The following is a 113538-nucleotide window of genomic DNA, read 5'->3' as shown; positions in this document are numbered from 1 at the left end:
CGTGGCCATGATCATGCTGGATACTGTCGACTTCCCGATTGTGTTCCTGGGCGCGATCCGCGCCGGCATCGTGCCGGTGCCGCTCAACACGCTGCTGACATCGGATCAATACGCCTACATCCTCGCCGATTGCCGTGCGCGCGTGCTGTTCGTCTCGGAAGCGCTCTATCCCGTGATCAAGGACGTCGTCGGCCGCATGCCGGATCTCGAGCATGTCGTGGTCTCCGGCGCCAAGCAGAACGGTCACAAGCAGCTCGCCGAGGAGATTGCGGAAGAGAGCGACCGGTTCACGACCGCTGCGACACATCCGGATGAGCCGGCGTTCTGGCTCTATTCGTCAGGGTCGACGGGCATGCCCAAGGGGGTGCGGCATATCCATTCGAATCTCCAGGCCACTGCGGACACCTACGCCAAGCAGGTGCTCGGCATTCGCGAGAGCGACGTCTGCCTTTCCGCGGCAAAGCTGTTCTTCGCCTATGGTCTCGGCAATGCGTTGACCTTTCCGATGTCGGTCGGCGCCACCGTCGTGCTCAACAGCGAGCGCCCGACGCCCGCCCGCATGTTCGACCTGATGAACCGCTACAACCCCTCGATCTTCTACGGCGTGCCGACCTTGTTCGCGGCGATGCTCAACGACGAGAGCATGAAGAGCGAGCGTGGCGGCAAGAATTTGCGCATCTGCACCTCCGCCGGCGAGGCGCTGCCGGAATCCGTCGGCAACAGCTGGAAGGCGCGCTTCAGCGTCGACATTCTCGACGGCGTCGGCTCGACCGAGCTGTTGCACATCTTCCTCTCGAATGCGCCCGGCGACATCAAATACGGCTGCTCCGGCAAGCCGGTGCCGGGCTATGCGGTGCGGCTGGTCAACGAAGCCGGACAGGATGTTGCCGACGGCGAAGTCGGCGAGCTCCTGGTCGATGCGCCCTCCGCCGGCGAGGGCTACTGGAACCAGCGCCACAAGAGCCGCCGCACGTTCGAAGGACCGTGGACCCGCACCGGCGACAAATATGTCAGGGATGCCGAGGGCCGCTACACCTTCTGCGGTCGCGCCGACGACATGTTCAAGGTCTCCGGCATCTGGGTCTCGCCCTTCGAGGTCGAGAGCGCGCTGATCACGCATCCCGCCGTGCTGGAAGCTGCCGTCGTGCCCGAAGCCGATCCGGAGGGACTGCTGAAGCCGAAGGCCTTTGTCGTGCTGCGCCCCGGCGCGACGACGACGGGCCTGCAGGAGATGCTCAAGGACCACGTCAAGCAGAAAATCGGCCCGTGGAAATATCCGCGCTGGATCGACGTGGTGGACTCGCTGCCGAAGACGGCGACGGGAAAGATCCAGCGGTTCAAGCTGCGGGACGGGACGAATTGAGTGCGTGGATGTCTTGCGTTTCTGTCGCGCCGAATCTCGCTGCGCTCCCTTGTGGGGGTGGGGGAGGGCGGGGAGAGGGGTGGCCCAGGAAGCGGTGTTCGTCGTCACGCGCCAGATGTTCTTCGTCACGCCCGGAATCCCCGTGTGGCACCCCTCTCCCTAGCCCTCCCCCCACAAGGGGGAGGGAACGACTGAACCAGCGGCCGCGTCTCGTTCCAAGTCCGTGCGAAGAAGAGCGACAGAACATGACCAATCTCGCCTCCACCGGCTTTCTCAGCATCGATGGCGCCAGCCTCGAATACAAATGGCTGGCGCCGCAATCCGCCGATTCACCCACCATCGTCATGCTGCACGAAGGCCTCGGCTCCGTCGGCCTATGGGGTGACTTCCCGGAAAAGCTCCAGCAGGCCACCTCCGCCGGCATCTTCGTCTATTCGCGTGCAGGCTATGGCCAATCGAGCCCGGTGACGTTGCCGCGGCCGCTTGACTACATGCAGCGCGAGGCGCTGGACGTGCTGCCGAAGATCCTCGATGCGATTGCCTTCAAGCGCGGCCTGCTGCTCGGCCATTCCGACGGCGCCTCGATCGCGACCATCTACGCCGGCGCGCATCAGGATCATCGCCTGAGCGGCCTGGTGCTGATCGCGCCGCATTTTATCGTCGAGGACATCTCGGTGAAATCCATCGCCGCGATCAAGACCGCCTTTGAGACCACCGATCTCAAGTCAAAGCTCGCGCGCTGGCACAAGGAGGTCGACAACGCCTTCTATGGCTGGAACGCCGCCTGGCTCGATCCGAAATTCCGCGACTGGGATATCTCGGAATCTCTCGCCTATATCCGCGTTCCGGTGCTGGTCCTTCAAGGCGTGGACGACCAATACGGGACGCTGCGTCAGGCTGAGATCGCGCAGCAAGAATGCTATTGCCCGGTCGATTTGAAAGTCATGTCAGACGCGGCGCATTCTCCGCATCGCGAGGCGCCGGGAGCGACCCTTGACGCGATTGAGCAATTTGCTGCAGCGGCCCTGCGAGAAGACATGCAACAAAATGCATGTGGGAGCCGTTAAGGACTAGACGCGCGCAATAATATGCATTATTGTGCATCTAACGGTAAAATCAAAACGAACTCAAGGGTGGCCCATGGCCGGGGAAGATCGACGCCTCTCAGGCGGCGCGACATTCATCGATTTCCAGACCGAGCCGTCCCGCTACCGGCACTGGAAGCTCGCGGTCGACGGTGACGTCGCCACTCTGACCATGGACGTCGACGAGAATGGCGGCCTGTTCGAGGGCTATCTGCTCAAGCTCAATTCCTACGATCTCGGCGTCGACATCGAGCTTGCCGACGCGGTTCAGCGCCTGCGCTTCGAGCACCCCGAGGTGAAGGTCGTGGTGATGCGCTCGGCCAAGAACAGGGTGTTCTGCGCCGGCGCCAACATCCGCATGCTCGCGGGCTCGACCCATGCCCACAAGGTCAATTTCTGCAAGTTCACCAACGAGACCCGCAATGGCATGGAAGACTCGTCGGAGAATTCCGGCCAGCGCTTCATCACCGTCGTGAACGGCTCGGCCGCCGGCGGTGGCTATGAGCTCGCGCTCGCCACCGACTACATCATGCTCGCCGACGATGGCGCATCGGCCGTTGCCCTGCCCGAAGTGCCGCTGCTCGCGGTGCTGCCGGGCACCGGCGGCCTCACCCGTGTGGTCGACAAGCGCAAGGTGCGCCGCGATCACGCCGATTTCTTTTGCACCATCGAAGAAGGCGTGAAGGGCAAGCGCGCCGTGCAATGGCGCCTGGTCGACGAGATCGCGCCGAACAGCAAGCTCGAAGGCAAGGTTGCCGAGCGCGCGAGGGAATTCGCCGACAGCTCGAAGCGCAAGGGCAGCGGCAAGGGCATCGCGCTGACGCCGCTCAAGCGCATCATCGACGAGACCAGCATCCGCTACGGCTTTGTCACGGTCGATATCGACCGCGCGGCGCGGATCGCCACGATCTCGATCAAGGCGCCTGAAGCCGCGCCGCCCGCCGACATCGACGGCATGATGGCGCAGGGTGTCGCGTTCTGGCCGCTTCAGGTCGCGCGCGAACTCGACGACGCCATCCTGCATCTGCGCATCAACGAGCTCGAGATCGCCATGCTGGTGTTCAAAAGCCATGGCGACCGCGCCCATGTGCTCGCCTGCGACGCCTTCCTCGAAGCCAACAAGGCGCACTGGCTGGTCAACGAAATCAGGCACTACTGGAAGCGTGTCTTGAAGCGCATCGACGTCACCTCGCGGACGCTGGTGACGCTGGTCGAGCCCGGCTCCTGCTTTGCCGGCACGCTCGCCGAGCTCGTCTTCGCCGCCGACCGCTCCTACATGCTGATCGGCACGCGCCAGGGCGACAACCGCCCGCCGCCGTCGATCGAACTGTCAGCGATGAATTTTGGCCCGTATCCGATGAGCCATGGCCTGACGCGGCTTCAGTCGCGCTTCCAGGCCGATCCGGCCGATGTGGAACGCGCGGAAGCCACGATGGGCACGGCGCTGGACGCCGAGCAGGCCGAAGAGCTCGGCCTCGTCACCTTCGCGCTCGACGACATCGACTGGGATGATGAAGTTCGCGTGTTCCTGGAAGAGCGCGCCAGCTTCTCGCCCGACAGCCTCACCGGCATGGAAGCGAGCCTGCGCTTCGTCGGCCCCGAGACGATGGAATCGAAAATCTTCTCGCGCCTCACCGCGTGGCAGAACTGGATCTTCCAGCGCCCGAACGCGGTCGGCGAGGAAGGCGCGCTGCGCCGCTACGGCAGCGGCCAGAAGCCGAAATTCGATATGACGCGGGTGTAACGATTCTCGTGTCCCGGGCGCGCTGCGGCACCAAAAGCGCAACGCGCGTCTTCAACGCGCTATGGTGACGCTGCGCAGAACCGGGACCCATGTGGACCGAACAATGGGTCCCGGCTCTGCAGCGCACCGCTTCGCGCTGCGCAGCGTCCGGGACAGAAGACAGACCAAGGAGCACGGCCATGAGCATGAACATCATGAACGTCGACTACTCGACCAAGATTCCGAACAACGTCAATCTCGCCGAAGACCGCCAAGTGCTCAAAGCGCTGGAGGGCTGGCATCCCGGCTACATGGACTGGTGGAAAGACATGGGGCCGGAAGGCTTCCAGGAATCGCTGGTGTACTTGCGCACCGCCTATTCGGTCGATCCGCGCGGCTGGGCCAAGTTCGATTACGTGCGGATGCCCGAGTATCGCTGGGGCATTCTCCTTGCTCCCCAGGAAGAGAACCGGGTCGTGCCGTTCGGCGAGCATTTTGGCGAGCCGGCCTGGCAGGAAGTCCCGGGTGAATATCGCGCCATGCTGCGCCGTCTGATCGTGATCCAGGGCGACACCGAGCCTGCCTCCGTCGAGCAGCAGCGCCACCTCGGCAAGACCGCGCCCTCGCTGTACGACATGCGCAATCTGTTCCAGGTCAATGTCGAGGAAGGCCGTCACCTCTGGGCGATGGTGTACCTGCTGCAGAAGTACTTCGGGCGCGACGGACGTGAAGAGGCTGACGATTTGTTGCGCCGCCGCTCGGGTGACGCTGACTCGCCGCGCATGCTGGGCGCCTTCAACGAGGCGACCCCGGACTGGCTGTCCTTCTTCATGTTCACCTATTTCACCGACCGCGACGGCAAGATGCAGCTGCATTCGCTGGCGCAGTCCGGCTTCGATCCCTTGTCACGCACCTGCCGCTTCATGCTGACGGAAGAAGCGCACCACATGTTCGTCGGCGAGACCGGCATCACCCGCGTCGTGCAGCGCACCTGCGATGCGATGCGCGAAGCCGGCATCACCGATCCCACCGACATCGCGAAGGTCCGCGCGCTCGGCGTGATCGACCTGCCGACTATCCAGAAGAAGCTGAACCTGCACTATACGCTGTCGCTCGATCTGTTTGGCTCGGAAGTCTCCACCAACGCGGCGAACGCCTTCAACACCGGCATCAAGGGCCGCTATCACGAGACCCAGATCGACGACGATCATCAGCTCAAGAACGCCACCTATCCGGTGCTGAAGTTCATCGACGGCGAGATCAAGCTGGTGGACGAGCCGGCGCTCACCGCGCTCAACATGCGCCTGCGCGACGACTACAGCCAGGATTGCGTCAAGGGCATGCTGCGCTGGAACAAGGTGATCTCGACCGCGGGCTACCAGTTTCAGCTCAAGCTGCCCAACGTCGCCTTCCATCGCCATATCGGCGAGTTCAAGGGCATCCACGCGACGCCGGATGGTCTGTTGATCGACGACGCAAATTGGGCCCGGCGCAAGGACGAATGGCTGCCGTCGACCGCCGACGGCGACTTCATCACCTCGCTGATGCAGCCCGTCACCGAGACCGGCCAGTTCGCCTCCTGGATCTCGCCACCGAAAGTCGGCATCGACAACAAGCCCGGCGATTTCGAGTATGTGAGGATCGAGTCGTAAGTGTCTTCTTCACCTCTCCCCGCTTGCGGGGAGAGGTCGGATCGCTCTTGCGATCCGGGTGAGGGGGTACAGGTGCGGCGACAATCTCACGCGCGGAGAGAGCCCCTCACCCCAACCCTCTCCCCGTAAGAACGGGGCGAGGGAGCGCACTGTCCGCGCGGCGGGCTCGAGCCCCTACCCCGCGATCTCCAGCCCCGCGTTCGCGTACACCACGCCGCCATCCACCGCGATGGTGTTGCCGACCACGTAGTCACCCGCGCGCGAGGCGAGATAGATCGCCACGCCGGCCACGTCCTCGTCGGTTCCGATCCGCCGCGCCGGAATGCGCTTGGCGACATCCTCCGAATGGTCGCGCGCAGCCCGGTTCATGTCGGACTTGAACGCGCCGGGCGCGATCGCGGTGACATTGATGTTGTCCTTGATCAGTTTCGTCGCCATGCGCCGCGTCAAATGGATCACCGCGGCCTTGCTCGCGGCATAGGAGTAGGTCTCGCCGGGATTGACGAAGATGCCGTCAACCGAGGCGATGTTGATGACCTTGGCGGGCCGCTCATGCGAAGCCGCCGCGCGCAGCGGCTTGGCCAGCGCCTTGGTCAGGAAGAACAGCGACTTGACGTTGAGGTCCATCACCTTGTCCCAGCCGCTTTCGGGGAATTCGTCGAACTCCGCGCCCCAGGCCGCCCCTGCATTGTTGACGAGGATGTCGAGCTTCGGCTCCAGCTTGATGATTTCGCCAGCGAGCCTGTCGCAGCCGTCGACGGTCGAGATGTCGATCGGCAGCGCGATGCACTCACCGTCATATCGGCCTGACAGCTCGTTCGCGGTGGCTTCGCAAGGCCCGGCCTTGCGCGCGGTGATATAGACCTTCGCGGCCCCTGCGCTGAGAAATCCCGCCGCGATCATCTTGCCGATGCCGCGCGAACCGCCGGTCACCAGTGCGACGCGGCCTTTGAGCGAGAACAGATCGTTGAACATGGTGCCTCCCTTTGTTTGCGCCGGTTGTGGGCGGGGTGGGGAGGGGAGTCAAGGAAGGCGCCGCATCGTCGTCCTGGCGAAAGCCAGGACCCATTAACCCAGGATAGAGTTGTTTGAATGAGCTGTGGCCCGAGCGCGTCGCAAAATGGACAGCGGTGTCAATGGGTCCTGGCTTTCGCCAGGACGACGGCTGAATTCGGGACGACAGCGGAGATTCGAAACTACGCCGCCGCGATCCTGCGGAAGCCGTTCCACATCGCGGTCGCAGCGCCCGAGGTCAGCACCGGCAGAATCCGCGTGTCCTGGTAATTGCCGTTGAGCGAGACCCGTGGCAGCGCCGTCATGTGGCCGGCGTTTTCGGCGAACAGCATGCCGGGCCGCGTCGTCACTGCGGTCTTGAAGCCGGCGGATGCAGCGAGCACGAATTCACGCTCGCCCGCCGCCTCGCGATCGCCATAGGGATAGGCCAGATGCTGGACGTTGCGGCCGAGCGCTTGCTCGATCCGCGCGCGGCTCACGGCCATCTCCTGCGTGGCGATCGCTTCGCTTTGCTTGGCGAGATTGCAATGGCTGACGGAATGCGCGCCGATCGTGACCAGGGGATCGGCGGCAAATGTCTTCACCTCCTCCCAGGACAGGCAGAGGCTGCGGCACAGCGCGGCCATGTCGACGCCGTATTTCGTGCAGAGCGCCTCGATCTCGCGCTTGAGATCGTGCTCGCCGGGCAGCGCGCGCAACCAGTCGTGCAGGCGGTCGAACGCCGCCTGCTTGGCGGCTGGCGTCGTCGCATCGAGCCGCAGCGCGGCATTGCCGATCGTCACCTCGATCTGCTCGGTCTTGGCGATGACGGCCTCCAGCGCCTCCCACCACAGCCGGCCCGTGCCCTCCGCGAAATCGCTGGCGACATAGACCGCCAGAGGCGCGTCAAATTCGCGCAGAACCGGCAGCGCAAAATCGAGATTGTCGCGATAGCCATCGTCGAGCGTGAAGGCGGCGAAGCGGCGGTCGAACCGGCGCCGCACCAGCCGCTCATGCAGCTCGTCCATGCTGACGATGTCGATCTCGCGCGAGCGCAGATGACGCAGGGTCGCGCGCAGGAATTCGGGGGTGACTTCGAGATGCCTGTTCGGCTGGAACGCCGCCGCGCGGGCCGGCCGCACGTGATGCAGCATGAAAATGGCGCCGACGCCCGACAAAAGCGGCCGCAACAGGTGGTGGGCGCCGCTGAAATAGAGTGCTTCCAGCCCGGCGCGGATGACGTTGTTACGGAGTTGTTTCATGACCCGCTGGCGGACTTTGGCATTCCGCCTTCAACTTACGGAAGAACCCTTGAAGAAAAAGTTATTCCAATTGTCCACGCCCGGCCTTCGGAAGGGCGTCATTTCCGGTTTGACAGCCCGCCAAGGGTTTGTTTTGTCTCCGGTTCCAGAGTTCGGGTCGTCGAATGCAGAAGCTTTTCAGGTGGGCCAGCAAATGGTGGCCGGGGCTCATCCCCCTGGCCGTCATGTGGGGATTTGCGGCCTGGAATAACACTTTGCCGGTCGAGGCGGACCTTTCCGCCCGCAGCTCGGCGGCTCTGAAGGACACCGTTCTGGACAAGACCCGGATCGCGGTGGACGGCCGCGACGTCAGCCTGGCTGCGGACGCGTTTTCCGAGGAGGGTCGCCGCGACGCTGTTGTGGCGGTCGAGACCGTGCCCGGCGTGCGCCTGGTCGACGACCGGACCCGCCTTGTGCCCGAGGCAAAGCCCTTCGTCTGGAACGCCGAACGCGACGTGGTGCGGGTCACGCTGTCAGGCTCCGCGCCCCTGCCGTCGATGAAGGGCCGCCTGACTGAGGCGGCCCGCAAGGAGGTCGCCGGTACCGAGGTGGCCGATCAGATGGGTTTGGCGCGCGGTGCACCGCCGCGGTTCGAGGCGGCTGCGATGCTGCTGCTCGATCAGATCGGCAAGCTCAAGGACGGCAAGATCACGATCACGGACACCAAAGTCACTCTGTCGGGGATGGCGCGCGATCTCGGCGGCCGCGAAGCGGTCGCAGCGGCGCTGAAAAACCTGCCCGAGGGCTTTTCGATCGCCGCCAACGACGTCAAGGCGCCGCCTTACGTCTTCCAGGCCTACAAGGATCCGGTGGCCGCGACGGTGACGCTGACCGGCTATGTTCCCGACAACAATGTCCACGCGGCCATCGCCACCAGCGCGTCGCGGAAATTCTTCAACGAAAAAATCGTCGACAATCTCAAGGCCAGCGTCGGCGCGCCCGGCTCCTTCAGCCCCGCCGTGGTCGCGGCGCTCGGCGCGCTGTCGCGACTGTCGACCGGCACGCTCGTCGTGTCCGACCGCGAGGTGAAGCTGTCGGGCGATGCGCTCTATGAAGGTGCCGCCAACGACATCCGCGCAAGCCTCGGCAAGGATTTTCCGAAAAACTGGCAGTACAAGCCGGAAATCACGGTGAAACCCGCGGCCGGGCCGGTCGACGGCACCGTGTGCCAGCAATTGTTCTCCGAGCTTTTGGCCAAGGCCAAGATTCGCTTCGGGGCGAAGCGCGCCGAGATCGATCCGGATTCCGCCGGCATTCTCGATCATCTGATCGAGACGGCATTGCGCTGTCCCACCACCAATATCGAGGTCGCCGGGCATACCGATGCCGACGGCGAGGATTCCTTCAACCAGGCACTCTCGGAGAAGCGCGCGCAGGCGGTGATCGACTATCTGGTCAAGGCCGGCCTGCCTGCCAGCCGCTTCACCGCGGTCGGCTACGGCAGCACGCAGCCGGTCGCCGGTAATGACAGCGAAGACGCCAAGGCGCAGAACCGCCGCATCGAATTTCTGGTGAGGTGACGATGCCCTATCTCGTCTCGTTCCATCTGGGCTGGCTGATCGGCTCGCTGCTACTCGGCTTCTGCATGGGCTGGATCTCGGTGGTCCAACGCGGCAACGGCACCTCGAAGGTGACCGCGCGCTGGCTCGCCGTGTTTGTTGCCGGCCTGGTCGCGGCCTCGTTCGCGCATGTGGTCCCCGGCCGCTTCGGCTACTGGCTCGACCTCGGCCTGATCATGTTCGCCTGCTATCTCGTCGGCGCCGCCATTGGCGCCTGGCTGCGCGATCGGGTGGTCGCGCGCAGCATGCCGCCGGCCTGAGCGGCTGAGCTGAGAGGCAAACGCGCGCCCGCTATCGCGCTCATCACCTGCTCCGCCATCAGATTTCAAGGGCGAGGATGTGGCGCTTGACATCAATACGTACGTACGTATTATAACGCCATGCCAAAGCCCTCACTCAAAGACGCCATTCTCGACGCCGGCCTGAAGGTCATGTTTCGGACCGGCTATCACGGCACCAGCGTGCGCGACGTCACCACTGCTGCGGGCGCGCCGCAGGGGTCCTTCACCAATCATTTCCGCTCAAAGGAAGCATTCGCCTCCGAGGTGCTCGACCGCTACTTCGAGATCACAAGGGCGCTGGTCGCCGAGGCGCTCGACGACACCTCGCTGACCCCGCGGGCGCGGCTGAAGCGCTACCTGGACATCATCACTGGCCGGCTCGAAGCGGACGGCTACGGCCGCGGCTGCCTGATTGGCGATCTCAGTCTGGAGGCGACCGGCAGCAGCGAGATGCTGCGCGGGCGCCTCGCGGCCATCTTTGCTGAATGGCGCATGCCGTTCGCCGCCTGCATCAGGGATGCCCAAACCAGCGGCGAGATTGCCTCCGATTTCGAGCCTGAGGAGCTCGCCGACTTCCTGCTCGCGTCCTGGCAGGGCGCGATCCTGCGCATGAAGGTCGACCGCAATCCCAAAGCGCTCGAACGTTTCAAGACCATCGCATTCCAAACCGTGTTCAAGGAGCTGACATGACCAAGCAGATCGAGATCAAGATTCGCAAAGCGTCCGTCCTCGGAAGCAGCATGGCCTATCGTGAGGCAGGCGCGCAGAACGCGCCGGTCGCGCTCTTCCTGCACGGCAATCCGACTTCCTCGTACATCTGGCGCAACATCATGCCTTTGGTGTCACCGGTCGCGCATTGCCTCGCGCCCGACAACATCGGCTTCGGTCAGTCCGACAAGCCCGACATCGACTACCGCTTCTTCGATCACGTCCGCTATCTCGATGCCTTCATCGAACAGCGCGGCCTTACGTCGGCCTATCTGGTCGCGCAGGATTGGGGCACGGCGCTCGCATTTCATCTTGCGGAGCGCCGGCCGGATTTCGTGCGCGGCCTTGCCTTCATGGAATTCATCCGTCCGATGCCGACCTGGCAGGACTTCCACGACACAGAAGTTGCCGCAGAGCAGGAGCACGCCGGGGCGGCGCGGGCGGCCTTCCGCAAATTCAGGACGCCGGGCGAGGGCGAGGCGATGATCCTCGAGGCGAATGCCTTCGTCGAGCGCGTGCTGCCGGGCGGCATCGTGCGCAAGCTCAGCGAGGACGAGATGGCGCCCTATCGCACGCCGTTCCCGACACCGGAGAGCCGCCGGCCCGTTCTTGCGCTTCCGCGCGAACTGCCGATCGGAGGCGAGCCTGCTGACGTCTATGAGGCGCTCCAGTCCGCGCATGCAGCGCTGGCCGCGTCGTCCTATCCAAAGCTCCTGTTCACCGGCGAGCCCGGAGCTCTGGTCGCATCGGAATTCGCCGAACGGTTTGCAGCCTCCCTGAAGCACTGCGCGCTGGTTCGTCTCGGCGCCGGCCTGCATTTCCTCCAGGAGGATCACCCCGAGGCGATCGGGCGCTCCGTCGCCGGCTGGATCGCGGGCATCGAGGCGGTGCGCCCGCAGCTTGCGGCCTGAGCAGAACGCTACCTCCGAACGACATGCTCATCGCGGCCGCTGGCCGGCGGCCGCGATGACGTCTGTGATGTCGCAGTGCAACCGGATGATCGAGCGCGAGCCGTCGGCCACGTAATCGTGCGCGCCGCAGCGGCCGCGCGCGGAGCGACCCTCTTTCAACAGCGGAATCCCGCCCATAGATTGATTTCGACTTAAGCCGTGACGGAACATTGTACGGCCGAAATCATCAAAACTTCATGGCGTCTGCGCAGGATTGCCATGGAGATTCGCGTCAGGCTTGCCGCCGAAAGCGCCAAACCGTGCATCAGGAGCCCGCAACCTGCCTAAAACCTTGAAGCCACGACTTTTTGTTCGAATTGTCGAATTCCACTCCGCCCCAAAACGCGCTAGTGGAGGGGCAGGGGGCATGCGCGATGCCGGAGCCGCTGACGAGGATTCGTCGAGTGCCCGTGCGTCGTCCGCCTGTTCGCTGGCCACCCCGGCCGCTGAAGCGTTGTTCGAGGTCTAGATGCTGGAAGCCATACGCAGAGCGATGACGTTTCTGCGCCAGAAGCAAATCCTGCATAAGCTTGGAGTTGTGATCAGCGTCGCTGTCATCGGCATCGCTTGCTATGTGCTCTACCACATGCTGCGCGGCATCGATGTCAACGAAGTCCTCGAAGCGATCAAGAGCACCGAGCCGAGCCAGATTGCGCTGGCGGCTTTGTTTGTCGCCGCGGGCTATTTCACGCTGACCTTCTACGACCTGTTCGCCGTGCGCGCGATCGGCCACGCCCACGTGCCCTATCGCATCAACGCGCTCGCCGCCTTCACCAGCTATTCGATCGGCCACAATGTCGGCGCCAGCGTCTTCACCGGCGGCGCGGTGCGCTACCGCATCTATTCCGCCTACGGCCTGAACGCGATCGACGTCGCAAAGATCTGCTTCCTCGCCGGCCTGACCTTCTGGCTCGGCAATGCCGCGGTGCTGGGCCTCGGCATCTCCTATCATCCGGAGGCCGCGGCCTCGATCGACATGCTTCCGCCCTGGCTGAACCGGATGCTGGCGATGATGATCATCGTCGGGCTGGTCGCCTACGTGGTCTGGGTCTGGACCCAGCCCCGGATGGTCGGCCGCGGGCCCTGGACCGTGATGCTGCCGGGCGGCCCGCTGACGCTGCTCCAGATCGCGATCGGCATCATCGATCTCGGCTTCTGCGCGCTGGCGATGTACGTGCTGGTCCCGGACGAGCCCAATCTCGGCTTCGTGGTGGTCGCGGTGATCTTCGTCTCGGCCACGCTGCTCGGCTTTGCCAGCCATTCGCCCGGAGGCCTTGGCGTGTTCGACGCGGCCATGCTGGTCGGGCTCTGGCAGATGGACCGCGAGGAGCTGCTGGGCGGGATGCTGCTGTTCCGCGTCCTCTATTATCTGTCCCCTTTCGTCATATCTGTAATCTTGCTGACGTTTCGCGAAGTTATCATCGGCGCACGATCGAAGCGCCTGCAGCAGGCGGCGCTCAAGCTCGACCCCGGGCCCGCGCCTAAAGCCGCTTACGTGAGAAAGCGCAGCGACAGCGGCGCCTGACCGGCGCAACGTCCTTTGGAGAAGCCCGCCCCGATGGCGATCGACGCCCCATCTTCTCCCTCCTCCCAGCCCTGGTCCGACCGGCTGCGGCACTCGACCGTCATCCTGATCGCCGCGGCGCTGGCGCTGTCGGTGGTGGTCTCGCTGGGCGAATTGTCGGCACTGCATGCCATCGCGGTTTTCCTCTGCGTCGCGGTCGCAGCGCTGATCCCGTGGCGCCTGCACGATACCGCCGCCTCGCGCGAAGAGACCCGCCGCGTCAACCCGGTCGAGAGCGCGGCGGTCGCCGCGGTGGTTGCCGGCATGCCCGATCCCGCGGTGCTGCTCGACCGCGCCGGCCGCGTCATCCATCTCAACGCCGCAGCCGCCCAGCTCGCGCCGGCGCTGCGCCGGAATGAGCTTGCCCAGTTCGCGCTGCGCTCGCCCGAGATCATCACGGCGCTGCGCGAGTCGATCGCGACCACCGAGCCGCGGCGCGCGACCTATCTCGACCATGTCCCGGTCGATCGCTGGATGGAGCTGACCATCACGCCGGTGCCGGTGCCGACCACCTTCGGCGGCGCCGACAAATGCATGCTGATGACCTTCCACGACCAGACGCCGCTGCGTCGGGTCGAGGAGATGCGGGCCGATTTCGTCGCCAATGCCAGCCACGAGCTGCGCACGCCGCTGGCCGCGCTGTCCGGCTTCATCGACACGCTCCAGGGCCAGGCCAAGGACGATCCCAAGGCGCGCGAGCGCTTCCTCGGCATCATGCACAACCAGGCCACCCGGATGGCGCGCCTGATCGACGATCTGCTGTCGCTGTCGCGGGTGGAACTGTCCGCCCATGTGCGGCCAGACACCCTGGTCGACCTGCTGCCGATCATCTTGCAGGTCGCCGACGGGCTCGAGCCGCTGGCGCGGGAACGCCAGGTCGAGGTCGAGACCCAGCTCCCTGAGACCCCGGTACTGATCGCGGGGGACCGCGAGGAGCTGCTCCGCCTGTTCGAGAATTTGATCGAGAACGCGCTCAAATACGGCGCCGCGGGCGGTCGCGTCATCGTGTCGCTGATGCCAGGCGCCGCCCCTGATGGAACTCAGGAAATCCGGGTCCTGGTCCGGGATTTCGGCCCCGGCATCGCGCCGGAGCACCTGCCGCGGCTGACCGAACGGTTCTACCGGGTCGATGTCGGCGACAGCCGCTCGCAGGGCGGGACAGGGCTCGGATTATCCCTGGTGAAACATATTCTTAACCGCCATCGCGGCCGGCTTTTGATCGAAAGCGTGCCCAAGCAGGGCGCCACTTTCACCGCCTGTTTCCCCCAGGGCAAGCCTGCGGCTCTGAGCTAAATTCCAGCGATTTCAGCTGCTTAACACTGTCATCCGACTGTCACCAAACCTTCGTAAAAGCTCAGCTGTCCGCTCCTAAAGGGGCGGCACGGGGAGCGCGATCGGGCGCGGATGGCGCTTCGCTCCCCTGTATGGAGACCAGCATGAATTTCCTCAAAACACTCGTCGCTGCTGGCATCGTCGCCGCATCGACGACGGCGGCCTTTGCTGCCGATATCACCGGTGCCGGTGCGACGTTCCCGTTCCCGATCTATTCCAAATGGGCTGACGCCTACAAGAAGGAGACCGGCAACGGTCTGAACTACCAGTCGATCGGCTCCGGCGGCGGCATCAAGCAGATCCAGGCCAAGACCGTGACCTTCGGCGCCAGCGATGCGCCGCTCAAGGCCGAGCAGCTCGAGAAGGACGGCCTCGTCCAGTGGCCGATGGTCATGGGTGCCATCGTTCCCGTCGTCAACATCGAGGGCGTGAAGCCCGGCGAGATGGTGTTCGACGGCGAGACGCTGGCCAGCATCTATCTCGGCAAGATCACCAAATGGGACGACGCCGCGATCAAGAAGCTCAACCCGAACGTGAAGCTGCCCTCGGAGGCCATCACCGTGGTCCGCCGTTCGGACGGCTCTGGCACCACCTTCAACTTCACCAACTACCTCGCCAAGGCCAGCGCGGACTGGAAGAGCAAGGTCGGTGAGGGTACCGCGGTCGAGTGGCCGGTCGGCGTCGGCGCCAAGGGCAACGAAGGCGTGTCCGGCAACATCAGCCAGACCAAGAACTCGATCGGCTACGTCGAGTACGCCTATGCCAAGCAGAACAAGCTGACCTACACCGGTCTCGTCAACAAGGCCGGCAAGCCGGTGCAGCCCACCGTCGAAGCCTTCCAGGCGGCCGCCTCCAACGCCGACTGGGCCAAGGCTCCCGGCTACTACGTTATCCTGACCGACCAGCCCGGCGAGAAATCCTGGCCGATCACGGCGGCGACCTTCATCCTGATGCACAAGGACGCCACCGACAAGGCGGCCTCGCAGGAAGCCATCAAGTTCTTCCGCTGGGCCTTCAAGAGCGGCGGCAAGGCGGCTGAAGAGCTCGACTACATCCCGATGCCGGACCCGGTCGTTCAGCTGATCGAGAAGACCTGGGCTGCCGAAATCAAGAGCTAGGTTCGCGACGCTCGTGCCCCGGATGCGCTGAGCCGCATCCGGGGCACGGACCAACAAAAAACGTATACTATTTTAGTACAGGGGATCGGCGTGGCAGAGATGGCCGTTCAGAGCGATGTAATCGACGACGCCGGACCTTATGATCGCGCCAAGGCCTTGAGCGCGTTCAAGCTCGGCGACGTTACCTTCTACTGGATCACGCGGCTCTCCGCGATCTCGGTGCTTCTGATCCTCGGCGGCATCATCATTTCGCTGATCGTCGGCGCCTTCCCCGCGATGAAGGAATTCGGAGTCTCTTTCCTGTGGACGCAGCGCTGGGCGCCGTCCGCTGATCCGCCGGTGCTCGGCGCGCTCGGGCCGATGTACGGCACGCTCGTCACCTCCTTCATCGCGATGCTGATCGCCATCCCCGTGGGTCTCGGCATTGCGATCTTCCTCACCGAGCTCTGCCCGCAATGGCTGCGCCGCCCGATCGGCATGGCGATCGAGCTGCTCGCCGGCATCCCCTCGATCATCTACGGCATGTGGGGCTTCTTCGTGTTGGGTCCGTTCCTCGCCAACACGTTCCAGCCCTTCATGATCAAGATCTTCGACGGCGTGCCCGTGCTGGGCGCGATCTTCGCAGGTCCCCCGTCCTATCTCAGCCTGTTCAATGCCGCGCTGATCCTCGCCATCATGGTGCTGCCCTTCATCACCTCGATCTCGGTCGACGTGTTCAAGACCGTGCCTCCGGTCCTGAAGGAAGCCGCCTACGGCGTTGGCTGCACCACCTGGGAAGTCGTCCGCAGCGTGGTGATCCCCTACACCCGCGTCGGCGTCATCGGCGGCGTCATGCTGGCGCTCGGCCGGGCGCTCGGCGAGACCATGGCGGTGACCTTCATCATCGGCAACTCGTTCCGGATCTCGTCGTCGATCTTCGCGCCGGGCACCACGATCTCGGCGGCGATCGCATCCGAGTTCGCCGAGAGCGACGGCCTGCACCAGTCCGGCCTGATCCTGCTCGGTCTCCTGCTGTTCGTGCTGACCTTCTTCGTGCTTGCAGCGGCGCGGCTGATGCTGATGCGGCTGGAAAAGAAGGCGGGGAACTAGCGCCATGAATCCGATCTATTCACGCCGCCGCCGCAAGGACATCGTCGTTCGCGGGCTCTGCATCGCCGCAACGGCCTTCGGCGTCACCTGGCTCGCGCTGATCCTGATCACGCTGCTCTACAATGGACTGGCGGGACTCAATGTCCAGCTGTTCACCGAGAACACGCCGCCTCCCGGATCGAACGAGGGCGGCCTGCTCAACGCCATCGTCGGCTCGCTGATCATGACCGTGATCGGCGTCGGCATCGGCGCGCCGCTCGGCATGTTCGCCGGCACCTATCTCGCCGAATACGGCCGCAATGACCGGCTGACCTCGGTGATCCGCTTCATCAACGACATCCTGCTCTCGGCGCCCTCGATCATCATCGGCCTGTTCATCTACGGCGCGGTGGTGGTGCCGATGCGCGGCTTCTCGGCGATCGCAGGCTCGCTCGCGCTCGCGGTCATCGTGATCCCGGTGGTGCTGCGCACGACCGAGGACATGCTGCTGCTGGTGCCGAACGCGCTGCGCGAGGCGGCCTCGGCGCTCGGCCTGCCGCGTTCGCTGGTGATCAAGCGGATCGCTTATCGCGCCGCGCGCTCCGGCCTCATCACCGGCGTGCTGCTCGCAACCGCTCGCGTCGCCGGTGAAACTGCGCCGCTGCTGTTCACCGCGCTGTCGAACCAGTTCTTCAGCCTCGGCCTGAATAAGACGATGGCGAACCTGCCTGTCACCATCAACAACTTCGTGCAGAGCCCCTATGCCTATTGGAAGCAATTGGCCTGGAGCGGGGCGCTGCTCATCACCCTGACCGTTCTTGCCCTTAATATTGGCGCGCGCATCCTTGGCGCCGAGAGGACCGCAAAATGAGTGATCTTTCCGTATCGATGAGCGCGGCCGGTGGGCTGCCCCACGCGCCGGTGCTGCCGGAGGCGCCCCCGAAGGTGACCGTGCGCAACCTGAACTTCTATTACGGCGAGCACCACGCGCTGAAGAACATCAACCTGACGCTGGGCGCCAATCGCGTCACGGCGTTCATCGGTCCGTCGGGCTGCGGCAAGTCGACCCTGCTGCGCATCTTCAACCGGATGTACGACCTCTATCCCGGCCAGCGCGCCACTGGTCAGCTGATGCTCGACCAGACCAACATCCTCGACGGCAAGCTGGACCTCAATTTGCTGCGCGCCCGCGTCGGCATGGTGTTCCAGAAGCCGACGCCGTTCCCGATGACGATCTACGAGAACATCGCGTTCGGCATCCGCCTGTATGAGAAGATCTCGAAGTCCGAAATGGACGGCCGCGTCGAGAAGGCGCTGCGCGGCGGCGCGCTGTGGAACGAGGTCAAGGACAAGCTCAACGCCTCCGGCCTGTCGCTCTCCGGCGGCCAGCAGCAGCGCCTCTGCATCGCCCGCACCGTCGCGGTGCGGCCCGAGGTGATCCTGTTCGACGAACCCTGTTCGGCGCTCGACCCGATCTCGACCGCCAAGGTCGAGGAGCTGATCCAGGAGCTGTCCGAGGATTACACGATCGCGATCGTCACCCACAACATGCAGCAGGCGGCGCGCGTCTCCGACAAGACCGCCTTCATGTATCTCGGCGAGCTGATCGAGTTCGACGACACCAGCAAGATCTTCACGTCGCCGACCGACCGGCGCACGCAGGATTACATCACCGGCCGGTTCGGCTGAGGAGACGCGACATGGCTTCCGAACATACCGCAAAGGCTTTCGACACCGACCTCCAGGAACTCACCCGCCTGGTCGCCGAGATGGGCGGCATCGCCGAGCGCATGATCGTCGAGTCCGTCGACGCGCTGATCCGCCGCGACGTCCCGCTCGGCCAGCGCGTCGTTGCCATCGACACCGAGCTCGACGCGCTGCAGAAGCGCATCGAGGAGCGTGCGGTGCTCACCATCGCCCGCCGCCAGCCGATGGCGGTCGATCTGCGCGAGATCGTCGGCGCCATGCGCGTCGCGACTGATCTCGAGCGCATCGGCGACCTCGCCAAGAACATGGGCAAGCGCGTCGCGGCGCTGGAAACGGACTTCCATCCGCTCAAGCTGTTCCGCGGCCTCGAGCACATGACCGACCTCGTGCAGCAGCAGGTCAAGTCGGTGCTGGACGCCTATGCCGCGCATGATTTGCCGGCGGCGATGGCGGTGTGGAAGGGCGACGAGGAAGTCGACGCCATCTGCACCTCGTTGTTCCGCGAGCTCCTCACCTACATGATGGAGGATCCGCGCAACATCTCGTTCTGTATTCACCTGATGTTCTGCGCCAAGAACATCGAGCGGATCGGCGACCACGCCACCAACATCGCCGAGACCGTGTTCTACATGATCGAGGGCCAGGCGATCACCGACAAGCGGCCGAAGGGCGACATGACGACCTTCGCCAACACGGTACCGAACACCTGAAGACTTAAGGGAGCGACGACCCGATGGGCGCACGCATTATGGTGGTTGAGGACGAGGAAGCCCTGACCGAGCTTCTCCGCTACAACCTCGAAGGCGACGGCTATGACGTCGAGACGGTGATGCGCGGCGACGACGCCGACACCCGCCTCAAGGAGCACATCCCCGATCTGATCGTGCTCGACTGGATGCTGCCGGGCCTGTCGGGCATCGAACTGTGCCGGCGGCTTCGCACCCGTCCCGAGACCAAGCAGCTCCCGATCATCATGCTCACCGCGCGCGGCGAGGAGAGCGAGCGGGTGCGGGGTCTTGCGACCGGCGCCGACGATTACATCGTCAAGCCGTTCTCGGTGCCGGAGCTGCTGGCGCGCGTGAAGGGCCTGCTGCGGCGCGCGAGCCCCGAGCGGCTCGCCACCGTGCTTGCTTTTGGCGACATCGAGCTCGACCGTGACAAGCGCCGCGTGGCGCGCTCAGGCCGGCCGATCGATCTCGGTCCGACCGAATATCGCCTGCTGGAGTTCTTCCTGGAGCACCCGGGCCGGGTGTTCTCGCGCGAGCAACTGCTCGACAGCGTCTGGGGCCGCGACATCTATATCGACGAGCGTACCGTCGACGTGCATATCGGCCGCCTGCGCAAGCTGCTCAATCTCGGCCGCGAGCAAGACCCGATCCGCACCGTCCGCGGCGCCGGCTACGCGCTGGATGATCGGTTTGCGAAGGCGGAGCAGGTGTAGGGTTGCAGGCTTGTTTGTTGGCGAGCTGTCCCTGCATTCTCCGATGTCGTCCCGGACAAGCGAGCGCTGATCCGGGACCCATAACCACAGGGAGTGGTTTGGCGAAGACTCCGAGTTACCCCTTTCGCACGACTACTTCGTGCTCGGAGTATGGGTCCTGGCTTTCGCCAGGACGACACTGAAATTATTGAACTGTCTTTGCGCGACGACTTGCCGTGATTACCGCGGACCCGGCTTCACCGGTGCGCGGCGCCGATCCGACGCCGGCTGGTACGCAACACGCGAGTGCTGGGCGCAATAGGGCAGGCCGGACAGCGCCCGTCCACCGCAGAAGAAGAAGTCCGGGCTCGAGGGATCGCCGACCGGCCAGTGGCAGGTCGCCTCGTTCAATTCGAGCAGCGACAGCCGCTGGCTCATCGGCACCACGTTGTCGTAGGTGACCGGATCCGGCTCAGCCTCGACCTCGAAGGCCTGCGCCAGCGCGGTGTTGCCGCGCGAGATCGGGCGGCTCACCCGCATCATGTGCTGCGCGGGGCGCGCCTTGCGCGGCCGGGGCGCTGCCGATGATGGGCTCTTGGCGCGGCCCGAGAGGCCGAGCCTGTGCACTTTGCCGATCACGGCATTGCGGGTCACATTGCCGAGCTCCGCCGCGATCTGGCTGGCCGAAAGTCCGGCCTCCCAGAGCTTTTTCAGCTGCTCGACGCGATCATCGGACCAGGTCAAAACCGTCATTGCACCCTTTCCCTCGCTGCGCGCCAGCCATCCTGGGGCCTCGCAGCGAATGCCTAAGCCTTCAAAAACCCGTGCCGCCAGAATCCCTTAAGGCTCGCCGGGCGCGTCTTGAACGCCCGAACGTTTACGCCGGTACATAAGGACTTAAAGATCAGAACCACTGCACGAGATGTCGTATCTGACAATCCAAACGCTACAATATGGCGTGACTCCCGCGCAAGAGTCCGCCGACTCGCTTCCACATGTTCCGTGGCTAAATCCCGCAAAATCGGCACCGCAAGACTACGGATTCAGCGTTTCGCGAGGCTTTCCGGGCGGCATTGACACCCGTTTCACCAGGCCTAAGATAGTCGCACGTGCCGCCCTCAAGAGGCGGCACGTTTCGTTTTCCGGGCCGGTCGATGGTGCGTTGCGTAATGCACGCTCACACCGTCCGCAACATTCAAGTGACCGTCATGACTAACAGCGCAGCGCCGCATTTGCTCCCCGTTTTCGCCAGGTCCGACCTCGGTTTCGAGCGTGGCGAAGGCTGCTGGCTGATCGCGACCAATGGCGAGCGCTATCTCGATTTCACCTCCGGGGTGGCGGTGAATGCGCTCGGCCATGCCCATCCGGCGCTGGTCGCGGCGTTGCAGGAACAGGCCACGAAGCTCTGGCACATGTCGAACCTGTTCCAGAGCCCGGACGGCGAAAAGCTTGCCGCGCGCCTGTGCAATGAAAGTTTCGCGGACTTCGTGTTCTTCTGCAATTCCGGCGCCGAAGCGCTGGAATGCGTGATCAAGGTCGTGCGCCGCTATCACGCCGCGAAGGGCCATCCAGACCGCTATCGCATGATCACCTTCGAAGGCGCCTTCCATGGCCGCACGCTGGCGACGCTGGCCGCGACGGGTTCGGCAAAATATCTCGAAGGTTTCGGCCCACCCATGGAGGGCTTCGACCAGGTTGCGCATGGCGATCTCGAGGCAGTGAAAAAGGCGATCGGTCCGCAGACCGCCGGCATCCTGATCGAGCCGATCCAGGGCGAGGGCGGTGTGCGTTCGGCAACGCCCGCCTTCCTGAGGGCGTTGCGCCAGCTCTGCGACGAGCGCGGCCTGTTGCTCGCCTTCGACGAGGTGCAGACCGGCATGGGCCGCACCGGCGATCTATTCGCGTACCGCCGCCTTGGCGTCGAACCCGACGTGATGTCGCTGGCCAAGGCGCTCGGCGGCGGCTTCCCGATCGGCGCCTGCCTTGCGACCGCGGAAGCGGCGTCCGGCATGACGCCGGGCTCGCACGGCTCGACCTTCGGCGGCAATCCGCTCGCGATCGCGGCGGCGAATGCCGTGCTCGACGTCATGCTCAAGCCCGGCTTCTTCGACCACGTGCAGAGGATGTCGCTGCTGCTCAAGCAGAAGCTCGCTTCCGTGATCGACCGTCATGGCGATGTCGTCAGCGAAGTGCGCGGCGAGGGCCTCCTGATCGGCATCAAGGCCGTGGTGCCCTCCGGCGATCTCGTTGCCGCCTTGCGCGACCAAAAACTGCTCACCGTCGGTGCCGGCGACAATGTCGTGCGTTTCCTGCCGCCTTTGATCGTCACCGAAGCCGAGATCGAGGACAGCGTCGGGCGGCTCGAGCGCGCCTGCGCGGCGTTGTCTGGCAACAAGCGGGCGGCAAGCTGATGAGCACGTCGCCCGATAAAACGCCCAAGAAAACACCGAAGCACTTCCTCGATATCAACGAGCTGCCGCTGTCGGAGCTCAAGCGCATGCTGGCCGCGTCCTCCGCGATGAAGGCGAAGCAGAAGGCGCATCAGCCGGTCAGGCCGCTCGAAGGCAAGACGCTGGCGATGATCTTCGAGCGCCCCTCGACGCGGACGCGGGTGTCGTTCGATGTCGCCATGCGCCAGCTCGGCGGCGAGCCCATCATGCTCACAGGCGCCGAGATGCAGCTCGGTCGCGGCGAGACCATCGCCGACACCGCGCGCGTGCTGTCGCGCTATGTCGACGCCATCATGATCCGCATCCTCAATCACGATGCGCTGCTGGAGCTTGCGGCAAACGCCACCGTGCCCGTCATCAACGGCCTGACGCGGCGCTCGCATCCCTGCCAGGTCATGGCCGACCTCATGACCTACGAGGAACATCGCGGCCCGATCGAGGGCAAGACGGTGGCCTGGACCGGCGACGACAATAACGTGCTGGCGTCCTGGGCGCACGCCGCCGAGCGCTTCAAGTTCCAGCTCAATGTCGCGACGCCCCCGGAGCTCGCACCGAAAAAGGCGATGCGCGACTTCATCAAGGCGACCGGCGCGCCGATCATGCTCGGCACGGATGCCGAAGCTGCCGTGCGCGGCGCCGATTGTGTCGTGACCGACACCTGGGTGTCGATGGGCGACAAGGAAGGCGAGCACCGCCACAACGTGCTCAAGCCCTATCAGGTCAATGCCCAGCTGATGTCGCTGGCCAAGCCCGATGCGCTGTTCATGCACTGCCTGCCCGCCCATCGCGGCGAGGAGGTCACCGACGAGGTGATCGACGGTCCGCAATCCGTCGTATTCGACGAGGCCGAAAACCGCCTGCACGCGCAGAAGGGCATTCTGGCCTGGTGCTTCGACGCGGTGAAGTAACGCGGGCCGGTGAAGTAGCTTTGGATCGTCGTCCTGGCTTTCGCCAGGACGACACCGAGTTTGCCGTGCTTGCGTACGATCCGTTCTGCATTCCGGATGCAGCCGCCCCCTTCCAATTTCGCCTTCCGACCCCAGATAAAGCGCCATGGTTTCCCAATCCCCTGACATGAAAACCGGGCCCGAAGGCCCGGTTCGCGCGCCATCCGCGGTTCCCATCGATGACGCCGTGCTGCCCTACGAGGTCGACGCGCTCGACGTGCGCGGTCGCCTGGTGCGGCTTGGTCCGGCGCTCGACGAGATCCTGACCAAGCACGATTATCCGGCGCCGGTCGGCAAGCTGCTCGGCGAGGCCATCGTGCTGACCACGCTGCTCGGCTCGTCGCTGAAGTTCGAAGGCCGCTTCATCCTCCAGGCCCAGACCGACGGTCCTGTGTCGTTCCTGGTCGTGGACTATCAGGCGCCGGATCGCCTGCGCGCCTATGCGCGCTATGATGCCGCGCGCCTCGGCGAAGTCCAGGATTCCGGCAAGACTTCCGGCGCGCTGCTGGGCCACGGTCATCTGGCCATGACCATCGACCAGGGCCCCGACATGAGCCGCTACCAGGGCCTGGTCGCGCTCGACGGCGGCAGCCTCGAAGACGCCGCTCACGAATATTTCCTGCGCTCCGAGCAGATCCCGACACGCGTGCGTCTCGCCGTGGGCGAGGAGTGGCGTTCGAACGACGGCGGCAAGCATCGCTGGCGTGCCGGCGGCATGCTGATGCAGTTCCTGCCGAAGGCGCCCGAGCGCGCGCGGCAGGCCGATCTGCATCCCGGCGATGCGCCCGAGGGCGTCGAGGTCCATGCCGTCGCTGAAGACGATGCCTGGGTCGAGGCGCGCTCGCTGATCGAAACCGTCGAAGACGTCGAGCTGATCGATCCCGAGCTGTCCGGCGAGCGGTTGCTCTACCGTCTCTTCCACGAACGCGGCGTGCGCGTGTTCAATCCGCTGCCCTTGAAGGCGCAATGCTCCTGCTCGCGCGATGCGGTGGCATCGATGCTGAAGAGCTTTTCGTCCGACGACCGTGCCGCAATGGTCAAGGACGACAAGGTCGTCGTGACCTGCGAGTTCTGCAGCTCGGTGTACGAGTTCACACCGGATGAGGCGGGCGTCGAGGACGCGTAGCGCGGTGCCGTAGGGTGGGCAAAGCGAAGCGTGCCCACCATTTCCAGCGCTAGTTCAACACCCGCTTGTTATCCGGGCTGTCCAGCGAGAACGTCGGCACGTCGATCTCGAAGCGTTCGCCGCTTGCGCTGACCATCTGGTAGCGGCCGGTCATGAAGCCCGAGGCGGTCGTGAGCGGCACGCCGGAGGTGTATTCGAAGCGTTCGCCGGGCGCGAGCGTCGGCTGCTCGCCGACGACGCCCTCGCCTTTCACCTCCTGCTGCCGGCCGGTGGCATCGGTGATGATCCAGTGCCGCGTCTTGAGCTGCACGGTCTCATCGCCGGAATTGGTGATGACGATGGTGTAGGCCCAGAAATAACGGGAGCGGTCGGCCGACGACTGCTCCGGAACAAAGTTCGGCTCGACGGTCACTTCGATCTGGCGGGTCACGGCGCGGTACATGATTGCCATCATACCGAAAACCGCCCGGGAACCAAACGCCGGAGGCGGCCTTGGCGACATCGTCCCGCCTGAATTCGCAGGGAAGTACACGTCCAAGTGTAGGTCCAAACGTACTTGCATGTGATCCGGTGGCTTTGCGAGATGACGGCCGGACCGGTACACTCCTTGCCACGTCGCGATTTGCGGAAGGGTTTTTAGGCCCCCGATGACTATTGCCGACCAAGTGACGGGATCGACGATCGCGGGAACCGCTAAACCTGTGGAGGTCAAGTCCGCGGGGGCAAAGCGGCGCGCGGCCGCGCCGGCCATTTCGCTGCCCGCCATCGGGGAGCGCGAACTCCGGCTCGACCTGTTCCGCGGCCTTGCGCTGTGGCTGATCTTCATCGACCATTTGCCGCCGAGCCTTCTGACCTGGTTCACGATCCGCAATTACGGCTTCAGCGACGCCACCGAGATCTTCATCTTCATCTCCGGCTATACCGCCGCCTTCGTGTACGGTCGGGCGATGCTGGAGTCCGGCATTGTCGTCGCCACCGCGCGCATCCTGCGGCGCGTCTGGCAGATCTATGTCGCCCACGTCTTCCTGTTCACGATCTTCCTTGCCGAAATCTCCTACGTCGCGACCAGGTTCGAGAACCCGCTCTACACCGAAGAGATGGGCATCATGGATTTCCTCAAGCAGCCCGACGTGACGATCGTGCAGGCGCTGCTGCTGCGCTTCCGTCCGGTCAACATGGACGTGCTGCCGCTCTATATCGTGCTGATGCTGGCGCTGCCCTTGATCCTGTGGCTGATGAAATGGCGCCCCGACGTGACGCTCGGCCTCTCGGTCGCGCTCTACGCGGTGACCTGGGAATACGACCTCTATCTGTCCGCCTATCCGAACGGCTTCTGGGCCTTCAATCCCTTCGCCTGGCAATTGCTGTTCGTGTTCGGGGCATGGTGCGCGCTCGGGGGTGCGCGACGCATGTCGCGCATTCTGGCTTCGCGGGTGACGATGTGGATCGCGATCGCCTATCTGGTCGCGGCATTCTACGTGACGCTGACCTGGTATGTGCCGCAGCTCTCCCATTTCATGCCGAAGCGGCTCGAGCAGTGGATGTATCCGATCGACAAGGCCGACCTGGACGTGCTGCGCTTCACGCATTTCCTGGCGCTGGCCGCGCTCACCGTACGCGTCCTGCCGCGGGACTGGCCGGGCCTGAAATCGCCATGGCTGCGGCCGCTGATCCTGTGCGGCTCGCATTCCCTGGAGATATTCTGTCTCGGCGTCTTCCTCGCCTTTGCCGGCCATTTCATCCTGGCCGAGGTCTCGGGCGGCCCGGTCATGCATGCGCTAATTAGTCTCTCCGGAATTCTGATCATGTGGGCCATGGCCTGGCTGATTTCGTGGTACAAGCGGGTGGCTGACAAGAGCGGTTCGAAAACCAAAAGCGCCGTCGGCAGCGCCGATATGGCGGGAGGGGGCTGATGAAGGCGAAGGTTTTCCTGAGCCTGATCCTGCTGTGCGGTGGTCTCGCCGCGCCTCCGGCGCGCGCGGACGATGCTGCGCCGGCTGCTTCAGCCGCGCCCGCAGCCTGTGAAGTGCCGTCCTATCTGCTCACCAGCGAAAGCCAGCTTCCCAAGGTCGCCGATGCCGTGAAGGCCGGCAAGCCGCTCGAAATCCTGGTCATCGGCAGTCGCTCGACCACAATTCCGGCTTCCGAGGACGCCTCTTATCCGGCGCGGATGCAGGCCATTCTGAAGGACAAGCTGTCGCCGTCCGAGATAGTCCACGTCTCCGTAGAAATACAGAGCAAGAAAACGGCCGAGGAGGCGGCCGCCAGTTTCGTTAAGCTGATGGAAGCAAAAGCACCTACTTTGGTTATCTGGCAGACCGGGACTGTCGATGCTATCCGAGCCATCGATCCCGATGATTTTCGCGGCGCAGTGACCGGAGGGGTTGTTGCGCTGCAAAAGGCAGGGGCTGACGTCGTCTTGATGAACTTGCAGTACAGTCCGCGTACCGAAACCATGATCTCGGTGCCGCCATACCTCGACAATATGCGGGTGGTGGCGCAGGAGCACGATATTCCGCTGTTCGATCGTTTCGCGATCATGCGGCAGTGGAATGACCAGGGGCAGTTCGACCTGTTCAGCCCGTCGCGCGGGCCTGAGCTGGCGAAGCAGGTCCATGATTGCCTTGGCCGGGCGTTGGCACAGTTCGTGATCGACGCTGCGCATCTGGAGCCGGCCCAGCAGCAAAATTGAGGTCTAGCGTTAATGAGTTCTCTCCGCCCTTTTTGCCTGACGGCATGGCTGGCTGCGCCTGCAGCAGCGGTGCTGCTGTTGCTGAGTCCGGCCTGGCAATCGCACGCGCAGACGCAGGGCGCGCAGGCAACGCCGGCCCCGCAGCAGTCGGCTAATCCGGCTCCCGCTTCACCGTCCCAGACGACCGTCGCAGCGACGTCCCCCGACCAGCGCGGCATCACGGCGCGCGCCATCGACAAGGTGAAGCAGGTCGCGAAATCCGCCGGCGACGTCTTCAGCCGCGTGCCCTGCCTGTCGCCGAAGGGCGGCGCTAAGGCGATGGGCTCGCTGCCGCATGTCGCGGGCAAGCTCGTCGCCGGCCAGCCCGTCGTCATCGTCGCATTCGGCTCGTCCTCGACCGCGGGATTCGGTGCGAGCTCGCCGGAGTTCAACTATCCCAATCGTCTTGCCGCGCAGCTGCACCGGCACTATCCGACAGCCGACATCACCGTCGTCAATGCCGGCGTCGGCGGCGAGGACGCGCCCGAGATGATGAAGCGCCTTCAGAAGGAGGTGATCGACGTGCATCCGGATCTGGTGATCTGGCAGGTCGGCACCAATGCGGTGCTGCGCAATCTCGATCCCGGCGATACCGCCAAGCTCGTCGAGGACGGCATCAGCCGCATCCAGGCTGCCGGCGGCACCGACGTCGTGCTGGTCGATCCGCAGTATTCGCCAGCCGTCAACCAGCGCGCCGAGAGCGCCGGCAAGATGGTGAAGCTGCTCGGCAAGGTCGCTGAGCTCCGTCACGTCGGCATCTTCCCGCGCTTCGAGGTGATGCGCGACTGGCACGAGAAGCAATCGCTTCCGGTCGAGAGCTTTGTGATCGCCGACGGCCTGCACATGAACGATTGGGGCTACGCCTGCTTCGCCCAGCTCCTCGGCGACGACATCATCCGCTCCGTCGGCCAGATCAAGCTCGGCGTGAACGTGCCCGCGGACGTGCGGACGTACCGGCCGATGTAGCTTGGTGCCGTAGGGTGGGCAAAGGCGCGCTCTTCGCGCGCCGTGCCCACCATCTATCGGCACCGCGATCGTGAAGGGTGGGCACGCTTCGCTTTGCCCACCCTACGATTCCGAGTGTGTGGCTACGCCTTCTCCAGCGCCGCGGTCAGATCCTCGATTAGATCATCCGCGTGCTCCAGCCCCGCCGAGAAGCGGATGAATCCCTCGCTGATGCCGAGCGCGGCGCGGTCCTCCGGCTTGAGGCGCTGATGCGTCGTGGTGGCGGGGTGCGTGACGAGGCTCTTGGCGTCGCCGAGATTGTTCGAGATCTTGGCAAGCTTGAGCTCGTTGAGCACGCGGAACGCCGCCTGCTTGCCGCCCTTGACCTCGAGGCCGACCAGCGTCGAGCCGCCGCGCATCTGCTTCTTCACCAATGCCGCCTGCGGATGATCGGCGCGGCCGGGAAACACCAGCCGCGAAATCTTCGGATGGCTCGCCAGCACGTCCGCGATGCGCGCGGCCGTCTCGGTCTGCGCGCGCACGCGCACGGCGAGCGTCTCCAGGCCCTTGAGCAGCACCCAGGCGTTGAACGGCGAGATCGACGGGCCGGTCTGGCGCATGAAATTGTGGATGTGCTCGGCGATGAACGCCTCCGAGGACAGGATGATGCCGCCGAGACAGCGGCCCTGGCCGTCGATGTGCTTGGTCGCGGAATAGACCACGACGTCGGCGCCGAGCGCGAGCGGGCTCTGCCAGATCGGCGTGGCGAACACGTTGTCGACGACGAGCCGCGCGCCGCCGCTGTGCGCGATCTCGGCAATGCCGGGAATGTCGAGCACGTCGAGCGTCGGATTGGTCGGGCTCTCCAGGAAAAACGTCTTGGTGTTCGGCTTCATGGCGCGCTGCCACTGGTCAAGATCGAGGCCGTCGACCAGCGTGGTCTCGATGCCGTAGCGCGGCAGCAAATCCTGCACGACGTAGAGACACGAGCCGAACAGCGCGCGCGAGGCCACGACGTGATCGCCGGCCTTCAGCGGCGCCAGGATCGCCGTCGTCACCGCGGCCATGCCGGTCGCGGCGGAACGTGCCGCTTCGGCGCCTTCGAGCTCGATCATGCGGCGCTCGAACATCGCGATGGTCGGATTGGAGTAGCGTGAATAGATGAAGCCGGGGTCCTCGCCCTTGAACCGCGCCTCGCACTCCTCGGCGCTGTTGTAGACGTAGCCCTGGGTCAGGAACAGCGACTCCGAGGTCTCGCCATATTGCGAGCGCAGGGTGCCGGAATGAACCAGGCGAGTTTCGGGACGGTATTGCGCGGTTGGCGCCGGGGACTTCGACATAGGACCTCCTGAAGTGACCATCGAAAATGGCCACAAAAAAACCGGCCTGGAATATTTCCACGGGCCGGGATCACAGAGGTCCCCGGCCTGTTTAGCGACTTATTTAACGTGGCTGCAAGCCGGCCGGCTCAAATCACCACGGGATAAGTCATGCTCATATTCCGCAATGCCCTTTCCGTCAAGACGTCCATCGGATAGCCGTAAAACGCTCATATTTCCCGCATGTCGGGATGTGTTTGATCCCTGATGAGGACCCCGGGTTGACGTTCACGGTCGCCGCCGACGCCAATGGTATCCTGCCCGACCGCATGATCGCGGCGATGGCGGAGGGCGGTCTCATCCTGCCCGCTTACGACTTCGTCGAAAGCCAGATCCAGCCGGCGAGCCTCGATTTGCGTCTCGGCGATATCGCCTATCGCGTTCGCGCCAGCTTCCTGCCTGGTCCCGGCGCCACCGTTGCCGAGCGCATCGACGAATTGAAGCTGCACGAGTTCAGTCTCGCCGACGGCGCGGTGCTGGAGACCAACTGCGTCTACATCGTGCCGCTGCTCGAAAGCCTCGCGTTGCCGCCGGAGATCGTCGCGGCCGCCAACCCGAAGAGCTCGACCGGCCGGCTCGACGTCTTCACCCGCGTGATCGCCGACGGCACCCGCCGCTTCGACATGATCGGTGCCGGCTATCACGGCCCGCTCTATGCCGAGATCAGCCCCAAGACGTTCCCGGTGCTGGTCAGCGAGGGCTCGCGCCTGAGTCAGGTACGCTTCCGCACCGGCGATGCCATCCTCAACATCGACGACCTCGAGGCGCTGCACGCGACCGAACGTCTCGTCGATATCGACGATGCCGATCTCACCGGCGGCGTCGCCGTCTCCGTAGATCTCTCCGGCGAGAAGAGCGGCGGCTTCGTCGGCTACCGCGCCAAGCGCCACACCGGCGTGATCGACGTCGATCGCCGCGCCGGCTATTCCGTCGAGGAGTTCTGGGAGCCGATCTCGGCCCGTCCCGACGGCAGTCTCATCCTCGATCCCGGCGAGTTCTATATCCTGGCGTCGAAAGAGGCGGTGCAGGTGCCGCCCGATTACGCCGCGGAGATGGTGCCGTTCGATCCGCTGGTCGGCGAGTTCCGCGTGCATTATGCCGGATTCTTCGATCCCGGCTTCGGCTATGCCGGCGCCGGCGGGTTGGGGTCGCGCGCCGTGCTCGAAGTGCGCTCGCGCGAGGTGCCGTTCATCCTCGAGCACGGCCAGATCGTCGGCCGCCTCGTCTATGAAAAGATGCTGGCGCGCCCCGACGCCATGTACGGCCAGCGCATCGGCTCAAATTACCAGGCCCAGGGGCTGAAGCTGAGCAAGCATTTCCGGGTGTAGGGATAGGCTCACCTTCCGCTGTCATGCCCCGGCTTGACCGGGGCATCCAGTACGCCGCAGCCTATCGGTTCGATCACATCCGCCTCTGGAATACTGGATCGCCCGATCAAGTCGGGCGATGACACCGAATCTGTGTCAGGATAAGAAGCGAATCCGGGCTACGTCCGAGGTGGCGAAATGACAGATCAATCCGAACTCGACGCAAAAATCCTCGACGACGTCGCAGACGCGCTGATCTATTCGGATCGCTCCGGCACGATCATGCGGTGGAATCGCGCATCGTCCGCACTGTTCGGATTCTCCGCGGACGAAGCGCTGGGTCAGAATCTCGACCTCATCATTCCCGAACATCTGCGTGCCGCGCACTGGAAAGGCTTCGAGGCCGCGCTTGCCAGCGGCGCGATGAAGCTTGCGGGCAAACCGACACTGACCCGCGCGCTGCACAAGGACGGACGCAAGCTCTACATCGAGATGACCTTCGCGCTGGTGCGGGACGCCGCTGGCGTGGTGCAGGGATCGGTGGCGATGGCGCGCGACGTGACCGAGCGCGTCGAGCGCGAGCGTGCCGCCAAAGCTGCGCAAAATTAAGCCTGCGCAAAATTCGCGATGCGGAATTGGCGGCGTGCAGGGCGCCCTGCGTGCGGCTTAGCTTGTCCGTCACCGGATGCAGTGACACACTCGATCAAAACAACGATCGGGAGCGAACATGACCGCCGCATCAGACCCCGCGCAGGAAGCTCAATGGAAACGCTGGCGCGCGGTTGCCGATCTCTATCACGCCTATTTCACCGGCCTGATCCTCACCGTGGTCACGCGTCGCGGCACGGTGGATGCTGCGGAGTTTGTCTTTCGCGTGTTCCGCCGCCAGCAGCAGGAGCGCTTTCTGCCGGGGCTGGAGAAGCTCGGGTTGACCCATCTGCCGCCCGCCGTGGCGGCCGCGCAATATCACTACCTCTCCAACTGGATCGGCGGCGTGCACGTCGAATACATGCATGAGAGCGATCGCAAAGCCTGGATCCGTTATCCGCCGCCGCGCTGGATCTGGAAGGGCACTGCCATCTGCGGCGTGCCGGGCGAAGTCTCGCGCGCGATGCTGCGCGGCTGGCACGCCAACAACGGTGTGGCGCTTGGCGATACCAGATTAGGGTTCGTCTGCACCAAGCAGAGCGTCGACGGCCAGGACGGGCTCGAAGGCTACTACCACCAATATGACCAGCCGCTCGAGCTCGACCAGCGCCTCGTGTTCGCGCGGCATCTCGAAGCGCCGCTGTTCGATGCCGCCGCGGCTCCGGCGTTGCCAGTCGCAAGCTGGCCAAGACCGCGACTGGAAAAAGCCTATCGCAACTATGCGATGGAATATGTGCGCACCGCCGCGCCCGTGATGGTGCAGCTGTTCGGTCCGGAGGATGCCGGCTATCTCCTGCACCTCACGGGCAAGCTGATCGGGATGCAATATTTCGATGAGGTCGCTGCGGCGCTGTCGATGGGCCGCGGCGGTGCGAGCGAATTCGCGACGTTCCTCAACGCGCTGTTGGTCGCGCAGGACGATGTGGCTGAGACGACGCAATCCGAAGGCATGTTCGAAATCCGTCAGCAGAGCTGGAAGTTGATGGACGGCGTCGCCGATGACCACCCTGCCTGCACCAAGGTGCTGGCGGGGTTGTTCGAAGGGCTCGCGGCCGGATGTGGGCGGCACATCGGAGTGCACCTGTTCCCGACATCGCGCGGCCGTCCGCCATTGCTCTGGACGATTGGGTAATGCCGCGCGGGCGTTGGCCTCGTGGTTCGAGACGCCAGCTTCGCGGGCTCCTCACCATGAGGGTCCGACATGTCACCGCGAAACAAGACCTCATCCTGAGGAGCCCGCGACGCGGGCGTCTCGAAGGGTGGCCCCACGGAGACTGAGAGCCGCAATTCCACGGGCTGAAATGCGCTGCCGCAGGGCACGCCTGCACCTAGCGCAGGAGGAATCGCTGCGCATCGTGCTAACAAGCCTGTCGTTGCGCCCTGCGCGCGAACCAATTCATTGGTACACCCAAGCATTGCCGCGCCGCAAATGGCGCTTTCGCCCGGAGAGGACATGTCAGACATCGCCGAAATCCCGGTCGATGAACAAGAGCGTCCGCTGCCGCCGCCCCCGCGCCCTGTGAGGAGCGCGCTGATGGACGGGCCGATCCTGCGCACGCTGCTCGGACTGGCCTGGCCCAACGTCGTCGCGCTCTCAGCCGGCACTTGCACGGTGATTGCGGAGACCTCCTATATCGGACGTCTTGGTGTGGAAGCGCTGGCCGCGATGGCGCTGGTGTTTCCGACAGTGATCCTGACCATGACCATGTCGGGCGGTGCGATGGGCGGCGCGGTGGCCTCCGCCATCGCGCGCGCGCTCGGCGCCGGCGATCGCGAGCGTGCCGGGACGCTCGCCGCGCACGCGCTGCTGATCGGAATCAGCTTCGGCCTCGTCTTCATGCTGGGCATGCTGATCTTCGGACCGCGCGTTCTGGAAATGCTCGGTGGCCGCGGCGACGTGCTGACGCATGCGATCGCCTACACCCAGGTGTTTTTCGGCGGCGCCGTGCTGCCCTGGCTACTCAACACCATGGCCGGAATCCTCCGCGGCACCGGCAACATGAAGCTGCCGTCGCTGTTGATCCTCAATTCTGCGGCCTGGCAGATCGTGCTTGGCGGCACGCTCGGCCTCGGGCTCGGTCCGGTGCCGCAATTCGGTATGCGCGGCGTCGCCGCCGGCGCGCTGATTGCCTATTGCATGAACATCGGCGTGATGGGCTGGTACCTGTTCTCCGGCCGCGCCCGCGTGACGCCGAAACTGCGCGGACTTCGGATCCAATGGGCGATGTTTTTCGACATCCTCAAGGTCGGCGCCATCGCCTGCTTCTCGCCGCTGCAATCGGTGCTGACGATCTCGATCTTCACCCACATGCTTGCGAAATTCGGCACCGCGATCCTCGCCGGCTACGGCATCGGTGCGCGGCTGGAATTCCTGCTGACCTCGATCGCGTTCTCGTTCGGCATCGCCTCGGTGCCGATGATCGGCATGGCGGTCGGCGCCGGTCGCATCGCCCGCGCGCGGCGCATCGCCTGGATCGCGGCGGCGAGTGCCTTCGTTGCCGTCGGTGCACCGGCGTGCCTGGTTGCGATCTTCCCCGATCTCTGGGTCAACATCTTCACCGACAGCGCGACCGTGCGCGCCACCAGCCATCAATATTTGTCGACGGTGGCGCCGTTCTACGCCTTCATCGGCCTTGCCTCGACGATGTATTTCTCGTCGCAGGGCGCTGCCAAGGTAATCGGCCCGGTGCTGGCGCAGACCGCGCGGCTGATCTACATCTCGGCGGTCGGCTGGTGGCTGTCGACGCACGATGCCACCGCGCAAAGCTTCTTCTGGCTGGCGGCGAGTTCGATGGTCGTGCTCGGCCTGCTCTCGTCCTCCAGCGTGGTGCTGACGCGCTGGGGACCGCGCCAGACCAAACCTGCGATCAGGCCGGCTCTGTCGGCCGCTGCGGACTAGCGATGCCTGTGGCGGCGATGGCCGCCACCGCCGCCGACATTGGCGAGCCGCATCAGTTGCGGAATCATCGCCATCATGTCGCCGCCACCGGCGCCGCCGAGCATGCCCATGATATCGCTGCCGCCCATGCCGCTCATTCCAGTCGGCATATATCCGCCTCCGCCCATCGGTGCGTAGCCGCCGTAATTGGGCGCCCCGAAACCGCCGCCGAGATTGCCGCCCCCGAGGCCGCCAATTCCGCCGCCGCCATTCTCCATCATGCGGCTCATCATTGGGCCCATGGTCTGCATCATCATGCCGAAGCGGCGCTTGCCCATCTTGGCCTTCATCATCTCCAGCATCGGCGCCATCTGGGTCATCATGTCCTCGCCGCCGGCACCGCCGCCGCCGAGGAATTGCGCCTTTGCCGGCGCGCTCGAAATCGAAAACATCAGCAGCACGGCGGCCGCCTGGCAGATCACCTTGTCCGCACCTCTCATGGCCTGCTCCTCGCGTGCGTGGCGCCGCCGGGAGAGCGGAGCCAACCGGGCGCACGCCGCCATGGTTATTGCGGACAAGGGCTGGGCTCTGTGAGAAAGATCACGCAGCCGCGGCGGGGAATGCTCGGTGTATGGCGGCGACGGCGTCCTTGGTCTGTCCCTGCACATAAGGCGCGAGCTCATTCGGCAGCATGTCGATGATCCAGACCAGGCGGCATCTCGCCTCGCCCTCGGCGATCACCTGCACCGAGGCGCTGTAATGCTTCAGCCGCTCGTTGTTGATCGCGTAGACCAGCCGCTGTCGCGCATCGTCGCAATCGACCAGCACCTCGCGCGCCACCGATCCATTGGCGAAGGTGACGACGCGCGCGTCGCCGTCGAGCGTGCAGGCCGTGACGAAGCCCGGCGCCAGCCGCCGATGCAGCGCGCCGAAATCACGCACCGCATCCCAGACGTCGCGCGCCGGGGCGTTGAGGGGAATGTCGTTGTGGATGGAGGCCATTGTTGAATCCTGGTTGAGTCCTGTGATGTAGAGAAGCGAGCGATAGCGCCGTCATCTCAGCTGTCATCGCCCGACTTGATCGGGCGATCCAGTATTCCAGAGGCCGCTGTGATGAATCGAGAAGCTGCGGCGTACTGGATGCCCCGGTCAAGCCGGGGCATGACAATGTGTGTGGTGAGGCCTGCCGTACTCACGTGCAAACCGCCTCGACATTGTTGCCATCGGGATCGATCAAAAACGCCGCGTAGTAAGTCGGGCTGTAATCCTTGCGCGGGCCGGCGCCGCCATTGTCGCGACCGCCGCTCTTCAGGCCCTCGCTATGGAATGCCTTGACCGAATCATGATCCCCAGCGCGAAACGCGATATGCGCGCCATCGGCTTTCCGTCCCTTGTTCAGGTGCAGCCACAGCGCCGGCGCGCCCTGCGGTCCGAAGCCGGCATAACCGTCGCCGCTTGAGCACAGGACATAACCGAGCGGCGCCAGCACTGCGGTGTAGAAGCGCGTTGCGGCGTCGAGGTCGGCAACGCGCAATCCGATATGGTCGTACATGGTCGTCTCCATTGCCAAAGCGCGCCGCAATCGGCGCGCGCCGGAGACGAACCTAGTCAGTTGAGGATGAGTTGCTCTTGGAGAATCTTGCGCTCTCCCTTCGAGGCCTGACGGAACTTGGTCGGCGAGACGCCGGCGGCGCGGTGGAAGGTGCGGACGAAGTTGGAGAGATCGCCGAAGCCGACGTCATAGGCGATGTCGGTAACTGCGATGTCGTCGTCGGTCAGCAGCCGCGCCGCATGCCGCAGCCGCGAGCGCACTAGATATTGATGCGGGGTGACGCCGAGCACGGCCGAGAACAGCCGCAGGAAGTGGAAGGGGCTGAGGCCTGCCTGCCGTGCGGCCTGTTCCAGGTCGACCTCGGCGTGCGAATTGGCGTCGATCCAGAGCGCGGCTTCCACCGCGCGGCGGCGGTCGCGCGCGGTCGGCGTCGTCGGCTTGCGCGCCTTGCCCGAGACGACATCGACGAAACGGCCGGCGAGGATCTGGCCGACCTCGTCGAGACCGAGGTCGCTGTTGCCATCTGCCGCCGTCTGGGCGAGCTCGCCCAGCACCATCAGCTCGGGCAGCGGCGGCGTCGCGCCGACCTGCCAGACGTCTCGCCGGCCGCCGAGCGCGTCGACCAGATCCTCGCCGAGGAAAAAGGACAGGCAGACGTCGCCGGCGACATGCTCATGCGTGCAGGTGTATTCCTCGCCCGGCGCACCGACCAGCATCGAGCCCGCGACCAGATCGAAGAAGCCGGCGCGGCAATGACAGCCAAAGCTTCCGGCGCGGACATAGGCAATGGAATGGCCGGTGCGACACTCCGCAAACGGGCTGTCGTCCGGTCCCGCGTCGCAGCGAAACTCGGAGACGGTCATCGAGGGGGTCGTCAGCAGCGTGGTTGCATCCATGCCACCTATCTAGGTGGAGGGCCTCGGCGAGGCAACGGGCAGCAGCACGTCGAACAGCGTCTTGCTGGCGATCGGATGGGCGCCCTCCAGCGACAGCAGCCGCCGCTTGGAGATCACCCCGCCATAGGGCGAGAGCCGGTCGGTGTAATTGCCGGCCTCCAGCACCCGGTGGCAGGGCACGATCAGCATGTAGGGATTTTTCGCGATCGCCTGTGCCACAGAATGCGCGGCGCCGGAGGCGCCCAGCGCCTTGGCGATCTCGTGGTAGGTGCGCGTCTCCCCGCGCGGGATGGCGCAGGCGGCTTCATAGACCCGCCGGTTGAAGCCGGGCACCCCGCTCGCATCCAGGCTGACCTCGGAAAAATCGGCATCGCTGCCTTGCAGCAAGCCCACGATGCCCTCGATCGCAAACGCGGCGTTCGCGGAAGGCCGCTGCTCGCGCGCCTCGGGATGGACCTGGAAAATCCGGCGGCGGGTGTCGATCTCCCGCGCCTCCGGCAATTGCACGGCGACGACCCCGGTGCTGCTCCAGATGATGCCGCAGCGCCCTATGGTCGTGTCGAATATCGCGTAGCCACGCCCCACCATGCACACGCCCCACTCAGTGCACGTCTCCCCAGACAGGCGATCATAACACCGCCACAATCCGGCGCACCCAAAATCTTACCGGAAACTTAAGAAGGGTCAGGCGGCCTGCGCCAAAGCGCTTGGCGAGATGCGCCGTCTCGGCTAATCAGAGCGGGCGCAGGCTGCGCATCCGCGGGCGTAGTTCAATGGTAGAACGGCAGCTTCCCAAGCTGCATACGAGGGTTCGATTCCCTTCGCCCGCTCCAATACTTAGGCCGAATTGCCGATAAAGTTTTGCTGGTGGTTTTGCTAGATTTGTTCATTTTCTGCTCTCCAATTTCCTGATCCTGTCCTTCATCGCGGCCGAGCGCCCGACATAGCGACGGATGATTTTCTCGACGGATTCCTCTTCCCAAGCGAGCGTCTCCGCGATCTCACGCATGGTGAACCCAGCGATATAGAATTTGGTCGCCGCGGTGCCCCGCAGATCATTGAAATGAAGATCCAGCCCGGACATCTTCGCGTCGATCTTCGCCTTATTGAACGAGCTGCCGAAGCCGTCGGCCGTCCAAGGCCGACGCTTGCTGCTTGTCAGGATCGTCGTCGACCTCTTCGGAATGCACGCCAACACATCGCGCAGCGCGCCATAAAGAGGAATGATTGCCTCTCGACGATGCCGGCTCTTGCCGGTTGTCAGCACGATCGCGTCATCGTCGACATGCGACCAGGATAAGCGAAGCAAATCGCTGAGCCGCAGGCCTGTATGCCCCGCAAGGTCGACAGCATGAGAAATTTCGATCGAGCAGGTTTTTTTGATCTGCGCGACATCAGCATCGGTCCAGATGATTTCTGAACGATCATTTGAGTAAAGGTGCTTGATGCCTTCGCAAGGATTCCCCGAGATCTTGCCCAGAGGATCGACTGCGTGTGCGAGTACCCGTGATAGCACCTGCAGACCGTAGTCAGCTGTACGCGGTGTCTTGGCCCATTTGTCACGCCAGCGGCGAATCAACGGCCTGATTTTCTCTGGTCGATCGAACTGAGCTATTCGCAGGTCGCCAAAATGGTCGAGAATGCGGTCAAGCCATTTGCCCCACTCCTCTCGCGTCGATGGCGAGAGCTTCTTGAATTCGCGCTTCTTGTAGTCGGCGACGACAAAGCGAAAGCGGGCCCTATCGGGCGTGCGCCTCTGTTCCACTGCCTCATTGTACGAGCCAATGAATTCTGGCGACCCTGGTTCACCGCGCAGCCGCGGTCCTCCACGCCAAGCATACCAATACGTATGACCCTTGGCTTTGACCTTTGCGATGCCCTTGAGATCAACCCTCACCATTCCGCGCCTCAAACTCTGCCAGCTCTCGATCCAGCTCACTCTCGCCGTCTGCTGCTCCAGACCGCTTGCCGGTCGTAACAATGATCTTGCCGTCGCGCCCGACCTCGACGCGCTGGATTTCCAAACCTGCCGCCATAAGAACGTCCACAGTCTTTCGGACGTGCGCAGGCTTTACAACCCAATTTCCGGTGGCCATCTCGCTACTCCCTACTGTGAGCCAAACAGAGCCAAACCAAACTCAAATCAAGCTCTAGTCAGGAGGGCCGCCGACTCCATTCTTAATTCCGTTGTTCACAGGTCGCCCACAGCTTCAATCGGGAATAGCTGCCACAGTTTGTGGCCGACGGGACACTCGAAAGCCCGCCGGCGCGAACCGGCGGGCATCGTTTCATCCAAACCCCGTGGGCGTCAGACGGCAGACCCGGCTAAGTGATCGCGAAGGCAATCTTGCGCGCTGACGATGACGTTCGAAAGATCCTCATCGAAGGCATTGTCATGCCTTCCGCTGGATGAATATTTCCCGCTGGAGACACCCTCCACGTAGGTGAGCAGTGCGAGCAGTCCAGCCAAGCTTTTTGGAACGGTCGTTGCGAGCTCGTCCCGCGCTTCGACTTCCCGGTCCCCGAAAAGTTCTTCCTTTTCCGGATCCGGACTGAGTGTACCGGGTACGAGATCCCGGACGGCCTCAGCATATTCTGCATTGGCTCTCTTGTGATTTTCGATCAGACCAAAGATGGGATCGACATTGGCACGGACGGCGGCCAAATCGGCTGCACGCGGGGATTCTTTCGCGAGCCCGCAAATCATCCCGACCGGATTGCCGTCATGGATCCAATCAAGATTCTGACCATGCGATCTGAAGAATTCTAGCGCTTGATGATATGCAGCCGTGTCCTCATCTTCATTCTCAAAGGGCGGCCCTTCGACATGCCTGCGGAAATAGATCAAAGCGCGCGCCGCCCCGGCCTCATCCATTTGCCAGCCTTCGCAAATATAGCGCGTCCGTAGCACGTCGACGATTTGCTCAACCCGGGCCAAGTTGCCCTGGTGGTCGATGACAGGCTCATGGGGAGCCAAGTTCATGGCCACGGCCGGCGCGGTCACCACTGCCGCGGACGAAACGAACACGTTCATAAGAATCCTCCTGCTCAAAGTTGGTCCAGTCCCGGTCCTTGAATCCGCGGCCTCGGCGTCCGGTTCGGTGCACTCGCCGACGGGGTGGAATGCGGTTGCATGGCTGGCTGGAATCAGGGGGGCGGGACAGACTGACAAGGCGCCCGGGGCGCCGGAGGGTCGTTTTCTGGTCATGGTTAGTGCTCTGTAGCTTAGGGCTTCTGAAGGCCCTCGCAGCGGGGCAGCCGCTGCAGCCGGGGGTTCAGAACGTGCCAGAGCGACACGCCGAGCGCTTTTAGGGGTTGCCCCCACTGGACAGCACGCCCGACCCCGGCCAATATGGCAGGGTTCGGAGCCGCACCGCCAAGTGCGTCCGTCGACATCGTTCCGAGAGGGAATGATGTCATTCAGCCGTCACCCCCGACGCCAATCGGGAGCATCCTGACCAAGGATGTGCGGCTATAGCTCTGGTCCGGGTTCTGAAGCCCACGGACACCCTACCCCGAATCGTTAACTAAATCACCCCTTTCCGGGGGCGCTTCGGCGCGTCCGTGCACAAGACTGCATATTTATCCCGGGTGGCAGCTTTTCACGGGCGCAACCTATTGATCTCGCGCAATGGTTGAGGTTGGATATCCCCCTTATTTTGGCCGGGGGCGTTTCATGCGTAGATTTGCAATTGCGGCGCTTTGCGTCGTGCTCGGCGGCTGTGCCGCCCAGGCTCGCGAATTTGGCAGTTACGAATGCTCCAATGATTGTTCGGGTCACGCCGCCGGGTATCGGTGGGCGGAAGCGCACAATGTGACGTCCGAATCCGGTTGCCCGCTGCGAGGCAACGCAATCTCGTTCTATGAAGGCTGCTTAGTGTACGTCGAGGACCCAGATCGGGGAGCCGACGAAGACGACGACGGTGACGATATCGATTGATGACGCCGCTCTACGCTCCTACCCCGGCGCTCGCCCGTCCGTTGCGGTTGGATACCAGCTCAACAATGCAGATCCGGGGAGATAGTTCATGAAGGTGATTGCGATCGTTGCCAGTCTAACGCTGCTGTTGGGCCTGAATGTGCAGGCAAACGCGCGAGGTGGGCACGGAGGCCGCGTCAGCTATGGCGGAGGCCATCACACCTCTAGCCACGGCGGCAGCTATTCGGGCGGTTCGGGATCGTCGCATCGCGGCGGGACCTACGTGAATTCAAACACCGGCAACCGTTACGGCACCCACCAATAGGAGTTTCGGATGGGGCTGTTTTCGCGCAAGGAGCAATGGGAGCGAACGTTTCGACTCCGCAGCCATCACACGATCGCGAAAGGCTTCCTCTCTGCGGCCTTTTGGCTGTGGGGAATCGTTGGGCTCCTTTTCAACGCCGGTACGCTCTTTGGCTTGACCGGCTCAGTTGGTATCGGCACGTCGGCGTATTTGACTGCCAGCAGCTTGATTTGGATCGGCGGCATGATGCTCTTCGGGATCGGAGCCCTACTCTCCCATAATGACCTCGACGGGGAGCGTCCCCTGCCGTCCGACAGCGGCGATGTAAGGATCACGCGCTGACAAGGTCCTCGCAAATATCAGGAGTCTCAATCACATCATGTTTGCAAACTTGCGGAAGCGGTGGGCAGAGGCACGAGCTGACGCAGTGTCGAAGCAAGTGGATGATATTTTGCGGCGCTACGAACGCATGAATTCAGCCGATAAAGGGCTTATCGTCTCGGCTTTCGAATCTTGCCTATCGGAGTTGGAAGACCAGGGAGGCCGCATTGACCAATGGCCACCCGAACACACGATGCAGATCGCGAAGGAAATAATGACGGCCGCGCAAAATGGCTTTAACACACGGGGCAGCATGATTTTCGCAGAAACGGCGAGAACAAGCGCGCACGGCGCTGCCCTGCTTTCACTGTACTTAGAGCTCCGCGGCCTGCCGGGCGATCAAGCTGTCGAATCTAGAACCAAAATTGAAGATTGGAGGAGGCAGCAATGACGCGCGTGACAATAGTTGTTCGCGAGGTGGAGAAACCCAACCCAGAGTATTCTTTGGAGTTCGACCTCCCCGAAGTGCCTAAGATTGGCTCCTATATCTCGATCAATCGCCCCGACAATCCGGAGCCGTATAGCGAAGACATGATTGTTGAGAAAGTTTGGTGGCGTTTGCATCATCCGGAAACTCGGCCGAGCTATTCAGCTAACGAACCAGCAAAAATCGGTAAGGCCACTGAGATCTTTGTTGAGTGTATTCAAGCGACAGGGCCGTACTCGAGCGACCACTGGAGAGACATGCTGAACGCGAGGCGAGCTCATGGAGCGAAGATTCCTGAATTCGATGTGGCTCGTGTTCAGGTCCGGCAGGACGCATTCAAGAAGAAGTAATGCTCCACAATGACTCTTGGCCACACCGTACCCGAGATCGATCGAGTGTCTGTCGACGCCGACGTGATGGCCTCCTTCACGACCGAAAGCGAATTTACGTCTGTTGCAGTTTCACTGATGGTGGAAACGGCCGGTTACAGCTGTATTGCGGCCGGCACCTTGGGAGAGAAGACATATTGGGACCGTGATCTGGCAGCTGTCGGAGGCGCGGTCGTTCGCCAGTATAAGTTGCTCGACGCTTTTCTTGATCAGGTATGCAAGCATCGGGACGAGACAGCCATGATCATGGCGCGGTTGATTTACGAAACAACCGTCAACATCAGATTCTTCCTAGACAGCTTCTCTAAGTCTTTAGTCGACTCTTACGTGGAGCACTCGCTCCGACACGAGCGCAAGACGCGCGACAAAATCCAAACGAATATTGCGGCCCGCAGCGGCGTTATATTACCCATTGAAGATAGGATGTTGAATTCGATCGGTCGGGCGGAACGAGCTGCAGGCATTTCGCTCGATGACGTGGATATTCGCGACAAGCGCCCATGGGGTGGTAAAAACCTTTTTGAAAAAGCGAAAGCGGTCGGGCTATCTGATGCTTACTCAGCATTCTTTGGTGGGACGTCGCACAACGTGCATGGAAATTGGCACGACATCTATACGAATCATTTGAACTGGGACGAGACGGCGAATTCGTTCACCCCTAAAATGGCGTGGAGGCGGCCCCGACCGCAAATGGTGACGTCCTTGGCTCTCGTCGTCGCCGAAACACTCAATATTTACTTCGAGTTCATTGGAGGCGACGAGGTTTCAGGTCATTTCGCACCAAAACTAGATGATCTGCAGCGCCGCGTGTTTGCGCTCGTCGATGGACACGAAGCCTACCTAGCGCGAAAGAAGTGGCCAGCGGTTTGACCAAGCACGCATCAGGGGATTTCGATGGGGTGGTTACAAGATCTTTTGCAGGAAGTGCCGCTCTCAGGCGTCATGAGGGAGCGGGTCAAACTCGCGGAGGAACGATACGCCGCGGCGAGCGAGCAGGTTGAGATACTGAAGCAGCGAGTAGCTCTTCTAGAAAAGGAGAATGCCGAACTGCGCTCACAGGCGCCCCCGCAAATTCAGTCAAATCTCAAGGGCGACACCGCGCGCGTTTTGGTTCAGCTTTTTCGGGCTGACGATATCGACGACAGAGACACAAGGGTAATCGCGCGCGCCCTTGGGATGGAACTGAGCGTTCTCAAGTATCATCTCGATCGTCTTGATCAAGCGGGTCTCGCACAAGTAGGCAGCGCCAACTATGTGAGCGGCGCAGTATACTGGTTACTTACTCCTGCGGGTCGGCAGAAGGTCGTCGAAGAGAATATGATCTGACCGGAGCGGCACGCTTGACGGATCAGCACTGGATGGTCCACTGGAATATTTGACCACAAAGAATCTGAGATCGAAATCGTTCTATGAATTGCGTGCACCTTTATATCGATGATTCCGGCACAAGGCGGACCGACCGTGAACCGCAGATGGAGCGTCGGGACGCGATGGATTATTTTGCTCTAGGCGGTCTTTTGGTGCACGAGCAAAACGTCAAACACCTTATTGATGCGCACCGCAAATTTTCGCTGCGCTGGAATATCGACTATCCCTTGCACTCAACGAAGATACGAGGGCGCCGTGGACCGTTCTCGTGGCTGGGTAATGATGGCGCACGAGAGCGAGATTTTTTGAGTGATCTAGAGTGGACTATCCTCGGTCTCCCTGCCGTCGGTATAGCTTGCGCGGTTGATCGGCCTGGCTATGTTGCGCGATATGCCGATAGATACGAGAAGCCTTGGCTGCTGTGCAAGACGGCGTTCGCCATTTTAGTTGAGAGAGCAGCGAAATACGCTTCAAAGCATGGAGCGAAGCTTCAGATCTATTTCGAGCAAGCCGGCCAGCATGAGGATCGGGATATCATGTCCTATGCTAAGCTCCTTGAGGAGGAAGGCATGCCCTTCGATCCAGGCACCTCAGGCGGCTATGATGGGCTACGGCCGGAGGACTTTAAGTCGATCCTACTGGGGCAGCCCAATCGCATCACCAAGAAAGTCCCGATGGTGCAATTCGCCGATCTGATGCTCTTTCCAATGGTAAAAGGTGGCTACGACCCGCAGTACCGCCCTTACGCAAAGATGATTCACTCAAAGCGAATCATCGATGCCGTGTTAGCGCCAGAAGCGCGTGCGAACTTAGGGATCAAATACAGTTGCTTCGACATGAAAAAATGAAGGCCCGGACTATGCCGGGCCTTATTTCGGCCCGCATACGCAGACCCCGGGGCTTGTGGCCCACGCCGTGACAATGCACGAAATAGTTAAAAGTTCAACCCTATTGCAAAGCGCCAGGGTCGACGTTTCTAGCGGTTCCTACTGATATAATTAAGGTTTTTTATTTTGCAATGGTGGCCAGCTGATCGATGATCCGGCCGCTCTAGCTTTCAGTCCAGCGCTTTCAGCCGCTCCAACTCGGCCAACGTCTCGGCGTGTTCGGCATAATCGATGCACCACCGCTCCTCCGGCTTCCCAACGAAGCGCCTGGCTTCCTCACGCCAATAGGTGGCTTTCAGCATCAGTTGGGCCGCGGTCCCTTCATGTTCGTGCACTGACGGTTCATGCGTCATGGCGCCCTCCGTTTATATTGAGAAGACCAACAGGCCACGATCTGCGGTGTAGACCGAGCCGCCGGCGTCTGGGTTTAGCGACATCAGGTCCGTGGCGTTCAAGGTTGCCATCAACGGGTCGATTTTTGCCGAACCGCTCGCCTGCTTGGTGATCAGAATTCCGTTCGCCCGCTGTTCGATCTTGGCGTTGCCCACGCACCACGCCATCAAGGGCTGAGCGCCGTGCACAAACGAGCCGTCGGCGAGATGCCTCTCTAAGGTCTTTATCGCGCGTCCCAGCTGCCATCCCTGCGCAATGCCCACAATCCGCTTTTTGTCAGTGTTGTCGATGCCGCGCGCCGCCAGCGCGTCCAGGACCTGGCCGATGCCGATCGGGTCGACGCCGATGGCGTTTTCATCCGGGAGCAAGTGCGCGCGGTCGATCCGCTCGATAATGCTGACGAGCTCCTCAATATCATCGCCAAACTGGTCAACGATGACCAGATCGCCGGCCTTTTGCATATCCCGCAGCGTTGGCGCGATCTGCTTCCGCCGCTCTAGCGCAGAGGCGTGAATCCAGCCACGCGCGAAATGTAGCCAGCGCCTGCTTTCCTTTTCCCGTCCGATCGCCGCAAACCCCAGGATATCGTCGAGACCACCGCCATCGATGCCACACACTACGACATCGCAGCGATCGAGCAACGCGTCGAGGCTTACGGTACGGTCGCCGCTCGCCTCCCAATGGTCCGCACCGGCCCACCTGTCCGAACGGAGCCCGAGCCCGATCTGGATGTTCAGATGCTGGGATGCCCAGCGCCGAAACTCTTCTTCCCCGGTGTCTTTCGCTGCCTGGCAGTCCTCGACCAGCCTTTCGATGGTGATCGAACGCCCCCGGTTGGGAGTTACCATAAACCAATTTTCGGGATTGCCCCACTTCTCGGGATCCGCCGCGATGTCGTCGGGGAATTCATAGAGGATCGGCAGCATCGCGCCTTCGCGCTTGCCGTCACGGATATCCCGCGCCTTGTCCAGCTCGGCCTTAAACACGCCTGCAGGCGGTCTCTCGCTTTGCGTCGTGATGAACGTCAAGAATCCTTCCGGCTGCGATATCAGGCCGCCGCGAAGCTGACCGATGACGCGATCAGCATTGGCATTCGTCGACACCACGTGCAACTCGTCCATGAGGGCGCCAGCCGGCTTGACGCCTGTCAGCACGTTTGGATCGAACGATTTGACCTGAAGCGTGGCGCCGGTCTCCAACCATGTCACCTTTTTAAGGTGCGGCTGGACGCGCATCATATCCCGACGGCGCAGTCGAGCATCGGCCGCGATCATCCCCTCGACCTGATTGAACGCAATCTCGGCGATGGGCTGCGTCGGGGCGATCAGGAGGAATTCGGCGTTCGGACGCACGTTGATCAGCAGCGACGTAAGCATCAGCGCCGCGCCGTTCGACGTCTTGCTCGATTTCTTCGGCGTAAGTAAAAACGGTTCGCGCACCATTCGCTCGCCGCCGACAATCGAACCGTGCAACGCGCGGACGATGTCGCGGAACCAATCGCCCGCAGCATCCCTCAGTAGCGGCTTTCCAGGAACGTCGGGCAAGCGCAGGCGATCGAAAATGTTCACTGCTCTTTGTGCAGCGAGCTGGTCGAGCAGAGGCAGCTCCGGCACGAGCGATTCGCCTTTGCGGATTCTGTCCTGCCAGTCCTTGACTGCTAAATTCCACACCGAGCATCACACTCCAGAATTCGACTTCACGGGTTCGAGCCGTTTCCAGTGACCGTTGCCTGTGTCATAGCTTCTGTCCCACTTCATTCCGCGATCGAGCGAACGCTAGAGCGCCGCCGCGGCCCGGAAGAACGCGTCGATCTCGTCCGACGTCATGCCGTAAGCCGCACCGATGGCGATTGTCATCGGGTGGTTGCGCTCGAACACGGTCGCACCTGATACCAGCATTTTAGCCGCGAATTGCTGGCTGACCGGCATCGCGTTGATGATGGCTAGTAGAGGCGACGGGATCACAGCCGCGTTTGAGGCAAGCGCATCGGCTTCCGTGATGATGCCGGCAACCGCGAGTTGCTGGAAGAACTGCCGGTCGCTGATCGAAGATGGCACCGGAGGCGGAGGTGGAGCGGGGCGCGCAGGAGGTGTGTAAACGCCGGAGAGTAGCGTGCCTCCGATTTCGTATGGCGTATCCGTCTCTTTGGAGAGCGTTAGGCCCTCCGGGGCTTTATAGGCCGCAGAATTCTCAAGGAGGATGATGTTGGTCACGACGCCTTGCGCGTCAACTAATGCATACGTTGTCATGGCTTTAGCTCGCACAGTATTCAGTAATAACGACGCTGCCGGAACCACCAGCACCGGCTGCGCGGTTGGTTGTGCCTGACACGTCAAAACCGCCCGCTCCTCCTGCGCCAGAGGCGATTGCGCCTCCGGTCCCGCCGTTGAAGGTGATGGGAGTTTGGCCGCCAAAGAACGCGTGCCGCCGCCCCAGCCCACGCTGAAGTTCTGAGCCACGCTTGCGCCGCCGCCACTGCCTCCGGGAACGGACAAGGTCACCGACACCGCTGCTGCCGCCAGCAGCTCCGGGGCCAACACTGACGCTAACCTGTGTGAATGCGCCGCCCGTGCCACCCACTCGCGCTACAAAGAGCGCCTACGCTAGTGGTGCCGCCTGCGGCGCCAGAGTTTGCACCTGCTGCCGGTGCCGCGCCACCGGCTCCAATGGTGACTGTTTGAGAAGCTCCTACGGTAGCTCGTGATACGGTTTTGCGGGCATACGCACCGCCGCCGCCCCCGGAGCCCGTAGTGTAAGCACCACTGCCAGCAACACAGGAACCGCCACTACCGCCGCCACCCTGACATTCGATGGTGCAGTAAAGCATGTTGGCGTTTGGGGTGTATGTGCCCGAAACTACGAAAGTCTGAATACGAACTGCTCGCACGGTCCCAATGTTCGCGCTGGCCTGATCCTTCTGCCCCGCCGTAAGCGTCTGTGCCGCGCCGTAGCTGACGCCCGCGAGATTTCCCAGCGCTGTCGCCGCCGTAGCCGCGTATTCCGACAAATTGTTCGAGCTAGTCACGTCGCCCGCGCCGAACTGACCCGCGACGTTGAAATTCCAGTCCGCAAACGTGCCGGTGCCGTTGGTCTTATCGACGTTGATTGTCAGCGTCGTGCCGCTGTAGGTCGCAACGCCCTCCATCCATTTGGCGGCATCGCCGTTGGAGGTCGCACGCACCCGCGCGCCGTTCTGATAGGCTAGACCCGACTGCGTGGTGAAGGCTTTTGACCCCGTGCCGATCACCAGCGATGTGGTGGACGTGCCGCCGTAGCCCTTGGCCGGCGGCCCGCTAGCAACCCACACGCCGCCGGTCTTGAGCCAATAAGCGCCTGTGGTCGGCTGAAATGCCCATTGTCCATCGTCGCCGAGCGACGGATCGGGCGCGGTCGCCCCCACGGCGACGAAAACGAAAAAGCCCGACGTGTTCCATGCACTCACAGCCTTGTCGACGTCCCGCGCGTAGGTCTCGCCGACAATGCGCTGTTGCGATTCCTTCCAAATGGCATAAGTCGCGCCGCTCAGGGTCGAGCCAGGCCAAGGCAAGATAACGAGATGCGTATCGTCCGTGACGTCCGTAATCTTCGAAACGAAATGCCCGCTCTGGAAAAGATCCCCAGGCTTAACGTTGCCCGCGCTGGACCAGATGGTGCTGGTGCCGGTTACGGTCGTCCCGTCTGCGGAAACTGCGCAGGTACCGGTGGAGTAGGAAGATAGTGCGGTCAATGTGATTTCCTTGCTTCGATGCGCGCCAGCGCTTCTTCAATCCGCAGCCACACGCCGTCGAGCTTGCGCCAGACCTTGCCGGTGGATGGCTGGAAGGCGAGCCAGCCGCGCGCACCCGCCGGGGGCTCGGCGAATTCCGGCGGAAGTGACCCAAGTTCGAGTGAATTCCCCGGCATAGCTGCCGCGCCCTCGCAATTTGCTCCGCGGCCGCCGGACGATGATTCCATCAGAGAACCCGGACGTTGCGCGCTTGCAGCTTGCCGCGGCGGTCGTCGAATACACTGTCAAATGTGACCTTGTCGCCGTGGTTAAGCACGTCGCGATTGGTGATTTCCTTGGCATGCACGAAAATATCCGCGCCGCCCTCCGCCGGTCGAATGAATCCGAAGCCGCGCTCACTCCAGCCAACACAAATGCCCTCGAACATGATTCCTCGCTTTACTCGGCTTGCGCATCTTCGGTCGCAGCAATCGCGGCAGCCCACTCGGCCGCCGTCGCATCGCTGATCTCGAAGGCGATCGTCTCGCCGGTAGACGCTTCAATGACGACGATCTTGATATCCGGCGCGAGGCGCCTCGCCTTCAGTTTTGGATTGTCGAGCGTGCGCACTTTCTGAAATCCTTCTGTTTGGGCTTGGCTCGGCCGGGCACCGAAGTGCCCGACCGGCCTGCGAGGACGCCCCTGACGGGAGCGCTTCGGCCAGTGGAGACTCTGGCCGAATTAGATTCAGCCGGCGATTAAGCCAACCACGGGACCGGCCGCAGTGTTGTCACCCAGATCATGAATAACGAGGTCGATCCGCTCCGTGCCGCGCACGGCGATCTGATCGAGCTCGAGATAGCGGTCGCCGGAAAACTTCACTGTTGCCTGCCGTCGATCGCCCAATGTTGCCGCCAGACTCATGTCACCGAATGCCATGATCATCTTTCCGGAGATTCCGCTATTTGACTGCGGCAGCACGGGCGTGATCTGAATGGGAAAGCCCATAAAAATGGGCATCAGTACGCCGTTCACGTATCGCCACGAAATTCCGCTGCCCGAGGAGGCGAGACGCCAAAGCGTCATTGCGAAGCCGAATTGCGAGACGAAGAAGCGCGCTCCGGGTAGGGCGACTGCCGGGAGCGCCGCGACTAAGTTGGCCATATCGGTAGCCGTGATGACGTCAAAGGTAGAGCGACCTGTTGCTACGTACCGTCCAGCGTTGTGATTGCCGTCGGCAAAAAGCGTAGAAATACCGCGAATGCCGCCAAACGCCGCGGTGCCGTCACCGTTGAATCCGCAGTCGTCCTCTTTCGACAGGAAGGCGTAACCAACTTCGGTGGTAAAAAGTCCACCCAGTTCCTCGATATCTTCAGCTGCGTCTTCCGCGACCTCGGTCGACATGCGCGTAAGCGTTCCAAGCTTCTTGGCCGTGAGCCCTACGTTGTCGCCCACGAAGGAGGTCTCAGGAATGGCTGATGCTTCCGCCACAAAATTGGCAGTTAAGCCCGCAGTGCGGCGAGGGACGCTCTTGGTGTCTGAGCGCATCCGGACCACATTGGCCGAACCACGGATCGCGCCGCGCGGATCGCGGATTGCAATCATCTCGTTCAAGATGTCGGGCGGCACGATAGCGCCACCCGTTCCATTCGTCCCGGTGTTCTGCGCCTTGATAATTTGGGAGCGCGCGAACGCTCCCGCACGTCTGAGGATTGGGTTGTCAGGCGCTTCCGCCTTGCGCCTTGCGAGAGCATCGTCGCACAGGCCGTTCACGGCGACCGCGATTGCCGCGATGGCCTTTCCCAGATCTACTGGGCCTGGTGCCGAGCGGCGCGATCGATCGGGGCTTGAGATGTTCATTGAGTTTCCTTTTCCGTAACAATGCCGGCCGCGATGCACGCTTCGAGGTAGCGCTTCGGCCATGAGTTGAGCGCCGATGGTGTCGAGCCACCGAACAGTCGCGGCGTGAACGCGTCGAGTGGTCCGTCAGCCATGACACCGCCTACGCCGAGGCTCGATCGGAGTGCGCCTATCTCGTCATTCAGCTTCAGCAGATTCACGATAGCCAAGGCCCGGCGACGATGCAGCGCATCGACCTGAGACTTGTGTGCGCTGACAGCTTCCTGAGTGGCTGCGGCTGCTGCGGCGAAGACGTGGCTGCGAGCCAGTTCGATCGCCCTGTCAACGTCGCCAAGCTGCTGCTGCAGCCGAAAAAGGCGAACGCCCTCTGCTTCTCTACGGGGCGGAAGGTCGCCGAACTGTGCACCTTCAAGAAGCGCGCGAGCTCGCGTTTCACGATCGGCGCCTATGTCCGCAGGCTTCTCGGAGAAAACCTCCGGCACGCCTGCAATGTTCGTCTTTTCGAGTGCTCGGATCTTCGAGACAATCTCCTCGCGTTGATCCATTAAGTTACCGAGGCGAGCCTCGATCCGATCGAAGGCTTCGCGAGCCGGCAGTTTTTGCGTCAGTTGTTCCTTTGCCATGCATGCAAATTGCATCGCTCGGAGCGACATTTACATGGGGGGTAGGTGTCGTTTTTTCGCGCCAGCGCTGGATTGTGCGTTTATCCCGCAGCTGGCCGCCGGTTGCGGTCAGGAATTGGTGAAATGCTGCTCGATCCCCACCTGCTGGCGCGGTACCGTGCTCTTTGTGAATTCGATATTCTCCGGCATGGTAGCGCTTGATGGCCGACTCCAATTCCGCTGCGGTCCAGGTCTCAAACCGCTGGGCAAGTAGGTCGACGGCGTCGGCTATGCGGAATTTTGCGCGAAATTGTTTCGGTTGGTCCATCGCATGCTCCAATGTCCCGTTCCGAAATTTTTGCGATTGGTCCGTCGCCTGTTCCAAAGTTCCAGATTCCAGCCAGTTCCTGAGAGCCGCGTGCAGCCAAGCGGCATCCTCGGCCGAAAGCACCGGCCCAGTACCTAGCGCAGCCATCACGCTGCGCAACCTGCTGAACGCGTGGGTTTCGGTCGGTGTCACCTTAGTTGGCCCGCTCCGCAGATGCGCCCGGGCTAAGTAACTCGCCCCAATGGTCGGCCAAGTCGGCCTGATCGTTTTCCGGCGGCTTGGCCGGCCCTGCCTTGCCCCGGGCGCGGTCTAGCATTTCCTTCGAAGCAGCAACGCGCGCCGCCTCGGAGGCTCCAGCGACGGCAACAGTCGCCAGCGTCTCAAGCGCCAGTTGCTCGAGAAACTCCGCCAGTTTCGCTCCCGTCAGACCTTGCGGAATGATCGGATCAGATTTCTCTTGCGCATCGACGTGCGTCGGCTTCGCCGATTGCTTCCGCTTGCGGCCAGAACCACTTCGTCGACCTCCCCAGCTACGGTGCTGCTCTTCCACCTTCATCGATCCTCAATCTTGAAAACTTGAAAGCAATCATGTTCTGGCTTGAAAACCTCCGGATGAGACCATATGCGGCGTTTGCTCTCCTAAGCCGCTGGGGATGCAAACCCGTTACCCCCATTGGCTCGCTCGCTTTGCTTTCTCTTCATTGGTTTTCCGCGAGTGGCACGAGCCGCAGCGGAGCATGACGTTGCGCGGGTCAAGCAGTGCACCGCCGTCCCTCAATTCCTGGACATGATCGCCGAAGACGCGCATGCCGGTGCGGCCTGGTGTCTTGCACTTTGGATCCTCGCAACGACGGCCGCGCTGATTGATGATGGTTGCGATCAACGCGCGCCACTCTGGACTGGAGTAGACCGGGTCAGCGATCTTCGGCCGAGGCGCGAGCCGCTGGTCGACCTTGCTGACGCGCGATCCGAGCAACGTGAGGCGTGGCTGCTTCATCGGACAGTCGCTCCGACGTACCTTGCCAGCACCGCCGCGGCCGATTGAGCTTGCGCTTCGTCCATGATCGGCGCCGAGGACCAGTGGATGTCGCCACCTCGGCTGATATGCTCGACGATAAACGTGATCGATCCATCGACGCGATCGCGGCTCGGCACAATGCTGACGCGTCCGCCCAAGCGCTGGACGTCAGATGGGAAGATTGGTCGGCGGCTTCGGACTTGCTTCGTCGTCATGCAACACCTCTCAGTGGCGGCCCGTGACCGTCCAGCGACCTCATTTCATCGCCAAGCCCCTTCTTTGTTGAATCTGCGCTCTTCGTGGGGGGCACCGTTTTCGCGAAATTGGACCCTATCGGCCTAGCCGCGGATGGGCCGCGCTTGATCCAAGCAAGCCATTCACGCGAGACGATCTCGACGAGGTTCGAGAGGTTCTTTCGTCCGGGTTGCGGACGCTCAGTGATCTTGAGCAGGCCCAGCCGTCGCGCCTCGTGGATGGCGTTTTGAACCGTGGTTCGGCAAACGCCGGCCAAGGCGGCGATTTTGTCGATCGGAAAGTCGCAGATCCCGCAGCGCTTGATCTCGCCTGCGATGACGCACAGGACAGCTCGCTGGCCTTCTGTGAAATGATGGCGGAGGTTGTCGGGCAGCGCGCTGGAGCCGCCCAGCGTTCGCCTGCGGTCTCTAGAAGCCCTTCGATCAGAGGACCGCTGGGGACGGCGCGGCAGGAAGCGGCTGAGACGACCAGGAACCGCGAACCTGCCGATGGACGTCCGATGGCTGAGCGGACGGCGCGTCTGGATGCAGGCCGCTAGGAACGTCGCGTCGTCGTCAGAAACGTGGCCTTCGGCATTGGCGCCCCATAGGAGCCGGCCGACCGCATCGAGTTGGTCCGGCGATTCGCAGCAAGCGATGTCCCTATACAGCTTCACCGCCGCCGCGCTCTGTAGCGTCGTGCCGGGCGCGATCTCGTCCGCGACCATCATTGCGGCACCGCCCCGCCAAAGGCGAGCTCAGCGACGACGCGAGCGGTCGCAGGGGGCAAATGGAATGCGGTCTTGAGCCTGAGCGCTTGCCGCGACAAAGGACCGGTGCTAATCGTCTCGGCGCTGAAGTTGAATTTGCGATTGGGGGCTGCCTTTGCCGAGGCGGCCCTTCGCATTTTAAGAGGCGGCATGCGGCGCCTCCATTTCAGCTACAGCTTCCGCAAACCTTCGCGTCTCGAACGGACCTAGGGCGCCATCGCTCACCCCGATCTGGAACATACCGTCGTCTCGCTGGACGATCAGCGCTCGGTTTTGCGAGCGCTTCGTAAGGTATTGATGGGATTGGGGCGAATTGGCGCTAGTTTTGCAGCTAAGACATTGAATCTCATCGAGAACAGCTAGCTTCCCAAGCTGCATACGAGGGTTCGATTCCCTTCGCCCGCTCCATCCTTTAGTTCGGCAGGCTCCGCAGAAATTCCACGATCGCCGCATTCACCTCCGCCGGCCGTTCCTGCTGCGTCCAGTGTCCGCACCCAGATAGCATCTTGATCCCGCGCAGTTGCTGCACCCATTGCTTCATGTTGGCAACGTGCTCGGCGGCGCCGGGGAAGGCCATGACCATGTCGTGGTCGCCGGCGATGAAGAGCGAGGGCACGACCACCTTGACGCCCTCGAAGGCGCCCATCAGCTCCCAGTTGCGATCGATGTTGCGATAGTAATTGAGCGGTCCGCGAAACCCACTGTGGGCAAATTCGGCACCGTAATAGTCGAGGTCCGCGCTACTCAGCCACGGCGGCAGCGGCACCTGCATTTTCGGTAGCAAGCCGTCCTTGCGAGAGACCATGCCGACACCGGCGGTCCGCCCTTGACGCTCGGCATTGGCGCGGATCACCGCCGCGCCTTCGCCGGAACCGCCATAGAGCATGGCGCCGAGCGTTGCACGCGGATCCCTTTCGAATTCTGCTTCGGCGACACCCGGCTCCTGGAAATACAGTTGATAGAACTGCGCGTCAGACGTCTGTGGCATTACACTCGTCGGCGGCACCGGACCGCGCGGTCGATAGGGCACGCTGAGAATGGCGGCGGCGCGGAAGCGATCGGGCCGCAGGCGCGCGGTGTGCCAGGCGATCGTCGCGCCCCAGTCGTGCCCGACGATGACGGCGTCCTTCGCCTCGAAAGCGTCGAGCACGCCGACGAGGTCGCCGACCATGTGGAGGATCGTATACTGGTCGATCGCCTCGGGCTTGTCGCTCTTGCCGTAGCCGCGCATGTCGGGCGCGACAGCGTGGTAGCCGGCCGCGGCCAGCGCCGCGAGTTGGTGACGCCAGGAATACCAGCTTTCCGGAAAGCCGTGGCAGAGCAGCACCAGCGGCCCTTCGCCCTGTTCGGCGACGTTGAGGCTGATGCCGTTGGCCTTGATGATCCGTTGCGTCGGTCCGTTCATGCCACACCTCCCGCTGCATCGTGATTGCGCCCATCCTAGACGTTGCTGCCCGGCGCGCAAAGATTCCAATATATTAGCCCCTCGATCCCGGCATACGCCGCTGCTCCGGCCTAATCTTCTCGTCCGGCGGATGCGGTCCCTGCGACGGGCAACGTTTGGATCAGAGATCATGGACCAGCAAAAGCTCGATCGCGCGATCGGTCGTCGCTTGAAGACGGTGCGGACGCAAGCCGGCATGACGCTGAATGAGCTGGCCACGCGCTCCGGCGTCAGCCGCGCCATGATCGGGCGGGTGGAGCGGGCGCAGAGCAGTGCGACGGCGTCGCTGCTCAACAAGCTCTGCGCGGCGCTCGATGTGTCCTTGAGCGACGTGGTGGCGCTGGCCGAGAAGCCGCCGGAGCGGCTGGTGCGGCTCGCCGACCAACCGCACTGGCGCGATCCCGACAGCGGCTATCGCCGCCGCCACGCCTCGCCGGCGGACGCGGCGAGCGGCATCGAGGTTATCGTCGTCGATTTGCCGGCCGGCGCGCGGGTGCCGTACAGCCCCTGGGGGCGCAACGCCTTCACCCAGCAGCTGCTGATGCTGGAGGGCGCGATCGCCGTGCACATCGACGCCAAGGCGGTTCGCCTGCGCGAAGGCGACTGTCTCGACTTCGACGTGATGCGCGCGGTGATCTTCGAGAACGAGACCAGACAGGACGCGCGCTACGTCATCATCACGCGCCGCGGCGCGTCCTACGGCAAGATGTGAGGCCCTGACGATGCAGATCCGCACCGGCGACACCTTTGATCCGCGCGTCATCGCGCTGCTCGACCATCACGTTGCGGCGGCGCGAGCACAGACCGCGCCGGGCAGTGCGCATGCGCTTGATCTCGCCGGGCTTCGTGCCCCGGAAGTCGCGTTCTGGACCGGCTGGGACGGCGAGACGCTGGTCGCCACCGGTGCGCTGAAGTCGCTGTCAGCCGAGCATGGCGAGGTGAAGTCGATGCACACGCTCCAGACCACGCGGCGGCGCGGCTTTGGCGGTGAGATGCTCCGCCACATCATCACGGAAGCCCGCGCGCGCGGCATGGCGCGGCTCAGCCTCGAAACCGGCTCCTGGGACTATTTCAAGCCGGCGCACGCGCTCTACCAGGCGCATGGCTTTGTCCTCTGCGGCCCGTTCCAGGGCTATGTCGAGGATCCCAACAGCCTGTTCCTGACTCTGGATCTGTCGGCGAGCCGATAGCTCAGGAGCGCGTCTCCTCGATCCTGTCGAGCACGCGCTCGGGGGCGATGTCCCGGCTTGCCTCCTCCAGATCGCGCTTCGAATCGGGCTGGACGTCGAGCCGCTCGGCGATCTGCGTGAGCAGGCGGGCAACCTTGGTCAATTCGTGCTCGGCGAGAAGGCTGATCTGGAGATCGAGATCGGCGCGCTTGTCCGCTGCTGCGCTCATGCGGTTCTGCGAGATCAGCACGAATGTCGACAGGAAGATCGCCTCGACCGAAGCAATCATCGCCAGCACCACGAAGCTCTCGTCCCAGGCCGGGATTCCCGGCAGCCAGTGCAGATTGGCGATGATCCAGAAGCCGAACACCGCGACATGGAGATAGACGAACGCCATGCTGCCGGTGAACGCCGTGATCGCATCGGCAAGTTTTTCCTGACCCCTGGCACCGCGCTGCTCGCGGCGGCGGCGCTCGACCAGGGCCTGGATGTTGCGCTCGAGCGTCGGGCTCAATCCCTCGCCGGGATCATGGGTGATATCGTTATGCACGGGGCAGCAACGGCGGACGGGAAAAGCTGTTCCTGGGCTCAGCCGAGGGAAAATGCTCGCCGCCCCTCAAAATGAGTTGCGTACCTCAAAACACCTCTGCTAGCCTTCAGCCATGGCCGAGACGCTCACCACGACTGCGCTGACGCTGAAGGACATCGCCCGCCAGGCCGGCGTCAGCCTCGCGACGGTGGACCGCGTCCTGCACAATCGTCCGGGCGTGCGGCCGGATACGGTCCGGCGCGTCAAGGAGGCGATCGAGCGCAATTCGTTCCAGCCGCACGTGGCCGCCGCCGAGCTCGCCCGCGGCCGCGCCCGCCGTTTCGCCTTCGTGATGCCGTCGGGGCCGAACCCGTTCATGCAGCAGATCCAGGACTATCTCGGCGAGATGTCGGGCTGGCTGTCGTCCCGCCGCCTCGGCGTCGAGACGGTGGCGACCGACGTGTTCGATCCGTCCGTGCTCGCCGCTTCCCTTGAAGGGCTCTCGGATGATTACGACGGCATCGCCGTGGTCGCGCTGGACCATCCCGGCGTCCGCGCCGCCATCGACGATCTCGTCGATGCCGGCGCCAAGGTCGTGACGCTGGTCTCGGACGTGCCGTCGTCGCGCCGGCACCATTATGTCGGTATCGACAATATTGCCGCGGGGCGCACCGCCGGCGCGCTGGTCGGGCGGCTGGTCGGACAAAAGTCCGGCAAGGTCGCGATCGTCGCGGGCTCGCAGGGCCTGCGCGACCATGCCGAGCGCATTTTTGGCTTCAACCAGGTGATGGCGTCGGAATTCGCCGGCCTCAGCGTGCTGCCGGTGCTCGAAGGACGCGACGAGGACGCGCGTTCGGAACAATTGTTGGCGCGGCTGCTGGGCAGGCATACCGATATTGTGGGTCTTTATAATGTCGGCGCCGGCACGCAAGGCGTCGCCAACGCGTTGAACGAAAAGGCGTTGAGCGATGCCGGCCGCGACAGGCAGGTGGTGTTCGTCGGACACGACCTCACCGCGCTGACGCGCCGGCTGCTGCTGCAGGGCGTGATGCATGCCGCGATCTCGCAGAACCCCGGACATGAAGCGCGCGCCGCCGTGCGCGTGCTGCTCGCGCTCGCCCGTGGTGAGCCGATCTTGCGCGAACAGGAGAAGATCAGGATCGACATCGTGATGCGGGACAATCTGCCTTAGCGGCAGGTGGAATTCAAAACGACCCGTTGCGCATAAGGCGACCTTGAGTTCGCGCACCGCAGCAGGCGAAAGGGAGGATGGCGTGTATCTCGGAATCGACATCGGCACATCGGGAGTGAAAGCGGTGCTCGTCAGCGAAGCCGGCGCGGTTCTCGCGACGGCGGCGCGCGAGCTTGCGCTGTCGCATCCGGCGCCGCTGTGGTCCGAGCAGGATCCCGATGGCTGGGTCGATGCGGCGGTCGGCGCGGTCGACGATCTTGCCGCCCGCCATCCGCGCGAGGTCGCGCGGGTGCGCGGCATCGGGCTATCGGGCCAGATGCATGGCGCGACGCTGCTGGACGAGGACGGGCGGCCGCTGCGTCCCGCGATCCTCTGGAACGACGGCCGCTCGCACGCCGAATGCGTCGCACTGGAGCGGCGCTGCCCCTCGTTGCACACCATCGCCGGTAATCTGGCCATGCCCGGCTTCACCGCGCCGAAGCTGCTCTGGGTCGCCAGGCATGAGCCAAAAATCTTCGCGCGCGTCGCAAAGGTGCTGCTGCCGAAGGCCTATGTGCGCTATCGACTGACCGGCGAGATGATCGAGGACATGTCGGACGCGGCCGGCACGCTATGGCTCGACGTCGGTCTGCGCCGCTGGTCGGCGCTGCTGCTGCATGCCACCGGGCTCGATCTCCACCACATGCCGCGCCTGGTCGAGGGCAGCGAGGTCAGCGCGACGCTCGCGCCGGATTACGCCCAACGCTGGGGCATGGCAAAGAATGTCGTGGTCGCCGGCGGCGCCGGCGACAATGCCGCGAGCGCGATCGGGCTCGGCGCCATCGCGCCGGGCGATGCCTTCCTGTCGCTTGGCACATCCGGCGTGGTGTTCCGCGTCACTGATCGGTTCGCGCCGGCGCCGGCCTCGGCGGTCCATGCGTTCTGTCACGCGCTGCCCGGCCGCTGGCATCAGATGGGCGTGATGCTGTCGGCTGCGGCTTCGCTGGCCTGGCTCGCCGGCGTGATGGAGGTTCCGGCCGCAGCGTTGCTGGCGCCGCTCGGCGAGCGCGTCGATGGACCGAGTCCGGTCAAATTCCTGCCCTATCTCGACGGCGAGCGCACGCCGCACAACGATGCCGCCGCCAGCGGTGCCTTCGTCGGCCTGCGCGGTGCGACCGGGCGCTCCCAGATCGTTCAGGCCGTGCTCGAAGGCGTCGCCTTCGCCGCGCGCGACAATCTGGCGGCGCTGAGCGCGGCCGGCGGACCGCTTGCCGAGGTCGATCTCGTCGGCGGCGGCTCGCGCTCGCCGCTGTGGGCGCAGATCTGCGCAGATGTGCTCGGCATTCCCGTCCACCGCGTCGAGGAGGGCGAGGTCGGGGCGGCGCTCGGCGCCGCCAGGCTCGGACGGCTCGCCGCCACCGGCGAAGACGCGGCTGCGGTTTGCACCCGTCCGCGCCGGCTCGCGAGCTTTACGCCTCGCCCATCGGTCAGTGCGGCCTATGACGAGGCCTATCGCCGCTGGCGCGAACTTTATCCCGCCTTGAAGGAGTGTGCCTAAGTGAACGCGTCAGCGAAATTCTTCGATACAAGCATACCTGTCGCCTTCGCCGGCGGGGATGCGGGAAACGCGCCTGCCTTCCGCTGGTACGATAAGGACCGCCTCGTCCATGGCCGCAGGATGGAGGACCATCTGCGCTTTGCGGTCTGCTACTGGCATTCATTGTGCTGGCCCGGCGGCGATCCCTTTGGCGGCGAGACGTTCCTAAGGCCCTGGCATCACGGCACCGATGCGATGGCACAGGCGCGCGCCAAGGCCGACGTCGCCTTCGAGCTGTTCCGCCTGCTCGACGTGCCCTTCTTCACCTTCCACGACGTCGATGCGGCGCCGGAAGGCAACTCGCTTGGCGAATCCGTCGCCAACCTCAATGCCATCGCCGATCTGTTCGAAGCGAAGATGGCCGCAAGCAAGGTGCGCCTGCTCTGGGGCACCGCCAATCTGTTCACGCATCGCCGCTACATGGCGGGCGCGGCCACCAATCCGGACCCCGAGATCTTCACCTATGCCGCCGGCCAAGTCCGCGCCGCGCTGGAGGTGACGCACCGTCTCGGCGGCCAGAACTACGTGCTGTGGGGCGGGCGCGAGGGCTACGAGACGCTGCTCAACACCGACCTCAAGCGCGAGCTCGACCAGCTCGGCCGCTTCGTCTCGCTGGTCGTCGAGCACAAGCACAAGATCGGCTTCAAGGGGCCGATCCTGATCGAGCCGAAGCCGAAGGAGCCGACCAAGCATCAATATGATTTCGACGTCGCCACCTGCTACGGCTTCCTGGCGCGTTACGACCTGCTGAAGGACGTCAAGCTCAACATCGAGCAGAACCACGCCATCCTCGCCGGCCACTCCTTCCATCACGAGGTCGCGCTCGCGGAGGCGCTGGGTGTGTTCGGCTCGCTCGACATCAACCGCGGCGACGATCTGCTCGGCTGGGACACCGACCAGTTCGCGATGAACGTGCCCGAGCTTGCCCTGGTGTTCCACGAGCTCCTGAGCCGCGGCGGCTTCAGCTCCGGCGGGCTCAATTTCGACGCCAAGATCCGCCGCCAGTCGATCGATCCCGACGATCTGATCCATGCCCATGTCGGTTCGATGGACGCCTGCGCGCGGGCGTTGCTCGCCGCCGCGGACATGCTGGATTCCGGCGTGCTCACTGCGCCGCTCGCGAAACGCTACGAGGGATGGGCCGGGCCCGAGGGCCGCGCCATTCTCGGCGGCCAGCGCTCGCTCGCCGAACTTGCCGACCGCGCGCACGGCCCGGGCTTTGACCCGCAGCCGCGCTCGGGCCGGCAGGAATATCTTGAATCCCTCGTCAACCGCTACGTCTGAGGAAGGCCGCTGATGACAAATGCACAAGCAACACCGGTCCTCGAGCTGACCGGCATCGGCAAGGAGTTCGGCGCGATCCGCGCGCTGCATGATGTCGACATGCAGGTCCTTCCCGGCGAGGTCGTCGGCCTGATGGGCGACAACGGCGCGGGCAAGTCGACGCTGGTCAAGATCATCGCCGGCAATTTCCGCCCCAGCCACGGCGAAATCCGCTTCGCCGGCAGCGCGGTTCATTTCAACCGGCCCATCGATGCCCGCGGCGTCGGCATCGAGGTGGTCTATCAGGACCTTGCGCTCGCCGACAATCTCACGGCGGCAGCCAACGTCTTTCTCGGCCGCGAGCTGAAGCGCAGGATAGGGCCGTTCGCGTTGCTCGACCACAAGGCGATGGCTGCGCGTGCGTTGGAGCTGTTCGGCGAGCTGCGCTCGGAGACGCGCCCCGACGATCTCGTCAAGCAGATGTCGGGCGGTCAGCGCCAGGCGGTTGCGATCGCGCGGACGCGGCTCTCCAACGCGAAGCTGGTCATGATGGACGAGCCCACGGCCGCGATCTCGGTCCGCCAGGTCGAGCAGGTGCTCGGCCTGATCCACCGGCTGAAGGAGCAGGGCGTTGCCGTGATGCTGATCTCGCATCGCATGCCCGACGTGTTCGCGGTGTGCGATCGCGTCATCGTCATGCGCCGCGGCGAAAAGCGGGCCGACAAGCCCATCCACCAGACCTCTCCCGAGGAGGTCACCGCCCTGATCACTGGCGCGAAGGAGGCGGCGTGATGGCCATGCCCTTGGAATCCCCGATCACCTTTTCGAACATCGGCAAGATCAGATGGTGGCAGCGCGGCATCTTCGCGTCCCAGACCGGCTATGTCCTGCTCGCGCTGGCAGTGCTGCTGGTGGTCATGCATTTCGCCAGCCCGTACTTCTTCACCGAAGGCAACATGCAGAACGTGGCGAAGAATTTCTCCTTCATCGCCATTGCGACGCTCGGCGTCACCTTCGTAATCATCACCGGCGGCATCGATCTGTCGGTGGGCTCGATGATGTGCTTCTCCGCCATGGTCACCTCGATGGTGATGACCGAGCTGTCGGCGCCCGGCTCGCCGGCAGGCTCCCTGTTCGTGCACATGGCGGCCGACGGCAAGACCGTGCTCGCCAATGTCCCCGGCCTGATCCTGGTGGTCTCGCTTCTCGCCGGCCTCGGCGTCGCGCTGCTCGCCGGCCTCGTCAACGGCTTCTGTATCGCGGTGCTCGGCCTGTCGCCGTTCGTCACCACGCTCGGCATGCTCTCGATCGTGCGCGGGCTCGGCTATGTCGTCTCCAACGGACGCGGCAGCTTTCCAGGTGGGCCGGATGCCGATTATTTCTACGCGCTCACCTCGGGCGACGTGCTCGGCGTGCCGGTGCCATTCATTTATCTGATCGTCCTCGCGCTGGCGATGGCCGTGCTGCTGCACCACAGCGCGTTCGGCCGTCACGTGTTCGCGCTCGGCGGCAACGAGAAGGCGGCCGAACTCACCGGCATCCCGGTCGTGCGGGTGAAGATCGAGGTTTATGTGATCTGCGCGCTCGCCGCAGGCCTCCAGGGCATCATCATCTCCGGCTGGCTCGGGTCGGCGCCGGCCAACATGGCGACGTCCTACGAGCTCAATGTGATCGCTGCGGCCGTCATCGGCGGTGCCAATCTCGCCGGCGGCATCGGCGGTCCGCTCGGCGCCATCGTCGGCTGCGTGCTGCTCGAGGTGATCCGCAACGGCCTCGTGCTCGCCCAGGTCAGCTCCTACTGGCAGCAGACGCTGGTGGGCGTGATCATCATCCTGGCCGTATTGGTCGACCGCATCCGCTCGCGGATGATCTGAAACGACGTCGCTCCGGGACGGCAACGAAAATGCCGCCTGTCCGCTTCCCGGACGATCTCAAGAGGACAGGCGCCAAAGAAGGGTGGAGGAGACGATGAGGAAATTTATTCTTGCCGGAATCGCGGTCGCGATGATGGCTACGCCGGCGTTTGCCGCAAACTACCGGTTCGTGATCGTGCCCAAGGCGATGAACAATCCGTTCTTCGACTTCGCGCGCGACGGCTGCCTGAAGCGTGCCAAGGAGCTCGGCAATATCGAGTGCATCTACAAGGGACCGGTCGAGCACGAGCCGGCGACGCAGGCCCAGATCATCCAGGACTTCGTCACCCAGAAGGTCGATGGCCTCGCCATATCCGTTGCCGACGTCGCGGCGATGACCAAGTCGATCGACGCGGCGACCGCGGCCGGCATCCCCGTCATCACCTTCGACGCCGATGCGCCCGGCGCCAAGCGCATCGCTTATATCGGCACCAACAACAAGGAGTTCGGCGTGGCCCTCGGCAAGCAGCTCCTGAAGCTGCGGCCCGACGGCGGCAAATACGCCATGGTCTCGGGTGGTCCCGGTGCCAAGAACCTCGCCGAACGCGTCGACGGCGTCCGCGAGGCGTTGAAGGGCTCGAAATGGACCGAGGTCGCGGGCTCGCCGACGTTCTGCAACGACGATCCCGCGCTGGCGGTTCAGCAGATGACTGACATGCGCACCGCGACGCCCGACCTCGCCGCGATCGTTCCCATCGGCGGCTGGCCGATGTTCGCCCCCGAAGGCTTCAAGGCCTTCGCGTCCAGATACAAGAAGGATATCGATTCCGGCAAGTTCACGCTTGTCGTCGCCGATACGCTGAAGATGCAGCTCGAGCTGTTGCGCGATGGCTATGCCAATGCGCTGGTCGGCCAGCGTCCGTTCGAGATGGGCGAGAAGGCGATGGACACGCTGCTCGCGATCAAGAAGGGCGAGAAGGTGCCGGAGATCGTCTATACCGGCCTCGATCTCGTCACCAAGGACAACGTTGCCCAGATGTTGAAGTAGGAGCGTCGCCAGCCCCGCGCTCCTGCGTGCCTCTCCCGCTTGCGATTTTCGCAAGCGGGAGAGATGATTTTGGTTGTCGGGGAAGACTGTTGAGGCAATGGGAATGAAAAGGTCGCGGCTCGGCTCTCTCGATGTCACCTCACTCGGCCTCGGCTCCGCCCCGCTCGGCGGATTGTTCACCCCCGTCAGCGATGCCGATGCGGAAGCGACCATCGCCCGCGCCTGGTCGCTCGGAATCCGCTTCTTCGACACCGCGCCGCTCTACGGCTTTGGCCTCGCGGAGCGACGCCTTGGCGCATTCCTGCGGCAACAACCCCGTGACTCCTTCGCCATCTCGACCAAGGTCGATCGCCTGCTCGACGAGCTCTGCCGCAAGCACGGCACGCAGATGAGCTGGGAGCTGCGTGGGCGAAAACTCGTCGATGCCCGCGCGCCATTGCCGGGCGGAGCGTAAGGCATGATCGTCGACGCTCACCAGCATTTCTGGGATCCCGCGCGCGCCGACTATCCCTGGATGGACGCGCCCGAGCTCACGCCGATCCGGCGTGCCTTCGGTCCGGCCGATCTCGCGCCGCTCTTGAAAGCCAACGGCATCGACGCGAGCATCCTGGTGCAGTGCCGCTCCGCACTGGCGGAGACCGAGGAATTTTTGAGGATCGCGCATGCGACGCCCTCAGTGATTGGCATCGTCGGCTGGGCCGATCTGACCGACGCTGAACTTGGCGAGACGCTGGAGCAGTTGCGTGCTTCGCCCGGCGGCGACAAGCTGGTCGGCATCCGCCACCAGGTCCATGACGAGGCCGACCCGGATTGGCTGTTGCGCGAGGACGTCCAGCGCGGCCTCACGGCCGTGTTCGCGCACGATCTCGCCTACGATTTCCTGGTCCGCACCCGCGAGCTGCCGGCCGCGATCGCAACCGCACAAGCGTTCCCGCAGGCGCGCTTCGTGCTCGACCACGCAGCCAAGCCGCCGATCGCCGATGGCGGAAGCACTGAATGGTCCAATGGCATCGCGGCACTCGCGGCCTGCGGCAATGTCTGGTGCAAGGTCTCGGGGCTGGCGACGGAAGCGGTGTGGAGCGACTGGAATGCGGAGCGGCTGTTTCCATTCGTCGCGCACGCCGCGACCTGCTTTGGCGAGAATCGCCTGATCTTCGGCTCGGACTGGCCGGTATGTTTGCTCGCGGGAAGCTATGGCGAGATCAAGGGCGCGCTGGAGGCCTGCCTGACGAAGCTCGGGCCGCAGGTGAGGGAGAAGGCGTTCGGCGTGAATGCCAAGGCTGCGTATCGGCTGGCGGTGAGCTGAAGTCGCCAGCGCGTGTCGCTCAGTGTTCGTCCCCGAACACCCGATCCAGCGCCGCATCGTACGTCGTCTGCACCAGCTCCGGATGCAGCTTCGCCAGCGCCTCCATCATCACGCCTGAGTTGATCTCGAGCACACGCCAGACGCCGTCGACGTGCACGAGGTCGATCGATGCGAAGGTGATGCCGATGGCATTGGCGGCATCGATGGCGAGCTTTGCGCAGGCTGCGCGTAGATCGTCGTCCCGCATCAGCACGGGCGTTGCACCCGCATCGAGATTGTGCCGCCAATCCGGGCCAAGCTGCTTGCTGTAGACGACGAGTGGCACATCGTCGAGCAGTACCACGCGAACTTCATCCTCGATCACGACATAGGGTGAGATCACGAGTCCGGCGCTCATCGAAAAGGCTTCGCCAACCGCATGATCGAGCTCTGTTTCCGTCGTTACCCTGAAGACGGATCGTCCCGACGTCCCGTCGTTCGGCTTCACCACCACGCCTTGCGGATTGTCGTGAAGCAACGCCAGCATGGTCTCTCGCCAGGCGACGCCGACAACCTTCTCGCCCAACTTCGGATTGAGGAAGAGGCGATGGGGAATGCAGGGCACGCCCTCGAGCGCCAGCACCTCGGCGGCGGCCGATTTGTCGTTGGCCAGGCGGTGCGCGATGGCGCTGTTGAGGCCGATGTCGTAGCCGAACGCGAAGTGGCGCTGCTCGCCCCGGCGCATCGCGAGCAGCCAGCCATCGGCGCGGACATCGAGCGCGATGCCATGGGTCGCGCAATAGCGCTTGATCGCCTGCACGAAGATCCGCTCGCCGCTCGCCATGTGTCTCAGTCGCCCGTTCCAGTCGATGTTGGCGCCAAAAGCCGCAAAAATCCGGGAAACGGCGCCAAACGGGGGTGAAATCAGAGCTATTCTTAATGAAATTCTCGCGAGCACTACGGAAATTAAGTGCTGTATTCGAGCCCCGGAGGGAAAAGAAATTGCCCTCCGCATGCGCCGGACAGCAGATCCATTAATGATGTGGCCATTTCCGCCGCAAATGCCGGTTTGACCGGCATCAATTGCATCCGGAACGAGGTTGATTATTGGTCTCAATGGCGTAGATCACACACGCGAAATCCTCCGCCATGGCAATGGTGTCCGCTCCGCTTTCAGGGGCCGGGCAACGCTTTTGCCCTAAAACCGCAATTATTCGGAATATCGAAAATCATGAGCGCGTTTTACCGAGAGAAGGTTCTTTCCGTCCAGCACTGGACCGACACCCTGTTCAGCTTTCGCGCGACCCGGGATTCCGGCTTCCGCTTCCAGAACGGCCAGTTCGCGATGATCGGCCTCGAGGTTGAGGGCCGTCCGCTGCTCCGCGCCTACAGCATGGCGAGCGCCAATCACGAGGAAGAGCTCGAGTTCTTCTCGATCAAGGTTCAGGACGGCCCGCTGACGTCGCGTCTCCAGAAGATCAAGGAAGGCGACACCATCCTGGTCGGCCGCAAGGCGACCGGCACGCTGATCACCGACAACCTCATCCCCGGCAAGCGGCTGATGCTGCTCTCGACCGGCACGGGCTTGGCGCCCTTCGCCAGCCTGATCAAGGACCCCGAGGTTTACGACCAGTTCGACAGCATCGTGCTGGTGCATGGCTGCCGTCAGGTCTCCGAGCTCGCCTATGGCGAGAAGCTCGTCGCCGGTCTTCGCGAGGACGAACTGTTCGGGGAGTTGCTTGCGGACAAGCTCATCTACTACCCGACCGTGACCCGCGAGCCGTTCAAGAACCGCGGCCGCATCACCGACCTCATCAGCTCCGAGCAGATCTTCAACGACATCGGCCAGGGTCCGCTCGACATTGCGACCGACCGCATCATGATGTGCGGCAGCCCGGCGATGCTCGAAGAGCTGAAACTGATGTTCGAGGGCCGCGACTTCGTCGAGGGCTCCGGCAACAAGCCCGGCCATTTCGTGATCGAAAAGGCCTTCGTCGAGCGGTAGGCCCTCTCGGCGTCGTCCTGGCGAAAGCCAGGACGCTTGCCTGGGTAAAGCACCTTGACCGGTTAATGGCCATCCATTCCGGGCTCTGCTGCACCGCAGCAGCCCGCCCATCGGGCTGATTGATTTGTCCCCGCCGAATTCGCTAGCCTGAAACAACCGCCGCGTCATATCCGTATGACAGGCGCGGGCGTATCGTACCGCCTCATGCTGGCGAGAGGATGGGAATCGTGGCCGACGAGAATAAGACGCAGGAATCGCCTCACTTGTCGGCCAACGTATCCGCCAAACGGCTGCCGCTGGTGGAAGAGGGGATCATGGAAACCCTGCTGCTGCCATTCTCCCCGCGCTTCATCGTCCTGACGATCTGCGCGGTGGTCACCGCGCTGCTAATCGGCATCGGCATCGCCGACCGCAAGATCTTCGACATCCTGCTGATCCCGATTCTGATCTTCGGCGCGTTGACGCTGCTGGGCGTCCGCGACCTCATGCAGAAGGGCCACGCCGTCCTGCGCAACTACCCGATCTCGGCGCATATCCGCTTCCTGCTCGAAGAAATTCGCCCGGAGATGCGGCAGTACTTCTTCGAGAGCGAGAAGGACGGCATGCCGTTCTCGCGCGACATCCGTGCGGTGGTCTACCAGCGCGCGAAGATGCAGCTCGACAAGCGTCCGTTCGGCACCCAGGAGGACGTCTACCGCGAGGGCTACGAGTGGATGCATCATTCGGTGTCGCCGAAGGCGCATGCCGAGGAGAAATTCCGCGTCACCATCGGCGGACCGGATTGCGCCAAGCCGTATTCGGCTTCGGTGTTCAACATCTCCGCGATGAGTTTTGGCGCGCTCAGCCCGAACGCCGTGCGCGCGCTGAATGCCGGCGCCAAGAAGGGCGGCTTCGCGCACGACACCGGCGAGGGCGGCTTCAGCCCCTATCACGCGGAGATGGGCGGCGACATCATCTGGGAGATCGGTTCGGGCTATTTCGGCTGCCGCCATCTCGACGGCGCCTTCGATCCCGAAGCCTTCGCGCGCGTCGCGAGCCAGGACCAGATCAAGATGGTCGAGCTCAAGATCAGCCAGGGCGCCAAGCCCGGTCATGGCGGCGTGCTGCCGGCGGCGAAAGTCTCGGAGGAGATTTCCAAGATCCGCGGCGTCGCGATGGGTGAGGATTGTATCTCGCCGGCCTCGCATCGCGCCTTCTCGACACCTGTCGGCATGATGCAGTTCATCGGCGAGATGCGAAAGCTCGCCGGCGGCAAGCCGACCGGCTTCAAGCTGTGCATCGGCCATCCCTGGGAATTTTTGGCGATCTGCAAGGCAATGATCGAGACCGGCATCTATCCTGACTTCATCGTGGTCGACGGCAACGAGGGCGGCACCGGCGCCGCGCCGCTCGAGTTCATGGACCATTTGGGCATGCCGATGCGGGAGGGCGTCAATTTCGTCCACAACGCTCTGATAGGCATCAACGCACGCGACCGCATCAAGATCGGCGCCTCCGGCAAGATCGCCACCGCGTTCGACATGGCACGTGCCATGTCGATCGGCGCGGACTACTGCAATTCGGCGCGCGGCTTCATGTTCTCGCTCGGCTGCATCCAGTCGCTGAGCTGCCACACCGACCGTTGCCCGACCGGCGTCGCGACGCAGGACCCGACGCGTGCGCGTGCGCTCTATGTGCCGCTCAAGATCGACCGCGTGCACAATTATCACCTTGCGACGCTGCACTCGCTGACCGAGCTGATCGCCGCGGCCGGTCTCGAACATCCGCAGCAGCTGCGCCCGATCCATTTCTCGCAGCGCACCTCGACGACGGACGTGAAATCGTTCGCGCAGCTTTATCCGTCGCTGCGTCCGGGCGAACTGCTCGAAGGCACCGAAGACCCGCGCTTCCGCGACGCCTGGCGGATGGCGCGGACAGAGACGTTCCAGCCGGCGCTGTAGGCGCCGGTCCACTTGCAAGGCCGCAGGCCCCGCGCGCAAAAGCATCGCAACGAGGGCTGCGTTTAACGTTTGGTTCAGCTTTGGGTGTAGATTGTCGCCATGGATGAGCGGCGCGACAAGGCAAGGCATCGCGTGCTGAAGGCCGGAACGATCGAGTTCGGCGGCGGCGGCGCGATCGACTGCACCATCCGCAACCTGTCCGATACCGGCGCCGCGCTCGACGTCAGCAGTCCCGTCGGCATCCCCGACCGTTTCAGCCTGTTCGTCCAGGCCGACGGAACACATCTCGCCTGCACCGTGATCTGGCGCAAGGAAAAGCGGATCGGGGTGAGGTTCGGGTGAGGGCTCCAGCGCACTAGGCCGGGACGACGTGAAGCTTAGTGCGGCGATCTGCATTTCAACACGTCGCCGCTCGCTCACCCCGTTTCTACTTCGCTCCGCCGGCTCGCGAGAATCTTGTCGATCCTCCGTCCGTCGAGATCGACCACCTCGATGTGCCAGTCGCCGAAGTCGAAGGCGTCGCCGACATCAGGCAGCACGTTGAACTGTTGCAGCACGAGGCCGGCGACGGTGTTGTAGCGGTGCGGCGGCAGTTCGATGCCGAGCAGCTCGCCGAATTCGTCGACCGGCATCCAGCCTGAGACCAGCAGCGAATCGTCCGCGCGCTTGACGTAGGCCGGTTCCGGCGGGCCTTCCTCTGAATGGAAGGCGCCGACGATCGATTCCAGAATGTCAGCCGTCGTCACGATGCCTTCGAAGGCGCCGTATTCGTCGTAGACGAGGCCTACATGCACCGGCGCAGCCTTGAGGATCGCCAGCACGTCGCGGGCATCGGCCGAGGCGGGAATGCCCGGCGCCTCGCGAACCAGCACGCGCAAATCCGGCGTGCGCTCGTTCATGAAGGCGACCAGCAGGTCCTTGGCCTGGAGCACGCCAATCGGCTTGTCGCGGTCGCCGTCGGAGACGGGAAAGCGTGAATGCGGACTCTTGGCGATGGTCGCTCGAATGCTCTCCGGCGTATCGTTCAGGTCGATCTCGTTGACCTCCGTGCGCGGCGTCATGATCGCGCCGACCGGCCGATCGCCGAGCCGCATCACGCCCGCGATCATCTCCTTTTCACCTGACTCGAGCACGCCCGCGCTTTCGGCTTCGCTGACGAGATGATGGATCTCGTCTTCCGAGACCTTCTCTTCGGACTTGCCGCCATGGCCGAGCAGCGTGAGGATCAGCTTGCCGGAGAGATCGAGCAGGAAGACCAGCGGCAGCGAGACCTTCGCAAGCACGTGCATCGCGGGTGCAACCCTGACCGCGATGCTCTCGGGGTCACGCAGCGCCACCTGCTTCGGCACCAGCTCGCCGACGATCAGGGTGGCGTAGGTGATGAGCGTGACAACCAGGCCCACTCCGACGATATCGGCAATTCCTGCGGACAGGCCGAGCTCGAGCAGCCATTGCGTCAGCCGCTGTCCGAGCGTCGCGCCCGAGAACGCGCCGGAGAGGACGCCGACCAGTGTGATCCCGATCTGCACCGTCGAGAGGAATTTGCCGGGATCGGCCGCGAGCGTCAGCGCCCGCTCGGCGCCGCGGACGCCCTTGGCGGCGAGCATCGACAGCCGGGCCGGACGTGACGAGACCACGGCCAGCTCGGACATGGACAGCAAGCCGTTGATGACGATCAGGACGACGACGATGGCGAGTTCGGCGGAGAGCATTGATGTTCCGAGGTAATGGAGTGTGGCGCGGATGGCGACACAGGCCTTGATATAGGTATTCGGGGGAGAAATGCCGACGATTCTGTCGTATCCGGCATCGCGAAGGAACTTCGGCGACACCGTCCGGAAGGCACTCGAAGCCCAATACTCCGCGGAACTACGGGCATGCCGTTGCTTAACGGGCTCTTAGCGGCAACCGGCTAAGTTTTCGGCATTTGCAGGAATGTATTCGGGGGATCAGATGCGGATCGGGAAGCTCTTTGCGCTGTCGATGCTGACGGTGACGGTTTTTGCAGTCATCCTTGGCGCCGAGGTGCTGATACCCCAGGCGCGCATCTTCGCGAACCGCTCCGACGCGATCAAGACGGTCGACGCCTTTGGTGCGACCCTGACGGTCAGTCAGCACATTGCTAGCCTTCGTGCCCCCTACATTTCCCCGATTTTCCAGGAGAACGCTGCGACCCAGGTCCAGATCGAAGCCGCCGCGAAGGCGGCGAAAGCGGTCGATGTCGCGTTCGAGGGGGCAAGGCGCGCCATCACGGTGCTGGATGATTCCGGGCCAATGATCGAAAACCTGGACCGTACCGCGCGGCGGCTCAAGGATATCACCACCGCGGCAGATCGCGCGATGAGCGTTCCGCTGGCGACGCGCGACAGCGCTGCGATCAAGGGCTTCCTTCCGGGCGTTGCCGAGGTCATCGGCAATATCGAGCCGATCATGAACCGGCTCGAAGCGAAGGTCATCAATGCCGATTCCTCGCTTGCGGCACTGTTGAGCCTGGCGCGAACGGCGCAGGATCTGCGCGTCTCGGCCGGTAGCCGCGCCGCCTCGCTGTCGCCGGCGCTGAGCGCACGCCGACCGCTCACGGCGGCTGAATTTTCGCTGATGGATCGGATGCAGGGACGTGTCGAGGCCGACCGCGAGCGCATCGAGGCCGGTATCGACCAACTCGGAAGCCCGCCCCGCATCGCCACCGCGCTGAAGGCGGCGACGGATTCTTACTTCGGGAAGGCAGCGCTCGTCGTGGACAAGGAAATGCCTGCGGCACGTGGCGACGGCAAGTACGGCATCAATGCCGAAGAGCTGGCCAGCGTCATCGTACCGGCGATCCAGATGTTCTACGGCGTGCGCGATGCCGCCTTGGTCGAAGCTGCCGAGCGCGCCGTGGCCGCGCGCGACGGCGCGCTGGCGATGCTCGCGCTCGCGGGCGTGGCGGTGCTGGCGCTGCTGGGGACACTCGGTGGCGTGACCATGATGCTGCGCCGGCGCGTGGTGACGCCGCTGGGCCGGCTCGCGGACGTGATCGCAACGCTTGCGGCTGGGCAGCACGAGGTCGAGATTCCCGTGACGGGCCGCAATGACGAGATCAGCCAGGTGGCGGGCTCGCTCCAGCACTTCAAGGACTCGCTCTCCGCCAAGAAGGCCGCCGACGAGGCCGCCGCGGTCGAAGCCGAGGCGAAGCTCCAGCGTAGCCAGCGCATGGACCAGATCGCGCGCGATTTCGAAGCGTTGATCGGCGACGTCATCAACACTGTGTCGTCGGCATCGTCGGAGCTGGAAGTGTCGGCGGGAACGCTGACGAGTACCGCCGATCAATCGGAAAAGGTCACCGCGACGGTCGCGGCCGCCTCCGAACAGGCCTCCACCAACGTGCAGACCGTTGCCGCGGCCGCGGAGGAAATGGCGTCCTCGGTCGACGAGATCGGCCGTCAGGTCCAGGATTCCGCGCGGGTGGCCAGCGAAGCGGTGCAGCAGGCCGCGCGGACCAACGACTATGTCGGCGAGCTCGCCAAGGCTGCCGGCCGGATCGGCGACGTGGTCGAGCTCATCAGCCAGATCGCGGGCCAGACCAATCTTCTGGCGCTCAATGCAACGATCGAGGCGGCGCGCGCCGGCGAGGCCGGGCGCGGTTTCGCCGTGGTCGCCTCCGAGGTCAAGGCGCTGGCCGAGCAGACCGCCAAGGCCACCGGCGAGATCAGCCAGCAGATCACGGGAATCCAGAGCGCGACGGAGGATTCGGTCGGCGCCATCAAGTCGATCAGCGACACCATCACCCGCATGTCCGAGATCGCATCGGCGATCGCCTCCGCGGTCGAGGAGCAGGGCGCGGCGACGCGGGAGATTTCCCGCAACGTGCAGCAGGCGGCGCGCGGCACCCAGCAGGTCTCCGCCAGCATCGTCGACGTGCAGCGCGGCGCGAGCCAGACCGGATCGGCCTCCTCCACCGTGCTCGCGTCAGCGAAGTCGCTGTCCGGCGAGAGCAGCCGCCTCAAGATCGAGGTCGGGAAGTTCCTGGACGCGATCCGGGCTGCGTAACAAGGTCATTGTGGAGGGAAGCGGCTTCACCTAGGCTCGCACCACCGGGGATGTCGCAGCCTCCCCGTGAAGTGGTGATCCCACGCAAGCGCTGCTCGCTGATGTTTGGAGCGAGCAATGGACGGGATCGCAATCGAACTACCGCTTTTCCTGTTGGCCACCTTTGCCGGCGCATTCGTCGCCGGCCTTTCCGGCTTTGCCTTCGGCCTCGTCGCGGCATCGCTGTGGCTTTACGTGCTGACGCCGCTTCAGAGCGCCAGCCTGATCGTCGGCTTTGGCCTTCTGGTTCAGGGCTACTCGGTCTGGAAGTTGCGCGCGGCGCTCGACTGGCGGCGGCTGTGGCCCTTTATGATCGGTGCCGTCGTGGGCGTGCCGGTCGGCGTGTCACTCCTGACCTCGGCCGATCCCAAGAGCGTCCGCATCGCGGTTGGGGCGATCCTGATCGTCTACAGCCTCTATGCGTTCTTCAAGCCGCAGCTCAAGGTCGCGACAATCGTGCCGCCGGCCGCAGACATGACGATCGGCTTCGTCAACGGTGTGCTTGGTGGCCTGACCGGCCTCGCCGGCATCATCGTCACCATCTGGTGCAATCTGCGCGGCCTGCCCAAGGGTGTTCAGCGCGCCACCTTTCAGCCCGTCGCGGTCGTGGTGTTCGCCATTGCGGCGCTCCTGCTGGGCGCCAAAGGTTCGCTCACGCTCGAGACCGCAAAGCTGTTCGCGCTCGGCCTGCCATTTCTCTTTGCGGGAACGTGGCTCGGGCTGAAACTGTTCGGCCGCATCGACGAGGCCGCGTTCCGCAAGATCGTGCTCGCGCTGCTGTTCGTCTCGGGCGTCGCGCTGTTGTTCTGAGCCGCGCTCAGAACTCGCCGTGCAGCCGTCCCGAGAACACCGACACCGGGCCGCGATCAGCGTTGTATGCGGGGTTGACGATCAGCTGGTAGTCGGCGGTGAGGGTGAGATTCTTGTTCAGCGCATAGGCGTAATAGGTTTCGAGGATGCGCTCGCGGCGGTAGTTGAGCGCGCCATCGCCGATGAGAACACCGAGGCCGCCGGCGGCCAGGAAGTCGCGATAATCCTGCGAGATGGCATTGATGGCGCCGCCGACGCCAATCACGTCATCGGGCCGGCCCCATTTCGTGCCCTTGATCGAAAGACCACCGGACAGGCTGCGGTGAATGTCGGTGAAGGCCAGCGTCTCGGTCTTGCCGTCATTCCAGCTCCAACGGCCGAACAGACCGACATCCTCGGTGATCGCCTGCTCGAGGTTGAGCACGTAGCCATACTTCAGACGGCCGCGCCGGGTCTGCGCAATGTCGAGATTGAGCGCCGGATTGTTCAGCGTCTCGCGGAAGCTGCCCATATTGGCGCTGTCGAGCCAGCCTATGGTCCTGAGCTTGCCGGGCTGGCCAAGCAGCGAGAAGCGCGTTTCGAGCTCGAGCACGTACTGGCCGCGCTCGCCGACCCTGGTGTCGAAATGATTCGAATTGGACTCGGCGACCATCAGGAAGTAGCCGCCGCGCAACGCCCACTGCTTTTGGTTCAGCTCGGCGGTGACGCCGTAGGTGAGGCCAACCTTGTCGGCGGAATAGTCGAAGGCGCCTGGCGCCCACAGCGACCAGTTCATGAAGTCCTTGCGGGTGTCCTTGGCGTAGGCGTTGCCGTCGAACACGTCGATCACGGGGAATTTGCCGGCCTGCACCGTGAGCCTGGAAACGTCGACCTTCTGTCCGAGCTGCAACTGGCCGCTCGCGAGCTCTTCCTGCTCGCCGCCAAAGCCAAACGTCTGGCGCACGAACAGGCGCGAGGTGTTGTAATGCGGATAGGGAAAGTTCGACTTCTGCGCTTCGCCATTCGGGAAGCCGGCCGCACCGACGGTGTCGTTCAATCCAAATCCCTGCAGCAGTTCGGGATTGTAATAGACCTCGCCGCCGTCCCACAGCTTTGCGTTCAGGAACAGGCTGTTGCTCCAGGTCGCCTTGGCCTGCCGTGATGGCGAGAGCGAGTTCGGCCCGGTGTAGAGGGCGGGGAACGAAGGATAGCCTTGCGGCAGATACGTGCTCTGGCCGTGGATCTCCCAGCGATCCGATTCCGTGTCGATCAGCGAGCCGATTCCCGAGCTCTTGGGATTGTAGCTCGGCATGCCCGGCCAATCGACCTTGCGGTTGAGGCCAAGCCGGACCGACTGGAAGTCGAGCGATGAAGAATTGTATTGGGCGCCCGTGGAGAAGGCGACATTGCCGCCGTCGAAGCGGCTGTAGAGATATTCGACCCGTGCGCTCCAATGCGGCGCGAAACCGTATTCGATGCCAGCACCCGCGATCCAGCCGGGCCGCGTGTTCAGGATTTTCGGGACTGCTTCGCCTGCGGCTGGCGTGTCGAAATAGCGCTCACCCATCCAAGCAAAGCCGCCGGTGGCATAGACCAGCCATGGACCGCTGGTGTAGCCGAGGCGCCCGCGCACGCTCGCGGTGTAGTCCCATTGCTGCGTGACGGTGTTGGCGGGTGTCGCCAGGACGGAAACGATCGAGTTGGAGGTGATGTAGTTCGGAAAAGAAAAATCCCCTTCGACGCCGAGAAGCCAGCCGGAATTGAGACGGTAATTGTAGCCGGCCTGCACGCCGCCGATCATGCCGCTGAAGACGCCGCTGTCGTTGATGCCGGTGCCGTCGTTCAGCGCGGAGCGCGACGAGCCGAGGCTGTAGCCGGCATGCGCACCGATGTAGAGGCCGGTCCAGTCATAGACGGCCTTCAGCGCTGGTGCCTTCAGCGGCAGATCAGCCGCGCGGCTGGCGGCGGGCAAAGCCAAGACGCCCGAGGCAATCGCCGCGGCCGTCCGCAAATACCTGTAACGGTGACCCCTCAACGTCAAAACGCACGCCCCCAAAGCGAGTGTGTCCACTCGCCGCACTATCCCTGCCGATTCGCGGCGACCCTGTCATCAGGATTAGGTGCTCCGCGATCGAACGAGATGATCTCGATCCGGCCCGATTTCTTCCCAAGCTCCTGAGCCTGCTGCGAACCTTATTGCGATTAATTCGCAATAGCAACTGATGCGGATTGCCGCAGAGGATGGTTCGCACCGCTCTGTGACGGGACTGCAACAAATTCCGAGGCGCAAAAACAGTTGACCCCGCCCGGGGGGACATCCGGGCGGGGTCGGGGGCACGACACGGGGTGGATGAGGCGCCCGTGTCGGACGCGGGATCCACGTGAGATCGGCCTCAGGGACGCAAAATCAGAAGCAGGTACGAACGCGGCCAACGTACTGGCCGTAGGCGTTGTACTGGGCGGCCCAGCCGCAGCGATGATAGCCGTTGTAATAGGGGTCGTTGCTGGCGGCGATCGCGGAGCCGACGACGGCGGCGGTGGCGATGCCCAGGCCGACGCCGACGCCCCAGCCGAGCGGCTTGGCTTGCGCCTGCGAGGTGGTGGCGACGACGCTGCCGGTCAGGGTGAGCGCGGTGAGGGCAACTGCGAAAATCTTGGTCTTGATCGACATGTGAAACTCCATCCGGGTTGAGGCGGTCCGTTGTGGCCCGCGTACCGAGTTGGACGGAGGCTCCGCGCGTCCGGTTCGAAACCGGCAAAAGCGGAGCTCGACTTTGAATCTTTCCCGAATGATTCCAGCAGGATAAGCGCTAACCGAGCGGGCCTTTGGCGAGCCTGTTCACGTCGAAGTTATCGACCTCGGCAAGCAGCTCGCAAAAAGCGCGGGCGCCCTGGTCGATCAGTTGCTCGCCCTTCGCGGCCACGGCCAGCGTCGCATTGCCGACCGCGCCGCTTGGGTTGAGATCCTGCGCCTGCCAGGCGAATGGTGCGGGTCGCTGCGTCGACAGCCAGCGATATTGCTGCTCCATCGCGATGCTGCTCGCGGGAAAATCCGCGATCGCATCACCGCGTACCTGATCGGGATAGCGCGCCAGCATGATTGAGGTCTCGACCGCGCCGCCATGAATGCCGTGGCGCACTTCGTCGGCCGGGAACAGGCTGTCCGCGCCCGACAACCGCGACCACGACGTCGTCACCACGAACAGCTTCTGATGCGCGCGAAGATCCTGCGCGATCAGCATCATGGCCGCGCTGTTGCCGCCATGGCTGGTGATGATGACGAGCTTCTTCAATCCGCGACGCGCGACATCTTCGCCAATCGCGGTCCATTTTTTCAACGCGATGTCGGTCGGCAGCGTCTGCGTGCCCGGATAGTCGATATGCTCGGTGGAAATCCCGATCGGTTCAACGGGCAGGAAACTGGCCGGAGCGCTCTCGGGCAGCAGCTCGCGCACCCGCGCGAGATAGGTGTCGGCGATCAGCACGTCGGTCTCGAGCGGCAGATGCGGGCCGTGCTGCTCGGTCGCCGCCAGCGGCAGCACTGCGATCCAGCGCGACACCTCGGCGGGGCTGGCATCGGCCCAGCGGATCTCGGTCCAGTCGCGGGAAGGCGTCATCAAGGTTTCTTTGCCCGAATTTGTCGCGTAATTTGGGGTATCAGGGGACGCGGGCCAGGCCGGCTCGCGTCCCTGAATGTCTTGCGGTTTTATCGCGTTGCTTGGACATCGGCTAGAAGCGATCGACGGAGTCCCATCATGAGCCCCTCTCATCTGCGGCGAGCCTTAACGGCGGGTCTGATGGCCGCTTTCGTCTCGGTGGTCCCGGCGCGCGCCGAGACCCTGGACAAGGTCACCTTCGGCACCAATTGGGTCGCCGAGGCCGAGCATGGCGGCTTTTTCCAGGCCGTCGCCGACGGCACTTACAAGAAATACGGCCTCGACGTCACCATCGTTCCCGGTGGTCCCAACGAAAACAACCGGATGCTCCTGATCGCCGGCAAGATCGATTTCTTCATGGCCGCGAACACGCTGATGTCGTTCGACGCGGTCGCCAACAACGTCCCGGTCGTCACGATCGCCGCGGTGTTCCAGAAGGATCCGCAGGTGATGCTGACGCAGCCCGATGCCAAGGTCACCAAGATCGAGGACCTCAAGCCGCTGACGCTGTTCGTCTCCAAGGAGGGCATGACCAGCTATTTCCAATGGCTGAAGTCCGAATACGGTTTCAGCGAGAAGAACGTTCGCCCCTACAATTTCAATCCGCAGCCCTTCATCGCCAATCCCAAGAGCGCGATGCAGGGCTACGTCACCTCCGAGCCCTTCGCGGTCGAGAAGGCCGCCGGCTTCAAGCCCAACGTGCTGCTGCTCGCCGATTACGGCTTCAACACCTATTCGACCCTGATCGAGAGCCGCCGCGACGTGGTCGAGAAGAAGCCCGACCTGGTGCAGCGCTTTGTCGATGCCTCCATGGTCGGCTGGTACAATTACATCTACCGCGACAATTCCGCGGGCAACGCCATGATCAAGAAGCTCAATCCGGAAATGACCGACGAGCTGCTCGCCTATTCTGTCGCCAAGATGAAGGAGTACGGCATCGTCGATTCCGGCGATTCGCTGAAGAACGGCATCGGCGCGATGAGCGACGAGCGCTACACCTCCTTCTTCAACAAGATGGTGAAGGCGGGCGTGGTGAAGGCGGACCTCGATTTCCGCAAATCCTATACGCTGCGCTTCGTCAACAAGGGCGTCGGCGCCGAGCTGCGCCCGAGCAAGCCGTAGCGCAAGGCCGATGTCATCAGTCCAAACGTCGGCGGGGGTCGAGGCCGGCCTGACGGCCCTGGCTGTCAGCCTGCGCGGCGTGACAAAGACCTATGATAACGGCGTGCTGGCGCTCGGCCCGCTCGATCTTGCGGTGCGCAAGGGCGAGTTCATCTCGCTGCTCGGTCCGTCAGGTTGCGGCAAGTCGACGGCGCTGCGGCTGATCGCGGAGCTCAGCGCGCCGTCGTCAGGAATCGTGAGGCTGGCGCGTCGCGAGGGCGGACCCCAGCCAGGTCATGTTCAACCAGGTCATGGCATCGGCTTCGTGTTTCAGGAACCGACCTTGATGCCCTGGACCAGCGTGCGCGAGAACGTGCGGTTGCCGCTGAAGCTCGCAGGCGTTCCGAAGGCGGAATCGCGCGCGCGTGCCGACGAGGCGCTGGCAAGCGTCGGGCTTGCCGATTTCGCCGACGCCTTTCCCCGCGAGCTCTCCGGCGGCATGAAGATGCGGGTGTCGCTGGCGCGCGCGCTCGTCACAGACCCAGATATCCTCCTGATGGATGAGCCGTTCGCGGCGCTCGACGAAATCACGCGCTTCCGCCTCAACGACGATTTGCTCGCGCTGTGGCGCAGGCTCGGCAAGACCGTCATCTTCGTCACGCATTCGGTGTTCGAATCCGTCTATCTGTCGCAGCGCGTGGTAGTCATGACGGCGCGGCCGGGCCGCATCCAGGCCGACTTCCGCATCGAGACGGTCGAGCCGCGTGGCGAGGAGTTTCGCACTTCAGTCGCCTATTCCGATTATTGCCGGAAAGTGTCGGCGGCGCTGGCGCCGTCCTATGCAGGGCAGTCGACGCTATGAACGCGCAAGCTTCCGTCACGGCGAGGCCGTCCGGCGCAAAACGCGCGGTGCGCTTCGTGCTGCCCGTCATCGTGTTCGCGGCGGGCCTGCTCGCCTGGGAGCTCGTGGTCCGCATCAAGGACATCCCGCCTTACGTGCTGCCGGCGCCCTCGGTCATTTTCCTGACGCTGATCAAGGATTGGGCGGTGCTGTCACAATCGCTTGCCGCGACGCTGCTGACCACGCTTGAAGGTTTTGTCGCGGCCAGCATCGGCGGCATCGCGCTGGCGCTGCTGTTCAACCAGTCCAAATGGGTGGAAGCATCGCTGTTCCCCTATGCCGTGGTGCTTCAGGTTACGCCTGTCATCGCGATCGCGCCGCTGCTGCTGATCTATCTGGAGCAGCAGACCGCGGTCGTGGTCTGCGCCTTCATCGTCGCCTTCTTCCCGGTGCTGTCGAACACTACGCTCGGGCTCAATTCGGTCGATCGCAACCTCGCGGGCCTGTTCCAGCTCTATGGCGCCTCGCCGCAGCAGACCCTGCGCTTTCTCAAGCTGCCGGCGGCGCTGCCTTATATTCTCGGCGGGCTGCGTATCGCCGGCGGCCTGTCGCTGATCGGCGCGGTCGTGGCCGAAATCGCGGCGGGAACGGCCGGCGCCGGCTCCGGGCTCGCCTACCGTATCGCAGAATCCGGCTACCGCCTGAACATACCCCGCATGTTCGCAGCGCTGCTGCTGTTGTCGCTGGCCGGGATTGTCATCTATGGGGTGCTGGCGCTAGTTTCCCACCTCGTTTTACGGCGCTGGCACGAGAGCGCGCTTGGAAAGGACAACTGATGACCACCGGTTCGATTTCGTCCGAAAAGATCGACCTCCTGATTTATGGGCCGGTCCGGCCGATCCTCGAGAACGGGTTTTCCGATCATTTCGTCGTGCACAAGGCGGAGACGTGGGGGGATCTCGAGCGGCTGACGCCGGCAATCCGCGAAAAGATCCGCGGCGTGGCGGTGACCTATCACACCGTGCGCGCCGACAAGAATTCGCTGTCGCAATTGCCCAAGATCGAGATGGTGGCGAGCTTCGGCGTCGGCTACGACCACGTCGATGCCAAATACGCCGCCGAGCACAACATCATCGTCACCAATACGCCCGACGTGCTGACCGAGGAGGTCGCCGACGTCGCGATGGGCCTTCTGATCTCTACCGTGCGTGAGTTCATCAAGGCCGACCGATATGTGCGCTCCGGACTCTGGCAGACCCAGAACTATCCGCTCAGCGTCGGCTCGCTGCGCGACCGCAAGGTCGGCATCGTCGGCATGGGCCGGATCGGACAGGCGATCGCACGGCGGCTCGATGCCTCGCTGGTGCCGGTGGTCTATCACACCCGCAATCCGTCCAAGGACGTCGCCTACAAGCATTACCCCGACCTGATCGACATGGCGAAGGCAGTGGACACGCTGATGGTGATCGTGCCCGGTGGCGCCAGCACCAACAAGATGATCAACGCCGAGGTGCTGAAGGCGCTCGGCCCGCGCGGTGTGCTGGTCAACGTCGCGCGCGGCTCGGTGATCGACGAACCGGCGCTGGTCCAGGCGCTCAAGTCCGGCACCATTCTTGCCGCCGGCCTCGATGTGTTCGCGGCCGAGCCGAACGTGCCGGACGAGCTCAAGACCATGCAGAACGTGGTGCTGCTGCCGCATATCGGCTCGGCCTCGGTGGTGACGCGCAACGCGATGGATCAGCTCGTGGTCGACAATCTCAAGTCCTGGTTCTCAGGCAAGGCGCCATTGACGCCGGTTGCGGAAACGCCGTTTAGGGGACGCTGATGGGAGGTCTTCGGGTCCTAGCATCTGTGATCGCGGCATGCGTTGCCGCGATCGGCATCGCGCAGGCGCAGGATACAACGACCCTGAAGAAGGAGATGCCCGGGCAGTGGGAGCTCTCGACCACTGAGCGCAGCAAGACCTGCGTCGTCACGCTCAAGGCGGACGCCGCCGCTCAAGGCTTCAAGCTCGAGCTGGAGCCGGCCTGCAAGGCCGCGCTGCCTTTCACCAAGGACATCGTCGCCTGGAGCGTCAGAGGTCTCGACATCGTCCGCTTGCAGGATTCGAGTGGTGAAGCCGTGATCGACTTCACCGAGGTCGAGGCCGGCATCTTCGAGGGCCTGCGGCAGGGCGAGGGCGTCTACATCCTGCAGGACCTTGCCGCCGCCCGCTCGATGGCAAAGTCGATGGACCAGATGATCGGCGACTGGTCGATCGTGCGCGGCAACGGCCAGCCGGTCTGCGGGCTGACGCTGACCAACACGGAAGCCGGGCCGGACAATTTCCAGGTCTTCCTCAAGCCGAAATGCGATGCGGCGATCGCGCAGTTCAACCCGACGCAATGGCGGCTCGACCGCGGCCAGATCATCCTGCTGTCGAAGGCCGGTGAGGCCTGGCAGTTCGAGGCCGACGACAACGCGCAATGGCGGCGCGTCCCCGATACCGCCGATCCCCTGATCATGCTGCGTCAGTAGCGTTCGCCCGGCCTCGCAATTTTCCCGTTCCTGATGTCGATCCGGCGCCGGCTGGATCGTCATCCCAATAGCGAGCTGATTTCGCGGCCGAACTGGCCGCGTCTCGCCTCAACAGGAGTTTTGCATGCGCTTCATGTACATCGTTACTTCTCCGAAGCCCCTGGCAGGGCCGTCCCCGGCGCTGGCGGAGGCGATGCAAAGGATTTCCGAACGGGAGATCAAGGCCGGCCGGATGCTCGATAATGGCGGCCTGATGCCGCTTGCGACCGGCGCGCGGGTGTATGTCGCTGACGGCGAGCTCAGCGTCATCGACGGCCCGTTCGTGGAGGCCAAGGAGGTGATCGGCGGCTATGCCATTTTCGAATTGCGCGACAAGGACGAGGCCCTGGCGATGGCCAAGGAATTCATGCAGTTGCACCTCGACCACATGCCGGGCTGGGAAGGCACCTGCGAATTGCGGGCATTCGCGACGCCGGGCGTGGACGTGGCCTGTGAGGTCAACGCGCGTGCAGGGGTCGCCGCCCACGCCTGATGGACAACTCCGCTCGTCTCCTTCGGCGGCGATGACGGCCGCCGACACCGACATCGATCGTGTCATCCGCGCCACTTGGCGCGTCGTGCAGCCGCGGCTGATAGCCACGCTGTCGCGGATGCTGCGCGACGTGCCGCTGGCGGAAGAGCTGACCCAGGACGCGCTGGTTGCGGCGCTGGAATCCTGGCCCATCGTCGGCGTGCCCGAAAATCCCGGCGCCTGGCTCATGACCGCTGCCAGGCGCCGCGCGCTTGATCATTTGCGCCGCGGCAAGATGCTCGCGGAGAAGCACGACATGCTGGCGCGGGACATGTTGCAGGAGCAGGCGACCGTGCCGGATTTCGATGCCGCGCTCGACGACGACATCGGCGACGAATTGTTGCGGCTGATCTTCACGGCCTGTCATCCGATCCTGTCGCGCGAAGCCCGCGCGGCGCTGGCGCTACGCATGATCTGCGGCTTGACCACATCGGAGATTGCGCGCGCCTACCTCGTGCCGGAAGCAACGATCTCGCAGCGCATCGTCCGCGCCAAGCGAACGCTGTCGGAATCCGGCCTCGCCTACGAGACCCCGAGCGGCGAAGCTCTGTCGGAGCGTCTCGCCTCGGTGCTGGAGGTTGTCTATCTGATCTTCAACGAGGGCTATCTCGCGGCGCGGGGAGAGGAATGGTTGCGGCCGCAGCTCTGTGACGAGGCGTTGCGCATGGGCCGGGTGCTCGTCGGTCTGGCGCCGGACGAGCCGGAAGTTCACGGCCTCATCGCCCTGATGGACCTGAATGCTTCGCGTACGCGTGCGCGCACCGATGCGAATGGTGATCCCATTCTGCTGATGGACCAGGATCGCACGCTCTGGGATCAATTGCAGATTCGTCACGGCCTGCGGTCGCTCGAACGTGCCTGCGAGCTCGGCGGCGCCGGAGGATTTTACGCGCTTCAGGCCGCCATCGCGGCGTGTCATGCCACGGCGGCGGATTCTGCTGCAGGCACGGACTGGCGGCGCATCGCGCAGCTCTATGCCGCGTTGGCGCTTCTGGTGCGCTCGCCGGTCATCGAGCTCAATCGCGCGGTCGCGGTCGGCATGGCGGAGGGACCGCAAGCCGGGCTCGACGTGCTGGACGCAATCGCCGTCGAGCCGGCGCTGACGGCCTATCATCATCTGCCGGCGGTTCGCGGCGACTTCCTGCAAAAGCTCGGGCATCTCGCAGAGGCGCTGCTGGCGTTCGAGGCTGCCGCTACTCTTGCGACCAATGGGCGTGAGCGCGCGCTGATGCAGCGTCGCGCCGCGGCGCTGCGCGACCAGTGTCTCTAGGTCGTCGGCCTGGGCGGCGGCGCGGTGCCTTGGGCCCACTTCTCCATCTTGCCGAGTATGCCCCAGGCCGTGAGCGCCAGCGAGATCGGCATCGCGAACTGGCCGAGGCCCGGCACCGCCGACACGAGCGTCCCGAGCAACCCGGCAATGCCTCCCGCGTTGGGGCTCGCCGTCACCGACGAGAGCAGCGCCGTGATCAGCGAGCCGCCGATGCCGAGCGCAGTCTTCTTGCCGTCGAGCATCTTGCCGATGGTATCGCCGAGCGCGCCATTGACCTGGCCGAGGACAGGCTTGCCGTCCCGGTTGAGCAAGGTGCCGAGCAGGTCGACGACCTGCTTCAACTGGTCGACGGGAGCGGTGCTGGTCGGGGTGAGGGGGCCTGGCATGGGGGATGTCTTGTTGACGAGGGAGAAGAGCCGTTCGAACAGGCTGATCGGATCATTGGTGGCGGGCAGTGTATTGCCCGATGTAGTCGTTGCCGGCGTCACACCGCCGACCGGCGGCCGCAGCAATTGCGCGAGGTCCTCGAGCCGCTTCATGATCCGGGACACATCGCCGGTCGGTCCGGTGGGGGCCGACTGCGTCGCGCGCGTGAGGGCGGCGACCGTGGCGCCGTCGAGAAGTCCGGTATCTCTCAGGCCGTTCTGCTGCTGAAATTGCGAGACCGCGGTTCTGGTCTTCGGTCCGCTGATGCCGTCCTCGGCGAGCGGCGGATTGGCGCCGAGCTTGTTGAGCGCCTGCTGCATGAGAACGATCGTCGACGCCGCGTCGTCTTCCGGCTCCGCGCGGCTCGCGAATTGCGGGCTGTCGTCGAGGGTGATCGAGGAATCCAGCGACATCATGGCATGCAGGATTACCGCGGTGCCGAGCTGGGAATCGACGTGGTTCGAATCGAACACGTGATCGCGAACGAATTTGCCGGCCCTTGCCTCGGGCGGGCCATACAGCGTCGAACCGCCATAGAGATAGGGCGAATTGCAGCCCTTGGCGTGATAGCCGAAGCCGTTGAACGCTTCGAGCCGGAACAGAATCCGCGCGATCCCCCAGTCGTGAGCGCCGACGAAATTCTCGATCCTGAAGGCGTCTACGGCGCCGTCCACGAACGTGGCAAACGGACCGCGCCCCTTCGGAACGAGCGCCGTCACGCGATGAAGCGTTTCGCCGTTGCCGAGATAGGTGTCGAAATCGAAATTGGACTCGCGGTAATGGCAGAGGGCAGCGAAATGCCAGGGGACGCCGGTCAACCGTTCGATCTGCTGATAGGTCGCCTTGCCGTTGATGGCCTTGCGCGCGACCGCATTCGCGTCGGACAGGCGCGAAGGCCGGATCTCGAGATTGGACCAATTGCGCTCGTATTCGCTTTTCAAACTCTCGAATGAAATCATTTTCCGCTCCCACAATGAATGAACTATCGCAACTCCGCGTCAGACGAAGTGAACCGGGTGCCGTGATCAGGGCGTGAGGCCAGCGTGATCTCCCGCAAGTCTGGCAGGCCGCCGCGGCGCCGCGTGTGAAGTGGGTTACAACCTCGCCGGGAAAATGAGCGGCAGGACCGGGATCAGGGCGGCCGCCCGCGAGGGAACCGGCAGGGCCGCTGCCCCGTTAGCGACGCGAGACAGTCCGGCCAAGGAGCCCTGCATGTCCACGCGCGTCCTCGCGATCGGCATCGAACCCGGCAATGCGGACTACAGCGCATTCCCGCAGCTCACGCCGGAGCTCGTGCGCAACTATATCGATGCGCAGCTGCTGCGCCTGCGCGATCTCGGTTACGAGGTCACGAGTTGCCTGATCGATCTCGATGCCGCGGCGGAAGCCGCCGTCACGGCGGCGTTGCGCGAGGAGAATTTCGACTGCATCGTGATCGGCGCGGGGCTGCGCGAGCCGAAGGAGCGCCTGCTGCTGTTCGAGAAGGTGCTCAACCTCGTCCACCGCCTGGCGCCGGATGCGGCGATCTGCTTCAACACCACGCCGGCCGACACCGCCGAGGCCGTGCAGCGCTGGGTCGATGCATGAGATGAAGCATCCGGCCGCGCGGCGCACGCGGCATGGCCTGAGCCGCCTTCGAGCCGAGCCTCCGACGCCATCGCGAGACGTGCCGGGTCCCGGCATGGTGATTTTTCTGGTCCGAATCCGGTTGCGGCGCTATGACTCGTCTGACCACAGGGGAGGGCGAGCATGCTTCGAGGTCTTCGCATTGGAAGTTTCGCTATCGCGGCATGTCTGGCGGTCGTAATCGCGATGCCGGCTCATGAAGCGGCGGCGCAGGACGCAATTGGCGGTGCCATCCTCGGCGGCGTCGGTGGAGCGATCGTGGGTGGCGCCATCGGCGGAGGCCGCGGAGCCGCCATCGGCGCTGTCGTCGGTGCCGGCACGGGCGCCGCGATCGCCTCCGAGGGCGAACGCCGCCGCTCCGGCTATTACGCCTATCAGCGCGGCTGCTACATGCAGCGCCGGGACGGCTCCTATGTCCCGGTCGATCCGCGATATTGTTACTAGATCAACCGCATCCCGCGCAAACTCGCATGCCCGCTCTTGCCCACGATGATGTGGTCGTGGACGGCGATGCCGAGCGGCTTGGCGATGTCGATGATCGCCTTGGTCATCTGGATGTCGGCCTGCGAGGGCGAGGGATCGCCTGAGGGGTGGTTGTGCACCAGGCGTCGCATCGTCGTATCCATTTGTGCTTTCGACGTTTTTCGACCCGCTTTGCTCGGTAGGGGACGGAGAGTGGGGACTGTCGTCCGTGATTGTGCGTGATGATCCCGATCGAACACGATCGATACCATAGCACGCGTTTCGACCACGGCCGGCCTTCGCGCCTAGCCCGCACTGCCATAAGATCGAACATGGGAAAGAAGTTCGCGGCTGGAAAGCCAACACAGCTAGTTCCACCCAAGCTGCAGCTTCGATTGAAGGTAGCTGTCGAACCGAAATCTCAGATCAAAATGAAGGGGTCGACAAAAGACGATGGGGAATGCTGCGCGGGAAGATCATCAAAGAGCTTGGCGCGCGTTGCGAAATCTGCGGCGTGGCCGGTCGTCGTATTGATGTGGCTTCCCCGCTCGCACTCGGTATGCGATATTCTAAGCCCAAACTCGCAAATTCCGATCTCGCGGGGCGGAGTATGGAACCAAGCAACGCAACTATCGCGGCCGAAGGCAAGACCAAGACGGTTGTGGTTCTTATACACGGAATCAGAACGCAAGCTTGGTGGCAGAAGAGCGTCGCGCCGATTATCGAGAAGAAAACAGGCGCCACCGTTATTCCACTCAAGTACGGCTATTTCGATCTCGTGCGTTTTTGGTGCCCTTTTGGATTATGCAGAAATCCGCCGATTGAAAGACTGCGGAAGCAAATCGAAGGCATTCGTGAGCAATTCAAAGACTACAGGTTAGTCGTGTTCGCCCATAGCTACGGGACTTACGCGCTGTCCCGCATCCTGTTGGAGAATCCTTATTTCACCTTCCATAGAATCATACTGTGTGGCTCGATCGTACCCGAAGATTTCGATTGGAGGCGTGTGGATAATCAAATCCTCAGTGCGAACAAGCGAGACGGAATAATAAACGAATGCGGCCTGAAAGATGTGTGGCCCGTGATAGCTCGATCTATAAGCTGGGGATACGGCGCCAGCGGCACCTACGGATTTGGCTCCTTCAATGTTCGTGATCGCTTTCACGCGATCACTCATAGCGCCTTCTTCGAGCCGAGCTTTGTCAACAAATACTGGGTTTCTGCGGTCGCCGGAGAGGCGATCGAGTTCTCTCCGACCGACAGATCACGGGAAACGTCACCGGCCAGGTTCGCGCTATTTCGTATACCGTTGAGGTGGTTCTTGACCGGAGTGGTGGCTCTCGTCGTGGTCGGGGTACCGATCGCCGCCATTCTTGCAATTCTTCAAAGCAATTTCCTCGCGCTTCAACAGAAAGGGCCGCAAACGATATCCACTACTGGGTCTCAAAGTCCTATCGTCAAGGATAGCCATGGAGACGTAAGGATTGACTACAACAGCTCCGCCGAGCGTCGAAAATAAAGTGGCGTTACTCCTAGGCGGGCAGCGCCTATTCCGAAATGGCAACATCGTTGGGCAGCCGCGTCGTTATTCCCTGTGCTAGGGTTCTCAAGCGGCGGTCGAATTGGATCGCTGCCATCAATACCGGACAGGAACAACAACGTCAGATCTAGCGCGGGTGGTCGATGCGAGCAAGTCTCCATACTCGCCAGCCAGCTGCGATAGGTAAAAAGTATCTGACGCCGGCCTAAAGGCCGCGATTTTTGCGATAAACCAGCTTAGGTTGTCATCAAGTATTCTGCCACGGAGTATGAACATGGGTCTGCCGGTAAGAACCTCGGCTCTCATTATCTTCGTCGTACAGTGCTTTCTGAGTGCCGCAGTTGCAGCAACGACTCCGCCCCCCTCATCGATGAGCACCGCGGGAAATTGTAGCCCGATTGTTACTGATACGCACGGCAACGTGACGCTCAACATAAATTGCCCAAGCTACAGCGGGACGCGTTTGCAGCTGAGACTTCGCACCGCCGAAATCGTTCTCAAACGAACGCAAGAACTTCAACGGGATTTTTTCCGTTCCTCAGGGCCAACTTGGTCCGACTTTCAAGGTGGCTTTCACCCGTTCGCTGCAGAAGCGGCGAAATCAATCGCGACCGCCCTGGATAAGTATCGATTTCATGTCGTCGAAGGTGAGTTCTCCGCCTGGCGTGAGCAGTTCGTACGATTTCTTGGCTGGACATTGGCGACAAAGAACAGCCCGGTTTATTTTTCCGATGTTCGAGAGTGGGCCGTTAGCGACAACCTGGACCTCGACTGGGACCGGCTGGAATCATCATCATCTGTCATCATTTTGGAGAATGCCCATTATCATCCGGATATGGTGAGGGATCTGCTCTACCAAGTAGAAACCCGTACCAAACAGCTAAGGGTCATCGTATCTGTCGAGCCTACGATCAGGACCTTCTTGGAGCGCAGACCATATGGCGAAGATTTGTTCGTTTCTATGCCGCGTACCACAATCGTCGGCTCGGCAATCGCGAAGCAGCTGGTGAGGCAATATGCCGAGCTGGTGCTGCATCGGCCGGTTGGCACGCGAGTTGTTGCGGCATTCCTCGAGCTTGGCAGTGATGAGATGGTCGACTCGCAGTCTGACTACGATTTTCGGACTGCTCGGGCCCAGGGGGCGGTAAATGTTTGGCGAGTGGCAGCATCGCTTCGAAACTGGGATGGAAAAAGCTTGCCCGATACAAAAAGCAAGCCCGGCCCCATGGTTGGGGCTCTTGATGAGACTGTTGGGTCAATCGCGTCATCTAACACCGAGCTCGCATCGTTAGTCGCTACGGTGGCCTTCTTTTCTCACTACGGGGTTTCCCTACCCAGAGCTTTCTTTACAGATCGACTTGCCTTCAAACCTGAGGTGCTCGTTGCCGCACTGGAACGGGGATTGATAACCGTAACCGAAACGGGCGTCATTCTCGACTTGCCCGGGCTGTCCAATGTGCTTTTGGCAGCCATCACGCGCAACAAAGAGGTCGAATTGGAACTCGCTCGGCGGGTGGGATCTCCAGACATCGGCAACGCTTTGGTTCGCGAGGCCGTTCGTTTCGGCATATATGATTATGGTGCGTTGGTGATGAACTTGGCGGCGCGGCCACCCTCCATATGGGCTGTGAAACGAGCGGGAGCATTCGAGGCCGTCGCGAAGCTGATTGCGACCGATTCTTCGCCTGGAAGAGTGGGGCGGGCGCTTCTCGCCTTCCGGGCATCTGGCCAAAGGACCACTCGCGACATCGACTTGTCGGTCGATCAGCTACTTCAGTCGAGAGTCGCGACAGCTGCTGACGGACTTGTTCTCCTTCAGAGCATAAAACCAAGAGTAGGCGAGCTGCTCTCGGCGAATTCGTCTTTGAAAGAGGTGGCTTGGCTTATTGTGGGTATTCTTGAGACTGATCGCTCCGCTGCCGCGGACGCCGTAGCCGCGCTTCAAGTGTCGTTCATTGGCGAAAGAGTTTCACTTGAGGAAGATCTGGGAAAGATCGGAAGTCTCCTTTGGGCCCTTGAAAGAGCTGATCACAGCATCGCCGCACGCGTCGTGAGCGGGATGGATCGCGACCTATTCAGCGCTCGTGTGGCGGCAGAAGGCGCGGTCGCCAAGATCGGATGGTTTTTTGAAGTCGTTGCGTCGATTTCGCCGGCAGTAGCCGGAGAAATCGTCAATGGAATCGGAACTGACAAACTTCGAAAAGTTGATCAGGCCGTGGCGACCAATGATCTGGCCTCAGTTATGTGGGGACTATCGAGTGCCAGTCTACCCAAGGCGCAGCAGGTGTTCTCAACACTTGAGCTGTCAGACCTGGAATTGCGAATCCGGGAGGAGCAGCGGAGTCGCGGACTTGGCCTACTTTTACTTGCGGTCGCTCGCATAAACCCGAGCATGTCCACCGCTCTCGTTGACGCGATTGGCGCCGAGGAATTTCAGAAGCGAATACAGGCCGAAGAGGATCCGGTGAATCGAGCCCTCTTGGTTGCGGGCATTGCAGCCATCCGGTCAAAGACATCCGAAGCCATAGTGGCATCAAGTGCACGGGAGCTGGACCTCGAAATAAAGTTTCAGCGGCGCCAAGTACAGAAGTTCAGCACGATGTGCCCGTGGTGCATGGCCGCGGCGGCTCAAGCCAAGAACAGAGCCGAGAACCTTGACGATGCTTCAGCGTACTTCGCGTCAGCCTACGGCGCGAGTACGTCCGAAAACTTCCAAAACAATCTAGATGTACAAAGTCTCTTGCGCTTTCGTCGGTACGAACCAGATAGGTTATCGCGTGCGATCCGAGAGAGGCTTTGGGAGCATGTCGTTAGCCTCCACAACTCCGCCAAGCCGATCGAAAAGTCGGCAGTGGCGCAGATGCTTTTCAAAGCAGACGCAGGACGATTTCGCTCCTGGGTAATATCAGCTTCCTCGACCACCGACGGCGCCCATCCGTTGTTGGAGTGGTACGATTTCGAGCAGGATCGAGCGCGGAGTTATATCCAAACGAATTGGACGACCTTGTTGCGTCTCTATACCCGCACCAAGGAAACTGAGATGCAATACCGGCTGGCGCGGGTACTGTACGCATCGGACGGAGTCGCATTCAAAGCTTGGCTCCAGGAGGCCAGGACGGAATACCAAACAAACCCGTTCCCCGTATCACTGCTGTCGAGATTGGGTTCAGTCGAAATCACGCCTGCGACGGCGGCATGGATTCGAACCCGGAAAGAATTAACCCCTGAGGCAGCGCAGATCTTTTTCCACATTGCAACACCTTCCGATCTTAACGCCCTAGCCAAAGAGATTGGTTCCCATGATGCGACAAAGCGAGCCTTTGCGCGTAAACTTCTCGGCCATGGTCGCCCTGTTCAAACAAGGATCGAGAGCCTAAAGGAGGCTGCGACATTTCTGCGCTTCGCACTCGAAACTGTGCCTGAAGATGCAGCCCAACTACTTGTTGGAAAGACACCGATCGCTGAACTGATGAAATCTCCTGCGTCGGTCGCTCAAGCACTGCCCTGTGAGAGAAGTTGGTTGTATTCCGAGCAAAGTAAGGATCCGGACTTGAAGCCGGATGTTGGCGGCTTGATTGTCGTCCTGCGGCAGCTTCATTTTTTTTCTGCGCCAAACGCGGTTAAGCTGGATAGCTCGCAACTCGAAGAATGCCTTGTTACACTTTCGAATTGGGATCCGCGCCTTGGGGCCGAGTTCGCGCGAGCCGTTGGTCCGGATCGAGTTTTCAAATTGTTGGATGATAAGCACGATATCGCGGGGCTCGCCTCAGCCATCGATAGAAGCATACCCAGTGCTCGAACGAAATTGAGGAATTACCTAGCTAGCTCTTTCGCAAGGAATCCTGGACAGAGAATGATCGACTTAGAAGTTCTGTCAGAAAAATCTCCGGATCTTGCGAAAGAGATACTTGGTAGGTTCGACGATCAAACGTTGGCGAAGCTGCTTGGAAAGACAGAATTTGGGGACCTTGGGCGTGCCTTCAAGTTTTTTGCGATGATCTCAGCCGATCGCTCTCGCTCTGTGCTTCGCAACATGGGCCCAAGCTGGCTCGCGAGTCGCATAAGAGTCGAACGCAACATTTACCCGATTGAAGAAATTCTGAAGACGATCGAAGGGCTCGATCCAACCCTGACGGCAGCTGCCGTCTCTCAAATCTCGGTCGACGATCTGAAGGCCGCGCTCTTGGATAGGAATACCGACTTTTGGCCAAAGGAGGCCCTGGTAGATCTGGCCAAATTGGCTCCGGAACTCATTATCGATACTTTCAATGACCCGGACGTTCTTGGGAAATTCTATGCTAGAGGTCGTGAAACCTCATTTGTTGATTACTCAGGTGCAGCAGAGCTTCTGCGGGAGCTGCGCTCTACGAATGTAGCCGTGTGGTCTGCAATAATGGGGAAACTTGATATTGCCCGCCTTGCCGAGCTGATCAACGCCCAGTCCAAAAAAGGTGATTTACTCGAAGAGATCTACTTCCAGCCACTTCTTGATGAGCTCGCGCGATTCGACGCGCGCCTGCCCATCGAACTGGCGAGGCTCTCACCCGGGAGAATTGCGCCGGATAAGCTAGAAGATCTCGGGCGTGATTTTCCAGTGGCGGAAGAAGTCAACAAGTAAAACGTCGATGTGTAGTCCGCGCCCTGTCTTAAAATAAATGGATTTAGAGAACGGTTTGACCGGCGAGCGGTCGACAGCTGGGCGATGCGTGTTTTGCGCTAGAAGAGGACTGGCACCATTCGGGTTCCTGGCACGGTTGCTGGTTACGGTACAGGCCCTCAGCCCCAATTCCTGGAAATCAGGGTACGTCACAACTGCGCGATCAGTCAGTGGCTCCTACGGCTACAGCGTGGTCGTGATCACGGACGGTCTCTGAATGCAACGCGCGACTCGAATTTAGGCGTCATCGAATCGATGCTCCCATGCAACACAAGAGCTTGTCTTGTTCGTTGTCTCGTTGCGGATCGCATTCCGTCGGCGCACTACGATCGCAGAGGTCGAGTTGGGGGCCGCGCTCTTCGCGCGGCCCGATCCGATTATTGCGCCGGTACCTGTTCGTCGGTGTCGGCGTCCCACTGTTCGATAGGATGGGCCTGAGCCTCGTCGTCAAACAACTCCGACTGTTCGCCGTCCTCTGCGGAGCGGGTCTGCGAGGAGGTGACGACGCCCATCGTGCGTTGGTATGTCCTCGCCCAGACAACGATTTCGTCGTCGATCCGCTCCAAGAGTTGGCGCCAAGCTGCGCAGGTGCGCTGTTCGACGCCGCGCATCGACCAGCGGCCGACCATCATCGCCAGCCACCGCGCCGAGATCGGGGCCCGATCAACGGCGTCCATCGCCGTTCCGAGCGCGCTGACGCAGTTGTGGTAACGATCGAGTGGTTTTGCGCCCGGCCTCGGCGCGCGAGCCTTGCCGGGAGGCGGAAATTCGCCGCGCAGATAGATGTCGTTGACCATCTGGTCACCGGCACCACCATCGAGGCTCCGGACGTTGCCGTCCTCATCGGCTGCGCGAATATCGGCCAAAGCCGCCGGCACTTTGGACGACCTTTCCAAAGATTGATGGTGTGGAACGGCCCTTCGAACCGGCATCAAAATTGCCTAACGTGGTCGCGCAGAGAGGCGCCACAAAGGAAGGACCGTTCCATGGAGAAGATTATCACGGTGGGTTTGGATTTGGCCACGTCGATCTTTCAAGTTCACGGCATCGCCGAAAACGGGAAAGTCTTGGTTCGCCGCACATTGCGGCGATCCCAGGCTCTGCCCTTCTTTCGGAGCCTACCAGCTTGCTTAGTAGGCATGGAGGCCTGCGCGAGTGCACATCACCGGGCACGCGAGATCGCGGCGCTGGGCCACTCTGTCCGCATGATGCCGCCAGCCTACGTGAAGCCTTACGTCAAACGAAACAAGACCGACGTGGCGGATGCTGAAGCCATTTGTGAGGCGGTCAAGGTCGTATCGGTGGCGCTCGCCAATAAGATCGCGCGCACCATCTGGGCCTTGCTGGTCAGAGGCGGCGTCTATCAGGCGCCGGCTGCAATGCTGAAAACCTAATCTTAAGAGCTCTCCGGCGGAAGAAGAAAGCTGCCGAGGAGGCAAGGTGCAAATCTGGATGAACCCCCGAATGACGACATTCCCGGTAGCAATCAGACCGCCTGACTCACTGCGCTTCGAGCGCGAGAAATTGATTGGGCGATTGCTTCCGCGGATATCATCGTGGCCAGCGGCCAGGCGCCGCGTTCACAGGCCGAACATATGACCGCACCGTCATCCCTTGTTCAACCCAGAGAAAGATCTTGCAGCCCGGGCCGTTCCACATATGAGTCAGACCTAGTCCGAAGTAAGGGCTTCTCGAAGTAACGACTCTGTTTGACCCCCGCCTGAGGGGGCGGCGCTGGGCGACCTGTCACCAGAAGTTAGTTGCAGTTGACTACTTGCAATCCCTGATGGTTAGGAAATTATAGGGTTGTCTGAGATTGGCTTTGAGGGCAGCGAGCATGATTTTCGAGATCATCGGCCAACAGCTGGCGTCTTTTGGCACGAAAAAGGCATTTGAGTTGGTGCTAGATGCTCTCAATGGGGTGATCAATAACGAACGCGCATTTAATTTTGCCCAGGAAGAATTGCGCGAAGAATATGAGGAAAGATTGTTGCCGGCGTCCTACGAACACGTTGTCACCAACCTTCGTCTGACGCGTAATGATTTCGTCCAATATTTTCGCTCAAAGCCAACGCAATCCCTGGTCGACCATCTTCGTAAACAACTTTGGAAGCGATCGGAATCCTGGGTCTACAATCGACCAGAGGATGGAGTTTTTGGTTCGCTCGTTGATGGCTTCCTAGACGCATACCAGCGGTACTTTCTATCAAACGACCCTCTTCTCGCAACGCTTGGCGTCGCCGAGACCTCGAAAGAAATTCTGCAGACCGTGATGGAAATCCGAGAGTCGCTGCGTGCCTCCCAAACAACTGCCGCAACAGACGTAAGCCGGAAGGCCCACCCCCTCTCGATATCCAGGGAGGTTAGATCATTCTTGACTGTCCTGAATATTCCCTTCGAGATTATCGAAGAACGCTCCGACAAGATCGACATAATGGTTATCGATCCGTCCAGTGTATTTCCAAATCGTTTCATTCTGTGTGTGCGAACCAGAGTGGATCGTCTTGAGGATATCGATGCTATCGTAGAACTTTCGAAGGCACACACCAGCGTCTCGAACGTCCTCCTCGTCTCGGTTGCCCCGATTACGTATCAGATAGCAGAATCGGCGGAGCGTCGCCGAATTTCTGTCAACAGCTTCGAGGAGTTCAAGGAATCGTTCTTCAAGCTCTCGCCACTGGAGCGCTACGTTGTAGGCTCGCTCGCGTCACGCGCTCTGGCTGAGAGCCTGAATGTGCATGATATCTATATTGCGCCAGATGCGATTCCAGTCGTTCCAGGCGATCAAATGGAGCAGCGCTTTTTCGACACCCGAGACCCGGCTAAGCAGCTTGTGGAAACTTTCATAGAGGATGAGACGGCAAATATTTTGTTTGTCCTCGGGGCTTACGGAAGCGGTAAGTCGGCCTTTTGTGCCTATCTGATGCACAATCTCCAACAGAAGAACGTAATGCCAGTCTACTTTGCTTTGCGTCAGCTTCGGCATGCCGACGACCTGCCTAAGATCGTTACCAAGGCGGAGCAACTCGCCAAGACCTTGGGAGACGGAACGCAGAGGGCGCTCATAATACTAGACGGATTGGACGAATTGCCGAATGCGATGAACGGTGAGCAGAAGAAGCAAAACATGCTTCGAATACTGGAGGCGGCAACCCGCGCGGACAAATTGCTGATAACGGCTCGTACCTCATATTTCCGTGGAATTGAAGACTTCTGGCTTTTATTTAGGAGGCCACAAGACAGTTCAATCTGGAATGAGATGGCGAAGTTCATCCCGGAGGGAGGCCGGCGCCCAAGTGTCGGCGCCATAATTCTTCGCGAGTTCAACACCGATCAGATCGAAACCTACATCCAGAAGTTTGCAGAGAGTCACCAGCTGGAAAAGTCATTTGCGAACGATTTTCTCTCTCAGATGAAGTCGCACGATTTCGGCTTCAACTATCTGATGCTTGCCCGTAGCCCGCTGTACTTGTTTCTCCTTGCACATAGCCGGCCATGGGCCAGCAGGGATGTACGCTGCCTTGCCGACGTATTCTCTCTTTTTGTGAGGTATTGGCTAGAACGCGACATCGAGAAAGGACGATCACGCTGGGCCTTCACCACGGACGATCGACTTGACTTCATGGAAGAAATCGCCTGGAAGATGTTTCAAGAAAGGCGGCACGCGCTGACGTTCGCTGAATTCGATGGATGCGTTCGGACCTTCATCGGACCCGGCGCTAAGGACGATGACTACATTTCATTAGCGCTCGACCTGCAAACGACAGGTATTTTCAATTCGTTCGGGAACATTATCCAGTTCTTTGCGCCAGGCTTTCTGGATTTTTTTGTCGTTCAACGCTTTGTCTATGAGCGGTTCGGCGAGATTAAGCCGAATCGATTGCCGAGCATCGACCAAGCCTCCATGTGGGCCGGGTTGGCGGAGACCCACCAGCGGGGGGTTAAGTCTGCGAGTGGAAAGTATCTGGAAAGCATTGGGGTGCAGAACCTCTCCGAGTTTACAGGGGCGATTTCGCTTGACCCCGGTCGGATCATCTATCACTTGCCCTGCAACGACTGGAATTGGCCTTTCTTGAATTCAATCCATGATTACCACAAGGATGATCCCAGGCATTCACCAACGAACGTTCGGATCATCATTAACGCCGTTCTGAATAGAGTCGAAGCTGACACTTGGGCGGAAATACGTGTTTGCGTCGCGAATCGAAGGGGGCTCCACGCGAGGGCATCCGCAAAAGTCTGCCAATCCTACGAGAAGTGGATGGAAGATTTTGTCGGTCGAGAAACTCCCATTGTAACGGCGCGGCGTGGCGAGGAGTCGGTTGGGCTTAACAGCATTATGGGGTTGATGATGCTTGCTGCCGGGCCCGGCACCACAATAGTTATCGAATATAGCAAGTGCACCCGCGGTGAGGTCGAAGTGCTTCTGGAGCGGATAGGGTGCCAACGGAGCGGTGAGCCTGGATTATGGTGGGGCGACTTTGATAACCCGCTACCGGCTATGTGTGATTCTGACGCACTCGTGGAACCGTTCAATCCCCGCCGGACCTGAATAGCCGCCGCTCAAGGCCACGAATCAATTTAGAAGCCCGATACGGCGCCAATTGCTTCTATATCGAAACGTCATGGGCGCGATCCGCTCGCCTAGCATCTGAGCAGTCCGACTCAGCCTACTCCGTAAGCTTTAGCCCAGACCATGAGCATCCGTGAGAGCAATATCTCGACCCTGCGGCGCTACAGCTCGTCAACCCGTTTAGTACCGACAAAGCTGGGGCATTCAAGATGATCGTTTTCTTTCCCGTCTTGCTCGCAGGTAACAAGAGGAGGCCGCGTTCGAAGTCACCTGTTTCCCTTTGAGATGAAGAATCTCTCGGAGCCGAGCACCTGTGAAAAGGAGAAGCCGGTGAGCTTGATAAGGCGTTCCCTTGAGTTTGCTATGGAGGCGTTGAGGGGATGTGTGGGATACAACCATCCAGCGCCGACAGCCGTTAGTAGGTGTTTGTTCCCCGCCTCCTCACCGCAGTGACGATGATAAGCTTGTCGACTTCAAGCAGTTCGTAGAGTATTCGCCACTCTCCAACGCGACGCCGCAAGGGCGTGTGTCCCACGGAGAAATTTCACGTCACCTGAGAATGGATTCGCTGCCAATTCAAGTAGTCGTCCGTGAACAAGGTTCTAAGCGATTGAGCAGGAGTCTCTTTTTCGGATTCGAGGCGGTTTGAGATTGCAGGGAATGGGAGGTTGAAGCCGCCAAACCCTGCAATTTCGCTTTTGGATTCCCTTTCCCTGCGGACCATGATTCTGTGGTGCATCGGAGGGAACGATGCGGCCGAAGAAGCACAGGACGACGGGATCGAACGATCTGTTCCGGGCGCGGCTGGACCAGATCATCAACATGAAGCACGAGTTGGTTCTGCTTGCCGGCAAGATCGATTGGGACTGGATCGACGGCGAGATCGCGCCGCTCTACAGCGAGAACGGCCGGCCGGGGATCGAGACCCGCTTCATGATCGGGCTGTTGTTGCTCAAGCATATCTACGGGCTGTCCGATGAGGGGGTGTGCGAGCGCTGGGTCCACGACCCTTATTTCCAGTTCTTCACCGGCGAAGAGTTTTTCCGGCACGCTTTCCCGCACGAACGCTCGGACCTGAGCCATTGGCGCAAGCGGCTCGGCGACAAGCTGGAGCTGCTGCTGGCCGAGAGCCTGCGGGTGGCGCACGAAGCCGGCGCCTTACGCAGCCAGGACCTCAAGCGCGTCACGGTCGACACCACGGTGCAGCCGAAGGCCATCACTTTCCCGACCGACGCCAAGCTGCTTCATGCGGCCATCCAGGGCCTCAACCGCCTGGCGAGAAGGCACAGCGTCAGGCTCCGGCAATCCTATTCTCGCGTGGCCAAGGCCGCTGCGATGATGGCGGGCCGCTACGCCCATGCCAAACAGTTCGGGCGGCATCAGCGGCAGTTGCGTATCCTGCGCAGCCGGCTGGGCCGGATCATCCGCGACATCCGTCGCAAGATCGAGGGCCAGCCAGCCCTCGAGCCCATCATCGGCCACATGAAGACCGAAGGTCACCTCGATCGCTGCTACCTCAAAGGCCGTGCCGGAGACGCCGCCAACGTCATCCTCTCAGCCGTCGGCCACAACTTCCGCCGCATCCTAGGCTGGCTCAGAGAACTCTTGTGCCTGTTCCTGGTCCGACTATGCCGCGTGCTGGCCGGTCCAGCCCCGCTCAATTCGCCTTCTTAACGGACGACCAAGTAGGGTGCGATCTATTGAGTCGTCGGCAGGGAGGCGACGAATTTCGCGCTTGGCGCGGCTAACGATCACCAAGCCCCATTTCATGTTGGAGTTGATCTAGTGTCCTGAACCAGAAGTTCGCGACATTGGGTTGTGTTTTGCCGGGGCATTGTATCGGCAGAAGCGTTCGATGGAAGATGGAAGCAAGGATGTCATCGGCGGACTTAGTCCATCGGAACGGTTTTGGATCGGCCTTGTGTCGGTCGATGAACGAAGTGATGTCAGCCCTGAGAGCGGCGACGCTGCGATAGTTGCCGCGCCTGATCTTCTTGTCGGTGAGGAGCGGGAAGAAGCGCTCGACCTGGTTGAGCCATGACGAACTGGTCGGGGTCAGATGCACGCTCAGACGCTTGCGGTAGGGATCCAGTGGGCCATTGTCGGATGCCTCGTTCTCTACGCCATGTGGGGCGCTCATCCTCTATTGTTCCGAGGCGCATTCAGCGGGCAGCAATGCAATGTTCTCGCCTGGGTGGGCCTCGTCGCAGTCACGCAGAACATCGTGAGTTCACTACTCAATTCGCATCCGTTCGATTTTTACCAGGGTTGGCTCTACCTGTTTGCAGTGGTGATGATAGGAGGACAACTGCAACGACAGCAAGCGCCGCCCAGAGCCAACGCCGACCGGGATCGCTCATGATACGGCGTTCTCTGTTGCAGGATAATCAATCCTCGATGCCGCGCATCGCCCTTTTGCTTGGAGCACGCTGGATTACCAACGAGTCTACAACACGTTCTGCGAACTCTCAAAGATAGGACAAGAATTGAAGACGCCAGAAGCTCGCTCGAAGTGAGTGCTCAGCTCAACGCCGCCTTCTCCGCGACGAGTAGTTGGTCATGGCCGGAAGGCCGTCGGGGAAATGGCGTCAGCGTCGAACCGACTTTCGATGTGGGCGTTGGTTTGACGGTACACCGCCGAGCACGCAAAAACGGAGCGCGGTTGGCGAGTGGCGACTTAAAGGACGTGAGGCACATCGTGCGCGCCTCGGAAATTCTAGCTCATGCGGGTCGTGTGACGACCAATGATCCCTCTCATGGATTATCTAGCGCCCACTATCTTTCCGAGCACAGCAACCGAGTTGTGGTCTCGAGCATACCAGCGGATCGCGTCGGCACGTTCGAGCGCGATGTTGTTGATCTCAAGCTAGCTTACGTCCCGCTGTTTCGACTCACTACAAATCACCAGATTTCTCCGATCCCATGCGTCAAGCTCGTCCACCGGGTATAAGACCGCTTTGCCGATCTTGATGTATGCAGGGCCAGTTCGCATCGCGCGCCAATTCCGCAGCGTACCCACAGTGACCTCGCCACGGTATCGTGCAGACACTTCCTCGGGGGTAAGGAATTTGGCCTCCGTCATTCGTCATCTCCATCACTCCGCCGCACCAGACGTCACGGTCGAGATGGCTGAGATGTTGGCACTCAGAATGACGGAAGAAAACGATATTCTCGATGACCCCGCATAGCTCGCGTCAAACGCGGACGAGTTAGCGCGTCGACCATCGTTGATAGTCGCGAGATGGCGTAAGGGAGTGTAGCAAAAATACTTGCGCCTCTCGGCTGTCAATCGGCCCTTTAATTGCGGATTGATGTCAATTCTCTTTTTGAAGCCATTCGGCAAGACGGTAGCGCTCGACCCGACGGAGCGGGTCGGGGTTGCGGAGACGCTCCGATGCAATCGAGAAGATTAACTGGTACGCCATGCGGTGGAAAATCGAGATGTTCCCCAAGATCCTGAAATCGGGCTGCAGGGCGGAAGACTCAAAACTGCGGACCGCGGAGCGCCTCGCTAATCTGATGGCGGTCTTCTGCATTCTCAGCTGGCGCGTCCTCTGGCTCACCATGCTCAATCGCACGGCCCCGGACGCGTCACCGAAGATGGCCTTGACGGACACCGAGATCGCATTGCTCGATGAACTCATCAGCGACGTTGGCAATCGACGACGTCGCCCTGGAACCCTCGCGTTCTACTTGACCAAACTTGCACGATTGGGTGGCTACCTGGCCAGGGCCGCCGATCCGCCACCCGGAAATGTTGTCATCTGGCGCGGACTCTCCAGACTCACCGATATCGAACTCGGCGCCGAAATCGGAGCAGCTGGAAATGTGGGTTGACCTTGCCCCGCGGGCTTAATCCAGTTTGAAGTTCGTTCTGGCCCAAGACAAGGACCAGAGCATGAAGCGCAATCGCTTTTCGGAAGAGCAGATCATCGGGATTTTGAAGGAGCACGAGGCTGGGATCTCGGTCGCCGATCTCTGCCGCAAGCATGGCGTCAGCGACGCCAGTATCTACAAGTGGAAAGCTAAATTCGGCGGGACGGATGTCTCGGAGGCTAAGCGGCTGCGGTCGCTTGAGGACGAGAACACGAAGCTGAAGCGCTTGCTGGCTGACGCCATGCTGGATAATGCGGCGCTCAAGGATCTCCTGGGAAAGAAGTGGTGACGCCCGCGAGGAAGCGGAAAGCTGTCGCTCATCTGGTGGATGCCCACGGGATGAGCGAACGGCGGGCGTGTAAAGCCATCGGCTACTGCCGCACGACCATGAGATACCAGACGACCCGGGCAGACGATGCCGGCCTTCGCCAGCGCATGAAGGCGATCGCCCAGGAGCGCCGCCGCTTCGGCTACCGGCGCTTGCATGTCCTGCTCAAGCGGGAAGGCTACGTGATCAACCACAAGAAGCTATTCCGGCTCTATCGAGAAGAGAAACTTGCGGTACGCCGCCGAGGTGGTCGCAAGCGGGCGATCGGGACCCGCGCTCCGATGCTGGTTCCGATGGTCCCCAACGACCGCTGGTCGCTCGACTTCGTATCGGATCAGCTCACCGACGGCCGCCGCTTCCGCATCCTGACCATTGTCGATGATTGCACCCGCGAATGCCTGGCGCTGGTGGCCGACACCTCGCTCTCCGGCACCCGCGTGGCGCGGGAACTGGACCGGCTGATGATCCAGCGTGGCAAGCCGAGGATGGTGGTCAGCGACAATGGCAGTGAACTCACCAGCAACGCCATTCTGACATGGGCAGATCGCTCCCGCGTCGAATGGCATTACATCGCACCGGGCAAACCCATGCAGAATGGCTTCATCGAAAGCTTCAATGGGCGGCTGCGGGATGAGCTGCTGAACGAGACGCTGTTCACGTCGTTGGCCCAGGCGCGCGTTGCTCTTCGATGTTGGCGGGTCGATTACAACGATCGACGACCTCACTCGCAGCTCGGGTGGAAGACGCCGTCCGAATTCGCCTTCACTTGCCATCCGCGACGGGATCTGGCGCTACGCTATGCCGAGGGCTCCGCGCCAGCTCCCGTCGCTACCACCGCCCAACCGGGCAAATCCAGCAGCCGGGGCGAACTCAGGACTGGATAAAACTTGGGGGCAAGGTCAGGGTAATTGAAAGCTTCGCCGGATGCTTACTTAAAATGTCTCGGCGACGCGTTACGTGTGAGTCAAATCGACTCAGGTAAAGCGCAATTTCACCGAGTGCTATCATTCGCACCGCAAGTGTCCGCGGAATGGATGAGGGCTGAGCGGCGTATGGGGGAAATTTGCTGAGCCGCTGTCGCGAGGTCATGTCTTATATTTGACACCCCTGCCGATTCGGGCCGGGATCGGCTTGCGACCGACCCGCACGCCACACGGGAGCGTTCACCTGACCGTTGAACCCGATACTGCGGTTCTTGTGCCGCCACCATGCTGACTGAAGCGCGGTCTGATTACAAGTTTCTGCGGTCGAATGGTGTAGCGCTTGTCAGTGCTTCTTTGAGCCCAAATAAGGGCTTCGCCCGGCTTAAGTGCGGCGAGTTGAGCTTCATTTACCTCGTCGAGTGCAGCGATCGCACCTTTTAGATGTTTGAGCCACTGCGGTGATGTCATTCGATGAAGGATCAGTACCGAAGTCAGCTCCACGACAGCACGGGGAACGGAGAGCGGGTCTTGACTGGCAATGACTACACTTGTGGCTTGGTGTCGCATTTCGCGAATTGTCTCAACGACCTGGCCAATCAATGCGGATTCTGCCATGTACTTATGAGCCTCATCGAACACGACCAGCTTGTTAAATTCCCGGCTCTCATGCCTTTGAGCCGAGAAAATTCTGAGCATCACAACGAAAAGCCCGAGCGCTTCATCCTTTTCAATCCATTCATCACGCAAATCTACTATTACTGTGCGGCCCGGACGAAGAAGCTGGCCCATTCTCTTGCTATCATCGATGTATGGTTCGGCAAGGCGAATTCTGTCTTCGGCAAGCTGGCGTGCTCCCTTCGACAAGTCGGCTGCTTCAATCTCGCGACGGAAAACATCCAAGGTCAAATCACCTCGGTGCCGCCGCATGATTGCGACCAATTGGCGGACGTACAGAGAATCATTGCCATAAGCACCCAGAAGGTACTTCCAGCTTTCAGCCCCGAGTTCTGCCGAGCTGAACTGGATTGGCTCTACATCTACTCCGGGATATTCGCCTCTACGCTGCTCCACTTTTGCGGCTGGCACGAGCAGCACCACGTCTTGTAGTCCCTTGGGGCGCGCGCCGTAATCCGATAGCAGTCTTTCTACTTCGGATTGTTTCTGATTGGGATGTATGGCTGCCGCGTGTTCAGGTTCGTAGGCATCAGATTTATGATAATGAAATATGACAGTGGCGAGTGGAGACGGCAAAACATTGATGCCGGGAACTGGAGTGGTCGCCATTTCAGCGATTGCGCCGAGTGTGTACGATTTTCCAAAACCCTGAACACCGAACAGACTAATGGTGTTGCAACCATTCAGATCGATTGCGACAGTTTTATCATCGCTCTTTCCGAGGACCCCGAATTGCGGTGAGAAGTCGCTCGCTCCCAATAAAATATCTGCCACCCCCAAAGTATCAGTCCCGACGTGAGAAGTGCTAATCGTCGTTTCGGGGCGATTGCTACTTGGATGCCAATCGTCCGTCGCTCCAAAAGACGCTTCCGCTTCTGGCCCCTCCGCTGTGTGCACGATTTCATTTGCGGCCGTTGGTGGTAGCTCAATTTCGGCTAACGTCGGCCTCTCAACGAGCGGCACAGCAAGTAGGGACCGAAACGACTCGAGCTCCGGGTTAGAAATAGCAGGCGCGGGCGATGGCTCGAGGTAAGACCTTCGACCATCAGCCACGGAGCTTCGTTTGCTCACTCGCTCGGTATGGCGTTTGACTGCAAAGGATAGGAGCTGCTGAGCGACATCGCCACCAAATCGATAGACACGAAATCCAGGTTCCTCCTCATCCTCATGAGTACCAATGCCCGCGCGTTCAAAAACGGCACCGAGCGATCGAATATCAAATTGGTACCCCTGGTCGAGCCTTTCAATCTTTGCCAAAGCGGATTCACCTGCTGCTTTGGTTAGTAGCTCGTAACGGACCGCACGCCGAACGTAGAATGATAGGATGGTTCCGAGCTCCTTCGCTTTCAACGCGAAATCTGCTCTTGGCAGCGCGTAATAGTGAGGATCGAAAAGCTCACGAATGCGTGCTTCAGTGTTCTCGACCTGATCGTACATGTTCCTGTAGAGCTGTGTACGAGCGGTTGAACCAGCCAGTTCGGTTCTTAGCTTTACCTCGACGATGTCGAGGCGAAGGGTGTTGTTATTTCCAAACCCGACTAACAGAAGATCAGCACGTTTCTGAGAGGACACCTCCTGTTCAGCTTCTTCCCGCCGAAACCAACTTCTATGCGCGTCGAGCGGAATAACGATGCGGTCGGAAAGAATGCCGACCCGCTCCAGTAGCCATCGCGCCAACAACAGCCCCACAACTTCAGACGAATGCGTTCGGGCGGATTCGAACCTCAAGGCAAGTCGTCCGGAAAGGGACCGAATGGCTTCCAGAACTACTGCCTCATCTCCATCACTTAATAAGAGTTCGAATCTGGAGAGGGCGGGCCGAATTAGGCCTTCCAGTTCGATGGTGCTTCGGGTTGTAAGAAGAAGGCGTTGGCGATCCTCGTTCAAATATTCGGGAGCAAAGTCAAGAAGATACCCTGCTTCGTTTGCTGCGCTAGGGCTATCAAAATAGTCCAGTCCGAGATTGCGGTCGATAGTAACTACCCAGTCGCTATAGTCGTGCACCCGTCTCAAGAGCGCCTGGGCGTTTGGATCCAAGTTCAAAGCAATGACCGGAGCAAAACCGGGAGCTGGAGTCTTGCCGAGTGCAACGGAAGCGCCGAGGCACTGCATTATAGCCAGAGCAGCTCCCGTGTCCGGACCTGACGAGCTCGGGTCAGGTTCAGCACGAAGGCCTTTAGTCCAGCCAAAAAGTTGTCCTGAAGTTTCGATTTGCACTTGTGGTTCTTGAACCAATCCTGAAACAAAGGACCCGCGCCTCAAATGGTCGACACGCGCGACGCGGCTGTGGGCAATGAACTGCTCGTGCAGTATCGAGACATGCGCCGCGTAGCGTTCAGGCGCTTGCAAAAACTCTTCTATCGTATTCCTTGCGAAGACCAGCTTCGGAAGCAAATGGTTACTGGAGGCTAGCGTAAACTCATCATCTTCGCTCACCTGGCGTTCGGGATCGAGAAGAGCCTCAAGCCCGTCGGCAACCAAATCAAGTTGGTTGGTCGCTGCAAAAAGATGGACGGCGTATCTTAGTGCGGGCGCATTTCTCTTATCAATGCTGATCCGGCGGCGCTCAACTGCTCGCAAGACGTCCGCAACAAATCTACCATTGCCTGGGTTGAACACGTTCAGCCGCAACTGCTCAGCATAGGGATGCTGCTGCAGATACTCAAACAATCGTGTTGCGATGTCCTCAGAGCTTACTGCGCTAAGCGCAACCGAGCGATTACCCATTCCCATTGCACTAAGGATTCGATCCCGTGCCGCAGCGGCGTCGAGCGGAGCATCTGCCATCCCTCGATCCGGTAGGTACAGCGGCCAGAAAGGGGTAAGGGGGGTATGCTCGACATATCCTCGGCCTTTGCGATCAAAGACTACCAAAGGCAAGTTAGAGGGAATGAGGTCGTTCCTGAGCTGCCCAATGAATCTACGCCAAGATGGCACGGCGTGAGTTGAATCCGACCAAGAGTTAATTGAATTCGCGCATAACCTCGCATGCGCAAGGTGCCAGGCTAACCGGAGTGGATGCGTCGGTGAGAGAAGAAGCGCTCGTCCCGGGTCGCCCACAGAGGAACCCCACCGCAGCTCAACAAGGTCCAAGGACGCAACAGCTTGTGGTCTTATACCGTTGGCGCCTCCAGCTTCAAGTGCAAACGACCCCAGCTTAACATACGCGTCTACGTACTTATCTATGGCGGCCTGATGATTAAGTAAATTGACCGTTTCTACGATTCCCGCTCGCCGGGTAAGCTCATCGGAGTCGGCGCCCTCGGCAATGTGGTCTCTGAGAATTAAGCGACACACTTCCGCGCGTGCATCGTAAAATGCATTGACTAGGGGATTGTCCGGCAAGAAGTCTTCGTCATAATTTAGTTCAACGTCCGCTGCAGATCGTACCCTGGAGAGCGAAAGGTAGTGCTTTCCGATACGTTTCGGATTCTGAAGAATAGCAAGCTGAATCTTCCGCAGTAGAGAGGGCACAGAGATTGCCAATCCTGCGAAGCCGGGGCTTTCGAGCTCAAAATGGACGTCAGAGCGGGGCGCTGCTCCTACAGGTTCGTCCCACGCGCCATTTGCATCACCTATGCTAGGCAACTCATCTTGTGCCTTTCTCCCGAGAGCCTTCGCCGCGACGTGCATCCATCCGTCCAGAAGTGAAGAGACCAATACCGATCTAGAATCCGCGGGTTGCGGAATGGTGTCTTCGCGAAGGACCAAAAATCTTTCGGATTCATTCTCCGCGCGGCTGGTCGCGTCTTCCGGGTCGATAAGTCTCGGGCTGGCATTGAGGAGGGCGCCGTCGCTGTCGTACGCTTCAACCTTTACGTAGTACGTGCCCTCTTCTAAGAATTGCAGATCTGTGACTCGTACCGATCTCGTAATACGAGCGTTGGGACCCGACGTGCGTGGGTAGTTATTGCTTTCCCACGCAACTGACGGCCCTTCATCTTCAACGGAGAGGATTTGAATGCGAAAGTGCTTCCAGGAAGGATACTGACTTGGTTTAGGCGCTGAGCGAAAGGCGACTTTGAGAACATCTTTTCCAGCCAAATTGAGCACTGGAAGCCGGACCGCTCCGGGTACAACGTCGGCACCTTGGACAGGGAGCGTAAGCGGCTCCAAGATCAAGCGCAGCTCTTGCTCATTTAATGTGTCGGAGAATTGCCATCTATCGAACGCAAGATGACGATACCGCTGGTCACAGGCGACGTATTTAGCCCATATACGTATATCGTCCGATTGCCGATCGCGTAGAAAGCGAAACAACTCTGGCTGGAGTGTGTTGGGCGTCACGCGGAGGCGTGCAAGTCGCGACTGCAATGGCTGCGCAACATCCCCCAAAAATCCGCAGACGGCCTGATTGCGGGATAGCCACTGGATATGAGAACCACGAGTGAAAAGAGCGAAGTCGGGTATTAGGCCTAAGGCATAAAGTGCACCCCCGGCACTCTCAGGAGTTCCACCGTTTTTCTTGACGGTCAATAGATACTGCACTTCTTCATCGGCATGTCGCGTGAAATTTTCAAGTCTAAGTCTGCCGAGCATCTCACGCATTGCGTCATGGAGCGGCTTTTCGACTTCCTTGAGAAGAGACTCAACCAAATCGTTTGCGACTGAAGTCATGGAGAGTTCAGTAAATGTCGCAATATCGAGAGAGTCCTCTGCCGCGTTCCGCAGGCCTTGCGGTATGAACACTAATAACGGCGGCTCCAACGTGTTACGAAGTTCGATGATTTTCGTGGGTGTTGCCTGCCAATCCTCGGGACTTATTTCGTCGGTTAATACTTTAGCAGACCATCGAGTGTCGCCTTGGAGCTTCTGGCAAATGTGCCGCATAACCGAGGGGGGCAGAGACGTCACTCGAAGACGCTGACCGGTACCTGCCTTCACCAAGGCGCTGACCATCATCGGAAAGATTTGCTTCGCCACAAATTCGTGGAGGTCGTCCTCAGTTGCGTTCGTGATCAGATCAGTCATTTGCCTAAGTCATGCTGAGTGAGAATATACCGTGGCTTGACCGTCTGCGCGTTGTAGGCGTCACTTAGGTCGTCATAAAAGCCAATTTCGCGGAGACGATCTTTCAACGCCCGAAGATTCTCTCGGAATGCGCGGTGCTCGTCGAGCGTTGTAGGCTTGCGACCAGAAAGCGTCGATGGGCCTATCACAAAGCCATATCTCCTCTCAATCCAACGCAAAAAGTCGTCGATTAGCATCGGCTCCGTGGAGAATTGCCTGCCTATGCCTTCGCCATCTGCACGTAACACCGCTAGCTGTACAAACACCTCCAGTAGTCGTCCCCCCAGGTGCCAACGACGAGGGTTTGCTTTCGATCGCCCCTGTATGAGCGCTCCAAAGGAAGAATTCTTCTGAAATAACTTGTCCAGCATCTGAACAAGATAAGTCATATGATGCTTCTGGCGGATATGACTCACGATTTCGATGAATGTATCAAAAGGCGGTAGGCCGGCGTCTAAGATCGACTGTACTTCGAGGGGCATTTCCTCATTATCTTCGTTTAGCCGTCTGAGTTCCTTCAATTGCGCTTTGAAATCTGCCTCGAAACCATCTGGCGGATCGGTCAACAGCGCGACAACTTCTGCTGGCGACGTTCCCAGCTTCTCCTCTTGCGCATAGCGCAGGAGCTGGTTCACGGAGAATATCGATTTCACCAGGTGAATTAGACCGCTGTATTCGCTTGCAGCGTCCTGCTGAGCGAGCTGCGCCATGCGAGTTCGGAAATCGCTCCCCATATCAACCGTGAAACTGAGCTGGTAGGGGCAATCCTGGAACGGCTCGGCCGCTGCTCCTTGCACAGGACACGATTGGCACTTCGTATTTGGTGCCCGATCTTTCACCCACCCTGACAATTGGCGGCCGACCCGAAGCGTGAACAGTCCGATGTGCAATCCAAAGATGGCCTTGAGATAATCAATCATTACCGGCCTGGGGATCACATCTTGGTAGGCCAATAGCCGTTGGACGTCATCACCCAATATGCGCGACTGGCCAACGCAAACTGGAGCAAAACTAGCAACCTTCTCTCCGGAAGGATGCATGTTCGGCAAGTCCTCGACTAACTTCAGCACTGTTAGGGTCTCGAGATCCAGATGTGTTGCGCCATCAAATCTGCCGGTGGCAGGGTCTCGTCCTCGCTCCAAGTACTTTCGTAGATCCACTAATGCTTGCCGATCGCCATGCTCGAGCATTGCGTAAAGGGCATCGGCGTGATTGTAGTCGCGGCAATACTTCGAAACGCGTATCTTGTGAGCATCAAGATGGAGTGGACGCAGCGATGCGATAGCTTCAGTGGGGCGATTTCGATTCACTAAGTCAAAGATATCTGTTTCGAGCCATTGCTGAGCAATTTCTTTATTCTCGAGAACACCCGTCACACCGGGCATGGCCGCCAGCGTTTCAACATGAGCGCGAACCTGCTCGAACTCCGCCTTAGCACGTCCTCGTGTAGCGGGACGCGTTCCATCGCAACGCAGTAAGAGAAACAAATTGATAAGAACGCGATCGAGGTCGACGTTTTTAGGATCCGGATAGAACACCTTCGGATTCCGAAATTCCTGATCTTGCTTCCTCAATTTCATTGGGATGTTTCCGCTGGGATCATATGAGGGGAGAGTTTAAGGGCTATGCCGTTGCTGCTGCCCTGGGCTTCAATCTCAAAGAAATTCTGGTCATCGGGCGTTACCAGTAGTCGATCGAAGTGGGTGGCGAGGAGTTCGTTCCGGAAGATAAGCAAATTCACGAACAGGCCCTGCAAGTCACTCATAGTTGGACGATAGCCGCTGCGGATCAATTCCAGCATCTCCAGCAAATCGAGAGAGATCCTAAGGCGGGCGTGTCCATTCCCGTATTCAGATATCAACTCTACAAAATCAGGAGCATACTCTAGGTATTGTACATTGACCGGGGAGGGTACGCGCACTTCGAAGCTTTCCTTCGGAAAGAGCCGATAGCTTCGAACCTTCGCGTCTTTGATCCGGCTAATGCGCAGTGCGAGAAAGTTTTTGGAGACCTTCGAACTAAGAAGTCCTTCTGTTAACGACATGGCGTCAATTGCAATATCTCTTAACCGACGACAGGCATCGAGACGCTTCTCTTCGACTGGTTGCTCAATTATTTCTTCGAGCGTCTTTGATGACCTGTACGGAAGTTGCTGCTCCCAACCGGCGTCCCTTCTCTCGAAAAAAGAACGCCTCCGCCAATGCGCCAGAGCAGCGCGACGGGAATCAATAACATCCTTAAGTTCGACTTCGTCGCTCAGTTTCAATGCGCTGTTCCAGAGCTCCCCCAGTATCTTTTCCGCTTCGTTGGATCGCCTTTCATATGTCATCCAAGGCACAGCGGTGTGGGGGGCGTAATCAAGTCGGCGATCTAAGGTAGGGAGATTGACAAGACCTACGTCAGTTTCTCTAAGTCCCCGAACCAAGCGATCGACGGTGCGCTCGTCGCGGAACTCATCTCGATTTCTCCGCTGCTGCATTGCCGCAGGCTCGCGATCTGCAAAAGCCTCAGGATAATAAAGTGATGCAAGCGCTTTAGTAACGCCCGGATCTCGACGGCGAAGGAGCTTTGCTACGTCGTCGCAGCTGTGATCGCGCAAAATCATCCAAGAGAGGGCTGAGCGGAGATCGCGCATCGTAATGTGAGCACGCCGGCGCAGGTGAACGATTTCGAACAGCCGTCGTACGCGTCTTCGGGTTTCTATACCAGACGCCGGATCACCAAGCGTATCAACGTTGTGTTTAATGGGGCACCGAGTTTTGTGTTCACATGCTTCGCAAGGTACCCAGAGGTCGTCGTCGAGCATCTTAACTAGTTGCTTCTCGATCAACGACTCATCGCCTCCTGCTGTGACGGCCCGAAGATTCAGATTAACCAGTAGAGCTCGGTCGGGCTGCGCTTTGCCAGCTAACGCGTCATGAACGAATCCGTTGAGCCCAACGAAGTTTTCTGCGAACTGGCTGTGCGCGAGGAAGTCAAGCAGGCGACCTTCGTTTATGGCGATAAGGCGGGCGGCGCTCTTTCCTAGGCCTACTAATGTTGGTCCTTCGAACGGAGCGAAAAATTGTGCCAGCACTTCGTCGCTGGTGCGATCGCCCTCATCTTGAGAACCATCGTAGTTCGTTTCGTAGTCGACGCCGTCGCGGCTCCACCGAGAACCATTCCCACTACGAAGGCCGACTACAGTGGTACTGGCGTGGAAGGACTTTTCTATTTGCTGAAGGAACGCGGTCTTACCATCACCGGCATTGCCCGTTACGATTACGAGTCGAAAGTTTCCACTTGCGATAGCCGGTGCTAGCTTGTTGTCCAGACGGGTGGGAACATACGTAATCCGAGCAATTTCGTCCAACCCTCTCGTGCCAGAGTTTGTTTCACGCGCTTGACTATAGAGTGTGAGTAGCCGCGTCACGTACGGATTGTAATTCCGCCGTACTGCTTCGTCGGGCGAAAGAGTTAGGCCAGGAAACCTTCCTTCGCGCGAGACCGATTGTGCCCGGGCCGCGTAAACGGCTTCAATTGATTCAAGCGCTTCGAGCATTTCCAAGGCTGACTGAAAACGCCCGCTTCGAGTAGGTTGGACGGCTTTAAACAAAAATGTATTCAGCTCGGGCGAAAGAGCGTCGAGCTCCGGTACGATATCATTTGGGAAAAATGGGCTTCCCGTCGACGGATCGTCTTGAGGGTATGGATGCCTCTGGATTATCAATTCATACAGCACGACTCCCACAGAAAACAGATCGTCCTGTTCGGCCCACGTTGGCTGACCGGCATCCGGTGGACAATATCGCGGTGTTCCTGCCCGACCGGAAGCATCACCGATGAATGTTGCTATGTTGAAATCAATCAGCTTTAGCCGATCATTCGGCAGCTCTAGCAGTAGATTGGCCGGCTTTATGTCTCTGTGGACCATATTGGCAGCATGCACCGCGGCCAATCCATCAAGAAGCTCGGTACCTACGCGCTTAACATCTGGCCAAGCGAATCGTTTGCGTCCGTCGCAGTAAGGCTCGATCGTCTCGCCCTCGATCAATTCATAGAGGACGTAGGGAGTCTGATCGGGCGGCGCGAGGCGATCCATCCATATTATCTTCGCCACGTTGGGATGCGTCGGCATCTTGCCTGCGTCGCGCCACTCGTGGATGGTAAGATCCTGATTGCTAATATTCGTAAGTAGCTTCATCGCGTAAGTTTTTTGGTGGTCTAAGTGAAAGACGCGATATGCGCGCGAAAATGCTCCTTGACCAAGAAGTCCGTCAATGCGCCACACTCCGTCTACAAGACTTCCCGCTTCAAACCTTGCGGGCGAGGCTTCGGGGGGCAATATATCTGTAGAGGAAGAACCGGCACTCAACAGGTCTTGAAGGGCTTTCCCTGCATGCAGTGCACTTGGTCGTTCATGAAAATTGCTTACCTTGAGAAGATTCAGGATCAGTTCGTCGAGACGCGGATCAACGCCTTCTCGGAGCTGGGAAGGCAACTTTAAGGGTATGCCGCTAGAAGAACGAGCCTCGCTGGGCTTGGCGAATGGAACCTTGTCAGTGAGTAGCTGATATAGAAGCACGCCAAAGGAATACATATCTGATGCGGTGTCAAAATCGTAAGCAGATACGTTCTCAAGCTCGGGCGGAATGAACGCTAAGTTTCGCCTCGCTTCGGTTCCTTCGAATACCGAAATGTTTCCCTCGAGGAAGGCACGATCGAAATCAGTCAACCGGGGGATATGGTCAAAGCCGACCAGGACTGCTTCCGGGCAAACATTTCGATGCACCACGCCGCTTGTGTGAATTTCTGTGAGGGCCGATGCGACACCCGCGGCAATCTCCAGACGCTCCCGCAACGTAAGCTGCTCGCGATCAGGGTTGTTGAGATACCCATGAAGGGTGCCGTATTCGGACCATTCGGTAACTTCATAGAATTCATTGTCATCATCAATGAAGTCAAAGTGCAGGACAGGAAGGAGGTTCGGATGGCGACCGATCTTCGCCACGGCTTCCGTTGGGCGACGGATGATCGCTTTCCGCTTTTCAACGGCTTGGGGGGTCCCGCTCCGATCTAGTCTCCATGTTCGAACCCGAAAGCGACTGGTGTCATCCGCAAAGTGCGCACGCTTGGCGATGTATTCTCCACAGTAGTCATCTGCATAGAGCGTTTCTATGATCTCGAAGCCCGCCACACGCCGCCTAGGCCCTCGATTACGGCTTGCCATTCGACCGAGAAGGGCTTTTTCTATGTGAGCGTAAGCGGGTTTAACATTCGATGCGCGTGGCCCCAATCGTTTGGGATCTTTCAGCCACGTGGCAGCACTACTCAAATGAACGACGTGTCCGCCCCAATTGCCATTAATCTGTATCTGAGTTCCGTCCGGTACAATTAGCAGGGGATCAATATATACACTATTGGCCAAAGCTCGGAGCTCACCCTTCAGAACCTTGCACTTTGTGTTTGTCAGCCAGAGGGGACACCTTTTAGGACTTTTGTTGAGCAGCCATTCCTGATCGTCACCACTAAGGCGGCCGTACCACTCTTTTTCTTCGACTACGTAGATGGCGTGCGGAGAAATTACTACGAGATCGAATTCGAAAGCACCTAGATGCTTGTGCTTGATCTGAAAGTTGGGAATCAAAATAAAATCGTCAGGCAGCTCCCGTTTTAACTGCTCGCATACGCGCGGCTCAAAGGGGCCCACGAAGCCACCTCCCGAAGACACGTCAATCACACGAGCCATTCTGGAAATACCTCTTCTTCGATTATCCGAATAGCCTCAGTTTCGGACGCAGTCGCCCGCATCCGGGCTAACTCCGCGTCGGAAGTAAGCGAGTCAACTAGCCTTGCGTCAGTAGAAGATAGAGTGGGGTAAGGTAGCTTCAGAAGCAAATCGAGCCGGACCGAGGGGATGCTTGTCCCTACTGCTGTCGATTTTAGTAGCGCTTGCCCGACGGCGGTTGACAAAAACGTGTACGCGACAGCCCGATGTCCTTCACGAGGTAGAAGTCTCAGAATGTCCTGTGTAACTCCGCATTTGTCGCCAAGGTGGCTGGCTAATTCAACTTTCCC

At 61.5% G+C, this 113538-nt stretch carries 104 protein-coding genes, 1 tRNA gene, 4 pseudogenes and 1 riboswitch (2 of these 110 cut by a window edge); of the genes and pseudogenes, 66 read left to right on the top strand and 43 right to left on the bottom strand.

What is annotated here, in order from left to right; translation table 11 throughout:
- The 4 genes from ABIB90_RS02900 to boxB all read left to right on the top strand — a co-directional run.
- A protein-coding gene (locus ABIB90_RS02900) for a benzoate-CoA ligase family protein (protein ID WP_354200154.1) crosses the window boundary here: on the top strand, positions 1-1363 show its 3' portion. 179 nt of this gene lie to the left of the window's left edge; only the last 1363 of its 1542 coding nucleotides appear in the window; its start codon lies beyond the left edge, outside the window; the stop codon is at positions 1361-1363.
- A gap of 245 nt (positions 1364-1608) precedes the next feature.
- Entirely contained in the window at positions 1609-2430 is an 822-nt protein-coding gene (locus ABIB90_RS02895) for an alpha/beta fold hydrolase (protein ID WP_354200153.1), read from the top strand.
- Positions 2431-2503: 73 nt separating this feature from the next.
- The gene (gene boxC, locus ABIB90_RS02890) at positions 2504-4192 is read left to right on the top strand and encodes a 2,3-epoxybenzoyl-CoA dihydrolase (RefSeq protein ID WP_354200152.1); all 1689 of its coding nucleotides are present in this window, start codon (positions 2504-2506) and stop codon (positions 4190-4192) included.
- A 179-nt stretch (positions 4193-4371) separates the two neighbouring features.
- A complete protein-coding gene (gene boxB, locus ABIB90_RS02885) occupies positions 4372-5823 on the top strand; it encodes a benzoyl-CoA 2,3-epoxidase subunit BoxB (RefSeq protein ID WP_354200151.1) in 1452 nt (483 codons plus the stop codon).
- A 174-nt stretch (positions 5824-5997) separates the two neighbouring features.
- Here the strand turns inward: boxB and ABIB90_RS02880 are convergent, their stop codons facing one another.
- Together ABIB90_RS02880 and ABIB90_RS02875 are read right to left on the bottom strand one after the other, a co-directional pair.
- Positions 5998-6798, bottom strand: a complete 801-nt coding sequence (locus ABIB90_RS02880; protein ID WP_354200150.1) for an SDR family oxidoreductase — start codon at positions 6796-6798, stop codon at positions 5998-6000.
- A 221-nt stretch (positions 6799-7019) separates the two neighbouring features.
- Positions 7020-8078, bottom strand: a complete 1059-nt coding sequence (locus ABIB90_RS02875; RefSeq protein WP_007597893.1) for a polysaccharide deacetylase family protein — start codon at positions 8076-8078, stop codon at positions 7020-7022.
- 164 nt (positions 8079-8242) lie between these two features.
- Here ABIB90_RS02875 and ABIB90_RS02870 point away from each other — a divergent pair, with 164 nt between their 5' ends.
- The 4 genes from ABIB90_RS02870 (at position 8243) to ABIB90_RS02855 (ending at position 11576) form a co-directional block, all read left to right on the top strand.
- Positions 8243-9637: an OmpA family protein gene (locus tag ABIB90_RS02870; protein WP_007597891.1), complete on the top strand. Its 1395-nt coding sequence runs from the start codon at positions 8243-8245 to the stop codon at positions 9635-9637.
- A gap of 2 nt (positions 9638-9639) precedes the next feature.
- Positions 9640-9936 carry a hypothetical protein gene (locus ABIB90_RS02865; protein ID WP_354200149.1) on the top strand — a complete coding sequence of 99 codons (297 nt, stop codon included), beginning with the start codon at positions 9640-9642 and terminating at the stop codon, positions 9934-9936.
- Between the two features lie 120 nt (positions 9937-10056).
- Positions 10057-10647 (top strand): TetR/AcrR family transcriptional regulator, encoded by a 591-nt coding sequence (locus tag ABIB90_RS02860; RefSeq protein ID WP_007597889.1) that lies wholly within the window; start codon positions 10057-10059, stop codon positions 10645-10647.
- Positions 10644-11576 carry a haloalkane dehalogenase gene (locus ABIB90_RS02855; protein WP_354200148.1) on the top strand — a complete coding sequence of 311 codons (933 nt, stop codon included), beginning with the start codon at positions 10644-10646 and terminating at the stop codon, positions 11574-11576. Before ABIB90_RS02860 ends, ABIB90_RS02855 begins: the two co-directional genes overlap by 4 nt.
- 27 nt (positions 11577-11603) lie before the next feature.
- On the opposite strand, the gene ABIB90_RS02850 is transcribed toward ABIB90_RS02855, so the two are convergent.
- A complete protein-coding gene (locus tag ABIB90_RS02850) occupies positions 11604-11735 on the bottom strand; it encodes a hypothetical protein (RefSeq protein ID WP_283843401.1) in 132 nt (43 codons plus the stop codon).
- Between the two features lie 349 nt (positions 11736-12084).
- Between ABIB90_RS02850 and ABIB90_RS02845 the strand changes: the two genes are divergently transcribed.
- From ABIB90_RS02845 to phoB, 8 genes are all read left to right on the top strand, one after another.
- A complete protein-coding gene (locus ABIB90_RS02845; protein WP_007597887.1) occupies positions 12085-13140 on the top strand; it encodes a putative bifunctional lysylphosphatidylglycerol flippase/synthetase in 1056 nt (351 codons plus the stop codon).
- Between the two features lie 33 nt (positions 13141-13173).
- A complete protein-coding gene (locus ABIB90_RS02840; protein ID WP_354162271.1) occupies positions 13174-14472 on the top strand; it encodes an ATP-binding protein in 1299 nt (432 codons plus the stop codon).
- A 143-nt stretch (positions 14473-14615) separates the two neighbouring features.
- Complete coding sequence (pstS, locus tag ABIB90_RS02835; protein WP_354200147.1) at positions 14616-15629, top strand: phosphate ABC transporter substrate-binding protein PstS; 1014 nt, start codon at positions 14616-14618, stop codon at positions 15627-15629.
- Between the two features lie 99 nt (positions 15630-15728).
- Positions 15729-16718: a phosphate ABC transporter permease subunit PstC gene (gene pstC / locus ABIB90_RS02830; RefSeq protein WP_007615692.1), complete on the top strand. Its 990-nt coding sequence runs from the start codon at positions 15729-15731 to the stop codon at positions 16716-16718.
- A gap of 4 nt (positions 16719-16722) precedes the next feature.
- Entirely contained in the window at positions 16723-17568 is an 846-nt protein-coding gene (gene pstA / locus ABIB90_RS02825) for a phosphate ABC transporter permease PstA (RefSeq protein ID WP_007597877.1), read from the top strand.
- The gene (pstB, locus tag ABIB90_RS02820; RefSeq protein WP_007597875.1) at positions 17565-18386 is read left to right on the top strand and encodes a phosphate ABC transporter ATP-binding protein PstB; all 822 of its coding nucleotides are present in this window, start codon (positions 17565-17567) and stop codon (positions 18384-18386) included. Before pstA ends, pstB begins: the two co-directional genes overlap by 4 nt.
- A gap of 11 nt (positions 18387-18397) precedes the next feature.
- Positions 18398-19114, top strand: coding sequence for a phosphate signaling complex protein PhoU (gene phoU, locus ABIB90_RS02815; RefSeq protein WP_007597873.1), 717 nt, complete (start codon positions 18398-18400; stop codon positions 19112-19114).
- A 23-nt stretch (positions 19115-19137) separates the two neighbouring features.
- Positions 19138-19845 carry a phosphate regulon transcriptional regulator PhoB gene (phoB, locus tag ABIB90_RS02810; protein WP_007597871.1) on the top strand — a complete coding sequence of 236 codons (708 nt, stop codon included), beginning with the start codon at positions 19138-19140 and terminating at the stop codon, positions 19843-19845.
- A 219-nt stretch (positions 19846-20064) separates the two neighbouring features.
- Here phoB and ABIB90_RS02805 read toward each other — a convergent pair whose 3' ends face one another.
- The gene (locus ABIB90_RS02805; protein WP_007597869.1) at positions 20065-20577 is read right to left on the bottom strand and encodes a GcrA family cell cycle regulator; all 513 of its coding nucleotides are present in this window, start codon (positions 20575-20577) and stop codon (positions 20065-20067) included.
- Positions 20578-21032: 455 nt separating this feature from the next.
- On the opposite strand from ABIB90_RS02805, the gene ABIB90_RS02800 reads away from it, so the two are divergent.
- From ABIB90_RS02800 to ABIB90_RS02790, 3 genes are all read left to right on the top strand, one after another.
- Complete coding sequence (locus ABIB90_RS02800; RefSeq protein WP_354200146.1) at positions 21033-22235, top strand: aspartate aminotransferase family protein; 1203 nt, start codon at positions 21033-21035, stop codon at positions 22233-22235.
- Positions 22235-23182 carry an ornithine carbamoyltransferase gene (gene argF, locus ABIB90_RS02795; RefSeq protein ID WP_354200145.1) on the top strand — a complete coding sequence of 316 codons (948 nt, stop codon included), beginning with the start codon at positions 22235-22237 and terminating at the stop codon, positions 23180-23182. Before ABIB90_RS02800 ends, argF begins: the two co-directional genes overlap by 1 nt.
- 145 nt (positions 23183-23327) lie before the next feature.
- Positions 23328-24347, top strand: a complete 1020-nt coding sequence (locus tag ABIB90_RS02790) for an Hsp33 family molecular chaperone (protein ID WP_035993783.1) — start codon at positions 23328-23330, stop codon at positions 24345-24347.
- 49 nt (positions 24348-24396) lie between these two features.
- Here the strand turns inward: ABIB90_RS02790 and apaG are convergent, their stop codons facing one another.
- The gene (apaG, locus tag ABIB90_RS02785; RefSeq protein WP_088941063.1) at positions 24397-24801 is read right to left on the bottom strand and encodes a Co2+/Mg2+ efflux facilitator ApaG/CorD; all 405 of its coding nucleotides are present in this window, start codon (positions 24799-24801) and stop codon (positions 24397-24399) included.
- A gap of 193 nt (positions 24802-24994) precedes the next feature.
- On the opposite strand from apaG, the gene ABIB90_RS02780 reads away from it, so the two are divergent.
- The 3 genes from ABIB90_RS02780 to ABIB90_RS02770 are packed head-to-tail and all read left to right on the top strand — an operon-like array spanning position 24995 to position 28044.
- On the top strand, positions 24995-26260 hold the full coding sequence (locus ABIB90_RS02780) for an OpgC domain-containing protein (protein ID WP_007597863.1): 1266 nt from the start codon (positions 24995-24997) through the stop codon (positions 26258-26260).
- A complete protein-coding gene (locus tag ABIB90_RS02775) occupies positions 26260-27039 on the top strand; it encodes an SGNH/GDSL hydrolase family protein (RefSeq protein ID WP_007597862.1) in 780 nt (259 codons plus the stop codon). The genes ABIB90_RS02780 and ABIB90_RS02775 overlap by 1 nt, the downstream gene beginning before the upstream one ends.
- A 12-nt stretch (positions 27040-27051) precedes the next feature.
- Complete coding sequence (locus tag ABIB90_RS02770) at positions 27052-28044, top strand: SGNH/GDSL hydrolase family protein (protein WP_354127012.1); 993 nt, start codon at positions 27052-27054, stop codon at positions 28042-28044.
- 122 nt (positions 28045-28166) lie between these two features.
- Here ABIB90_RS02770 and ABIB90_RS02765 read toward each other — a convergent pair whose 3' ends face one another.
- Positions 28167-29363 (bottom strand): O-succinylhomoserine sulfhydrylase, encoded by a 1197-nt coding sequence (locus ABIB90_RS02765; protein ID WP_354127011.1) that lies wholly within the window; start codon positions 29361-29363, stop codon positions 28167-28169.
- 70 nt (positions 29364-29433) lie between these two features.
- Positions 29434-29513: riboswitch (SAM riboswitch) on the bottom strand.
- Positions 29514-29593: 80 nt separating this feature from the next.
- Between ABIB90_RS02765 and ABIB90_RS02760 the strand changes: the two genes are divergently transcribed.
- From ABIB90_RS02760 to ABIB90_RS02745, 4 genes are all read left to right on the top strand, one after another.
- Positions 29594-30730 carry a 2'-deoxycytidine 5'-triphosphate deaminase gene (locus ABIB90_RS02760; RefSeq protein WP_155809444.1) on the top strand — a complete coding sequence of 379 codons (1137 nt, stop codon included), beginning with the start codon at positions 29594-29596 and terminating at the stop codon, positions 30728-30730.
- A gap of 177 nt (positions 30731-30907) precedes the next feature.
- Positions 30908-31318: a PAS domain-containing protein gene (locus ABIB90_RS02755; RefSeq protein WP_354127010.1), complete on the top strand. Its 411-nt coding sequence runs from the start codon at positions 30908-30910 to the stop codon at positions 31316-31318.
- A 118-nt stretch (positions 31319-31436) separates the two neighbouring features.
- Positions 31437-32489: a hypothetical protein gene (locus tag ABIB90_RS02750; protein ID WP_354200144.1), complete on the top strand. Its 1053-nt coding sequence runs from the start codon at positions 31437-31439 to the stop codon at positions 32487-32489.
- Positions 32490-32810: 321 nt separating this feature from the next.
- Positions 32811-34256: an MATE family efflux transporter gene (locus ABIB90_RS02745; RefSeq protein WP_007597852.1), complete on the top strand. Its 1446-nt coding sequence runs from the start codon at positions 32811-32813 to the stop codon at positions 34254-34256.
- Here the strand turns inward: ABIB90_RS02745 and ABIB90_RS02740 are convergent.
- The 5 genes from ABIB90_RS02740 to ABIB90_RS02720 form a co-directional block, all read right to left on the bottom strand.
- Complete coding sequence (locus ABIB90_RS02740) at positions 34253-34735, bottom strand: hypothetical protein (protein WP_354200143.1); 483 nt, start codon at positions 34733-34735, stop codon at positions 34253-34255. The two genes, ABIB90_RS02745 and ABIB90_RS02740, sit on opposite strands and share 4 nt — an antisense overlap.
- 100 nt (positions 34736-34835) lie before the next feature.
- On the bottom strand, positions 34836-35237 hold the full coding sequence (locus ABIB90_RS02735) for an SRPBCC family protein (protein WP_354200142.1): 402 nt from the start codon (positions 35235-35237) through the stop codon (positions 34836-34838).
- Between the two features lie 190 nt (positions 35238-35427).
- Positions 35428-35787 (bottom strand): VOC family protein, encoded by a 360-nt coding sequence (locus ABIB90_RS02730; protein WP_007597847.1) that lies wholly within the window; start codon positions 35785-35787, stop codon positions 35428-35430.
- Between the two features lie 56 nt (positions 35788-35843).
- Positions 35844-36683, bottom strand: a complete 840-nt coding sequence (locus ABIB90_RS02725) for a helix-turn-helix transcriptional regulator (RefSeq protein ID WP_007597845.1) — start codon at positions 36681-36683, stop codon at positions 35844-35846.
- Between the two features lie 9 nt (positions 36684-36692).
- A complete protein-coding gene (locus ABIB90_RS02720) occupies positions 36693-37271 on the bottom strand; it encodes a methylated-DNA--[protein]-cysteine S-methyltransferase (RefSeq protein ID WP_354200141.1) in 579 nt (192 codons plus the stop codon).
- Between the two features lie 171 nt (positions 37272-37442).
- On the opposite strand from ABIB90_RS02720, the gene ABIB90_RS02715 reads away from it, so the two are divergent.
- Positions 37443-37516, top strand: a tRNA-Gly gene (locus ABIB90_RS02715).
- Between the two features lie 53 nt (positions 37517-37569).
- Here the strand turns inward: ABIB90_RS02715 and ABIB90_RS02710 are convergent.
- The 3 genes from ABIB90_RS02710 to ABIB90_RS02700 all read right to left on the bottom strand — a co-directional run bounded on the left by ABIB90_RS02710 (position 37570) and on the right by ABIB90_RS02700 (position 39717).
- On the bottom strand, positions 37570-38583 hold the full coding sequence (locus tag ABIB90_RS02710; RefSeq protein ID WP_354200140.1) for a site-specific integrase: 1014 nt from the start codon (positions 38581-38583) through the stop codon (positions 37570-37572).
- Positions 38570-38779: a hypothetical protein gene (locus ABIB90_RS02705; RefSeq protein WP_354200139.1), complete on the bottom strand. Its 210-nt coding sequence runs from the start codon at positions 38777-38779 to the stop codon at positions 38570-38572. The genes ABIB90_RS02710 and ABIB90_RS02705 overlap by 14 nt, the downstream gene beginning before the upstream one ends.
- Positions 38780-38991: 212 nt before the next feature.
- Positions 38992-39717 carry a hypothetical protein gene (locus ABIB90_RS02700; protein ID WP_354200138.1) on the bottom strand — a complete coding sequence of 242 codons (726 nt, stop codon included), beginning with the start codon at positions 39715-39717 and terminating at the stop codon, positions 38992-38994.
- A gap of 642 nt (positions 39718-40359) precedes the next feature.
- Here ABIB90_RS02700 and ABIB90_RS02695 point away from each other — a divergent pair.
- The 8 genes from ABIB90_RS02695 (at position 40360) to ABIB90_RS02660 (ending at position 44319) form a co-directional block, all read left to right on the top strand.
- Positions 40360-40623, top strand: coding sequence for a hypothetical protein (locus ABIB90_RS02695; RefSeq protein WP_354200137.1), 264 nt, complete (start codon positions 40360-40362; stop codon positions 40621-40623).
- Between the two features lie 88 nt (positions 40624-40711).
- Positions 40712-40927: a hypothetical protein gene (locus ABIB90_RS02690; RefSeq protein WP_354200136.1), complete on the top strand. Its 216-nt coding sequence runs from the start codon at positions 40712-40714 to the stop codon at positions 40925-40927.
- Positions 40928-40936: 9 nt separating this feature from the next.
- Entirely contained in the window at positions 40937-41248 is a 312-nt protein-coding gene (locus ABIB90_RS02685) for a hypothetical protein (protein ID WP_354200135.1), read from the top strand.
- A gap of 85 nt (positions 41249-41333) precedes the next feature.
- Positions 41334-41678 (top strand): hypothetical protein, encoded by a 345-nt coding sequence (locus tag ABIB90_RS02680; protein ID WP_354200134.1) that lies wholly within the window; start codon positions 41334-41336, stop codon positions 41676-41678.
- Positions 41675-42064 (top strand): hypothetical protein, encoded by a 390-nt coding sequence (locus tag ABIB90_RS02675; protein ID WP_354200133.1) that lies wholly within the window; start codon positions 41675-41677, stop codon positions 42062-42064. Before ABIB90_RS02680 ends, ABIB90_RS02675 begins: the two co-directional genes overlap by 4 nt.
- Before the next feature lie 45 nt (positions 42065-42109).
- The gene (locus tag ABIB90_RS02670) at positions 42110-42973 is read left to right on the top strand and encodes a DUF5677 domain-containing protein (RefSeq protein WP_354200132.1); all 864 of its coding nucleotides are present in this window, start codon (positions 42110-42112) and stop codon (positions 42971-42973) included.
- 24 nt (positions 42974-42997) lie between these two features.
- Positions 42998-43429, top strand: coding sequence for a hypothetical protein (locus tag ABIB90_RS02665; RefSeq protein WP_354200131.1), 432 nt, complete (start codon positions 42998-43000; stop codon positions 43427-43429).
- 83 nt (positions 43430-43512) lie between these two features.
- Entirely contained in the window at positions 43513-44319 is an 807-nt protein-coding gene (locus ABIB90_RS02660) for a DUF3800 domain-containing protein (protein ID WP_354200130.1), read from the top strand.
- 209 nt (positions 44320-44528) lie between these two features.
- Here ABIB90_RS02660 and ABIB90_RS02655 read toward each other — a convergent pair whose 3' ends face one another.
- The 14 genes from ABIB90_RS02655 to ABIB90_RS02590 all read right to left on the bottom strand — a co-directional run bounded on the left by ABIB90_RS02655 (position 44529) and on the right by ABIB90_RS02590 (position 54673).
- A complete protein-coding gene (locus tag ABIB90_RS02655) occupies positions 44529-44711 on the bottom strand; it encodes a hypothetical protein (RefSeq protein ID WP_354200129.1) in 183 nt (60 codons plus the stop codon).
- Positions 44712-44723: 12 nt separating this feature from the next.
- Complete coding sequence (locus ABIB90_RS02650) at positions 44724-46421, bottom strand: terminase large subunit (protein WP_354200128.1); 1698 nt, start codon at positions 46419-46421, stop codon at positions 44724-44726.
- Positions 46422-46526: 105 nt separating this feature from the next.
- The gene (locus ABIB90_RS02645) at positions 46527-47288 is read right to left on the bottom strand and encodes a hypothetical protein (protein ID WP_354200127.1); all 762 of its coding nucleotides are present in this window, start codon (positions 47286-47288) and stop codon (positions 46527-46529) included.
- Between the two features lie 8 nt (positions 47289-47296).
- Positions 47297-48478, bottom strand: a complete 1182-nt coding sequence (locus tag ABIB90_RS02640) for a glycine-rich domain-containing protein (protein ID WP_354200126.1) — start codon at positions 48476-48478, stop codon at positions 47297-47299.
- Positions 48475-48654, bottom strand: coding sequence for a hypothetical protein (locus ABIB90_RS02635; RefSeq protein WP_354200125.1), 180 nt, complete (start codon positions 48652-48654; stop codon positions 48475-48477). The genes ABIB90_RS02640 and ABIB90_RS02635 overlap by 4 nt, the downstream gene beginning before the upstream one ends.
- A 50-nt stretch (positions 48655-48704) precedes the next feature.
- Positions 48705-48905, bottom strand: a complete 201-nt coding sequence (locus tag ABIB90_RS02630) for a cold shock domain-containing protein (protein WP_354200124.1) — start codon at positions 48903-48905, stop codon at positions 48705-48707.
- Positions 48906-48916: 11 nt separating this feature from the next.
- Positions 48917-49087: a hypothetical protein gene (locus tag ABIB90_RS02625; RefSeq protein ID WP_354200123.1), complete on the bottom strand. Its 171-nt coding sequence runs from the start codon at positions 49085-49087 to the stop codon at positions 48917-48919.
- A gap of 117 nt (positions 49088-49204) precedes the next feature.
- Entirely contained in the window at positions 49205-50317 is a 1113-nt protein-coding gene (locus ABIB90_RS02620) for a phage major capsid protein (RefSeq protein ID WP_354200122.1), read from the bottom strand.
- Positions 50314-50940: a hypothetical protein gene (locus ABIB90_RS02615; RefSeq protein WP_354200121.1), complete on the bottom strand. Its 627-nt coding sequence runs from the start codon at positions 50938-50940 to the stop codon at positions 50314-50316. Before ABIB90_RS02615 ends, ABIB90_RS02620 begins: the two co-directional genes overlap by 4 nt.
- Positions 50867-51439 carry a hypothetical protein gene (locus tag ABIB90_RS02610; protein ID WP_354200120.1) on the bottom strand — a complete coding sequence of 191 codons (573 nt, stop codon included), beginning with the start codon at positions 51437-51439 and terminating at the stop codon, positions 50867-50869. The genes ABIB90_RS02615 and ABIB90_RS02610 overlap by 74 nt, the downstream gene beginning before the upstream one ends.
- A gap of 1 nt (position 51440) precedes the next feature.
- The gene (locus ABIB90_RS02605; protein WP_354200119.1) at positions 51441-51803 is read right to left on the bottom strand and encodes a hypothetical protein; all 363 of its coding nucleotides are present in this window, start codon (positions 51801-51803) and stop codon (positions 51441-51443) included.
- Between the two features lie 108 nt (positions 51804-51911).
- Positions 51912-52244, bottom strand: a complete 333-nt coding sequence (locus ABIB90_RS02600) for an HNH endonuclease (protein WP_354200118.1) — start codon at positions 52242-52244, stop codon at positions 51912-51914.
- A gap of 232 nt (positions 52245-52476) precedes the next feature.
- Positions 52477-53229 (bottom strand): hypothetical protein, encoded by a 753-nt coding sequence (locus ABIB90_RS02595; protein WP_354200117.1) that lies wholly within the window; start codon positions 53227-53229, stop codon positions 52477-52479.
- A 451-nt stretch (positions 53230-53680) separates the two neighbouring features.
- Positions 53681-54673, bottom strand: coding sequence for an alpha/beta fold hydrolase (locus tag ABIB90_RS02590; protein WP_354200116.1), 993 nt, complete (start codon positions 54671-54673; stop codon positions 53681-53683).
- 169 nt (positions 54674-54842) lie between these two features.
- On the opposite strand from ABIB90_RS02590, the gene ABIB90_RS02585 reads away from it, so the two are divergent.
- Both ABIB90_RS02585 and ABIB90_RS02580 read left to right on the top strand, forming a co-directional pair.
- The gene (locus ABIB90_RS02585; RefSeq protein ID WP_354162308.1) at positions 54843-55424 is read left to right on the top strand and encodes a helix-turn-helix domain-containing protein; all 582 of its coding nucleotides are present in this window, start codon (positions 54843-54845) and stop codon (positions 55422-55424) included.
- A 10-nt stretch (positions 55425-55434) separates the two neighbouring features.
- Positions 55435-55902, top strand: a complete 468-nt coding sequence (locus tag ABIB90_RS02580; RefSeq protein ID WP_354200115.1) for a GNAT family N-acetyltransferase — start codon at positions 55435-55437, stop codon at positions 55900-55902.
- A gap of 1 nt (position 55903) precedes the next feature.
- Here the strand turns inward: ABIB90_RS02580 and ABIB90_RS02575 are convergent, their stop codons facing one another.
- Positions 55904-56431 (bottom strand): DUF1003 domain-containing protein, encoded by a 528-nt coding sequence (locus ABIB90_RS02575; RefSeq protein WP_007597837.1) that lies wholly within the window; start codon positions 56429-56431, stop codon positions 55904-55906.
- Positions 56432-56543: 112 nt separating this feature from the next.
- On the opposite strand from ABIB90_RS02575, the gene ABIB90_RS02570 reads away from it, so the two are divergent.
- From ABIB90_RS02570 to ABIB90_RS02535, 8 genes and pseudogenes are all read left to right on the top strand, one after another.
- Positions 56544-57602 carry a LacI family DNA-binding transcriptional regulator gene (locus ABIB90_RS02570; protein WP_354200114.1) on the top strand — a complete coding sequence of 353 codons (1059 nt, stop codon included), beginning with the start codon at positions 56544-56546 and terminating at the stop codon, positions 57600-57602.
- Between the two features lie 82 nt (positions 57603-57684).
- The gene (gene xylB / locus ABIB90_RS02565) at positions 57685-59139 is read left to right on the top strand and encodes a xylulokinase (RefSeq protein ID WP_354200113.1); all 1455 of its coding nucleotides are present in this window, start codon (positions 57685-57687) and stop codon (positions 59137-59139) included.
- Positions 59140-60462, top strand: coding sequence for a xylose isomerase (gene xylA / locus ABIB90_RS02560; protein ID WP_354200112.1), 1323 nt, complete (start codon positions 59140-59142; stop codon positions 60460-60462).
- Positions 60463-60474: 12 nt separating this feature from the next.
- Positions 60475-61233 carry an ATP-binding cassette domain-containing protein gene (locus tag ABIB90_RS02555; protein ID WP_354127002.1) on the top strand — a complete coding sequence of 253 codons (759 nt, stop codon included), beginning with the start codon at positions 60475-60477 and terminating at the stop codon, positions 61231-61233.
- Positions 61233-62315, top strand: coding sequence for an ABC transporter permease (locus ABIB90_RS02550; protein WP_007597832.1), 1083 nt, complete (start codon positions 61233-61235; stop codon positions 62313-62315). Before ABIB90_RS02555 ends, ABIB90_RS02550 begins: the two co-directional genes overlap by 1 nt.
- A 94-nt stretch (positions 62316-62409) precedes the next feature.
- On the top strand, positions 62410-63342 hold the full coding sequence (locus ABIB90_RS02545; RefSeq protein ID WP_007597831.1) for a sugar-binding protein: 933 nt from the start codon (positions 62410-62412) through the stop codon (positions 63340-63342).
- A 103-nt stretch (positions 63343-63445) separates the two neighbouring features.
- Positions 63446-63700 (top strand): annotated as a pseudogene (locus ABIB90_RS02540) (aldo/keto reductase); the annotation flags it as partial.
- Between the two features lie 99 nt (positions 63701-63799).
- Positions 63800-64648, top strand: coding sequence for an amidohydrolase family protein (locus ABIB90_RS02535; protein WP_354200111.1), 849 nt, complete (start codon positions 63800-63802; stop codon positions 64646-64648).
- Positions 64649-64667: 19 nt separating this feature from the next.
- Here the strand turns inward: ABIB90_RS02535 and ABIB90_RS02530 are convergent, their stop codons facing one another.
- Positions 64668-65471 (bottom strand): ATP-grasp domain-containing protein, encoded by an 804-nt coding sequence (locus ABIB90_RS02530; RefSeq protein WP_354126999.1) that lies wholly within the window; start codon positions 65469-65471, stop codon positions 64668-64670.
- A 387-nt stretch (positions 65472-65858) separates the two neighbouring features.
- Between ABIB90_RS02530 and ABIB90_RS02525 the strand changes: the two genes are divergently transcribed.
- From ABIB90_RS02525 to ABIB90_RS02515, 3 genes are all read left to right on the top strand, one after another.
- Positions 65859-66632: a ferredoxin--NADP reductase gene (locus ABIB90_RS02525; protein WP_007597827.1), complete on the top strand. Its 774-nt coding sequence runs from the start codon at positions 65859-65861 to the stop codon at positions 66630-66632.
- A gap of 218 nt (positions 66633-66850) precedes the next feature.
- Positions 66851-68572 carry an FMN-binding glutamate synthase family protein gene (locus ABIB90_RS02520; RefSeq protein ID WP_354126998.1) on the top strand — a complete coding sequence of 574 codons (1722 nt, stop codon included), beginning with the start codon at positions 66851-66853 and terminating at the stop codon, positions 68570-68572.
- A 99-nt stretch (positions 68573-68671) separates the two neighbouring features.
- Positions 68672-68914 carry a PilZ domain-containing protein gene (locus tag ABIB90_RS02515; protein ID WP_219679104.1) on the top strand — a complete coding sequence of 81 codons (243 nt, stop codon included), beginning with the start codon at positions 68672-68674 and terminating at the stop codon, positions 68912-68914.
- A gap of 74 nt (positions 68915-68988) precedes the next feature.
- On the opposite strand, the gene ABIB90_RS02510 is transcribed toward ABIB90_RS02515, so the two are convergent.
- Positions 68989-70284 (bottom strand): hemolysin family protein, encoded by a 1296-nt coding sequence (locus tag ABIB90_RS02510; RefSeq protein WP_219679107.1) that lies wholly within the window; start codon positions 70282-70284, stop codon positions 68989-68991.
- A 241-nt stretch (positions 70285-70525) separates the two neighbouring features.
- Here ABIB90_RS02510 and ABIB90_RS02505 point away from each other — a divergent pair, with 241 nt between their 5' ends.
- Together ABIB90_RS02505 and ABIB90_RS02500 are read left to right on the top strand one after the other, a co-directional pair.
- The gene (locus tag ABIB90_RS02505; protein ID WP_354200110.1) at positions 70526-72601 is read left to right on the top strand and encodes a methyl-accepting chemotaxis protein; all 2076 of its coding nucleotides are present in this window, start codon (positions 70526-70528) and stop codon (positions 72599-72601) included.
- 117 nt (positions 72602-72718) lie between these two features.
- Positions 72719-73450 (top strand): sulfite exporter TauE/SafE family protein, encoded by a 732-nt coding sequence (locus ABIB90_RS02500; protein ID WP_354200109.1) that lies wholly within the window; start codon positions 72719-72721, stop codon positions 73448-73450.
- A gap of 7 nt (positions 73451-73457) precedes the next feature.
- Here ABIB90_RS02500 and ABIB90_RS02495 read toward each other — a convergent pair whose 3' ends face one another.
- The 3 genes from ABIB90_RS02495 to ABIB90_RS02485 form a co-directional block, all read right to left on the bottom strand.
- Positions 73458-75440 (bottom strand): carbohydrate porin, encoded by a 1983-nt coding sequence (locus tag ABIB90_RS02495; protein ID WP_354127109.1) that lies wholly within the window; start codon positions 75438-75440, stop codon positions 73458-73460.
- A gap of 396 nt (positions 75441-75836) precedes the next feature.
- Positions 75837-76100, bottom strand: coding sequence for a hypothetical protein (locus ABIB90_RS02490; protein ID WP_354126995.1), 264 nt, complete (start codon positions 76098-76100; stop codon positions 75837-75839).
- A 139-nt stretch (positions 76101-76239) separates the two neighbouring features.
- Positions 76240-77046, bottom strand: coding sequence for a creatininase family protein (locus ABIB90_RS02485; RefSeq protein ID WP_219679117.1), 807 nt, complete (start codon positions 77044-77046; stop codon positions 76240-76242).
- A 138-nt stretch (positions 77047-77184) separates the two neighbouring features.
- Between ABIB90_RS02485 and ABIB90_RS02480 the strand changes: the two genes are divergently transcribed.
- The 7 genes from ABIB90_RS02480 to ABIB90_RS02450 all read left to right on the top strand — a co-directional run bounded on the left by ABIB90_RS02480 (position 77185) and on the right by ABIB90_RS02450 (position 83385).
- Positions 77185-78207 (top strand): ABC transporter substrate-binding protein, encoded by a 1023-nt coding sequence (locus ABIB90_RS02480; RefSeq protein ID WP_007597806.1) that lies wholly within the window; start codon positions 77185-77187, stop codon positions 78205-78207.
- Positions 78208-78217: 10 nt separating this feature from the next.
- The gene (locus ABIB90_RS02475) at positions 78218-79048 is read left to right on the top strand and encodes an ABC transporter ATP-binding protein (RefSeq protein WP_354200108.1); all 831 of its coding nucleotides are present in this window, start codon (positions 78218-78220) and stop codon (positions 79046-79048) included.
- Positions 79045-79863: an ABC transporter permease gene (locus ABIB90_RS02470; protein WP_354200107.1), complete on the top strand. Its 819-nt coding sequence runs from the start codon at positions 79045-79047 to the stop codon at positions 79861-79863. Before ABIB90_RS02475 ends, ABIB90_RS02470 begins: the two co-directional genes overlap by 4 nt.
- Positions 79863-80852 (top strand): 2-hydroxyacid dehydrogenase, encoded by a 990-nt coding sequence (locus ABIB90_RS02465; RefSeq protein WP_354200106.1) that lies wholly within the window; start codon positions 79863-79865, stop codon positions 80850-80852. The genes ABIB90_RS02470 and ABIB90_RS02465 overlap by 1 nt, the downstream gene beginning before the upstream one ends.
- On the top strand, positions 80852-81544 hold the full coding sequence (locus ABIB90_RS02460; protein WP_007597798.1) for an AprI/Inh family metalloprotease inhibitor: 693 nt from the start codon (positions 80852-80854) through the stop codon (positions 81542-81544). Before ABIB90_RS02465 ends, ABIB90_RS02460 begins: the two co-directional genes overlap by 1 nt.
- Before the next feature lie 124 nt (positions 81545-81668).
- Complete coding sequence (locus ABIB90_RS02455; protein WP_007597797.1) at positions 81669-82076, top strand: YciI family protein; 408 nt, start codon at positions 81669-81671, stop codon at positions 82074-82076.
- A gap of 31 nt (positions 82077-82107) precedes the next feature.
- Positions 82108-83385 carry an RNA polymerase sigma factor gene (locus tag ABIB90_RS02450; protein WP_354200105.1) on the top strand — a complete coding sequence of 426 codons (1278 nt, stop codon included), beginning with the start codon at positions 82108-82110 and terminating at the stop codon, positions 83383-83385.
- On the opposite strand, the gene ABIB90_RS02445 is transcribed toward ABIB90_RS02450, so the two are convergent.
- Complete coding sequence (locus tag ABIB90_RS02445; protein ID WP_354200104.1) at positions 83382-84770, bottom strand: peptidoglycan-binding protein; 1389 nt, start codon at positions 84768-84770, stop codon at positions 83382-83384. The two genes, ABIB90_RS02450 and ABIB90_RS02445, sit on opposite strands and share 4 nt — an antisense overlap.
- 253 nt (positions 84771-85023) lie before the next feature.
- On the opposite strand from ABIB90_RS02445, the gene ABIB90_RS02440 reads away from it, so the two are divergent.
- On the top strand, positions 85024-85398 hold the full coding sequence (locus ABIB90_RS02440) for a hypothetical protein (protein ID WP_354200103.1): 375 nt from the start codon (positions 85024-85026) through the stop codon (positions 85396-85398).
- A 162-nt stretch (positions 85399-85560) separates the two neighbouring features.
- Positions 85561-85881, top strand: a complete 321-nt coding sequence (locus ABIB90_RS02435) for a YMGG-like glycine zipper-containing protein (protein ID WP_007597793.1) — start codon at positions 85561-85563, stop codon at positions 85879-85881.
- Here the strand turns inward: ABIB90_RS02435 and ABIB90_RS02430 are convergent.
- Positions 85878-86045: pseudogene (locus ABIB90_RS02430) on the bottom strand (JAB domain-containing protein); the annotation flags it as partial. The gene ABIB90_RS02435 and the pseudogene ABIB90_RS02430 overlap by 4 nt on opposite strands.
- A 314-nt stretch (positions 86046-86359) precedes the next feature.
- On the opposite strand from ABIB90_RS02430, the gene ABIB90_RS02425 reads away from it, so the two are divergent.
- Both ABIB90_RS02425 and ABIB90_RS02420 read left to right on the top strand, forming a co-directional pair.
- A complete protein-coding gene (locus ABIB90_RS02425; protein WP_354200102.1) occupies positions 86360-87418 on the top strand; it encodes a hypothetical protein in 1059 nt (352 codons plus the stop codon).
- A gap of 295 nt (positions 87419-87713) precedes the next feature.
- A complete protein-coding gene (locus tag ABIB90_RS02420) occupies positions 87714-92057 on the top strand; it encodes a hypothetical protein (RefSeq protein WP_354200101.1) in 4344 nt (1447 codons plus the stop codon).
- A gap of 416 nt (positions 92058-92473) precedes the next feature.
- Here the strand turns inward: ABIB90_RS02420 and ABIB90_RS02415 are convergent, their stop codons facing one another.
- Positions 92474-92962 (bottom strand): hypothetical protein, encoded by a 489-nt coding sequence (locus ABIB90_RS02415; RefSeq protein WP_354200100.1) that lies wholly within the window; start codon positions 92960-92962, stop codon positions 92474-92476.
- Between the two features lie 120 nt (positions 92963-93082).
- On the opposite strand from ABIB90_RS02415, the pseudogene ABIB90_RS02410 reads away from it, so the two are divergent.
- The 3 genes and pseudogenes from ABIB90_RS02410 to ABIB90_RS02400 all read left to right on the top strand — a co-directional run.
- Positions 93083-93385 (top strand): annotated as a pseudogene (locus tag ABIB90_RS02410) (IS110 family transposase); the annotation flags it as partial.
- 548 nt (positions 93386-93933) lie between these two features.
- Positions 93934-96648: an HPr family phosphocarrier protein gene (locus tag ABIB90_RS02405; protein ID WP_354200099.1), complete on the top strand. Its 2715-nt coding sequence runs from the start codon at positions 93934-93936 to the stop codon at positions 96646-96648.
- 771 nt (positions 96649-97419) lie between these two features.
- On the top strand, positions 97420-98343 hold the full coding sequence (locus ABIB90_RS02400; protein WP_354200098.1) for an IS5 family transposase: 924 nt from the start codon (positions 97420-97422) through the stop codon (positions 98341-98343).
- 187 nt (positions 98344-98530) lie between these two features.
- Here the strand turns inward: ABIB90_RS02400 and ABIB90_RS02395 are convergent.
- Positions 98531-98743 (bottom strand): annotated as a pseudogene (locus ABIB90_RS02395) (IS630 family transposase); the annotation flags it as partial.
- 792 nt (positions 98744-99535) lie between these two features.
- Entirely contained in the window at positions 99536-99751 is a 216-nt protein-coding gene (locus ABIB90_RS02390; RefSeq protein WP_247452832.1) for a helix-turn-helix transcriptional regulator, read from the bottom strand.
- Positions 99752-100110: 359 nt separating this feature from the next.
- Between ABIB90_RS02390 and ABIB90_RS02385 the strand changes: the two genes are divergently transcribed.
- Both ABIB90_RS02385 and ABIB90_RS02380 read left to right on the top strand, forming a co-directional pair.
- Positions 100111-100506, top strand: a complete 396-nt coding sequence (locus tag ABIB90_RS02385; RefSeq protein ID WP_354200097.1) for a hypothetical protein — start codon at positions 100111-100113, stop codon at positions 100504-100506.
- 61 nt (positions 100507-100567) lie between these two features.
- Positions 100568-101757, top strand: a protein-coding gene (locus ABIB90_RS02380; protein ID WP_354200096.1) for an IS3 family transposase whose coding sequence is annotated in 2 segments (ribosomal slippage) — positions 100568-100817 and positions 100817-101757 — 1191 coding nt in all. Because the reading frame shifts where the segments join, the coding sequence is not laid out codon by codon here.
- A 279-nt stretch (positions 101758-102036) separates the two neighbouring features.
- Here the strand turns inward: ABIB90_RS02380 and ABIB90_RS02375 are convergent.
- The 4 genes in view from ABIB90_RS02375 to ABIB90_RS02360 are tightly spaced (each overlapping or abutting the next) and all read right to left on the bottom strand, a layout consistent with a single transcriptional unit that may run on beyond the window.
- A complete protein-coding gene (locus ABIB90_RS02375) occupies positions 102037-107442 on the bottom strand; it encodes an ATP-binding protein (RefSeq protein ID WP_354200095.1) in 5406 nt (1801 codons plus the stop codon).
- Positions 107439-109061: a methylation-associated defense system protein MAD7 gene (gene mads7 / locus ABIB90_RS02370; RefSeq protein ID WP_354200094.1), complete on the bottom strand. Its 1623-nt coding sequence runs from the start codon at positions 109059-109061 to the stop codon at positions 107439-107441. The genes ABIB90_RS02375 and mads7 overlap by 4 nt, the downstream gene beginning before the upstream one ends.
- Positions 109058-113209, bottom strand: coding sequence for a methylation-associated defense system protein kinase MAD6 (gene mads6 / locus ABIB90_RS02365; protein WP_354200093.1), 4152 nt, complete (start codon positions 113207-113209; stop codon positions 109058-109060). Before mads6 ends, mads7 begins: the two co-directional genes overlap by 4 nt.
- Positions 113197-113538: the 3' portion of a hypothetical protein gene (locus ABIB90_RS02360; protein ID WP_354200092.1), read on the bottom strand. Its footprint extends 1047 nt past the window's final position; the window shows 342 of its 1389 coding nt (coding positions 1048-1389); the start codon falls outside the window, past its right edge; it ends in the stop codon at positions 113197-113199. Before ABIB90_RS02360 ends, mads6 begins: the two co-directional genes overlap by 13 nt.

Source organism: Bradyrhizobium sp. JR4.1, from assembly GCF_040548605.1.
Taxonomy (GTDB): Bacteria; Pseudomonadota; Alphaproteobacteria; order Rhizobiales; family Xanthobacteraceae; genus Bradyrhizobium; species Bradyrhizobium canariense.
The sequence above is the reverse complement of the archived record's forward strand: the minus strand, read 5'-3'. Positions and strand labels throughout refer to the sequence as shown.

Coding starts and splice junctions, on each gene's coding strand:
- ABIB90_RS02895 (WP_354200153.1), top strand. CDS start 1,609: ATGACCAATCTCGCCTCCACCGGCTTTCTCAGCATCGATGGCGCCAGC.
- boxC (WP_354200152.1), top strand. CDS start 2,504: ATGGCCGGGGAAGATCGACGCCTCTCAGGCGGCGCGACATTCATCGAT.
- boxB (WP_354200151.1), top strand. CDS start 4,372: ATGAGCATGAACATCATGAACGTCGACTACTCGACCAAGATTCCGAAC.
- ABIB90_RS02880 (WP_354200150.1), bottom strand. CDS start 6,798: ATGTTCAACGATCTGTTCTCGCTCAAAGGCCGCGTCGCACTGGTGACC.
- ABIB90_RS02875 (WP_007597893.1), bottom strand. CDS start 8,078: ATGAAACAACTCCGTAACAACGTCATCCGCGCCGGGCTGGAAGCACTC.
- ABIB90_RS02870 (WP_007597891.1), top strand. CDS start 8,243: ATGCAGAAGCTTTTCAGGTGGGCCAGCAAATGGTGGCCGGGGCTCATC.
- ABIB90_RS02865 (WP_354200149.1), top strand. CDS start 9,640: ATGCCCTATCTCGTCTCGTTCCATCTGGGCTGGCTGATCGGCTCGCTG.
- ABIB90_RS02860 (WP_007597889.1), top strand. CDS start 10,057: ATGCCAAAGCCCTCACTCAAAGACGCCATTCTCGACGCCGGCCTGAAG.
- ABIB90_RS02855 (WP_354200148.1), top strand. CDS start 10,644: ATGACCAAGCAGATCGAGATCAAGATTCGCAAAGCGTCCGTCCTCGGA.
- ABIB90_RS02845 (WP_007597887.1), top strand. CDS start 12,085: ATGCTGGAAGCCATACGCAGAGCGATGACGTTTCTGCGCCAGAAGCAA.
- ABIB90_RS02840 (WP_354162271.1), top strand. CDS start 13,174: ATGGCGATCGACGCCCCATCTTCTCCCTCCTCCCAGCCCTGGTCCGAC.
- pstS (WP_354200147.1), top strand. CDS start 14,616: ATGAATTTCCTCAAAACACTCGTCGCTGCTGGCATCGTCGCCGCATCG.
- pstC (WP_007615692.1), top strand. CDS start 15,729: ATGGCCGTTCAGAGCGATGTAATCGACGACGCCGGACCTTATGATCGC.
- pstA (WP_007597877.1), top strand. CDS start 16,723: ATGAATCCGATCTATTCACGCCGCCGCCGCAAGGACATCGTCGTTCGC.
- pstB (WP_007597875.1), top strand. CDS start 17,565: ATGAGTGATCTTTCCGTATCGATGAGCGCGGCCGGTGGGCTGCCCCAC.
- phoU (WP_007597873.1), top strand. CDS start 18,398: ATGGCTTCCGAACATACCGCAAAGGCTTTCGACACCGACCTCCAGGAA.
- phoB (WP_007597871.1), top strand. CDS start 19,138: ATGGGCGCACGCATTATGGTGGTTGAGGACGAGGAAGCCCTGACCGAG.
- ABIB90_RS02805 (WP_007597869.1), bottom strand. CDS start 20,577: ATGACGGTTTTGACCTGGTCCGATGATCGCGTCGAGCAGCTGAAAAAG.
- ABIB90_RS02800 (WP_354200146.1), top strand. CDS start 21,033: ATGACTAACAGCGCAGCGCCGCATTTGCTCCCCGTTTTCGCCAGGTCC.
- argF (WP_354200145.1), top strand. CDS start 22,235: ATGAGCACGTCGCCCGATAAAACGCCCAAGAAAACACCGAAGCACTTC.
- ABIB90_RS02790 (WP_035993783.1), top strand. CDS start 23,328: ATGGTTTCCCAATCCCCTGACATGAAAACCGGGCCCGAAGGCCCGGTT.
- apaG (WP_088941063.1), bottom strand. CDS start 24,801: ATGATGGCAATCATGTACCGCGCCGTGACCCGCCAGATCGAAGTGACC.
- ABIB90_RS02780 (WP_007597863.1), top strand. CDS start 24,995: ATGACTATTGCCGACCAAGTGACGGGATCGACGATCGCGGGAACCGCT.
- ABIB90_RS02775 (WP_007597862.1), top strand. CDS start 26,260: ATGAAGGCGAAGGTTTTCCTGAGCCTGATCCTGCTGTGCGGTGGTCTC.
- ABIB90_RS02770 (WP_354127012.1), top strand. CDS start 27,052: ATGAGTTCTCTCCGCCCTTTTTGCCTGACGGCATGGCTGGCTGCGCCT.
- ABIB90_RS02765 (WP_354127011.1), bottom strand. CDS start 29,363: ATGTCGAAGTCCCCGGCGCCAACCGCGCAATACCGTCCCGAAACTCGC.
- ABIB90_RS02760 (WP_155809444.1), top strand. CDS start 29,594: ATGTGTTTGATCCCTGATGAGGACCCCGGGTTGACGTTCACGGTCGCC.
- ABIB90_RS02755 (WP_354127010.1), top strand. CDS start 30,908: ATGACAGATCAATCCGAACTCGACGCAAAAATCCTCGACGACGTCGCA.
- ABIB90_RS02750 (WP_354200144.1), top strand. CDS start 31,437: ATGACCGCCGCATCAGACCCCGCGCAGGAAGCTCAATGGAAACGCTGG.
- ABIB90_RS02745 (WP_007597852.1), top strand. CDS start 32,811: ATGTCAGACATCGCCGAAATCCCGGTCGATGAACAAGAGCGTCCGCTG.
- ABIB90_RS02740 (WP_354200143.1), bottom strand. CDS start 34,735: ATGAGAGGTGCGGACAAGGTGATCTGCCAGGCGGCCGCCGTGCTGCTG.
- ABIB90_RS02735 (WP_354200142.1), bottom strand. CDS start 35,237: ATGGCCTCCATCCACAACGACATTCCCCTCAACGCCCCGGCGCGCGAC.
- ABIB90_RS02730 (WP_007597847.1), bottom strand. CDS start 35,787: ATGTACGACCATATCGGATTGCGCGTTGCCGACCTCGACGCCGCAACG.
- ABIB90_RS02725 (WP_007597845.1), bottom strand. CDS start 36,683: ATGGATGCAACCACGCTGCTGACGACCCCCTCGATGACCGTCTCCGAG.
- ABIB90_RS02720 (WP_354200141.1), bottom strand. CDS start 37,271: ATGGTGGGGCGTGGCTACGCGATATTCGACACGACCATAGGGCGCTGC.
- ABIB90_RS02710 (WP_354200140.1), bottom strand. CDS start 38,583: ATGGTGAGGGTTGATCTCAAGGGCATCGCAAAGGTCAAAGCCAAGGGT.
- ABIB90_RS02705 (WP_354200139.1), bottom strand. CDS start 38,779: ATGGCCACCGGAAATTGGGTTGTAAAGCCTGCGCACGTCCGAAAGACT.
- ABIB90_RS02700 (WP_354200138.1), bottom strand. CDS start 39,717: ATGAACGTGTTCGTTTCGTCCGCGGCAGTGGTGACCGCGCCGGCCGTG.
- ABIB90_RS02695 (WP_354200137.1), top strand. CDS start 40,360: ATGCGTAGATTTGCAATTGCGGCGCTTTGCGTCGTGCTCGGCGGCTGT.
- ABIB90_RS02690 (WP_354200136.1), top strand. CDS start 40,712: ATGAAGGTGATTGCGATCGTTGCCAGTCTAACGCTGCTGTTGGGCCTG.
- ABIB90_RS02685 (WP_354200135.1), top strand. CDS start 40,937: ATGGGGCTGTTTTCGCGCAAGGAGCAATGGGAGCGAACGTTTCGACTC.
- ABIB90_RS02675 (WP_354200133.1), top strand. CDS start 41,675: ATGACGCGCGTGACAATAGTTGTTCGCGAGGTGGAGAAACCCAACCCA.
- ABIB90_RS02665 (WP_354200131.1), top strand. CDS start 42,998: ATGGGGTGGTTACAAGATCTTTTGCAGGAAGTGCCGCTCTCAGGCGTC.
- ABIB90_RS02660 (WP_354200130.1), top strand. CDS start 43,513: ATGAATTGCGTGCACCTTTATATCGATGATTCCGGCACAAGGCGGACC.
- ABIB90_RS02655 (WP_354200129.1), bottom strand. CDS start 44,711: ATGACGCATGAACCGTCAGTGCACGAACATGAAGGGACCGCGGCCCAA.
- ABIB90_RS02635 (WP_354200125.1), bottom strand. CDS start 48,654: ATGCCGGGGAATTCACTCGAACTTGGGTCACTTCCGCCGGAATTCGCC.
- ABIB90_RS02630 (WP_354200124.1), bottom strand. CDS start 48,905: ATGTTCGAGGGCATTTGTGTTGGCTGGAGTGAGCGCGGCTTCGGATTC.
- ABIB90_RS02620 (WP_354200122.1), bottom strand. CDS start 50,317: ATGAACATCTCAAGCCCCGATCGATCGCGCCGCTCGGCACCAGGCCCA.
- ABIB90_RS02615 (WP_354200121.1), bottom strand. CDS start 50,940: ATGGCAAAGGAACAACTGACGCAAAAACTGCCGGCTCGCGAAGCCTTC.
- ABIB90_RS02605 (WP_354200119.1), bottom strand. CDS start 51,803: ATGAAGGTGGAAGAGCAGCACCGTAGCTGGGGAGGTCGACGAAGTGGT.
- ABIB90_RS02600 (WP_354200118.1), bottom strand. CDS start 52,244: ATGAAGCAGCCACGCCTCACGTTGCTCGGATCGCGCGTCAGCAAGGTC.
- ABIB90_RS02595 (WP_354200117.1), bottom strand. CDS start 53,229: ATGATGGTCGCGGACGAGATCGCGCCCGGCACGACGCTACAGAGCGCG.
- ABIB90_RS02590 (WP_354200116.1), bottom strand. CDS start 54,673: ATGAACGGACCGACGCAACGGATCATCAAGGCCAACGGCATCAGCCTC.
- ABIB90_RS02585 (WP_354162308.1), top strand. CDS start 54,843: ATGGACCAGCAAAAGCTCGATCGCGCGATCGGTCGTCGCTTGAAGACG.
- ABIB90_RS02580 (WP_354200115.1), top strand. CDS start 55,435: ATGCAGATCCGCACCGGCGACACCTTTGATCCGCGCGTCATCGCGCTG.
- ABIB90_RS02570 (WP_354200114.1), top strand. CDS start 56,544: ATGGCCGAGACGCTCACCACGACTGCGCTGACGCTGAAGGACATCGCC.
- ABIB90_RS02555 (WP_354127002.1), top strand. CDS start 60,475: ATGACAAATGCACAAGCAACACCGGTCCTCGAGCTGACCGGCATCGGC.
- ABIB90_RS02550 (WP_007597832.1), top strand. CDS start 61,233: ATGGCCATGCCCTTGGAATCCCCGATCACCTTTTCGAACATCGGCAAG.
- ABIB90_RS02545 (WP_007597831.1), top strand. CDS start 62,410: ATGAGGAAATTTATTCTTGCCGGAATCGCGGTCGCGATGATGGCTACG.
- ABIB90_RS02535 (WP_354200111.1), top strand. CDS start 63,800: ATGATCGTCGACGCTCACCAGCATTTCTGGGATCCCGCGCGCGCCGAC.
- ABIB90_RS02530 (WP_354126999.1), bottom strand. CDS start 65,471: ATGGCGAGCGGCGAGCGGATCTTCGTGCAGGCGATCAAGCGCTATTGC.
- ABIB90_RS02525 (WP_007597827.1), top strand. CDS start 65,859: ATGAGCGCGTTTTACCGAGAGAAGGTTCTTTCCGTCCAGCACTGGACC.
- ABIB90_RS02520 (WP_354126998.1), top strand. CDS start 66,851: ATGGGAATCGTGGCCGACGAGAATAAGACGCAGGAATCGCCTCACTTG.
- ABIB90_RS02515 (WP_219679104.1), top strand. CDS start 68,672: ATGGATGAGCGGCGCGACAAGGCAAGGCATCGCGTGCTGAAGGCCGGA.
- ABIB90_RS02510 (WP_219679107.1), bottom strand. CDS start 70,284: ATGCTCTCCGCCGAACTCGCCATCGTCGTCGTCCTGATCGTCATCAAC.
- ABIB90_RS02505 (WP_354200110.1), top strand. CDS start 70,526: ATGCGGATCGGGAAGCTCTTTGCGCTGTCGATGCTGACGGTGACGGTT.
- ABIB90_RS02500 (WP_354200109.1), top strand. CDS start 72,719: ATGGACGGGATCGCAATCGAACTACCGCTTTTCCTGTTGGCCACCTTT.
- ABIB90_RS02490 (WP_354126995.1), bottom strand. CDS start 76,100: ATGTCGATCAAGACCAAGATTTTCGCAGTTGCCCTCACCGCGCTCACC.
- ABIB90_RS02485 (WP_219679117.1), bottom strand. CDS start 77,046: ATGACGCCTTCCCGCGACTGGACCGAGATCCGCTGGGCCGATGCCAGC.
- ABIB90_RS02480 (WP_007597806.1), top strand. CDS start 77,185: ATGAGCCCCTCTCATCTGCGGCGAGCCTTAACGGCGGGTCTGATGGCC.
- ABIB90_RS02475 (WP_354200108.1), top strand. CDS start 78,218: ATGTCATCAGTCCAAACGTCGGCGGGGGTCGAGGCCGGCCTGACGGCC.
- ABIB90_RS02470 (WP_354200107.1), top strand. CDS start 79,045: ATGAACGCGCAAGCTTCCGTCACGGCGAGGCCGTCCGGCGCAAAACGC.
- ABIB90_RS02465 (WP_354200106.1), top strand. CDS start 79,863: ATGACCACCGGTTCGATTTCGTCCGAAAAGATCGACCTCCTGATTTAT.
- ABIB90_RS02460 (WP_007597798.1), top strand. CDS start 80,852: ATGGGAGGTCTTCGGGTCCTAGCATCTGTGATCGCGGCATGCGTTGCC.
- ABIB90_RS02455 (WP_007597797.1), top strand. CDS start 81,669: ATGCGCTTCATGTACATCGTTACTTCTCCGAAGCCCCTGGCAGGGCCG.
- ABIB90_RS02450 (WP_354200105.1), top strand. CDS start 82,108: ATGACGGCCGCCGACACCGACATCGATCGTGTCATCCGCGCCACTTGG.
- ABIB90_RS02445 (WP_354200104.1), bottom strand. CDS start 84,770: ATGATTTCATTCGAGAGTTTGAAAAGCGAATACGAGCGCAATTGGTCC.
- ABIB90_RS02440 (WP_354200103.1), top strand. CDS start 85,024: ATGTCCACGCGCGTCCTCGCGATCGGCATCGAACCCGGCAATGCGGAC.
- ABIB90_RS02435 (WP_007597793.1), top strand. CDS start 85,561: ATGCTTCGAGGTCTTCGCATTGGAAGTTTCGCTATCGCGGCATGTCTG.
- ABIB90_RS02425 (WP_354200102.1), top strand. CDS start 86,360: ATGCTGCGCGGGAAGATCATCAAAGAGCTTGGCGCGCGTTGCGAAATC.
- ABIB90_RS02420 (WP_354200101.1), top strand. CDS start 87,714: ATGGGTCTGCCGGTAAGAACCTCGGCTCTCATTATCTTCGTCGTACAG.
- ABIB90_RS02405 (WP_354200099.1), top strand. CDS start 93,934: ATGATTTTCGAGATCATCGGCCAACAGCTGGCGTCTTTTGGCACGAAA.
- ABIB90_RS02400 (WP_354200098.1), top strand. CDS start 97,420: ATGCGGCCGAAGAAGCACAGGACGACGGGATCGAACGATCTGTTCCGG.
- ABIB90_RS02390 (WP_247452832.1), bottom strand. CDS start 99,751: ATGACGGAGGCCAAATTCCTTACCCCCGAGGAAGTGTCTGCACGATAC.
- ABIB90_RS02385 (WP_354200097.1), top strand. CDS start 100,111: ATGTTCCCCAAGATCCTGAAATCGGGCTGCAGGGCGGAAGACTCAAAA.
- ABIB90_RS02375 (WP_354200095.1), bottom strand. CDS start 107,442: ATGACTGATCTGATCACGAACGCAACTGAGGACGACCTCCACGAATTT.
- mads7 (WP_354200094.1), bottom strand. CDS start 109,061: ATGAAATTGAGGAAGCAAGATCAGGAATTTCGGAATCCGAAGGTGTTC.
- mads6 (WP_354200093.1), bottom strand. CDS start 113,209: ATGGCTCGTGTGATTGACGTGTCTTCGGGAGGTGGCTTCGTGGGCCCC.